This window comes from Sphingobacteriales bacterium (assembly GCA_016700115.1).
Classification (GTDB): Bacteria; Bacteroidota; Bacteroidia; order Chitinophagales; family UBA2359; genus UBA2359.
This window is the reverse complement of sequence record CP064999.1, coordinates 4,613,711-4,705,000: the sequence shown is the minus strand read 5'-3', so window position 1 is coordinate 4,705,000 and position 91,290 is coordinate 4,613,711. Positions and strand designations below refer to the sequence as shown.

Sequence of the window (91,290 nt, the reverse complement as noted above, 5' to 3'; positions counted from 1 at the left end):
TAGAGAAAAAATAAATACTCAAAGGAGGTCAGGCGGATAGATTGAGGAGACGAGGAGAAGCAGGAGGAAGACTACCTATTACCCATGTTATAATAATGCAGATATTTGAGGAGGAGGAGAGAGAGGAGATGATAGAGTCTCGTAGCTCAGCTGGTTAGAGCACTACACTGATAATGTAGGGGTCGGCAGTTCAAGTCTGCCCGAGACTACCTACAAGATAAAGAAGTGGGAGTAACGGGAGAGAGAGAAGAAGAGGGGGATTAGCTCAGCTGGCTAGAGCATTAGCTTTGCAAGCTAAGGGTCATCGGTTCGACTCCGATATCCTCCACAGCAATAAGCGAGAAGCAGGAAGTTATTTTGACATTGTTGGCAGAAGTAAGAAAACAGTAAAGGTGAAGATAGGATACAGACGTTTTTGAGTAATCATAAGCGGCGTATTAGGAATAAAGAGACGAAAGCGAATAAGGGCGCATGGGGATGCCTTGGCTCTCAGAGGCGAAGAAGGGCGTGGTAAGCTGCGAAAAGCTTTGGATAGCGCGAACGGCCGTTAGACCCAAAGATACCCGAATGGGGCAACCCGTTCCGATGAAGTCGGAACATCCGTAAAGGAGGCAAACCCAGGGAACTGAAACATCTAAGTACCTGGAGGAAGAGAAAACAACAGTGATTTCCTAAGTAGTGGCGAGCGAACGGGAAAGAGCCTAAACCGCTTTGCTTAGCGAAGCGGGGTTATAGGGCTTAACATGATGCAGGTTATCTGGAATTGGAATTACCTGGAAAGGTAAGACGAAGAGGGTGAAATCCCCGTACAAGTAAAGCGATAATTTGTAGTTAAGTACCTGAGTAGCGCGAAGCCGGTGGAACTTTGCGTGAATTAGCCGGCACCATCCGGTAAGGCTAAATACTCCTGAGAGACCGATAGAGAATAGTACCGTGAGGGAAAGGTGAAAAGGACCCCGCACAGGGGAGTGAAAAGAACCTGAAACCATGCGCCTACAAGCGGTCGGAGCCAGTAAAATGGTGACGGCGTGCCTTTTGCATAATGAGCCTACGAGTTACTGTTCACCGGCGAGGTTAAGTTACAGGGAGTAACGGAGCCGTAGCGAAAGCGAGTCTGAATAGGGCGGTCATAGTCGGTGGACGTAGACGCGAAACCTGCGTGATCTACACATGGTCAGGATGAAGTTTCGGTAAAGCGAAATGGAGGTCCGAACTGATTAGCGTTGAAAAGCTACCGGATGAACTGTGTGTAGGGGTGAAAGGCCAATCAAACTGGGAGATAGCTCGTACTCCCCGGAAATGCCTTTAGGGGCAGCCTTGAAGTAGAGTGTTGCAGAGGTAGAGCTACCAATTGGGCTAGGGGGTTTCATCGCCTACCAACCCCTGATGAACTCCGAATGCTGTTACATATACTCAGGAGTGAGGCACAGGGTGCTAAGGTCATGTGCCGAGAGGGAAAGAACCCAGACCATCAGCTAAGGTCTCTAAATGTGTACTAAGTTGAAATAACGATGTGAGACTGCATAGACAGCTAGGATGTTGGCTTGGAAGCAGCCATTCATTTAAAGAGTGCGTAACAGCTCACTAGTCGAGTGGTTTTGCGCGGAAAATAATCGGGCATCAAGTACACTACCGAAGCTATGGTATTAACGGAAGTTAATAGGTAGGGGAGCATTCTGACTGCGTTGAATGGCAAGTGTGAGCTTGTTTGGAGCGGTTAGAAAAGCAAATGTAGGCATAAGTAGCGATAAAGCGGGTGAGAAACCCGCTCACCGTAAGACTAAGGTTTCCTGATCAACGTTAATCGGGTCAGGGTTAGTCGGATCCTAAGGCAAACCCGGAGAGGGGTAGTTGATGGGAAACGGGTTAATATTCCCGTACCGGCTTATACTGCGAAGTGAGACGGAGAGGCGTAGCGGCTGCGTACTGACGGAATAGTACGTTGAAGACAGTAGGCGATGAGACTTGCAGGCAAATCCGCAAGTTGAGCTGAGCGTTGATAGTACCGAGAGTCTTTGGACGATTGGATAATGCCGTGAAGCGAACTTCCAAGAAAACCCTCTAAGCTAAAGGTATAAGGCGCTCGTACCGTAAACCGACACAGGTAGTCGAGGAGAATATCCTAAGGTGCTCGAGTGATTCACGGCTAAGGAACTCGGCAAAATGGTCTCGTAACTTCGGGAGAAGAGACGCCTACCCTCTCAAGAGGGAGGCCGCAGAGAATAGGTCCAGGCGACTGTTTAGCAAAAACACAGGACACTGCAAAGCCGCGAGGCGCAGTATAGTGTCTGACACCTGCCCGGTGCCGGAAGGTTAAGGAAGGGGGTTAGTCGCAAGGCGAAGCTCTTGACTGAAGCCCTGGAAACGGCGGCCGTAACTATAACGGTCCTAAGGTAGCGAAATTCCTTGTCGGGTAAGTTCCGACCCGCACGAATGGTGTAACGATCTGGACGCTGTCTCGGCCCGTGAGCTCGGCGAAATTGTAGTAGCGGTGAAGATGCCGCTTACCCGCAACGGGACGGAAAGACCCCGTGAACCTTCACTATAACTTTGCATTGGAACTGGTTAAATGATGTGTAGGATAGGTGGGAGACTGTGAGATAGTGTCGTCAGGCATTATGGAGTCGTCCTTGAAATACCACCCTTTGTTTAGTTAGTTCCTAACTTTTTGGATAAGAAGGACATTGCATGGTGGGTAGTTTGACTGGGGTGGTCGCCTCCAAAAGCGTAACGGAGGCTTCCAAAGGTACCCTCAGCACGGTTGGTAATCGTGCGAAGCGTGTATTAGCAGAAGGGTGCTTGACTGCGAGACAGACAGGTCGAGCAGGTACGAAAGTAGGGTAAAGTGATCCGGTGGTTCCGTATGGAAGGGCCATCGCTCAAAGGATAAAAGGTACTCCGGGGATAACAGGCTGATCTCCCCCAAGAGCTCATATCGACGGGGAGGTTTGGCACCTCGATGTCGGCTCGTCTATCCTGGGGCTGGAGAAGGTCCCAAGGGTTGGGCTGTTCGCCCATTAAAGTGGCACGCGAGCTGGGTTCAGAACGTCGCAAGACAGTTCGGTCCCTATCTGTTGCGGGCGATAGAAGTTTGCGGAGATCTGACTCTAGTACGAGAGGACCGGGTCGGACGAACCTCTGGTATGCCGGTTGTGTCGCCAGGCGCACCGCCGGGTAGCTATGTTCGGAAAGGATAAGCGCTGAAAGCATCTAAGCACGAAACCAACTCCAAGATGAGACTTCTTTTAAGGGTCGTGGAAGATGACCACGTTGATAGGTTGCAGGTGTAAAGCTGGAGATAGCAAAGCCGAGCAATACTAATAACCCGTAAGCTTTCATAAATAAAAAAGAGCCTTTTAGGCTGCTAAAGAAAAGGAGAAGATGTCTGTAGATAGAGCGAAAAACTTACTTCTGCCACAAAGTCAAAACTAAATAAAGAGCATAAGGTGGCTATAGCAGGGAGGTCCCACCTCTTCCCATTCCGAACAGAGAAGTTAAGCTCCCTAGCGCCGATGGTACTATTCGAAAGGATGGAAGAGTAGGTCGCCGCCAACCTTACTAAAAACCAAAGCCGTTGTCAGCCCACGCTGCAACGGCTTTTGGCTTTTTATCCCATCCAAAACCAAAACCCTCTAAACTAATCTAAACTCACGCAGCCAATTAATTTCTATCGCGTCTTGTTGAATGCTCAAAAAAAATGTGGACGCAATTTTAAATATAAAATTAACTGAGTTCATGATGATACAGGAACTATTCAACTCTCTGCCAAAAAGATTTAGGGCTGATTATTCAAAAGACTTTAAAGGAGTATTTCATTTTGATTTGTCAGGTAAAGAAGCTGCTCAATTTACAGTGTCAATAGAGAATTGTAGTTGTAAAGTTGAATCTGGTTTAATTGGGCAACCTGACTGTTATGTAAAAACAGATTCAATGTTGCATATTGCTATTGAATCAGGGAAAACTAACGCACAATGGGCATACATGACAGGTAAAGTAAAAGTAAGTAACATTGCGAATATGATGAAGTATTTAAAATTGTTCAAGAAATACGACCAAAGCCAAACTGCATCCATCGAAGAAAGTGAAAAACCACCTTTGAAAGAGACTCAAACAGAAACTAATAAAGAAAATAAAGGGCCTCTACTGGGAATTCGAATTTTAGATTTAAGTCGCTTATTACCGGGTCCATTAGCAAGTATGTTATTAGCAGATTGGGGAGCAGAAGTAATTAAAATAGAAGACCCTGATTTCCCGGATGAAACAAGAAACTATCCACCTTTTGTTGGAAATCAGTCGGTCTATTATTTAGCAGTAAACCGTTCAAAAAAAAGCCTCTCACTAAATCTGAAAAGTGCTGAAGGAAAAGAAATTTTTTTCAAACTAATAAAATCTGCAGATATTGTTATTGAATCTTTTCGACCGGATGTATTAAAAAAAATAGGAGTGGATTATGAAGTTGCCTCAGCTTTAAATCCTCAAATTATATATGTATCTGTTACTGGATACGGTCAGGATGGTGAAATGCGATCCAAAGCAGGACATGATATAAACTACATTGGTCTTTCTGGCATCCTCGATGAAAACAAATCTGAAAATGGTCAACCTGTAATACCTGGATTTCAAATTGCTGATATTGCGGGTGGGTCATACATGACAGTTATATCATGCCTTTTAGCTTTACAAAACAGAAAATTAACAGGAACTGGAGATCAAATAGATGTTTCGATGTTAGATGCTTGTTTGCCTTTAATGAGCTTAGCATTCGCAAATTACTTTGCAGACACTAAAAATAGTACAAAAGATAGTTTCGGCTTTTTAAGTGGACAAATTCCAAACTATAATTTATATCAATGCAAAGATGGAAAATGGTTGGCTTTAGGTGCATTAGAACCTAAGTTCTGGGCAGAGTTTTGCAGGTTTATAAATCGTCCTGATTGGGTAAATGCAATTTTACCAAATTCTGAAATTTCAAAAGAGGTTAAAACTGCTTTGAAAAAATTATTTGAATTGAAAACAAGAAAAGATTGGATTGCAGAAGCCTCAGAATTTGAAATTTGCTTAACTCCTGTACAGTCAATACCGGAAGTTGTAAATAATGTTCAATTTAAGCATAGAAATATGTTTAGGCAACATTTTCATAGTGAGTATGGCAGTGTTACCACTATCAATCAGCCACTAAAATTTCAAACCGCTAAATTGTCTGACGGGTGGGCTCCGCCTTTATTGGGTGAAGATACAAATTCAATTTTAACTTCGATAGGACTTTCAATTGAACAAATTGAGCTTTTAAGGAATCAGGGAGTTATTTAGGCTTAAATATAGATGCAAACTTTTAGTTGATTAAGAAGTTAAGGTTCATCCATTATTTATATATTCTGCACATTTATACATTTCTTCAATAATTTTGATTACTGCTTTTCCTTCTTCACCGCTTGTAGCAATAGTTGCTTTTCCGCTTAAGGTGTCAATTACATTTTGAATAACTTTATCATGATTTGACATAGAACCCTTATAGGTGCCATAATCGTTTTCTGAATTCCCTTTTGGAAGGTTAGAAATTTCATATCCTTCGATGCATTGATAATCAATGGTATTAAGATATTGACCTCCAATTTTAACGGTTCCATTTTCACATAATAAGGTTATACTCCCTTCCATGTTGTGTCTATAAGCAGATGTGCTGAATTGAAAGCTGATAATTGTCCCAGTTTCAGATTGCAATAAGAAAGCACCGGAGTCTTCAAACTCAGTTAGCGATTGATGAGTTGCATTTTGGATAATTCCTTTAATACAATTTATATTTCCAGCAAGATATAATAAAATATCAATAAAATGGCTGCATTGTGTAAACAGGCAACCCCCATCTTTTAATTTTTTACCCCTCCAGTCTGATTGTAAATAGTAATCATCATTTCTATTCCAAAAACAGCAGACAGAAATTTGTAAAACTTTTCCCAATTTGCCAGAATCAATGAGATTTTTTACAGCTACTACTGGCGGATTATATCTGTTTTGCTTAACAACAAATAATTTCTTATTAACCTCTTTTGATGTTAATATCATTTTATCGCATTCTATACTCGATATTGCCATTGGCTTTTCACATAATACATTCATGTTTGCTTGTAAAGCATCAATAGTCATTTGTGAATGTAAATAATTAGGTGTACAAATATTTACTACATCTATATTTTGAAGTTGAAGCAACTCTTTGTAGTTATTAAAGAAGTTAATATTTGGATAATAACTTCGAATAATTTCCTCATTTTTTCTGCTGATATCACAAACGGCAATTAAGTTTGATTTTGGGTTTTGATAAATATGCTTAGCATGTCTTGTTCCAATATTCCCAATTCCAATGATAGCAAAATTAACCATGTTTTCTCGTAGTTGTAAATAGTTTAAAATTAAACTTTAAGAGTGAGGTCTAAGTAAATAGGTTGTATTTAGATGATTACATTAATCAATCTTTAGCTAAAAGATAGGCTCAATAGTCCGTTTTTATAATTGATTTGCCCATTATCCATCATCCAACGTATTGTGGTTAGAACTTCTTTCTCTTCATATTTATCAAGTTGAGAGACTAATTCAAATAGGCTCAATGTTTTTGTTGATAGTGTTGTTTTTATGTCTTTTGTAATATCCAAGATTCTGCTTTCCAATGAGTTTCTATTTTTTTTATGTAGGCAAACATCACAAATTAGGCATGGCTTACTTGTAAATTCTCCAAAATAAGAAACCAATTGTTGGCTTCTGCACACTAAATCATTTTGAGCATATTTTATGGCAGCTTGGATATTTGATAACCTAACTTTTTTTCTGAATTCAATGAGTTTGGTGTCAAAAAGAAGGTTTTCAGAAGCAACCCGTGATCGAGTAAATACTAGTTGAGGTTTATCGGTTTGTGGAATATAATTAATTATCTTGTTATTATGTAAAGCTTTGAGTACATCTATAACCTGATTAGTGTCAACATTAAGTTGTAGTGCAATTTGACTTTCAAAAATATCTTTGTAGTGGCTAAAAATTCCTCCATAAGTACGAAGAAGTGTTTTAATATATGGTTCTATGTTTGGATTGCGATTTTGTACATCATAAATTTCCTCTTCATTAACTGTTATAATTACTCTCGATGGACTGAATACAGCATCTGATGTCTGTATATATCCGTTTTCTTCTAAGATTTTTAGTGAATAATAACATTGTGATGCTTTCAAATTATTTGTCTCTAAAAATTTAATCAAATCAAAATCCACCCTAATTCCTTCTCCAGCTCCAATTGCTAAATTAAAATAGGATGACAGCAAATAGTAAAACTTACGTACAATTTCTAAAGGGGGAAAACTATCATCAAGGCTTTTTTTTAAAGTAACAGAATCTGTATTGTTATAAATAAGAACAGCATAGGAATTGATATCATCTCTGCCGGCTCTACCTGCTTCTTGAAAATACGCTTCCAAGCTTTCAGGCAAATCCAGATGAATTACTAACCTGACATTGGATTTATCAATACCCATTCCAAATGCATTCGTGCATACAATTATGCGAATTTTATCTTTTAACCAGCCATCTTGTTTGGTTGACCGTGTTTTGGGATCAAGCCCTGCATGATAAAAGTCCGCACTAATTTTGTGTCTGTTTAGGATATTGGCAACATCTTCAGCTCGATTTCGACTACGTACATAAACTATTCCGCAACCCGGAATTTTTTGAAGAATTTTTATTAACTTTCTGAATTTATCTTCTTCATGAAGCACTGAATACGCAAGGTTTGCACGGGTATAGCTTTTTTGAAAAACTTTTGAATTTTTACCAAATTTTAGCTTTTCTTTAATGTCTGCCCTTACAATTTCAGTTGCAGTAGCTGTTAATGCTAAAAACGGCACATTCGGCAAATGTTGTCTGATTTCTGCAATTTTTAAGTACGTTGGCCTAAAATCATAACCCCATTGAGAGATACAATGTGCTTCATCAACTGCAACAAGGCTAATCTTCATTTGATCAAGGCGAACTTTAAATAGTTCAGTTTGTAGTCTTTCCGGTGCTATATATAAGAATTTTGTTTGACCATAAATACAATTGTTAAAGGCTCGTTCAATTTCATTACGGCTCATCCCTGTATAAATGGCTTCAGCCTTAATTTGACGACTTCTCAGGTTTTGCACCTGATCTTTTATTAATGCGATTAGTGGAGTAATGACCAAACATAGCCCTTCTTTGGACATTGTTGGGACTTGAAAACAAATTGATTTACCCCCACCGGTAGGTAGTAATGCTAAAGTGTCGAACCCATTTAAAATTGAATCAATAATTTCTTCCTGAAGTGGTCGAAACTCATTAAAACCCCAATATTTCTTTAAAACTTCTTTGCTTGTCATTTCTACACAGATACCCAAAGGTAACTATATAAAGTTAAACAATCCTATACTTAATAATCACTCAGGTAATATTCCTCAAAAAATACTGATAACTCTTCTATTTTTTAGTAGAATTAACTTTGGTTTAGAATTTTTTTTGCAATTTTGCCCTTTAATATAAAAAATTGTAAAACTTAAATAGAATAACTATGAGCAAATCAATACATGCTCTTTTAGTAGGGTTATTAGTAATCATTTATGCTATAAGCGCAACACCGGCTTATGCACAATTACAAGTTGATGGAGCTGTAACTGCCGAAGAACTTGCCCAGTTATTAGTTGGAAATGGTGTAACTATCAGTAATGTTGATTTAAATTGTCCGACAGGTGCATTTGGTACTTTTAATGGAGAAAACACTAATCTTGGCTTAGGCTCCGGAATTCTGTTAACATCGGGAAGTATTAATAATGCAGTTGGGCCAAACAATGTAGGTGGAGCCTCTACTTCATTAAGTACACCCGGCGATGCAGATTTGGATGCTATAACTTTAGGCGGCACACAGGATGCCTGTGTTTTGGAATTTGATTTTATACCTTTTGCAGATGAGGTAACGTTTAATTATGTTTTTGGATCTGAGGAGTATTTAGAATATGTCGGAAGTTTTAATGATGGCTTTGCTCTGTTTATCAGTGGGCCTGGTATCACAGGACAACAAAACATCGCCTTAATTCCAGGCACTCCGACTCCGGTTACCATTAACAACGTGAACAATGTTTCAAATAGCGCTTATTATGTTGATAATGGCAGTGGAACACCTGTAGATCCCGAATCTACAGTTCAGTACGATGGATTTACGGTTGTTCTAACAGCATCTGCTACTGTTATTCCTTGTCAGACATACCATTTAAAAATTGCAGTTGCTGATGCTTTGGATACTGCTTTAGATTCAGGAGTTTTTATTGAAGAAGGTAGCTTAAGCACTAACTTTATTGTGGTTGAAGCATCCGCTATTGCACTTACAAGTGCCGGTTTTGATACAGCAGTGGAAGGTTGTGTGAATGGATTGATAACATTTACCTCAACTGAGCCGCTGGTAGAAGATACAGAATTAAGTTTTACGTTAGGTGGAACCGCAGTTCCCGGAATTGACTATGATCCTGTGGTATCTACATTTATAATGCCATCCGGCACTACCGAATTTTCGGTCCCTATTAATGTACTTGAAGATGGGGTACCTGACAGTGATGTTTTGGAGATCATATTTGCGCTTAATTTTGCTTGTGATACAATAGTCCAAACTGCTTCTTTGAACATAGCAGATGTTTTACCTTTAACGGTTTCTCCAGATGTTACGCTCGAACCAGGACAAAGTACTGTACTTTCTGTGAGTGGTGGAGTTCCCGACGCACCTGGAGTAGAGCCTTCCTCAGGAAATTATACCTGGTCTCCTTCTACAGGTTTAAGCAATTCAACTTCAGCTAATCCTACCGCTACACCGGTACAAACTACTGTTTATACAGTTACTGCAAATTTAGGCAGTTGTTTAATCACTGAACAGGTAACTGTAACTATACAATCATGTGACCCATTGACAGATGGACAGGCAGGATTAATTACGACTGACACAGATTTTATTTGTGCAGGAGGCAGTGTTACAGCAACTGCTAATGGTGTAGTTTTAAATGTAGTTAATGAAGTTCCTGATGTTTTGGCTTATGCACTTCATAATAGTCCGGAAGGAGATATCTCTATGCCCGGTTTTGTAATATACGATGCAAATGCTACAGGAGTTTTCAACAATGGAAGCTACCCTGTCAACCAAACTCTATACATTTCTTCAATAGTTGCTGATGATGATGGAAGTGGATTTCCGGATTTAGCAGATGAGTGTATTTCAGTTAGTCCCGGCTATCCGGTTGTTTTCCTTACTCCTGTTGAAATAGTTGTTGATGAGTTTTGTGACTGGTTAACCGGGGACTACCATATTATTGTAAGCGCTTTTGGCGGATTACCTGCGTTCAATCCGGCTACAAATTATAGTTTTGCGGGAGATTATTTTGGACCGCTTGCTTTAGGAGAAATTATTGAAATTGTGATACTTGAAGGGGTTTCGACCAGCTATAGTTTCAGCGCTTCAGATGCAAATGGTTGTGTTGCTGATAATGTAAACGAAGAATTTATTTGCTATAAAACTCCAATTGAACTTTTATCATACAATGGCAAAGTTACCGAATTGGGTAACCATCTAAATTGGGTTACAGCCTCAGAGACAGATAATGACTATTTTACACTTTCGCGTTCAACCGATGGTGCTCAATTTGTGGATATTGCCACAATTGAAGGAGCTGGAACATCTTTAATGCCGATTAGTTATGACTATTTAGATAAAGCTGCTCCAACCGGAATTAGTTATTATCGTCTTAGTCAGACAGATTTTAATGGACAGACTAAAGTTGCAGGTATTGTGTCTCTTAATAGAATTTCTGATATTAAAAACCCCTTGTCATTTAACTTTGTTGCTCCTGTTCCGGTGATTGATGCTGCTCAGGTATCTTTTAACAGTTTAAGTGAAGGAGAAATCAACATTCAACTTCATGATGTTACCGGCAGGTTGGTAAATAGTCAGGTTATTATGGCAATAAGCGGCAGCAACAATTTTGTTTTAGATTTAACTGCTGTCAGTTCAGGAATATATTTCCTCACATTGACCAACGACTCTGATATTATCAGTACTAAACTGGTTAAAAGATAAGCATTAGATAACGAAAATAGGTTTGTTAAAAAGCCCTTAAGTATGATTTATCTGAAACCACATTTTGTTTCTTGTTAATTCAGCGCTTTTTAATGTAAGAGGTATATAGGATTTTTAACCAATAAATAATTAATCCCCGAATAGTAAAAAATACTGTTCGGGGGTTTTTTCATTCATTTTAACATGAACTATTATGACTTATCAATGTAAGGTGATTGAATTTGGAACTGTTCAATACGATGAAACTGTAAGCTTAAGAATTGAAATTTTACGGAAACCCTTAAACCTGGTCTTTACTGATGAACAATTAGCTATGGAAATAGATCAAATTCATTTTGCATGTTATGAGTTGAATGAAAATGGGGTTGAAGATTTAATAGCTTGTCTAATATTGGTTCCAGAAAAGGGAGCAAATGATATTCAAATGCGTCAGGTTGCTGTTGATTTAAATAAACAACATCAGGGAATTGGCAAGAAAATAGTCAAATTTGCTGAAAATTGGGCTTTAAAGGCTGGATATAGCAAAGTGTTTTGTCATGCAAGAGATACTGCTATTCCATTTTACCTTAAATTAGGTTATCAGATAATTGGGGATGGATTTGTGGAAGTAGGTATCCCACACGTTCATATGGAAAAGTTACTCTGATTTTAAAAGATTGGAATTATAGAGAAGTCAGATATTCTGATCAATTAGAATAAATTTTGACTTTAGTATTAATCTTTCAATATCAGTTGTTCTATCCTTTCTATTCTTTCTTGCAAATTTTGATTTTGCTGCTTAAGATGGTCAATTTGTTCTTGTTGTTCTTTAATGGCCTGAATTGCTAACACACTAAAGTTTTGATAGGCAATAGCATAGTTATTTCCATTGTTTTTGCTATATACAGCATCAGGAAATTGATTCAAAACTTCCTGAGCAATAAAACCAATACTTTTTCTAGTGTTATTATTATTGTCTAAATAATTATAAGATACAGGGGTTAACTGTAAAATACTGCTCAAAACATTATTTAGAGGGGCTATATTTTTCTTAAATCGTCTGTCAGAAAGTGTTACCCAATTCCCTGTAACATGATCTAAATATGATTTAATGGTGTCGTTATAAGTAAAATTGAAATCATTATTATCGTCAATTCCGATTTGCCAATGATTTTCATTTAACATTCTTGAAAAACGCATTCCTCCACCATGATTTAGAGGAAAAGTATCGTTACTTTGTTTGATATGCAAATCTGTACTTGGGATTTGAAGCCCAATACCGACTTTAACGGAATTAGTATCTAAGCCTCCAAGAACAATTGAGTTACTTGCCCCTGCTATAGCATGTTTTCCAATTGCAATGGCATTAAATAGATTATTTTCTGCAACATCTGCCTCAAATCCTATTGCGATATTATAAGTGCCATTTGTGTTAAAATCTAAAGCATTTTTACCAATTGCAACATTAGAAAACCCTGTTGTATTGGTTATAAGAGCATTTTCACCTATTCCAACATTGTGGTAACCCGTAGTGTTACTATTAAGAGCATCTTCACCTAAACCTGTATTTCCGTATCCGGTTGTATTATTGAGAAGTGCTCTGCTTCCTGCAGCAGTATTGTTAAATCCTGATATGTTATTTAATAATGCATTAAATCCGGTAGCTGTGTTGCTGTCACCAGTTGCATTTGTCATAAGAGATTGTGCTCCTATCGCTGTATTTTGATTCCCGGTTGTATTGTCTTTTAAGGCCGTTACTCCGATAGCAGTATTGAAAAAACCGGTACTGTTTTTATACATAGCATCTGAACCTGTTGCTGTGTTTCCTTCTCCTGAGATATTATTATACATTGAGTTTGCCCCAATTGCTGTATTGTAACTTCCTGTACTATTGGTAAAAAGAGCATTTTCTCCGGTAGCCGTATTAAAATTACCGAAAGTATTGGTATAAAGTGCATCGGTTCCAAATGCAGAATTATGACTACCGCCGGAATTGAAGTACAAAGATCCGCTCCCATTGGCTGTATTGTTGAATCCTATTGTGTTGGTATAAAGTGAATTAGCCCCTGTTGCTGTATTGTTAATTCCAAAAGTAGTTTGAAACAGAGCTTGGTGACCTATTCCTGTATTATTATTGCCGTTTCCCGTAAAATAAGAGGAGGCAATGGCAGAATTGCTGCCCAATTTGTTTAGCCATCTGGAATTTTCAGAATAAAAGGAATAAGGAACTGAAACTAACTGCGTAGTTCCCAGATCTACGTATATACCGTTATTAGTGGCTGAAAGCTCAGTTTTTAGAAACTTGGATAAACCGTCTGACCAAAGAACAGAGGCTAAAGTATTATAAACAATAGTTCCCTGACCAATAGATAATTTGAAAAGCCCAAACTGATTGGTTGTAACTTCGTGTGTTTCGGAATATAAAACATCACCATTTGGGTTATCTTGAATAATACTGAGTTTAACTCCTACTGTTTGGTTTGATAAAACCGCCTCTCCGGTAGTTCTTGCAATGGCTTGAAATGCTACGCTTTGTGGTGTTTGTGCGAATAAAAAATTTTCAAAACACATTAAAACAAAAAGGAAGTATATTCGGACCATGATATTAAAGGTTATTTGTAAGGGGTGAAGTAAATCATGCACAAATATAACGACTATCTGAATCCCTTTTGTTAAGAGAGGTAATCTTGACTAATTCATAACAACCTTATAAAAGATTAAAAAATAATTGTAGAGTTTACAATTTTGAGCTCTATTAAAAGAATATGCCAATTTCCACCAATGAAATATGCGAAAAATGAACTAATCAGACTTCAGGTTTCAATTTGTTGAAGTTGAATGAATCCAGACGATTCAAACTTTCATATCAGTGTTTTATTGATGGCAGTTTTAAATAAAAAAATGTGCCATTTATACAATAATTTTAAGTTAATGAGGTGGGTAATGAAGAATAGATTGATTATACTATCATACATTGCCACTTCAACAACATTTAAAACCAAGACACCGGAATGTTTGTTAGATTGATTGATAGTAAAATATCAACTTACTGAAATATAAAAAGGATTATCCAAAAATGGACAAAGTTGTAGGAAAAAGAACCCGCACAAACTAATATGTAAATTGAGATTACTAAAAACCTCAATAGACACGCTTGAGGCCGCTGATAAACTTCGGTAATCTTCTTGTTAATTGAGCGAATCAAAAAAACTCAGAGTAATTTAGAGTTGAAGCCCGCCCTACGTTATCCAAGCTAACCTCAATATTTATAATGTTAGATTTTGAACCTTCAATTTTATTAGTATGTACGAGTTCTACAAGCAATTATCGGGTTTTTAGAATTAAAAACCAAATTTTTCAAACATTTTTTTTTAAAAAACAACTTTTAAACAGAGGGTTTCAATCAACATATATTTGATGATCATGCTTTTCCAAGGAGTATAAAGAAGATATTACAACTTCTTTGTTTAAAATATTGCCAGTTTAATAATATCGCTTTACTGAAATAACAACTTTTACCAAGAAGTTAATCCCTTTTAGGTTTTATCTACCTTTGCAAATAACACCAATATAAAAACAATGATGTCTATTATTGACCTTCAGCACCTTTTTACTGCCTATTTAAACAAAAATAAGTTACCGGCTTCACCTGAAAATCTCTATGATCCTATACGATATTTCATGGAAATTGGCGGAAAACGAATACGCCCAATACTATGTCTCCTGGGCTGCCAAATGTTTTCTGATGATGTTTCGCCTGCATTAGCACCAGCTTTAGCTGTTGAGTATTTTCATAACTTCTCATTGTTGCATGATGACATCATGGATAAAGCACCTTTGAGACGAGGTTTTGATACTATACATATAAAGTATGGAATTAACAATGCAATACTTTCAGGTGATGCCATGTTGGTTAAATCTTATGAATTCTTGTCAGATGCAGCTCAGGCTTTGCCTCAATTGATCAAAGTATTTACAAGAACCGCTTTGCAAGTTTGTGAAGGGCAGCAATATGATATGGATTTTGAAAACCGACAGGAGGTTAGTATCCCAGAATATTTGTTAATGATTGAACTAAAAACGGCTGTTTTATTAGCAGCATCGCTGTCAATGGGTGCAATTTGTGCCGGTGCTAAATCTCAGGATGTGGATAATTTGTATCAGTTTGGGAAAAATATAGGGATTGCATTTCAACTTCAAGATGATTTGTTAGACACCTTTGGAAATCCGGATGTGTTTGGCAAAAAAATAGGAGGAGATATAGCTCAAAATAAAAAGACCTATTTGATGTTGAAAACAATTGAAATTGCTGATCAGCACTCTCGAGAAAAACTAAACCATTGGCTTAACGTGAAGGAGAATGATACCGAATTAAAAATAGCAAACATTAAAAGCATTATGGAACAGTTAAGGATTCCAGAAGTAACAAAAGCAATAATTCAGGTGTATTATCAAAAGGCTTTCTCGCATCTTAATCAAATAGACATTGAGGATTCAAGAAAAAATATATTAATTGAATTAACAGAACAACTTATGTTCAGGCAGCAATGATCATTAAATTTTCATTCACTCATGCCTTATTTTTTTGTTCAGCATATTGCAGGATTTGGTCAATAAAAGCAAAAGGTGTATAGCCGTTTAGAGCAGCTTGATGAAAGATGCAGGTTGCAGGTGTCATTCCGGGAAGGGAATTTACCTCAATAATGTATGTTTCATGTTGCCCGGTTTTATACATTTTTACAAAAGCGTCCGTTCGAGAATATCCTTCAATTTTTAATATTTGTGCTACTTTTTTTAAGTCCTCTTTCACTTTTTCAGCAAAATGATTGCGTTTTTCAAAATCAATATCAAACCTTGCGGGAGTTATATTTTGACCTTCGCCAGCAAGAAATTTCTCTTCTAAGGTAAGTACTTCATCTCCGGCAAGGGTTTCGCTCGGCTCAAACATCTCATAAACCACCTGTTTGTTATTATCTAAATGTGTTATCAACCCACCTGTAATTTCCATAAAACCATCAGCATTACCTTTTTCTATCAGCGTTTCAATCAGACAGGTTTTTTTTGCAGGAAACTCTTCTTTTAGTTTCAACCCAAGAATTGCCTGATTTTCAGCGGTAATCTGGTCTTCTGTATTTCTGAATATGGTTTGCAGATAAGCATTCATTTGTTTTCTGCCGTTAATTTTTTTAACAGCAGAACTGCATCCGTCATCGTTAGGTTTAGCAATTAATGGGTATTTAAACTGCGATTCTACATCTGACAGAACCTTTTCAGGATTTTCATCCCATTCTGATTTATTCAACAAGAGTTGATTTGCTACAAGACATCCATATTGATGTAACAGCCGGTTAGTTGTATATTTGTCAATTGTGATTTCTGATGTTGAAATACTGGACCCATTATAAGGAATATGAAATTTTTCCAGATGCTTTTGAAGACTTCCATCTTCTCCCGGCCTTCCGTGTAATGCAATGAATATAGCATCAACTTGTTCAGACAATTCCTGAAAAGTTAATTTCCGGGGCGCTTCTTGTTTGTAAAAGCAAAATTTATCAATTATAGCGGCTGCTTTTTGGATGACTTCCAAAGTTATGGGATGTTGCTGGTAATGTTTGATTTTTTCGGCAATATCATCTGCATTGTCTTTTAACAAAATATTTATTGGTATCTGATATAGATCGTAATGTTCGTCAGATCCTGTCAGGAAAACAGGTATCGGTTTATATTTTTCGGATGAAGCGAGTTTTTCATAAACATTGCGTCCGCTTTCGATTGAAATATGGCGTTCAGAAGAATAACCACCTAAAATTACTCCTATTCTTTTTTTGTTATCGGTTTTGGTTTTTAAATCATGTAGTCGTTGATCAAGCCAATTAGCTAATATCTGATATTTTTCAACGAACAAACCTTTATTTAATCTTTCAGAAAAAGATATTCTAATGATATAAGTCAAAAACTGAGAAGGATTTAAACCTATTTCGGCAGCCTGATGAAAGAAAAATGAAGATGGAAGCATCCCTGAAGTAGTATTCGGATCATTCAGAAATACTTTACCATCGTCTGAAAAAAAGCCATCAATTCGAGCATAAGTATTGAACTTAAAAAAAGTAAACAGGCGTTCACATTCGCTTTGAATTTTTCTGATTTGATCGTCCTGAAGATCAATCGGAGTAACTTTGCTCGACAGACCTGCTAAATATTTGGATCTATAATCGAAAAGTTCTTTTCCTTTTCTGATTTCAGTGGGTGGCAGTGCAATAGGTTCATTTTCCATGCCTTTGATGACAATGCAAGAAAACTCTTTACCTGTTAAAAACCCTTCAATAACAACTTCATGTTCTTTATCAAATGATTCCAATCTGATTTTTTCAGGTAAATTTTCAGATATTGCCCAATTGTCTAAATAATCAATCAGTTGGTCCGGATGATAAGAGGTATGTTCCAAATTAGAAATCATCAAAGGAAACCCGATACCTGAACGGATGTCTGAAATATCTCTGACGTATATTTTTCGTTCTTCTATACCAAGTTGCAACCATTCAGTCCTTGTTATTTCTTTAATAAACAAGCTGTTTAATATAGCCTGATTGAATTCTTCAAATCCTGGTTTTTGTAAAATAGTCGCACCTATAGAAGAGCCCTGATTGGATGGTTTTACTACAACTTGAGATCCTATGGTGTTATAAATTTTTCGATAAATATCTTCTTGTTGCTCTTTTGTTGCCGAAAGCCATCGGTTACGCTCAATAACTTCAAAGGGAGGAACTGAGAATCCACCTATTTTCATTATCTGTCGTTGGAAAGCCTTATCCATTCCAATTGCAGAGGGTAATATTCCGGAAGCAGTATAGGGAATTTGTAAAAACTGTAATAGACCTTGTATGCTTCCGTCTTCTCCATTTTCACCATGTAAGGCGAGAAAAGCAAAATCAATTAACTCAGACAATTCGGATGGAAGTATTCTGCGACCTATTTTTGAAATTAGGTTATCCATTTCAGTTGATGTCAGTTGCCCTAAAGATTCTGCATAAATTTGAAACTCATATTTGGAATATGAAAAGTCAGTGGAGGCAGGAGGGTAAAAATCCCGGATGCTCCCTTTATAGATATATTGCCAGTCAACAAGTATAAAATTTCCCCAACTATCAACAAACAGTGGAATAGCTTCAAAAAGCGATTTATCCAAATTATCGTAAACAGTTCGTCCTCCGGCAAATGATATTTCTCTTTCTCTTGACCTTCCTCCAAAAAAAATTCCTATTTTAATTGACATTGATGAATTATTGCGAATGTTTGTTTTATGGGGTGCAAAAATACAGATTTTAATCAACTCTTAAAATCCTGTATTTTCAATTGAGGGCTACGCATTTACAAAAAAGGAAACGAATATTCGATATAAAATTACAATACCCTAAAGTGAAACTGAAATCAGGATTAGAATGAAAGACGGAAGTTAATTTTTTAATAGTATTACTACATTTTTTTTATCCTTTCTAAAACCATCTGAAGTTTTGGTTGTTATTTTTGCTTAAAAAAAAATAATTCTGAGTATGACAAAAGAAGATTTAAGGTGGACCAATAATTTAAAGCATGATTTTCCAGCAGCGTTAGTGGTATTTTTGGTTGCACTACCGCTTTGCTTAGGAATAGCCCTTGCATCAGGGGCTCCTTTGTTTTCTGGAATAATTGCCGGTGTAGTAGGGGGTATAGTTGTTGGAGCTCTAAGTAAATCTCCTTTAAGTGTTAGCGGTCCCGCTGCAGGGTTAGCCGTTATTGTGTTAGGTGCTATCCAAAGTTTGCCTTCGTTTGAAGTTTTTTTGTTAGCAGTTGTGTTAGCAGGAATTTTACAAATAATCATGGGCTTACTTCGAGCAGGAATGATTGGTGATTTTATACCTTCTGCTGTTATCAAAGGGATGTTAGCAGCAATCGGCCTTATTCTAATATTAAAGCAATTCCCACATGCCATAGGTTACGATGCTGATTTTGAAGGGGATGAAGCTTTTTTTCAGGCAGATGGAAATAATACCTTTTCAACAATCTGGTTCTCCATCCTATATAAACTGTCATGGGGAGCTGTTTTAATTTCCTCCATTTCTTTAGCCTTCCTTTTTTTATGGGATAGCACAAAATGGCGCAAACCTAATTGGTTAAAATTGGTACCTGGACCTTTGTTGGTTGTGATTTTTGGAATAGTTTCTGGTTATCTGTTCGAAAACTTTGCTCCTTCTTTGGCAATATCAGACGAGCACATGGTCAGGGTTCCGGTAGCAGAATCAATGATGGGATTTTTTAACCAATTTGCGCTTCCTGATTTTTCTTATATTTTTAACAAAGAAGTTTGGGTTGTTGCAGTTACTTTGGCGTTGGTGGCAAGCATAGAAACTTTGCTATGTATTGAAGCAATAGACAAATTAGACCCCTATAAACGAACTTCTCCAACTAACCGTGAATTGATTGCACAGGGTGTTGGAAATATGACTTCCGGTTTAATTGGTGGGATTCCGATAACATCGGTCATAGTTAGGAGTTCAGCCAATGTTTCTTCAGGTGGCCGTACCCGAATGTCAACGATTTTACATGGGGTTTTTCTATTGTTGAGTGTCATTGCGATTCCCAGTTTTCTCAACATGATCCCGCTTTCTGCTTTAGCTGCCATCCTTATTTCTGTCGGATACAAACTCACAAAACCGGCTGTATTTAAATCAGAATATGAAAAAGGTTGGTCACATTTGATTCCGTTTGTTGTAACTGTAGTGGCTATTTTATTGACGGATTTACTGATTGGTGTTTTAATAGGATTACTGGTTGGAGCTTTCTTTATTATCAGAGGCAACTACAAGTCTTCTATCACCTTGGTTGTAAATGGAAATGAATTTTTAATTCGTATTTACAAAGACCTTTCTTTTATTCATAAATACGAATTAAAAAGAGTCTTTGATAACATCCCTGATGGAGCAAATTTGCACCTCGACCTCTCCAGAATTGGCTTTATAGATTTGGATAATGCAGAAATCATCAATGATTTTTTATCTACTGCAAAATACAAAGACATCACTGTCAGCATTAAATTATCAGATAATAAAAAAGTTACTAAAACCTTAAATGAAGCTGCTTATGAATCAGTATGAAATATTGCTATTAGAGAATAAGGCCTGGGCAAGAGAAAGAAAGATTGAAGATCCGGAATTTTTTGAAAGATTAGTCAACGTTCAATCGCCAAAGTTTTTGTGGATAGGTTGTTCTGACAGTCGGGTGCCTCCTAATGAAATCACTCAAACCAAGCCCGGAGAGATTTTTATCCATCGTAACATTGCTAATTTAGTAGTTCATACCGACCTCAATATGCTGAGTGTGCTTCAATATGCAGTTGAAGTACTTGAAGTTGAGCATGTTATTGTTTGTGGTCATTATGGTTGCGGCGGAGTAAAAGCTGCACTTTCCCGCAAATCATTTGGTTTGATTGACCAATGGCTTCGTCACATCAAAGATGTTTACATAGCCAATAAAATTGAAGTAGATACTAAAAAAACGGAGGAACAAAAACTTAACCGATTGATTGAACTGAATATTATTGATCAGGTTCATAACCTTGCAGAAACTTCAATTATTCAGGAGGCATGGTTTAGGCATCAACGACCACACTTGCATGGTTGGGTGTATGATCTAAGGGATGGCATCATCAACCCTTTAACTGACTTACCTCCAAACACACATCTCGATAGCGAAATTTACGAATACGATAACTTGTCTTAATGCGGGTGTTGTAGATAGATTCAAGGTGTTTCATGTCCCGAATATTCCATAATTTTAAAAATGTGGAGAACATAAGGGAACAAAGCATCCATACTTTCTTGCGCTCCCCGGGTAGAACCGGGGAGTGCAAGAATCAAAGTATTTCCTTTCATTCCGGCAAGGCTTCTTGACAGCATAGCATAAGGCATTTGTGATTGTCCGTAGTTTCTGGCTGTTTCACCTATACCGGGTATTTCACGGTCAAGCAAAGGACGTATGGCTTCCGGTGTTATATCTCTGGAAGTCAATCCTGTCCCACCGGTAAAAATAATTAAGTCAAAATTGCTTTCGCATAAGGATAGCACCTTTTTTTGAATGACCTCTGCTTCATCGGGGATCGTTGTGTATTCTTTGACCTTTAAATTCAGTCCTTCCAACTTTGATATTATAGCCCTCCCGGATTGGTCTGTTTTTTTTCCTGAAGATACAGAGTCAGAACAAACGATAACTGCTATAGTTAAAGCTCGTTTTAACTTGTCGGTATATTGAGATTTACCTCCTTTCTTGCTAAGCAATTTAATATGGTTGATTTCAATTTCTTTATCAATGGGCTTTAACATATCATAGATGGTCAATGCTACGACCGAAGCTCCATGCATGGCTTCAACTTCTACTCCTGTTCTATAAATTGTGTGTACTTCAGTTTCAATCATAATTTCCAGCCCTTCAATGCGATGTCTGATCATTGCTGCTTCAATCGGAAGAGGGTGGCAATCGGGAATCATATCTGAGGTCCTTTTAACGGCAAAAAGCCCGGCAATCCGGCTCGCTTCAAATACATCTCCTTTTGGAACAGTCTTGTTAAGGATAGCTTCAATAGTTTCCTGTTTACTAACGGTAACTATTGCCTGAGCTATTGCCGACCGGTGGGTTTTGATTTTGTTAGTAATATCAATCATGGTGTGATTTTATAAAACGAGAAATGGCAAAGTTATAATCAGGAGTTTTTTTTCCAGATATAACTATGGTCGTGAAAAAGTTCTTTTCCCCAAATAGGCACTTCCTGTTTAATGCGATCAACTATGTAAGAACAAGCTTCAATTGCAGATTTGCGATGCGTGGAAGAGGTGAAAACAAACAGGCTGATTTCTCCCGCGGCTACTATTCCGAGACTGTGATAAATATGTAAGCAGGTTAACTGAAAGCTTTTAAAGGCATCTTCTCTGATTTCATGAAACTTTTCCTCTGCCATTTCAGGATAAGCGGTATATTCAATACCTGCAACTGATTTTCCTTCTATGATATCATTTCTGACTTGCCCTAAAAAAATACTATGTGCGCCAATCTCTTTTTTCGAACTGTGTTTTTCAATTGAATCACCAATAAAAGACGGGGAAATAGGACCTTCTATAAAAGCCTTTTTAATTTTTTTTTCGCTCATGAAGCAAAAAGTTAAGTTAACTAATGGTAAAAATCTATAAGTCCGGAATTTGCAAACCTCTTAAGTTTTTAAAAAAACAGATTAACCCGGGATTTTTTCTTGTTCCCTCAGAAAAATTGGACTTTTTAATAAGAATGAAAAAATTAGGGGCAACCATCTGGATTGCCCCTAATTTTTACCTGATTAAAGTTACATTGCCTTTCATGATTTTTTCTTCACCATCCATAAATCTGACCAGGGCCTTGTATGCATAGGTTCCAATCTCTTGTTGTTTACCTCTGAATGTTCCGTCCCATCCTTCAGACAAGTTTGTTGAAGTTATGAAAAATACTTCTTCACCAAACCGGTTATAAACCCTGAGTTCAAATTCTTCAACATTAATACCGGCTAAACGAAATATGTCGTTAACTGCATCTTCATTCGGAGAAAAAGCATTTGGAATTAAAACTGCATTTTCAATTTCAGGTGGAAGTAACAGTACGGTATTGACAGAGGCGATACCGAAACAGCCAAATTCGTTTGTGATGGTTACCGTATATGTTGTATTGCTTTCCATGTTTGTTGTTGGATTAGGACAATCTGTACAACTTAAGGTTCCGGAATTAGAAGACCATGAGTACGTCAAATCTTCACCACCGGAGTTTGTTCCGGTCGCAGTCAGGTTAATTGTTGTTCCGGCTAAGGCTGTTAATGGGTCGGCAGTTGCGGTTGCAGTTACACCAGAAACATAAACACTTGTACTAACCTGATGTGTGCAACCATTTTCTGTAACTACCAGAGAAATTGATTCATTTCCGGGAACATTCCAAACGACTGACAACGGACCAGAACCTGTTTGGGTTCCTGCGCTTCCAAAATCCCATTCATAAATTGCGCTTGGACCTGCAGTTCCGTTAAATGTAATGCTATTGTCAAGACCCAAACAAGCATTTGCCGGAGCTAAATAAGCCGCAACAGGCACGGGATTTTCGATCAGTAAAAACTCTATCCTTACACTCTGACATCCATCATCCGGATTGTTTACTGCTTCTGCAAAGTATTGGCCTGCAGTCGTGGGAGTAAATGTCAAGCCCGTTCCCAACAAGTTACCGCCTACTGCAGCATCATACCAGTTTACGATGGTATTAGGTGCTGTGGTTACTTCAAAAGCGGTACTGTTTATATCGCCGGCACAAATATTGATATCACCGGCAACAATACTTGGGGTGGGAGGGGTAATACAATTGCAATCTTCTACAGTGATTGTAACCGTTGCAATACTGTTTACACATGGAGCCGTACCATTTACGGTATATGAAAACTCATAAATTCCGGGTGTCTGAGAATCCGGGTTAAAAGTACCTGCAACGGCATTAAACGAACCTCCTTGCGGGCTACCTGACTGTACCGCCCAAGTTCCTGCTAAATCAGCACCTGTCAGCAAATCTGCTAAGTTAACATCATTGCCTGTGCTGTTGCAAACGGTCTGAGCTCCGCCGGAACCTGCCTCAGGTGCATCTTGAACAGTCAACGTTTCAACGGATGTTGATGGACAACCTACCGGTGGGGCGGTATTGAGTGTAAATGTCAATTCATAATCTCCTGCATCAAAGCCGGTAGCATTAAAAATTGTTCCCGTCAAAGTTGCAGGATTAGAACCTACGGGTAATCCGGTCAAACTCCAGGTTCCTGCTTCGGTTGTAACTTGCAGGGTTGACAAGTCAAGGGTTGCGTTATCATTACAAAGGTCAGCAGGTGCTAAGGTTGCGACACTTGGGCAACTGCAATCTTCAACAGTTATGGTTACAGTACCTGTAAAATCAGAACAAGGGGCTGTTGCATTTAAGGTATAGGTAAAGACATAGTCTCCTGATGCAATACCGTTAAAATCAACAGCTGCGAGGTTGGTTAAATTTACTCCTGAACCTCCGGTATCTGACCAGGTTCCGGTTGTAATCCCTGAAGTTATCAATGAAGTGAAATCTAAAATTGACCCGTCTGCACTGAGATTACAAATATTAGCCGTAGAGGTGATAACTGCCTGTTGAGCTGCTGATATGTTTACGGTTATAGTAGCTGCATCGGTGGCACAGAAACCCGTGCCTGTACCGGTGATGGTATATTGAAACTGGAAAGTCCCTGCCGGATGTCCATTTGTATTAAATGTTCCGGCGGCTAAGTTAACAGTTCCAACATTCGGGCTGCCCGACAGTACAGACCAAACTCCTCCGGGATTTGCACCGGCTAAAAGACTGTTCAAATCAACAGGGGCGGCCGTATCATTACAAACATCAAGGCTATTGTCAGAGCCAACAATTACCGCAGCATTAACTACAATATTTTGTGAAGATGAGGTGGGACAGCCTGCCGGAGGAGGAGTATCAAGTGTAAAATTAACTGTATAAGTACCGGGAGTTGATCCTGTAGCATCAAAGTTAGTTCCTGTCAATGTTGCCGGATTGGTTGCTCCGGCAGGAATAGTCGTTATGCTCCAGGTTCCCGGTTGTGTAGTAATTTGCAGTGTTGATAAATTTAGAATTGCCGCAGAGTTGCATAAGGCTGTTGGTGGGGTAGTAGCCACACTTGGGCAGGCGCAGTCTTCGACGACTATTTCAACGGTATATGAAACAGGGAGACAACCGCCACTACCTCCTATGGTATATGTAAAAGTATAGGTAGAAGGGGCAACTCCGTTAAAATCAACAGAGGTTGGGTCGGTTAAATTCACTCCTGATCCGTCTGTATCTGTCCATGTTCCGGTAGTGTTTCCTGACAAAATAAAATTCGAAAAGTTAAGTACAGAACCATCAGCCGAGGCATTGCAGATATCATCACCGGCAACAAGTGTTGAAGAAACAGAAGTACTGACATTTACAGTAACATCGGCAGAAACAGCGTTGCAGTCGCCAACGGCAGGTTGGGTATAAGTAAAAATATATGCTCCTGCCGTCTGACCTGCCGGATTAAATGTTCCGGCAATTGCATTAAAAGATGTTCCACCAGGAGTGTTTGGGCTTCCTACTGCGAGCGACCAGGTTCCACCCAGATCAGCACCTGTTAACTGTGTGAATAAATTAACTGCAGAACCAGCATCGTTACAGACATCTATACTTATATCGGTTCCGGCATTTAATGCAGTGTTAATTGTAATGACGATATCTTCACTGTCATCAACACAAGGTGCTGCTCCACTTACGGTATAGGTAAAAGTAAATATCCCTGCGGAATGACCGTTAGGGTCAAAAGTTCCTGCAATCGGGTCAAATGCCCCTGCATCTGCAACACCCGATGTGTTTGCCCAGGTGCCTCCGGTAGATGCTCCGCCTAATAATCCGAATAAGTCAAGTATGGTGGGAGTATTGTTGCACAACCCTAAACTTCCGCCAACTCCGGCACTGACTGCATCTGAAATGCTGACAGTTACAGTTTCTACATCGTCAGCACATGGTGCTGCTGCTGTAACAGTATATGCAAAAGTAAGGTCACCCGCTGTATGACCATCCGGATTAAAGGTGGCAGCAGCCGCATTAAATGAGCCTGCATCCGGTAAACCTGAAACAACCGACCAAACGCCTCCCGTTGATTCTCCGGTTAAAAGACTGTTCAAATCAATAATAGTTGTTGAATTGTTACAAACTTGTAAATCCGTTGCTGTTCCGGCACTTACTGCATTTACTACCAATAAATTTGCACTTGCTGAAGGCAGACATCCGGCAGGAGGTGCTGTGGTCAGTGTATAAGTGATAGTATATGCTCCGGCATCCGCTCCAAATCCTGCGAAGGTACTGCCTACCAAAAATGCGGGGTTGGTGCTTCCGGCAGGAACAGAAGTAATACTCCAGGTACCTGGTTGTGTTGTTATCAGGAGGGTACTGAGGTCTATTGTACCCAGGTCATTACAAATATCAGGTGGTTGGTTGAATGCCACACTCGGACAACTGCAATCCTGAACCAAAACACTAACAAGGTAAGCAGGATTGGTACATGGTGCGGTTGCCGGCAGGTTATAAGTAAAGGTATAAGTACCTGCTCCAATGCCATTAAAATCAACCGCCGAAGTATTGGCTAAACTAACCCCGCTTCCTGAAGTTTCTACCCAATTACCGGTAGTATTGCCGGCAGTTACTAAGGCATCAAGATTGAGAATAGATCCGTCTGCACTTAAATTGCAAACATTGGCATTAGGAGTAACTGTTGCAGAAGGTTGTGCGAATACCTCAACCTGAACTTCGGAACTTGATGCCGGGCAAAGCCCTGAAGCAGCAATAGAATAAGTGAAACTATACAATCCCGGAGTATGGTTATTAGGCGCAAAAGAACCTGAGGCAGGGTCAAACGCACCGGCATCGGGAGTGCCTCCGGTAATAGTCCAGTTGCCTCCCGTGTCTTCTCCGGTCAATTGAGCGAACAAGTTGATCAAAGCCGGTTGATTGTTGCAAACCTGAAGGTTGGCGGCGGTTCCTGTTGATGGCGCATCAAAAACATTTACGGTTGCTGTGGAAGTAGCTGCAGCACAGGCACCTGCTGCCGGAACCGTATAAGTAAACACTAAAGTTGTTAATGGATGAGAATCGGGATTAAACGTACCGGCAGCGGCATTAAAGGAACCGGGTGCAGCTACTCCGGAACTCAATGTCCAGGTTCCTCCAGTATCCTCACCAGTAAGAATATCTGTTAAAATTATCGGGGTAGTTTGAGTATTACATACATCCAGCGTTCCCGAGGTGCCTGCATTTGGCGCATTACCGACTGTTACAGTAACAGAAGTAGTTGCATTTGCACAGGGCGGATTGCCTGTTAGGGTATAGGTAAATGTAAGCGTTACGGGAGTATGTCCATTTGGATTAAACTGTCCGGTAGCGGCATTGAAAGAACCGGGTTGGGCTGTTCCTGAAGTTAAAGACCATGCACCCCCTCCGCTTGCACCTGTAAGCAAATCGCTTAAAACAACCGGTGTTAACTGTGTATTACAGACCGTTGTAGTACCTCCTGTACCGGAATTGGGGGCTGCCGCTACAAATATGTTTTGAGTGGACGAAGGTGGGCATCCGGCAGCAGGGACAGTGGATAGGGTAAAGGTGATTTGGTAGGTACCGGGTGTTGCTCCTGCCGCATTAAATACTGTTCCTGTGATACTTGCCGGATTGGTCGCACCGGGAGGAATTGAAGTAATCGTCCATGAACCAGGTTGGGTTGTTACCTGAATGGTTGTTAAATCCAAACTGCCGGTGCTGTTACATAAAGCAGGAGGGGGATTGAGGGCAACACTTGGACATGCACAATCTTCTACCGTAACGGTAATATTGGATGAAATATTCGTACAAGGAGCAACAGCCGTAGTCGTTGTATAAGTATAAGCATAACCTCCCGGAGCAAATCCGTCAAAATTAAGATTGGGATTAGACACCGTTACTCCCAGATTATCTGTCCAAACACCTGCTGAAGTTCCAACCGGTAAAAGCGTGTTCAGGTTCAGCGTAGAGCCTCCGGACGCAGTATTACAAACCAAGGGTGGGGTCATTACATTGGCAACAGGCTGATTGCTCACTACCACTGCAATACTTGCTATACTATTGGTACATGGGGCTGAAGTGGTCAGGGTATAATTGAAGGTATAAGTGCCTGCTGTTTGCCCGGTTAAAAACAAAACACCGGTTGCAGCATTAAAAGAACCGGGGTTTGGAACAGGACTAAATCCTGCCAGTTGCCAGGTTCCACCTGAATCCGCACCTATCAGGAGGGTGTTTAAATCCAAAGGAGCAGGGTCATTATTACAAACATTAATCAGGTTGTTTGAGCCGGCAAAAACCGCATCACTCACGATTAAATTTTGCGTCGAAAATGCCGGACATCCTGCCGGTGGAGGCGTGTTTAAGGTAAATGTAATTTGATAAGTACCGGGATCGGCATTTACCGCATCAAGTATGTTTCCTGTTATTGCTGCCGGACTTACTCCGGGAGGAGTGCCTGTAACTGCCCAGGTACCGGGTTCAGCCGTAATTTGCAGGGTCAATAAATCTAAAATTCCCGAATCATTACATAAGGGAGATGGAACTGCAATGGCAACGCTTGGGCAGGTGCAATCCTCTACTACAACCGTAGTAAAATAAGTCGTTTCTGTACAGGGCGGAATAGCACTGTTGGTGGTATAGCTGAAAGTATAGTTTCCGGGTACTGCTCCATTGAAATTTAAAAAGGGCAAGGTGCCCGATGCACCGGAACCGGAAACATCTGTCCAGATACCTCCGAAATCACCTCCGGTAATCAGACTATTGAAGTCTAACGATGAACCCGCTGCAATAGTATTACATATAGTAGCTGTAAGAGCAACCGTTGCTACGGGCCCATTATTGACGATAACAGTAGTTGTAACGGCTAAAGACGGACAACCATCTACCGTAATAATCAGGGTATAGACTCCAGCATTTGCGGCAGTTACCGGATTGATCACCGGATTTTGAACCGCCGAAGTAAATCCGTTAGGTCCTGTCCATGAGTACCCGATACTTGTTCCCGGCGTGGTGGTAGCCCCGTTTAATGTCAGCATCCCCCCTGAGCAGGCTCCTGAATTGGTTGCTGTTGCATTGGGTTGAGGGGTAACCACTACATTCGTGGTAGCTGGAAGCGAAGAGCAACCATTAATGGTAACTGTTACGGAATATGCTCCGGCAGTGGTTGCTGTTACACCTGCCAGCATCGGATTTTGTTGAGTTGAAGTAAACCCGTTTGGCCCGGACCAATTGTAGGTTGCAGTTCCGGGTGTAGTTGTTGTAGCTGATAAAGTAATGGGTTGCCCGATACAGGCCGGCCCATTGTTGCCGGCTGTCAGGTTGGGTGATGGAGTTATAACCACATCAGTTGTAACAGGATTAGAAGCGCAACCGTCCACCGTTACAATTAAAGTATAAGTGCCGGCATTTGCGGCTGAAGCCGGATTGATGACCGGATTTTGCTGTGTTGAACTAAAACTGTTGGGTCCGCTCCAGGCATAAGTAATCGTGGTGCCAGAGGTAGAGGTCGAACCGGTTAAATTTAAAGCTGCTCCTGCACATACCGGGCCATTATTGCCGGCTGTTGCAGTTGGAAGGGTATTAACAACAACATTGGTCGTAGCGGGCAAAGAAGCACAACCTCCGATGGTTACTGTAACAGAATAAACTCCTGCAACAGCCGCAGTTGCCGGATTGATGACCGGATTTTGTTGGGTAGAACTGAAACCGTTTGGTCCCGACCAGTTATAGGTAGCTGCTCCGGGTGTTGTTGTGCTTCCGTTTAGTGTAATACTTCCACCTAAACAGGCAGGACCGTTATTGGATGCTGTGGCTAAAGGAGGGCTTTGTTGAACAATATCTGTCGTGGCAGGCAAAGAGGCGCAGCCATTTACCGTGATAATGACAGTATATGTGCCTAACTGCGCAGCGCTGATTCCATTTATAGTGGGGTTGGCGGTTGTAGAAGTAAATCCATTTGGCCCGGTCCATTGGTAGGTGGCAATACCCGGTGTAGTGGTGGAAGCAGTTAAGTTGACATTCCCACCCGGACAAACCGGCCCATTATTGCTTGCAGTTGCATTTGGTGCAGGATTTATAACAACAGTCGTCGTTGCCGGAGCAGAACTACATCCCCCTATTGTAATGGTAACGGTATAGTCACCGGCCATAGCCGCAGTTATTCCGCTGAGAACCGGATTTTGAGCAGTGGAGGTAAATCCGTTTGGCCCGCTCCATTGATAAGTTGCTACGCCCGGTGTGGTTGTACTTGCCGACAAGGTTATATCATTCCCGGCACAATCGGGACCGTCATTTGTTGCTGTTGCATTTGGTGGTGAACCTATCGCAACGGTGGTTGTTGCCGGGGCAGAACTACATCCATTTACAGTAACTGTAACAGAATAGGTTCCTGCTGAAGCAGCAGTGATTGGAGTGACTACCGGATTTTGTTGTGTAGAAGTAAATCCGTTTGGACCACTCCATGAATAGGTGGCAGTTCCGGGAGTCGTTGTACTTGCCGATAAATCAACAGACCCTCCTAAACAGGCAGGGCGTTATTGGATGCCGTTATATTGGGGGCAGGGTTAATGGTAACAGTAGTGCTGGCGGTATTGTTACAACCGGCTATACTGATGGTAACGGTATAAACACCTGCTTCTGCTATGGTTATTCCATTGATTGCAGGATTCTGAACATTGGAAGTAAAACTATTCGGCCCGCTCCAGGTATAAGTAGCGACTCCCGGGGAAGTTGTGGAAGCAGTCAGGGAGATATTGCTGCCCGAACATACCGGGCCGGTATTGCCTGCTGTCAGATTGGGCACCGGCAACAAAGTAATATCAGTGGTAGCGGCTGCAGAACTGCATCCGTTGGCATCAGTAGCTATAACAGTATAAGTGCCGGCTTGCGCTGCTCCTACACTATTTAATACCGGATTTTGCTGATTTGAACTGAATCCGTTTGGCCCGGTCCATTGATAGCCGGTAATATTAACCGCAGTACTGCTTGCTGATAAAGTAATATTTCCTCCCGGGCAGACTGCTCCGCTGTTTCCGGCAGTCATATCGGCTTGTAGATGCAGTTGAACCAATGTAAACAAAGGAATTGAAATACATCCATCCACGGTAACAATCACGCTGTAATAGCCGGCGTTATTGAGCTGTATATTCGGCAGGGTAGGGGCTGCAGTAGTGGCAGTAAAACCGTCCGGGCCGCTCCATTCGTAAGTTATCGTGGTGCCGGGAGTGGTTACATTTACCCCTAATTGCAGAGTTTGTCCAATACAAAGCGGTCCGTTATTGGTTACAGTTCCATTGACATCACAACAATTGAGAGTAGCAAAAAAGTCAATATCGGGGTCGTTCACACACCCGGGCAAGGTCCAACTTCCCGTTTCAGAATCGGAATAGGTTTCTACATAAACATTTAAACTTGCTTCGTCAACACAGGCAGCTCCGGCAGGCATAGTGGCTATTCTCCAGCAGAATGTTAAAACACATCCAAATATACCTAAATTGTCTCCCCAGTTATCGCCCGGATTAGCAGGATTACAAGCTCCAGGACATCCAAAATTAGACTCATGAAAAAAGCCCGGACCGATGGAGGTCGTTTGTGCTGAACTACCGTTTTGTCCGGTAATCGGGAAATTATACCACGACCACACTCCAAATCCCTGACCTGTTCCGCAATCTGTAGGAGGGGCTTGTGGCAATAAGGTGCTCATATCCCAACCGGGGCCAAAAACAGGAACAATGCCATGCAGCCAGTTAATTGCTGCAGCATCGTTATAGTCATTCACTGTATAACAAAAAGTAACCAAAGTTCCCGGAGCATATACGCCGTCAACCGGCAGCGGATCTACCGTAAGACTTTGACCTACCAGACAATCGGCACAGGAATTGTTGTTTTGTAAAGTTAACAGAAAATCGCATTGGTCGCCCAAATCTCCCCCGCTGATTTGCAGATAATAAACACCGGGCAATAATGGGCCAAAAGTTTCGGTAGCATAACCTGCCGAACCTGTCGTACATCCTGCCGGCTGTAAACCGCCACATCCCAATCCCACATCGCGCCATAAACCCAAAGAGGGTACATCCATACCCGCTTCAAGCGTAACGATTAATTGTGAAGCAGTCAAAGTTACCTGATACCAAACATCCAACGCCGGTGCAGCCATGTCAGTACCATCGGCGCAATTCGACATAAAATTATAAGGCGTAGCCGGAGAAGCACATACATTGGTCAAATTAAAGGTTACCGGTGTGCCCAATCCTCCGCTTGTTCCAACGCAAACTGCCGGAAATGGCATCTGTCCAAGGTTTATTGCTGTAAAACAATCGTCTTCAACCGGAGGAGTGCCTCCGGGAGGGCAAAGCCCGTTACAGGGAGGGAAATCGGTACAGGCGGTGTTTTGGGTTACCCGCAAGGTCATACAGGCAGTTGAAATACTTTCACAAAAATATTGGTCTAATAATATCCAAACCGTTCCGGTAAATGTAGAAGTCCAGATAATTTGACTTTGAAGCCCACAACCTCCGTCGTCGTTAAATGCCAAAGCCGTTACTCCACCGGGGGTATAGAGTGTAAGCTGTGTATCAAAGTCATTATCACCACAGGTGCTAAAGGTATAGCTTGTCCCCGAACAAACCTGAACCGTAAAATATTCTCCGGCATGAGCACAGTTGGCTTGCTGGGTATTCCCGGTGGTCAACGGGGTCAAGTCGCCCGCTAAGATATTGTTATTGGGGCATTGTGCTGAAATTTGCAGACTGTAAAAAGCAAATATACAGACGAAAATGGGTAAAACTAAACGCATTTTATTAGATAATTTTAAATTTAACTACTCAAAAACAGCGTTTTTCTGAAAAATATTGTTCATTTTGAACGGATTTAAGGCTTCCCCCCACTCAATTTTTAACAGAACAGGAGGTAAACTTGCTTGCTGATTCAAAACTGCACACCGATTCACCGGATTTCAGAAATGGCCTTTAAATTCAGCGCAAGATAAGCAATTTAAAGAAGATTGAACCAAAAAGGTTATCGCAGCAGAGTAGGGGTGGGGTTGAGAAACTACTTATTCAGCCAAAATCAAATTTACCGGAAAGACTACAAACTTTTTTGAGTTGTATTTTTCCGTCTGTGTTTTTATCAAATATATCAGGATGTACAAACTTGCCACTGGTGGTATTTTAGGGGGGCTATATAGGGGGTTATATAAATACATTAGATTTAACCGCTACACTGGCTTTAAGTTCTTTTAATTTATTTAAACCACATAGGCACATAGGTTTTTTCTTTGTTTCTATATGGTTTGATATTAGAAGCTGGGAAGTTTAGCAAAATACTCGTTCACAAATGTTTTTTGCCCATCTTTGAATATATTGGAACAATTGAAATTAATTAATATGCCTTTGGGGCATTTCAATAGTTTCATATAGGTCAGCAGTTGTGCTTCGTGTATAGGAATTATTTCTGTAACCGCTTTTAATTCCACTACGATACAGTTTTCCACAAATAAATCACACCTAAAATCAATATCCAGGTTTTTTTGCTTGTAAATTACAGGGATTTTCATCTCTGTTTGAAAATTTATTTTTCTATACATTAATTCTTCTTTCATACATAGATGATATACACTTTCTAATAAACCAGTTCCCATTGCCTTATGGACTTCGATAGCACTTCCGATTATCTCATAAGTTAGTTCGTCAAGGTATTTTTTTGTTATCATACTTTTTGTTTTACTGACCTCATTGAAACATAGGCTTTTTGCAATACACATTCAGATGAAATGCAAACATATTTTCTATTTGCCAATGTAGTTAAAAATCTTGAAAAACCACATAGGAACATAGGCTTTTTGCTATACACTTTCAGATAAAGAGAAACTTCTTTTCTATGTTCCTATGTAGTAAAAATCTTTACAAACCACATAGGAACATAGGTTTTTTGCTATACACATTCAGATGAAGAGAAACTTCTTTTCTATGTGCCTATGTGGTAAAAATCTTTACAAACCACATAGGAACATAGGTTTTTTGCTATACACATTCAGATGAAATGCAAACATATTTTCTATTTACCAATATAGTAAAAATCTTGAAAAACCACATAGGAACATAGGTTTTTTGCTATACACATTCAGATGAAATGCAAACATATTTTCTATTTACCAATGTAGTTAAAAATCTTTACAAACCACATAGGAACATAGGTTTTTTGCTATACACATTCAGATGAAATGCAAACATATTTTCTATTTACCAATATAGTAAAAATCTTGAAAAACCACATAGGAACATAGGTTTTTTGCTATACACATTCAGATGAAATGCAAACATATTTTCTATTTGCCAATGTATTTAAAAATCTTGAAAAACCACATAGGAACATAGGTTTTTTGCTATACACATTCAGATGAAATGCAAACATATTTTCTATTTGCCAATGTATTTAAAAATCTTTACAAACCACATAGGAACACAGGTTTTTTGCTATACACATTCAGATGAAATACAAACATTTTATCTATGTGCCTATGTAGTTAAAATCTTGAAAAACCACATAAAAACATAGGTTTTTTGCTATACACATTCAGATGAAATGCAAACATATTTTCTATTTACCAATATAGTAAAAATCTTTAAAAACCATATAGGAACATAGGTTTTTTGCTATACACAATCAGATAAAGAGAAACTTCTTTTCTATGTTCCTATGTAGTAAAAATCTTGAAAAACCACATAGGAACATAGGTTTTTTTGCTATACACATTCAGATAAAGAGAAACTTCTTTTCTATGTTCCTATGTAGTAAAAATCTTGAAAAACCACATAGGAACATAGGTTTTTTTGCTATACACATTCAGATAAAGAGAAACTTCTTTTCTATGTTCCTATGTAGTAAAAATCTTGAAAAACCACATAGGAACATAGGTTTTTTTGCTATACACATTCAGATGAAGAGAAACTTCTTTTCTATGTGCCTATGTGGTAAAAATCTTTACAAACCACATAGGAACATAGGTTTTTTGCTATACACATTCAGATAAATTGCAAACATATTTTCTATTTGCCTATGTGGTTGAATTTAATACCGCCAGTTCTAATATTCCCTTTTCTTTTTCAAAATGAATTTTGAATATTTCTTTAATCATTGCAAACAATGACTTTTCCGACAAAAATTAATCCACTTTTTCAAAGGTGTTTTTATTTATGTTTTTACCGTTTTAATCAGCAAATCTCAACTTAAAGAATAATAAAAATTACATCTGAAATTATAAAAACCATCTGTTATTACCAATATGTCTGCTTTGATTACATTTGGGCTTCTAAAAATGTCATTTTCGTTTTAGAATTAATCTTGTATATAAATAAGGCTTTTTCATACATGGACAAAGGTATATTTTTTGAGGTTAAATAACCAAACTAATATTAATATAGAAAAGAATCCCAAAAAAAATCCCCTACCGTTTTGGGGCAAGGGATTAAAAAAGTTCAGTTAAACCTATTGTCAGTTATCGGGGCATGAAGATAAACGGGTCAGACCATTCACTGGGGCCTTTGGTGCTGATGGTTCGAGCCTGAAACCAGTAGTTATTACCGGGGGTAAGTCCGGATACTACAAATTTGCTTTTAGTTTGAACGACTAAATAGTTCCAACGGGCAGTAGGTCCGTATTCATCTTCGGTGTATCTCAATTCGTAAACGATGGCATGTTTAACAGAATTGGTTCGCAAAATCAAACTTCCGCTGAGGGCAGCGTCAGTTACTTTATCAATAGTCGGTGAAACCGATGCAGGAGCAGTCGTTTTTACGCTGCTGTAAACTTCAAAACCGGAACTTAACAGGATAGTTTCAGAATTTAATCCGTAGTACTCAACATATTGAGCTTCTCTTTGCAAACCGGCAATCAAAACTGTTCTTTTTTCGTTTTTTACAGTGTTCAAAGTTGTTCCCCCGTTTGCAGCAGCTAACATGGCATTGCTGAAATCGTCGCGTAAACCGGTTAAAACTACAACTGTGGGGTCGGGTGTCGGGAAGTCGGGGTTGGCAGTCAGGCCGGAAATTACCTCATTAGTTCGGAAAAGTACTTCCAAATCTGTGAGATTGTTGAAATCAATACTGATTCTGTATTTAGTCATAATAGAAAAAAATTTTTTTTAGAGGTTAGTAAATTAAGTTAACTAAACTTTTTGAGCAGATATAAAATTCTATTGCCGGAAACTCAAGTTAAAGGGGACGTTCCATGCTTTTGGAACAGGTCTTCCGAAAAACGGATAATTTTAAAGTACCGGGTCATCATCCTGTATCTGAGTGTAAAGTTAATACAAGGGTTTCAAAAAGCCAAATAATTTAGCAGATTTTTTAAAAAAATTAACAAAGATTAACACTCTGCTCAACTTTTCCTTAATTTTATGGGACTAATCAATTAAATTGTGTGCGCATATTTCAAATAGAATGATAAATATATTGGCATTTTGCCCGAAAAAAGCAAAGATGGGCATGGAAAGGTCAAAGATGGGCATGGAAAGGTCAGATATGGGCATGGAAAGGTCAAAGATGGGCATGGAAAGGTCAGATATGGGCATGGAAAGGTCAAAGATGGGCATGGAAAGGTCAGAAATGGGCAAGGAAAGGTCAGAGATGAGCAAGGAAAGGTCAGAGATGGGCATGGAAAGGTGAAAGATGGGCATGGAAAGATGAAAGATGAGCATGGAAAGGTCAAAGATGGTCATGGAAAGGTGAAAGATGGGCATTGCGACTTTTTTAGTGGGGAAGCCGGCAATTTTCTAAGTTTTAAAGCAGGAATCGAACCAATAAATCCCGAAGGGATGACGAAACAATGATATAATCCGGTCAAATAAATGTTTTTCGTTGTATTCAATGTTAAATTCTATTCAGAATTTGATATATTCATTTCAGATGGTAATTTTACGGTGGCATTTTTCTTGATTAGCAATGTATTGATATGCGTTCTCAATTTGAGAATGAGTATCAGAAAACACACCGTAACCCTCTTGCCATGAAAATTTTCCGTCTAAGAATTTTTGGTTTTTACCCGTAATTATGCCGGTCATATATTTAGATACAGCATCGCTCCTTGGTTTTTGCAATAGATTTTCTCTTCTTTTTACGGCAAAAACTTAATTGGATATAGATTTGGGAAAAAGTGCCGGCCATGATATTCTGGTTTTTGTTCTGTGACAGATGGTTGGCAAATATCATGTCAAACCTAACAGTCATGCCATCCCTTCGGGATTGTCTGGGATTGTTCTCTGTTAGTTGGATTCAACTATCTTGTAGTTTGGAATATTAAGCCAAGAGCAGCAAAATAGTAAAGGGTTAACTTTTTGGAGCAGCGGGCTATTTCATAAAAGCCTTAACCTGAAATACAAATGGCGGATTACAAAACATAAAACTCATCCTGTTTCATTCATCACACATAACACAAAAAATGGTATCTTTGCGCACTTTTTTTCACCCATTACAATAGCCGACAGGGATTTACAGATGACTGCAAAAGAGATCAGACAGGCTTTTTTAGATTTTTTTCTTTCCAAAGGGCATCAAATTGTCCCTTCTGCGCCGATAGTTGTGAAGAACGACCCGACTTTGATGTTTAACAATGCGGGGATGAATCAATTTAAAGATTTCTTTTTAGGCAACAGAAAACCTGAAAATCCGCGCATCGCCAATTCTCAAAAATGTATGCGGGTATCGGGTAAACACAACGACCTTGAAGATGTGGGGGTAGATACCTATCATCATACGATGTTTGAAATGTTGGGCAACTGGTCTTTTGGCGATTATTTTAAAAAAGATGCCATCAACTGGTCCTGGGAATTACTGACACAGGTACTGAAACTACATCCTGACCGGCTTTATGCAACTGTTTTTGAAGGCGATGTGAAAGAAAATGTTCCGCAGGACAAAGAATCTTTTGATTTGTGGAAAACCCATCTGCCCGAAAATCATATTTTGATGGGCAACAAAAAGGACAATTTTTGGGAAATGGGAGATACCGGCCCTTGCGGCCCCTGCACCGAAATTCATTACGATATGCGCTCTGAAGCAGAAAGGGCGCAAACAGAAGGGGCTGCTTTGGTCAATCAGGACCATCCGCAGGTGATTGAAATTTGGAACAACGTGTTTATTCAGTTCAACCGCCTTTCAAACGGCAGTCTTGAACCCTTGCCCGAAAAACATGTAGATACGGGAATGGGATTAGAAAGATTGGTTCGGGCAATTCAAGGGAAAACTTCCAACTACGATACCGATTTGTTCACCCCCCTGATTGCAGAAGTCTGCCGTATTACCGGTATTGAGTATGGAAAAGACGAGAAAACCGATATTGCCTGCCGTGTACTTGCCGATCATATTCGTTCCATCGTGTTTACCATTTCTGATGGACAGTTGCCTTCCAATACCGGTGCGGGCTATGTTATCCGGCGCATTTTAAGACGGGCAGTCCGATATGCCTATAGTTATCTGAATTACAAAGAACCCATCTTGTTTGAATTGGTTCCGGTGTTAATTATGCAATTTGATGAGCTATATCCCGAACTTAACGAGCAGCGCGATTTTATAACTAAAGTTATTTTGCAGGAGGAAACCTCATTTTTGCGAACCCTTGAGCTGGGGCTGAGAAAATTTGCACAAATAGAAGAACAGTTATTGCTAACCGGCACTAAAGAAATTGACGGTCAATCGGCTTTTGAATTGTATGATACCTTTGGATTTCCGATAGATTTATCCCGTTTAATTGCTGCGGAAAAAGGATTTTACATCAACGAATCCGGTTTTGCACAGGCCATGCACGAGCAAAAAGAGCGCGCAAGGCAAGCCGCAAAAATTGATACCGGCGATTGGGTGGTGCTTATTCCGGCCGGCAAGCAGGGCAGTGAATTTTTGGGCTATGACCAACTCAGCACCATTACTCAGATCAGTAAATATCGTCAGATTACCCAAAAAGGCAAAACCCGGTTTCAGGTGGTGTTGGATAAAACCCCGTTTTATGCCGAAAGCGGCGGGCAGGTTGGTGATACCGGATGTTTACAGTTTGGAGATGTAAAAATTGAAGTTACCGACACGAAAAAAGAAAACGACCTGATTGTTCATTTAACCGATTCTCTTCCCCCCGATACGAGTATTCCCTGTATGGCAGTTGTCAATCAGGTACTTCGAAGCAATACTGCCAATAACCATACCGCTACTCACTTGCTTCATGCCGCACTCCGTCAAAAATTAGGAACCCATGTTGCTCAAAAAGGGTCGTTAGTACATCCCGATTATCTGCGGTTCGATTTTTCGCATTTTGCAAAGGTTTCTGACGAAGAACTCAGAGAGATAGAAGAAACGGTAAACGCGAAAATCAGAGAAAATATTCAGCTTGAAGAATTGAACAATGTTCCGATAAAAGAAGCGATGGAAATGGGGGCAATGGCATTGTTTGGAGAGAAATACGGTGAATTTGTGCGGGTTATCATTTTTGACCCCAATTATTCAGTAGAGCTTTGTGGCGGTACTCATGTGGCTGCTACCGGACAAATCGGGCTTTGTAAAATTACCGCCGAAACATCAATAGCTGCCGGAGTCCGGCGGATAGAAGCGCGAACCGGAGAGGCGGCTTATCGCATGATTTTAAACGAATGGACAGAAACTCAGCTAATTCGGCAGATGCTGAACAATCCGAAAGACCTTAAATCGGGAGTTTCCAACCTGATTCAGGAAAATGACCGCCTGCGTAAAGAATTGGAGCGTTTACAAATGGAACAGGCAGACCAGTTAAAAAACATATTGAAAACACAAGCCCAAACCATTCACCAAATTCAGTTTATCGGTGAAAAATTAAACGCCGGACTGACTACAGAAATGGTCAAAAAAATTGCTTTTGATCTTAAAAAGGAAATAGATGGTTTGTTCCTTGTTCTCGGCACAGAAATAGACGATAAAGCACATCTGACGCTGATGATAGATGAAAAACTGGTCGAATCTCATCAGTTAAATGCAGCCGTTCTAATTCGCACTTTGGCAAAACATATTCAGGGAGGCGGAGGCGGTCAGCCTTTTTATGCTACTGCCGGAGGGAAAAACCCTCAGGGATTGACGAATGCCATTGACGCAGCCAGGAAAATCGTGAAGGAGTTGAATTAATGTTACAAAGCGTTAATTAGACCGCATACTACAACACAGAAAAGGTAAAAATTTAAGCAATGGAATCGCGCCAGGTTATGGACTTTGATATTGTCATCGGTTTGGAAGTACACGCTCAGTTAAACACCCAAAGTAAAGTTTTTGCCCCCGATTCTACCGCTTTTGGCGCAAATCCGAACACACAGGTAAGCTATATAACCCTTGCACATCCCGGAACCCTGCCTTTTCTGAACCAAAAAGTTGCAGAATTTGCAGTGATGCTGGGTTTGGCGACCAATTGCCAGATCAGGGAATACAACGAGTTTTCGAGGAAAAATTATTTTTATGCCGATTTGCCCAAAGGCTATCAAATTTCTCAATACGATACCCCCATTTGCTACGATGGGTTTTTGGACATAACTTTCCCGACAGATTCCACCAAAAAAAGAATCAGAATTAACCGCATTCATATTGAGGAAGATGCCGGTAAGAGCATTCACGATTTAGACCCGGAAAAGTCGTTTATTGATTTAAACCGTGCCGGAGTGCCATTATTGGAGATTGTGAGCGAACCTGATTTAAGCAGCGCAGATGAAGCCTATCAATATGTTTCAAAAATTAAGCAATTAGTAGAGTATTTAGGAATCTGCGATGGGAATATGGAAGAAGGCAGTTTGCGATGTGATGTAAATATTTCGGTCAGGCCAAAAGGTCAGAAGGAGTTGGGGCAAAGGGTAGAAGTTAAAAACCTGAATTCGCTCCGAAACATTAAGCGCGCTATTTTGTTTGAAACACAACGACAAACAAAACTCATTAGCCGCGGAACAATGATAGCCAGAGAAACAAGGAGTTTTGATGCAAACAACGGAACCACTTTTCCGCTAAGGGGGAAAGAACTGGAACATGATTACCGTTATTTTCCCGAACCCGATTTGCCGCCTTTAATACTGACTTTGGACTATATTCAGGAGGTTCGGCAAAAAATGCCGGTGCTGCCTGAAGCACTTTACCAACACTTTACCCAAACATTCGGATTGTCGGACTATGATGCCGCAATATTGACGGAAGACCGTGAAACAGCGATGTTTTTTATGCAAATTGCAAAACATTCGACACATTACAAAGCTGCGGCAAACTGGATGATGGGGCCGGTAAAATCGTTTTTAAATACCTCCAACCTCACCATTTCCGATTTTACATTACCGCCCGAAAAAATGGCAGAGTTGATCAGTTTAACTCAAAGCGGTAAAGTCAGTTTTTCGGTAGCGGCTCAGGAATTGTTTCCCGAGTTTTTGAAGAACAACCAAATTACTGCCGAATCACTCGCTAAACAAATGGGGTTGATGGTTCAGGTAAGCAATGATGAAGAAATCGAAGCATTGGTCAGTCAGGTGCTGCAACAATTTCCCGACAAGGTGAAAGAATATCAAAAAGGAAAGAAAGGGTTATCGGGCTTTTTTATAGGTCAGGTTTCGAGACTGAGCAAAACAAAGCTTGACCCGCAGCAGGTCGGGCGAGTTTTGACCCGTAAGCTCGATTTGGGCACTTAGATTACTAAAGAAGGTTAATTTTATCTTAAGGAACGTTAACCTATACCTGTCAACAAGATTTTTTAGTTAATTTTACGCTGTAAAAACACATATCATTCAAAATAAACATAAAAACAAAAAAAACAACAATAATGAAAGGATTGATAAGTACCGCTGTCGCAGTTACCTTACTTGCGTTTTTTGCAGGTTGCGGCACACAGAACCACAACTTAAACGGCTATGTCATCAAAGGTAAGGTTGACAATGCTACCTCCAACACTCAGATTTTTCTCGATGCCCTGAATTCAAGAAATGTAGATATTTTGGATACTGCCGTTGTTAAGAAAGATGGTACTTTTGAAATGAAGGGCACGGTAAACCAGAAACAACTTGGTCGCCTGCGCATCGGCACAGGAGCTATCAGTACATTTGTCATACTTGACAATGTAAAAATGGAGGTCAACATGAACACGCAGGATCCGAACCAAATTAGTGTAACCGGACATTCAGAAACGGTTCAGTTGAATAACCTCATCCGCGAAATCAGAACCATGCAGCCCGAAATGCGGGAGAAATATCTGAAAGCGTATTGCGATACGGTAAAAAATCCTTTTATCGGCTATATGGCGGTTAGTAATCTTGATATTTCTGTAAATTATGACACCTATAAAAAAGTAGCCGCTATGATGAACCAGGCTATTCCAAGTGTCAGACTTAATACCGAGTTTCAGGAATATGTGCAGTCTATGCAAAACCTACAAAACACAGCTATCGGCAAAGAAGCACCCGAAATCAAACTTCAAACCCCCGATGGTAAAGAAAAAGCCCTGTCTGAGTTAAGGGGTAAAGTAGTATTAGTGGACTTTTGGGCTTCCTGGTGTGGTCCCTGTCGAAAAGAAAACCCGACGGTGGTGGCAGCCTACAACAAATACAAACCCAAAGGATTTGATATTTACAGCGTATCGCTCGATCAGAAAAAAGAAAAATGGGTTGAAGCCATCGAAAAAGACAAACTGACCTGGAACAGCCACGTCAGTGATTTGGCAGGATGGCAATCTTCTGCAGCCGGTCTTTATGGAGTGAAATCAATTCCTGCCGCTTTCCTGATTGACAAAGACGGTAAAATAGTAGCCAAAAACCTGAGAGGCCCCGCCCTCGAAGCAAAATTGGCCGAGTTGTTGGGTTCCTAATCCCTCCATAAACAAATCTTCGAAATAACCACTAACGGGCATTCTGGCAATCAGGATGCCCGTTTTGTTTAATTTTCATGTTATTTATATGGTTGGGTTAAACGACAAATTGTAGAAAAGTAGTTAAAAGCAACCGTAAATCAATCTATTTTTTTTTACTGCTTGAAAAATGATAAAACTTTCAGACTTTTAGTTTCTTCGGAAAATAATTAAGCATCGTAAAACTTTTTTGAATTTGTTACTACAAGGAGTTAACTAATTCACTACATTACAGCAACATTTAAAAAATTTGGGGAGTACTATCTAACTAACGAAACATTTTTAAAACCGCATTTAAATTCCAATTTATGCGCAATGAAAAAAGTTCTTTCCCTGTTTCCTGCTTTAAGTCAAGCAATCTTGCAGCCGGATTGCCCGAAACGGAAGAAGAATCTTTCTGGTTTAAACAACTTGTTCAGATAGAAAAAGATTTGGGTCAGAGCAACCGCACCTATATGGAACTATCTTCTGAAGAAGAAACTTTAGTGCGCCAAATAGCTGCTACAAATACCCTTGCTTCGATGGATGCGAGAGTAATGCTATATACAGCATTCGGTGAAGAAATAATACTTGCCTTGCCTCAACTTCCTTCCATAATAGCCGAAAATATAGGAAACTGGAATGTACATTTTAAAAATAAAAATATTGTAAAAGACCCGAAGGTTATTGTATATCCCAATCCTACAACTGATATACTTTCTATTCAGTATTTTCCTGAAAAAAATATAGACTATAAGTTACAGATTTTTAACTCTCAGGGTAATCTACAAATGGAAAGTTCATTAGACAACAAAAAGTCCGTATTTACCTTAGATATTGGTAACTGGTCAAGCGGGCTATATTATTACCACATCAAAGGCAATAGCAATATGCCTAATGTTGGTAAATTTACAATTATCAGTAAATAGCGATTTTTTTAAAGACCTTGCTTATAAATAAAGCAAGGTCTTTTTTTAATTCACTAAAGTTTAAATTTCATATCATGTGGAGACTAATAATTGTATTGGTATGCATTTTTTTAGTAAAACTAATTTTTGCGCAGCATAAGTATTTTGAAAAAAACATAAAAACAGAGTTTGCTCAAAGCATACATGAAATTGTGTATTACAATGGGAATAATGTTATATTAGGTTTAGGTCACAGTAATGATCCTACCAGTTTTGAAAAAGTAAAATTGATTTTTACCAATGATCAAATAGAAGACACAATATCGTTCAATTTTGGAGAAGATTACGGCGATTTTGTTCTTAGAGACTTAATCCAAACTCCAACAGGTTTCGCTATTAGTGGTCGGATGAATAATGGTGTAGTTAATCCGATAACTTACGAAACTCATGACACTCAATACTTGATGGAGGTGGATTTCGACGGAAATTTGCTCAATTTTTACAATCTTCAACAGTTCCCATATCAAGGTGATGCAGCATGTATGCATTATTATCCTGAAACCAATACTTATTATGTTGGCGGAGAGACATTTTTAAGCACTGTTCCTACTCAAATGTGGTTGCTGAAAATGACCGATGGCGAGGTGGTTTGGCGGAATAATTATGGCACTTATAACCATCGTAATATAATTTATAAGTTATTACCTTCTTCTGAAGGGGGGGTTTATGCAATTGGTAGAGTTGATGTGAATCCGGGTCTTTTTTTTGGGAATTTTTTTCTGTCGAAAATAAATGAATCCGGTATTATGGAATGGAGCGAAACTTATAGTATTGGTTATGAAGATCAACTTGTAGATGGCATACAGACAAATGATAATGGTTTTGCTTTGGCAGGAGGGAGTAATCTGCCTGGTACAGTTAGTAACAATAAACTGTATCCTTCTATGCTCCGTTTAGATTCCTTAAATGAAGTACTTTGGAGTCGGGTGTATTTTTCAGAGGGTGTTAGTGGAGGTTATATAGGAAGGGTTTATCAAGTAGGGAGTAATTTTGTATGTATAGGCGGAACGCGTAAAACAGGTATTTATACAGAAGCATTTATTATGAAAGTGCGTGGTAGCGATGGTGAGCCATTATGGACACGGATATTCGATTATGGGATATCGTACGATTACTTTTATAATTTCACTCCTGTTCCGCAACCTTTAGGAGGCTATATTTGTGTGGGTCGCGCAGATACTATTGAAACAATTAATTCTGAACTGTGGTCTCTTGGTGGGGCTTACATCGTCAAAACCAACTGCATGGGTTTGCTCACCCTGCCGCAGGCAGCATTTACCATATCGCAAGACCCCAACCTGCCCGCCCGCTTCCTGTTTACCAACCAAAGCCAATACGCCTACCCCGACAGCATAGACGGCGGCTATTATGTTTTGAACTGGGGCGACGGTAGCCCGCCCTTTATCTGCGGGCAAGGCTACGCCGCTTGTAGTGCTAACACTATTCCACACACCTACCAAACCGAGGGTATTTATGGCGTTACCTTGCAAGCAATAGTTTGCAACGATACTTCCACCCTTACCCAATCTGTTTGCCTCGGCTTCGCTCCCAATCCGCAGGCAGCGTTCAGTTACCAAGATTTTGGCGGCATCCTCCAATTTACCAACCTAAGCCAAAATGCCTACATCGCCCTAGGCGGCTGCTACACATGGGATTTTGGAGACGGAAGCCCCGCCATCTCCGCAGAACACCCCACCCACGAATACACAGAAAACGGCAGCTACCCCGTTACTCTCACCCTGATAGTCTGTCAGGACACCTCGGTTTATTCACAAGAGGTGGTCGTGCAGACGGTGGGCGTTTCTGAAATCCCCTCCTCGGAGGGGTTTGGGGTGGGTTCTTTAATAGTTTACCCCAACCCCGCCCAAAACACCCTGACCTTTGCCTTTACCGAAGGCTTAACTCCCCCTTCAGGGGGCTGGGGGGTAGAGGGGGAATTGGGGGTAAAACTCCTCTCCCTCACCGGTCAGACCGTCCTCGAAACAACCTTTACCGTAGGGCAAACGAGTAAAACCGTATCAGTGGCACATTTGCCGGAGGGGGTGTATGTTTATACCGTAGCACAATCGGGCTCAGTGTTGGTGCGGGGTAAGGTGGCGGTGGTGCGGTAAGTTTTCTTCCCAACGAGAGGAAATGAATATAAAATCTTTCGAACTAGTTGTATGTGTTTGGTCATTATTCTTTTCACATCTCTCAATAAATGGGCATATCAATTTCCGGTTAATTTCCTAACCAACCTTTTCGCCATCAAATTAGCATCCGGGCTGATGTTCAACCACAGAGTCATCGCTATAAATAATCCGGAAATGATCAAAACACGAAAGAACAAATCGGCCCAAACATTGAAAACAAAAGGCAAAAAGTATTGGGCAGCAAATGCGATGGCGGCAACCAAAAAAGCAATTCCCGTTTGAATTGAAAATGGTTGCATGTTCATTTTTAACCAAATAAACAGGTATTTCAACAGATTAAAAACAAACAAAGCCACTAATGAAGCAAAGGCAGCACCGGTTATGCCGAAACGTGGAATAAGCAGGAGATTGGTCAATATGGTAAGCGTAACTAAAAAAAGCATCATTGCTAAATGAACCCTGTAGTATTTGGACAAGGTGATGATTTCGTTGTTAATACTCGTACACATATCAATCAGTTTAGCCAATCCGATAAACAAGACCACATATTTGCCGGAAGAATAAACAGCACCATTCGGCATCAACAAAAACAAATTGTCAATATTTGCCCAGATACATATTATTAACAACAAACCGGCTAAGGTTTGATTGATAGAAATGCGTTTGTACAATGCTGCGATGTCCTGCATTTTGTTTTGAGCAATTTGATTTGCAACCAAAGGGGCAGAAATCTGACTCAGCACCCTCCTCGGAATTTCGATAACCGTTCCGATAAACAAGGCAATACTATATACCCCTCCATCTGATAACCCGGCAAGTTTAATGACCATTAAACTGTCTATTTTCCCAACCAACATGGCTCCAACACTACCCAACAAAACGAAAAAAGCATAATTGCCCATTTCAGGTATCCTTTGTAATACCGTTTTGTCAATCTTAAAAGGGGTTAGCCAATGTCCATTTCTAATTAAATATCCTGCAAGCAACAGCAACGCAATGCCGTAATTTAATGTGTAAAAACTAATCCACCTGTTTTGTGTCAACCATCCGGCAGCATACATACAAACAAGGATTGTAATGCCCAATCGAATCAAACTATCATTGATAAATACCGGAATAGCTATTCTGTGCAAACTTCTGCTGTAGCTTTCAAGCACGGAATAATACATCATAAAAAAACAAAGCAAAGGCAACAAATACAGGTATTCTGAAAAGAGAGGTGATTTTTCGGAGAAAAATTCAAACAACCGGTCAGAACTCAGGAAGAAAATGCCGGTAAATACCAAAAAACCAACCAAGGGTACTATTAACATGAAAGTAAAAAGCCCGTAGTGTTTTGCTGATTCGTTCTTAAACAAAGGGAAATACCGGATACAAAGGGGGGGTATTCCCAGCACAATGAAAGGAACTGCGATAGATGCAGCATCGGTCAGACCACGTAATAAGCCAATTTCTTCAGGTTTTAGAAATTTTGGGTATAACCAAAGCACATTAAACATGCCGATCAGCACACCTAAATAAGAAGCAAAGGTTCCCAATATGCCTTGCCTTTGAATAATTCCCATAAATTGATTTAATCACATTTTTTTCAAGTACAATGGCGGGCTGTTAACTCCTTAAATTTAGAGATAACTTATCCATTTTGCCCTAAAGATTTTAAATTTGTTTGAAAGAATATAATATAGGAGCTATCTTTGCATTCAAAAATAGATAATTTCACTAACAAATCTAAATCAATGAAAAAAAACAAAATTATTAGAACATGTCTAAACGAGATGTCCTCGAATTACCCTTAAACTTGATACCCTTGGAGTATCAAGGTAAAAACAAAATTTTGATATACATTGATGTAACAAATTTTAATGGAATATTAGCAGTATTAGAAAACAATAAGAAAAAATTTAGACGAATTTTAGAGGAAATATTTAACAACAGGTATAACAATGAACTTTATTTAAAAGAAAAAGTTACTAAAAATGCAGGACATATAACTGCAATGAAATTTGCAAATCAGCCCAATAGAATTTACTGTGCAGAGTTTATCATGAAAGACGGATACAAGAATATAGTACTTATTAAAGAGCATAACAAGAAAAGCCAAAAGATTGACAAGAAGATCAAGACACTTATAGAAACTATATCTACTTATGAGTTTGATTTTAAAGGACATTGAATCTAATTCAACCAATGAGAACACAGATGTCGAAAAAGCTTCACTGATTAAGGCTCAGCAAGCCTTGCATGATTATATGCAAGGCTTGTATGCCTTTTCATCTGAGGAGGAGCAGGTTCAGTTTATGGCTGAACGCGTACAATTGCGTTTTATGGGTGTTATTAATACATTGATGGAAAACAGGAACATCACATCAAAGCAGTTGGCCAAAGAATTAAAAACCTCTCAAGGACACTTAACCCAACTATTTAAAGCTGAACGTTTAATAAATATCAGACTGCTTGCCCGACTTGAAAATATATTTAATGTGAAGTTTGAGCTACATTATGTAGAGCAAGAATAAATGAATTAGTTTTTGAAGCAACAATCATTTATTAATTTTTGAAATACAAAAGCCCAATGTAGTTATTTGTTACAACATTGGGCTTTTGTATTTCAAGTTTTGAACAACTCTTACTGGCATTAATTAATTAAGATATAGCTCAATGTTTCCAAATTCATAAGTTGTACATTTGCAAATCAAACAAACTGTTATGAAGAAAACAGGTATTTTAGGAGGCGGGCAACTGGGGAGAATGTTGATACAATCTGGGATTGATTTTGATATTGAGTTGCATGTTTTAGATCCCGACCCCTCTGCGCCTTGCCGAAATCTCGCCTCCCGGTTTGTGGTCGGTTCCTTACAGGACTATGAAACGGTTTACAATTTCGGAAAAGAGCTTGATTTGATTACTATTGAAATTGAAAAAGTCAATGTTGAAGCACTGGAAGCTTTGTCGGCATTGGGGGTTGAAGTATATCCACAGCCCGAAGTAGTCAGAATTATTCAGGACAAACGGACACAAAAAGAATTTTTTGCCAAACATAACCTGCCGACTTCCCCGTTTGTCAGGATTGATTCCAAAGAAGACCTCTACCGGTATGCCGGTTTTTTACCCGCCTTTCTCAAACTGGCGCGGGATGGTTACGATGGTCGGGGAGTGATGCCGGTAAATTTAGAATCAGATTTTTTTCAGGCGTTTGAAGAGCCATGTGTACTTGAAAAAAAGGTATCAGTTTACAAAGAGTTGTCGGTTATTGTGGCACAAAACAGCAAACGCGAATTGTCTGTTTTTCCGGCTGTTGAACTGGTATTTGATCCCCGTTACAATTTGGTAGATTTTTTATTGCAACCGGCGCAGATTGACCCGCAAACTGAGAAGGAAGCTCAGGAGATTGCCTTGCAGGTAATACAAAAACTCGATATGGTTGGTGTGCTTGCTGTCGAGTTGTTTCTGACAGCCGATAAACAAATTTTAATCAATGAAATAGCGCCACGACCACATAACAGTGGACATCAAACAATAGAAGCAAACTATACCTCACAGTATCAGCAACATTGGCGGGCAATTTTAGGGCTGCCATTGGGAGATACAGGTTTGAAAAGTCCGGCAGCCATGCTCAATCTGGTTGGAGCAGAATTTTATAATGGGGATGCAGTTTACAAAGGCTTGGAAGAAGCCTTGCAGATTCCCCGCACCTATATTCATATATACGGAAAGAAAACAACCAAACCCGGTCGGAAAATGGGGCATATTACTCTGTTGGACAGCAATATATTACATCTTTTAGAGCAAACTAAGCTTTTAAAAGACAAAGTCAGGGTAGTTGCCAAAACTCCGGAATTATGAACAATTATTCAAAAATCAGGACAATCATCATAGACGATGAAGAGGGGGGGCGGAACACCCTGAAAAACCTGCTCACTGAGTTTTGTCCTGAAGTAGATGTAGTTGGATTGGCAGACTCCGCAGAATCCGGATTTAAAATTATTCAGCAATTACAACCCGAACTTGTTTTTTTAGATGTGCGTATGCCCCGTTCAGACGAGGGCTTTCAACTGCTCGAAAGTTTAACCGAAATTAATTTTGCATTGATATTTACCACAGCTTATGACGAATATGCTATCCGGGCCATTAAATTTTCGGCACTGGATTACCTTTTAAAACCCATAGATATACTCGAGCTGCAAAAGGCAGTCAACCGGTATATCCAAAGGCGTGGAACTTCCGATCGTCAGGCAGTAAAAATGCTTTCAAATTCCGGTAAAACAAAACCTTTTACTAAGCTGGGCTTGCCCAGTGCCGAAGAGGTTACTTTTGTCAATATTGACGACATTATCCGTTGCGAAGCAGATGGCAATTGCACGGTTTTTTTCCTTAATAATCACCAAAAAATATTGGTAACCAAAACCCTGAAATACTACGAAACCCTCCTGGAAGAACTCGGATTTTACCGGATCCACGACAGCCATTTGGTCAACCTGCGCCATATCCGAAAATACTACAAAGAAGGTGTAGTAGAAATGAGCGACGGATCTAAGGCTTTTGTTTCGGCAAGAAAGAAAAAAGGCTTTTTAGACAAATTGCAGAATTGAACTCCAAAAAAGTACTATTTTTCTCAAAAATTTAGTTGATTCAAAGCAAATAAATTGCAATCGGGAACAACAGACACAAGATTGCAGAGAATTTTAAAAGCTAAATTATATACAGTCAGTTCCCAATCAATTCTAATCCGGCAATCGTTTATGTCAAAACCGGTTATTTTACTTGCTTTTGCAGATTACAAAGACCGTCCCGAGCTTCAGCTCCGAGGATTGCCAAGAGAACAGAAATCAATAGTGAATGCGCTGTTAAAAGCGCAAAATGAAGGCATTTGTGAAGTGATACCCAAACCGGCCGCTACTTTGACCGAAATTATGGAAGTTTTTGCAAAGCATCCTGTTGCAGTATTCCATTATGCCGGACATGCTGACGATTTTGAACTGATGTTGTCAGAAAGCGAAAGTCTCCACAGCCAGGGATTTGCAGAATATCTCGGAAAGCAACCGGCCCTGCAATTGGTTGTATTAAATGCCTGCTCCACCAAAGGGCATGTGGATAGTCTGATTAAAAACGGGGTAAAGGCCGTTATTGCCACTTCAAACCTCATCAAAGACGATATTGCCGTAGAATTTGCAAAAGACTTTTACTTTTATATAGGGTTAGGCAAAAGTATTTTCTTCGCGTTTAACCAGTTTGAAGCCAAGCAAAACATAGGAGGAAAACGACCGGAGGAATTTTATATTCCACCCGCACATCGTGCTTTGATTTGGAACAATAAAGCAGAAGCACCGGACACCTCCGTTTTCCCATGGTTTTATAAGGTTGAAGACGATTTCCATTTAAAATGGAATTTGGCGGATGCAGCAGGAAACCCGTTGTTCGGATTGCCCGATTTAGAGCATATACGCTTTGATTTACCTCCTGACCCATTTTTGTATTTGCGCCCTTATGAGCGCAGTCATGCTGAAATTTTTTACGGGAGAGCTTATCAGATCAGGGAGCTTTACGACAAGGCAGGAGATATGTTATGTCCTCCGGTCATGCTGGTTTATGGTCAGTCGGGTGTCGGGAAAACTTCACTAATTCAGGCCGGCTTATTACCTTATCTTGAAATGTTTTCGACCCCGTTCGTAGTTTCGCGTCATCCTTCAAAAGGTTTGACAGAAACACTAAGGGATGTTTTAGAAATAAACGGAAAAAACCTTACGCTGAAACAAGCATGGCAGAATAAGGAGAAAGAAATAGGCGGAAGACCTGTTGTAATCGTGATTGACGACGTAGAGGAAGCACTGGTTCAGCCTTATATCAAAGCACAATCTAAGTTTGCTAAATTGGTTTTGGGTAAAATTCCGGCCGATACTCAGAAAATGAGAATCGAAGTAAGTTCCAAGTCATTGATTACAAACAATGAAAAAACAGCACCCGAATTAACAGACAATTTTGATGAATTGACAGAAAAGGTAAAGTTACTGCATCCTTCCATTGATCTGCTGCTTTTGGAATCAAACGACTCAACTCAGCTTGAGCAAATTATAATTAGCCATTTAGTAGTTTCAGTACTTCCGGTCCAGGGCGAGAGCCTTTACCAAACCATTTCTACACATTTAAATTCATGGAAAAGTATTTTTGAAACAAGTACGAAGCCGGTGGCGATTGTCATTGGCAAAAAAGAGCTGGTAAAACCCGTTTCAAAGTTCCAGAGTATTCCGGTTTTGCCTTCCGTTCTGGTAGAGGAAAACCAGAAAAAGACAGTAGTAGATTCAACTGCGGGAGATAAAAACGACGAACTTCAGCTTTTTATCAATGAATTAAAATCTATTTTTGGAGATCCTAATGACCGCCCTTCCGGGAAAGTAATTTTAGTCTATCGCAAAGAATATCATTCAGAAATTGACCTGCGCATCAAGCAGGCCACTATCCCCAGAACAAGGTCATTTATAGAGCCTTTGACCAAACAAGGCATTGGACAAGTGGTTAACAGCCTGACATTGAGCAAAAGAGCACAGGCATTTTACAATCTGAATGTAGAAACCGGTTTATCAGATTTAATTGCAAACGACCTTTTATCTGACAGAGAATCGGCAATAGCACCATATTTGCAAATATTGCTCACCAAAATGTGGGTAGATGCCAATCTGCTCAATCCTCATGCTCCACAGTTTACCCGGGCACTCTATTTAAACCTGAAAGACGACGGAATTTTGTTGACCGACTTTTTTGACCAAAAATTGGAAGAGTTGAGCAAGATGATACCCGGAGTTGTTGAATCAGGCTTTGTACTTGAACTTCTTCGAGGATTTATAAACCGGCATGGTACAGTTTCAAAAAGAAAAATGAACGATATATTTGAGCAGTATCAAAACGCCCGCCCTTTGTTGCCTGATTTGATTGAAAGACTAAAACGACTTTATCTAATTGTCGAAACTCCGGCATCTGACGGCAACGCAGCAGCCAATGAGCTTAGCTTTTCGCATGATATTTTAGCGCCTGTTGTTCGGGAAATGCACGACTTATCTGATAGACCGGTTCAAAGGGCAAACAGAATTCTGAAAAACAAATTACTCGATTGGTCGCCTGCTAATAAGAAAAATCTCCTCGATCCTTCTGATTTGGCGGTGGTCGAATCGGCTTTGCAATGGTTGCCAAAATTCAATGCCAACGAGGAGGAATTGATTAACCTAAGTAATAAAAACCGAATCAGGCTGAATAAAACCCGGCTCAATAAAAGTATTTTATGGAGTAGCTTTATCGCTACTTTATTGCTCGCTATAGTGAGTATTTCTTATCTATGGCGGCAGGCTGTTGACAAAACCTTGTTATCGCTTTCTTATGATTTGTCCTACAAATCAGGCACATTGCTCGACTCTTCCCCTACTAAAAGTTTCCGTTTGGCAGAGTTTGCATTCCGAACTCATGACAATAACCGATCTTTTCAGGCCCTTTGGAACGCTTACCATCAAAGCGCTATGTATTCAGAACTAAACGGGCATACAAAAGCAGTGAATAATGCTGTTTTTTCACCTGATGGAAGCAAAATACTCACCGCTTCGGCCGACAACAGTGCCATTGTCTGGTTTTTGTCATCCGGAGATACCAGTGTTTACAGATGCCCGGCCCGTGTTAATTATGCCACCTTTTCCCCTGATGGAGCACAAATATTGGTTGCTTTGAGCAATGACACCGCCATTTTGTACAATACCAATCATTCGATAGCTGCAATTTTTGCCGGACATCTAAACGAAGTTAGCGCTGCTGTTTTTTCTCCCGACCAACAGAAAATCCTGACGGCTTCATGGGATAATACCGCTAAAATATGGGATACTCATGGAAACTTGCTCCAAACCATACCTGCACATGAGGATTATCTGACATGGGCAACTTTCTCTCCATCAGGCGATTATATCCTGACCACTTCGGTTGACAAAACTGCCAAACTATGGAAAGGTAATCAGCTTCTCCACACATTTACCGGCCATACATCGTCAGTGAACTATGCTGCTTTTTCTCCTGACGAACAATTACTCGTTACAACTTCAGACGATCAGACTGCACGTTTATGGAACATTAAGGGTGAGATTCTACAAATCATGAGCGGGCACAACGGTTTTGTTGAAGGGGCTGATTTTTCGGCAAACGGCCAGACCATTGCGACGGTTGCCCGTGATTATACTATCAAACTATGGGATAACACGGGTGTTGAATTGCAAACCATCCAATGTCCGGGCAGTTATTTGTATTCTGTAGCCTTTGCACCTCATTGCCCCAATTGTTTATTTGCCGGAGGCAATATACTGACTGCATCTGAGGACAATACCGCAAGAATCTGGTCTATACACAGCAATACTCTTGGAAACAAAGGGAATGAAATTTTAGGAGCAGCCTATTCTCAGAATGGTAAATTTTTAGTCAGTACCTCAAGGAACAGGAAGGCAGTTTTATGGGACATTGACGGCAAAAAAATTACCGATTTCACAGGACATAAAGGAGTAGTTGTCAGTGCTGCTTTTTCGGCAAACAGCAATCACGTAATTACTGCATCTGCCGATAGCACAGCCAAAATCTGGAACACGGATGGTCGGGAAATCATGACACTGACCGGACATAATGATGGACTGACAGGGGCAGTTTTCAATAATTTAGCCAAACAAGATTGGGCGCTTACTTCTTCAAAAGACAAGACAGCCCGTCTATGGGATTTGAATGGAAAATTGATAAGGACTTTTAGCGGGCACACTCAAATTGTAGAATCAGCTATTTTTTCGCCCGACGATAAATATATTTTAACAACTAGCCGGGACAGTCTTGCTAAAATCTGGCGCACTAATAACGGTAATTTGCTTTATACCCTTATCGGACATGAAGCAGCCGTGGTAGATGCAGCTTTTTCGCCGGATGGTCGCTATATAGTAACAGCCTCCCGTGATAAAACCGCCCGTCTTTGGACTTTTGAAGGGAGGTTGCTCCAAATTTTGAGCAGTCATACAGATGTACTAACCTCAGTAGCATTTTTCCCTGAAGGCAATCGAATCATTACCACCTCGGCTGACAAAACCGCCAAAGTCTGGAATCTGAAAGGAGAAGAACTTTTTACGCTTTCAGGGCATCAGGCTCCGGTCGAAAATGTAACCTTTACGCCGGATAACAGCCGATTACTCACCGCATCAAAAGACGGTATTGCGAAGCTTTGGTTAATACATCCTGATTCAATGATTGCCGATGCCAATCTCAGAAAATTAGCATTTTTGACACCCGAAGACATGCGTAAATTTGATGTGGAAGATACAGACAGAATGGTTGGAATAGACCGCATAAACTGGCTCATTAAAGAAAGAAACGCCGTACAGTTAAACACTTATGCTCAATACTATACGTTATTGGCAAAACAAAAACGCTCACTAAAACACTACAACAGAGCTTCTCAAATTTATCTTCAGTTGTTCAGACAAACCAATGACAGTACTTATCTGCATAAGATTAAGGAAATAGAATCGGCCAAAAAGCATTGCCGGTAAACCAAAACAAGTTAAATCGAACCTATTTTTCTAACTCCAGATACCCGTCATTGTCGGGGTTATTCGATTGAAGTTTTGACTGGTCTGCTTCTTGTTTTCCAATTGCTGCAGTTTGGAACGGGCTTCTTTTTTCAGTTCATCTTCCGGCTTGTAGTTGTCTATTATACTTTTTAAAGTCGCTTTAGCCTGAAACAATTCGCCTTTAGCTGCATAAATATCTGCAAGCAAAATATACCCTTTCACTACCCAATGTGTTTGGGACGCTGTTTCGTTGATCACTTTAAAACAATGTGTATTGGCAGAATCCAGATCATTTTGTTTAAAATAAATATCGGCGATCAGGTATCTTGCCTGTGCCCCTTTCTCGTTGGTAGTACGCGCACTGACCTGTTGAAAATGTTGCCGGGCTTTGGCATAGTTTTTAGAATCATAGTTGAGCAAACCCATAAAGAAATAGGCTTCGATAATATCGTCCGGTGTATTGTCGTCAGCAGCTATCAGTAATCCACCATATTGTTCTAATTCCGCTGTTTTTTTGAGATAAAAACTCGATTTCACCAATCCTCTTAAAGATTCAATGCGAAGTTCTTTTCTTGAGCCTGTTTCGTAAAGTTTCCGGTAGTAGGTAAATGCTTTATTGTAATCTTTGTTTATATACAACGCTACCCGTCCTCCTTTATCCAAAGCCTGATCAGTAAAAGGATTGCGGTTTTGTTCGACAATATAGTCATAATCTTTACCGGCATTGGCATATTCTTGTTTGCTGTAATAGCATTGTGCCCGGTAAAAATGCGCATACAATACATAAGCCCCTTTAGAATAGCCGGCAAGATATTTAGTAAACTCTTTGACGGCATTGGTACAATCACCTTTGGTGTAATAGGTTTCGGCAATTTCATAAGCTATCGAGTCCTGAGTAGCATCACTAACTTCCATGCCCGGGAATTTTTTGGTAAAATTGACATAACCATCTGCATCACCCTGTGCCACAAAGACATCCCTCACACCGGTAATCGCTTCTTTTGCCTCAATATTTTTTGGAAATCGCTTTAAAACCAATTCATAAAATTGCAGGGAACGATCATAATCGCCAATATTGTAATAAACCAATCCAAGATTGACCAATGATTTAGGAACATATTCGCTTTCCGGGAAATCGCCAATCAGTTGTTGATGGGTTTCAACGGCTGCCTGATAGTTGTTCAGTGATACATAGGTGAGTGCAATCTGATAGGTAGCATCATCTGCATAAAAAGATTTGGGGTATAATTTTGTCAACTGTTTAAGGTTGTCAATTTTTTTGTCATACTCTCCAATCAATCCTGCCAACATACCCTTTTGGTAATAAGCATAATCAATCCCATTCATTTTGTACTTTATGATGTTATCATACCGCTCGGAGGCCTGATTATACCTTTTCAGCATAAAATTACAATCACCGCTTCTCAATATAGCGTCCGGGTAAAGTTGCGCACCAAGTGCTTTATTACTCGTAGGAGCATTTGCTCCAACAAATGCATTGACCGATTTGTCAAAGTAATACAAGGCATCCTCATACGCCTTTTGTTTAAAAAAGGAATATCCCATTGTATAATTGGCGGTGGCATCGTTAACCTTTTCCGACATCACAGGATTTGAAGTGGCATTCATATAGGCTTCTATGCTGGTAAATGCCTCGTCATATTTTTTTTGTTTGTAGTAAATATTGCCTTTCCAGAAATAAGCTAAAGCGCTGATGTCAGGGATATATGATTTATCAAGGGCTTTGTCAAATAAATCCAAAGCCTCGTCATATTTTCGGTCATTATACTTTTCTACACCCCGGTAATATAAAATCCTCTGATAAGCACGCCATAAATCCGGAGTTTTATCGGGAATACTTTCCAGAATTTCAAGCGCATCGGCGTAATTTTGGGTGTTTTCAAGGATACTGCTCAACAACCTTTTAGCCTCGTTCAATTGTTTGGAAGCAGGATATTGCTTAATAAACTCACGAAACACATTAATAGCGATATTGTGAAAATTCAGTTCATAAGAGAGTTTTCCATAGTTGAAATAGGACATTTCGCGGATAACAGTATCTGCCTTAAGTCGGGAAGCAGCTTCAAATGCATTACGGGCTTTGGCTTTTTCATCTGTTTTAAGATAGCAATCGGCCAAATGATACATGGCGTTTTGTCCTATAGAATCTGTAAGATTGTTGAGCTGTGTGAAATTTTTAATGGCATCCTCATACCTTTTCAACTGATATTGGGTAAATCCGAGTTGAAATAAATCTTCTTTGCGGACTTTGCTGCTTTTTTCGATATAAAATTCGAGGTAAGGGAGTGCTTCAGCAAATTTTTGTTGATTAAACAAAGTTTGTCCAAGTAACTGATTGAGTTCGTTCTGATATTTAATACCACTTGTTTTAGCTTTTGGGGATGCATAAGCCACCAAATTGTCGTATTGTTTCTGGTGGTAATAAATCAGGGCAATATAATAAGGAAGGGCTTTGTCGTATTTTGAGTTTTGTTCAATTCGCTGAAAAGCTGTTAATGCCGAAGGATAATCATTGTCAAAATAAGAGATAACACCATAATAATAATTAGCATCGTAGTAATATTGATTCTTGGTGTTTATTATCTGTGAAAACAAGCGATGTGCGTCTTTAAACTGTTTGCTGGTAAACAGACTATAGGCAAGTTGAAAGTTCATCTCAGCCTGTTGTTCGGTAGTTAATACATTTGCGCCAACTTTGTTATAGCAGGCAATGGCATCCCGGTAGAGTTCCTGGTCAAAATAAAGCTGTCCCAGTTCAAAATAGGCCAAAGAAGTAAGAGGGCTGCTGTTGTTTTCGTCCACAAACTTAACTAAGAGCAATTCAGCGTTGGCATTATTAAGTTTGCGGGCAGCCAAGGCATGATAAAACTGCGCTTCACTTCGCATCAATACCACTTCATTCTGATTGCTGAACTGAAAAGAACGGATGAAAGCGTCAAACCTTTTTTGAGCAAGCGAATAATTGCCTTCTATGAAATTTGTTTTTGCACCCGCAAATTCAGTATAAGCATTTCGATAGATAGCTGTTTCCTGTGCCTGCATTTTTGTTAATCCAAACAGCATGATGATCAGGATAAATCTGAACAAAAGAAATGGTAAACGCATAATTGACAGGTTTTAAGGAGAAAAAGAATAGCCTGTTCAGGATGAAAGGCTAAAATTGTTTTTTAATGCAACTTTGAAAACGCAAATTACCGATTTTTAATCTGTAAATTAAAAAAGAAGCGCTCCTTTTTTTGGTTTTTCTAAATAAACGATGTTTTCTGAGGTTTCTGAAGACAAAACTTAAATGGGTGATACATCATTCAAGATACCAAAATTCATCAATTGGCCTTACATTTGCGCCGCTTACAAAAAAATGAAACAAAAGCCTTAACAGGCAACCATAATACAATGAGTTTGCAATGCGGAATAGTAGGTTTGCCAAACGTTGGAAAATCTACCCTTTTTAATTGTTTGTCTAATGCACATGCCCTTGCTGCAAATTACCCTTTTGCGACCATAGAACCCAATGTCGGAGTTGTCAACATACCTGACGATCGCCTATTTGAACTCGAAAGATTAGTAAAACCACAAAGAGTTGTTCCAACTACAGTTGAAATAGTTGACATTGCCGGTTTAGTAGCAGGTGCAAGTAAAGGAGAGGGCTTAGGGAATCAGTTTTTGTCAAATATCCGAAGCACTGATGCAATTGTTCATGTAATCAGATGCTTCGAAGATGATAATGTGGTACATGTCAATGGAAGTATTAATCCGGTTCGCGACAAAGAAATCATTGATATAGAATTACAACTAAAAGACATAGAATCGGTTGAGAAAAAGATAGCTAAACTTGAAAAGCTGCTAAAATCCAACGACAAAGAAGCCAAACTTGGAATAGAAGTTTTACAGGTTTACTTAAATCATCTTGGAAAGGGTAATTCTGCAAGAACTGCCCCGGTTGAAGAGGAAGATAAAAGATTTATCAAAGACATAGACCTGTTGACTGCCAAACCTGTACTATATGTTTGCAATGTTGATGAATCGGCTGCTGCAAATGGCAACGCTTATACCCGTGCTTTGCAGGAAGCCGTTGCCAATGAAAATGCCGAAGTTTTAATAATTTGCGCAGCTATGGAAGCCGATATTGCTGAGTTAGAAACCTACGATGAGAGAATGATGTTTTTGAATGACCTCGGATTGTCTGAACCAGGAATCAGTAAACTGATTAAATCGAGTTACAGGTTATTGGATTTAATTACCTATTTTACCGCCGGAGAAAAAGAGGTAAGAGCATGGACAATAACGAAAGGAACTAAAGCACCTCAGGCAGCAGGAGTCATTCATTCAGACTTTGAACGTGGGTTTATTCGGGCAGAGGTGATTGCTTTTAACGACTTTGTTCATTATGGGTCCGAAGCCGCTGCGCGTGCTGCCGGAAAACTCAACGTAGAAGGGAAAGAATATATCGTTCAGGACGGCGACATCATGCATTTTCGATTTAACGTGTAACTAAAAGAAAAAAAATTTCCATTTTTTTGAGTTTTGAATACAACTTTTTATTGCGTGTCATTACATTTGCAAACAAGATAAACAAAACAAACTGAGTCATGGAAGTAAACTTCAATTTTATTACGGTTTTAAACCCCGAAGCAGAACTGATAACTGCACCTTTAGAAGATGCTCCCCTAACTTGGGAAGCACTTAAAACGGGTATCACAGGCATTGTTTTCAACGAATTTGACGATGAAGATGAAAATGATGACGACGATTACGACGATTATGATGACGACGATGACGACGACGATGATGAGGGTGATGATGAAGACGATTTTGTGGATTTAGAAGAAATTGATCTCGACGATGACGAATTTGACGACGAAGATTTCGAAGATTTCGACGACGACGATGACGACGAAGACGACGACGATTTCGATGATTACGAAGACGACGACGAAGACGACGGCAGCGACGATTAATTTTTATCTTTTCTATCCCAATCCCCCTCTTTTATCGGCAGAGTTATTCCTCAAAACGGATAGCTTTTGTTTTTAACACAAAAGCTATCCGTTATTGTTATTTGGATTCTACTTCTTACGGCATAAACAAATCACTTTCATCGCCTCTAAGCTAAAGGTTTTGCCATATTTCAGTTAGACATCTTTCTGTTTAATACAGATTTAATCTGTTACTAATTCTATTCTGTGATTTTGAATCATGAGGAGATTATTCTGGTATGGATTCTCTGTTTAAATACTTAACAGGTTTGTCAACTTAAATAGAAAGACCGGAATAGTTTCTATTATTCTTTATACTAAGCATTGCATCCTTCAAATAATATGTATAAAAAAAACCTGCCGGAGTTTTAACCCGGACAGGTTTTTAAAAGTTCGTTCATTTGATTGGATTAAACAGGCAGCAGTTTATTTTTCAACCACTACATTTTTGGTAACAGTGCCTTGTTGTGTGATTACTTCAACAAAATACAAGCCCGAGGCTTGATTGGAAAGGTCGAGTGTCAGAGTTCCCAAATCTGCTAGGGCAAATTGTACCAATTGACCGGTTGTATTGAAAACTTTTACCTCCGCCATGCCCGGAATATCGGCAATGTTTACCTGAATTATTCCTTTTGTGGGGTTGGGGAAGATGGTAATGTTTTGATCCCATTCATTGTTGTTATCAATGCCAACATAGCAAGACGGTTCTTCATTGCATCCGTAATTGCAACCCGGTAAAACTATTATTATTCGTGTCCTTTCAATTGCATCATTGCCTGCCGCATCACTAACATTATAGGTAATTGTGTAAGTACCCGGACAACCCGGGCAATATTCGGTTATATTTATCAGGACATTATATGAAATATTACCGTCCACATTGTCGAACGCGGTAAAACCAACATTTTGACCCATAAACATGGCATTTGGTTGTGTAAAATCAATCAGTGAACCACATGGAACAGAAACGGTTTCAGGGCCAAGTAAATTGATAATCGGTGCCTGAGTATCAGTTACAACTACAACACGGGTAACAACAGTTACATTTCCGGCAGCATCAGTAATGGTATAGGTTAAGGTATAAGTACCTATTGTTTCCAAATCTATTGAACCTGTAACAACTACATTTTCAGTAATTAACCCATCTACATTGTCATAAGCCAGATAACCGGGATCTACAAATATGCCACCCGCTTCAACTTCTGCGTTGAGGGTGCTACCACTTGGTACTTCATTGCCTGATTCATCATAAAGGATAATAACTGGTGCTGATAAGTCGGCTCCGATTACATTGACATATCGGATAACAGGTTCAGCAACATTTCCAGAAACATCGGAAACAGTGTATTGAACGAGGTAAGTACCTAAAATTGAAGTATTGACCGGATTGTCAGTTTCCACTATCACCGGACAGCCGTAAATATTATCTGACTCATCCCAGGTTGCCACGCCAAGGTCAACGTATTCCGTATTAATAATCACATCTACTGTCTGAAACAGGTCAAACTGAGAGTCAAGTGCGAATTCTCCTTCCGAATTGAAGTAAAATACGGCAGGATTACCTTCCACAAGCGGAGCTGTAATATCTTCAAAAACACTGACCAAAACCGGATTTCCATCAGATTGCAAGAAGTTTTGAGTTTGAATATTTCCGTCCGAATCGGTTGCAAAAAGTTGATGGGAATATGTATTCATTGCCGGTATAGACACATCTATATCGCCTCCCTGAGTAATACTTTCAGTTATATCGCCGTCAGGATAATCTAAAGCATGTGCATCGAAATGGTCTAAACTAACTCCACAGTTTTGTATTGCATTGGGAATATTTAAGTAAAAAATTTCGGGAGAAGTATTCACTTCAATTGCTGGAGTTACTATATCATTCACCTTTGTACCTGAATAAAGAATCAGGTTAAGATTGGGCATGGGTTCAAACATTTCTGAGTTTAAACCTCCCAATAGGTCGTTTTGCCAGACAAGATGTACTTTGTCGTTGACCAATCTGCCGATGGAAGGGAAAACGTCTTCTTCGTTTGGTGAGTTTGTAACATTCAGCGGGCCTTCCCAGTTTATTCCACCGTCTGTAGATTTAATCAGAAAGATATCTCTGAGTTGACGGCGCGGAAACGGGGAGGGGGTTTCGTAAGCGCCATCCACCATAGCCGAATAAGCCAGATACAAATTGCCTGATGCATCTATGCCGGCACTCGGTTGACCAACCATTGTATAACCATAACTCCGGGTAAAGACCTGATCCGGGCCGGTAAGCGGCACTACGGTCGTTCCATCCTGATCGTAATCCATTCGTACAGTTTCTCCGATTACAACAGGTTTTTCTAAGTCTTCATTCCAGTACATGATGCAGGTACTGTTTGATATATAGGAGGTTCCACCCGGATTGGGTTCAGTTTGGTAGGTAAACAAACGGTCAAACCATACATGAACTTTTCCGGAATTGTCAATGAGTGTACTTACACCTCCGCCTGATAAAGCGGATTCCTCAAAAATTGTATCGCCATTTGTGTTAACCGAATAAGTTAAACCCTGAACATAAGATTTTGTCCAGTTATTCCCATTGTCAGTTGATTTTAATACTACCACAGGGCTGGCGAACTGACCAATTACAATTGCAACACTATTCCCTTTGACATCTATAAAATAACTGTCTTCATCAATTCTATCGAAATCTTCCGTAAGAAAGGGTAAATCTAAGGGTCCTTCCCAGTTATCACCACCGTCAAAAGACCTGAAATAATATAATCCTCTAAATATTCCGCTTGCTATTCCTGTCGAACGGGATATGATTGCATGAATATTGTTGCCGTCATTTGCTGCCCTTGTCCATGTGCCATTGAGGTCTCCCAATTCTGTTCCAATGATCCGGTTCGTCCAGTCTGTTGATCCTGAATCTTTGTAACAAAAATTCATTCCTTGTCCTGCTATATGAGAAATTGAAAATACACGTCCGGTTGCAGTTACACCTACATTTGGCCAACCTGTACGAACTGTTCCTTCTAAACGGGCAGTGGGTTGAGGTCCCCAGTTTGCACCGTTATCTTCGGAAACATTATAACCGGTTCCTCGATCAGGGGCAGCAACATCACCGCTGCTGCTACGAGTCCACGTAGCGTGAACAATACCGCTTTCTTCCACAAAAACACGACGACACATTCCGTAATTTGTTTGGAGGTCGTAGGTAGTTGTACCAATTTGTGTGCCTGCTGTGGATTGGCATTGCAGTTTATTTGAAAAACTGTTGAAAATAAAAACGATAAATACAGTAAAATGTAAAGCTCTTTTCATCATACGCAAGTTTTATGGTGATCAATTGTTTCATTGAATTGATATGATTTAAGACTTTAGCAAAACGGTTAATACTATTCAAACGAGGCTTATGGAATATTGGTTGCCTTTAAACAGATGATTATTTAAAAAACATTACTTGTCAATCAGGTTTTCGATGTTGTGAAAAAGAAAAACCTGCCTGAGTTTTACCCCGGGCAGGTTTTTCAAAGTCCGTTCATTTGATTGGACTAAACAGGCAGCAGTTTATTTTTCAACCACTACATTTTTGGTAACGGTTCCTTTTGAAGTAGTTACTTCAATAAAATACATCCCTGCAGCATGATTGCTTAGGTTAAGTGTCAATGTTCCCAGATCTGTTTGTGCAAATTGCACCAACTGACCGGCGGTGTTAAATACTTTTACATCGGCCATTCCCGGAACATTTTCGATGGTTACATTCACACTTCCTTGAGTCGGGTTGGGGAACACGGAGATGTTTGATTCTAAAGTAGGTTCGTCAATTCCAACTATACAATCACCACTACAATCAATATTACAACCGGCTAATACAATTACGGTTCTTGTTCTTTGTATGGCTGCATTTCCTGCCGCATCGCTTACATTATAGGTGATTGTATAAGTTCCGGAGCAGAGTGAGCAGAAGCCTCCTAAATTAACGATAACGTTGTTGGTGATGTTTCCATCCACATTGTCAAATGAAGTATAACCAACAGAAGCACCGCTAAGTGTTGCATTGGGTAAAGTGAAGTCAACAGTTGATTGACAGGGTACGGTAACAGTAGGAGGACCAAGCAGGTTAATCACGGGTGCCTGAGTATCAGCTACAACAACAACTCGTGTAACTACAGTAACGTTTCCTGCAGCATCGGTAATGGTATAGGTTAAGGTATAAGTACCTATTGTTTCCAAATCTACGGAACCTGTTACAACTACATTTTCAGTAATTAACCCATCCACATTGTCATAAGCCAGATAACCGGGATCTACAAATACACCACCTGCTTCAACTTCTGCGTTGAGGGTGCTTCCGCTTGGTACTTCATTGCCTGATTCATCATAAAGGATGATAACTGGTGCAGACAAGTCAGCTCCAATTACATTGACACTGCGGGTAACAGGTTCTGCAACGTTACCTGCAACATCAGAAACAGTATATTGAACCGTATAAGCACCGGCAACAGCAGTGTTTACCGGATTATCAGTTACGACTGTTACCGGGCAATCGAAAATATCAGAAGACTCATCCCAGGTAGCTACTCCCAAATCGTTATAGGTAGTACCCTGAACGACATCAACAGTCTGGAACAGGTCGAATAAAGAGTTGAGATATAAATCACCTGCGGCATCCAAATAAAACTCGGCAGGGTTACCTTCGACTAAAGGAGCATCAACATCATCAAATACAGTAACTAAAAACGGAGAACCGGCTGTATCTAAGAAATCTTCAGTTTGTACGTTGCCGTCAGAGTCGGGAGATATCAACTGAAGGGTGTAAGCATCGGTAGCAGGAATGTTGACATTGATTGTTCCACCAATAGTCATGTCGTTGGTTACTTCACCGTCAGGATAATCTATGGAGTGAGCTCGGAAACGGTTGAGGTTTAACTCACAGTTTTTAATGGCATTGGGAATGCTGAGATAGTGAATTTCGGGTGAGGTATTGACCTCAGGAGATGGATTGACGATGTCTCCAACAGGAACGCCGATATAAAATATACCGTTGTTGGTTACAGTTGGATGACCCTGATTATTTGCATTTTGTACGAAAGTACCGGTAAGCAGGTCGTTTTGCCAAACAATATGAACTTTATCATTTACCATACGTGCAATTGAAGGATAAACATCCTCTTCTGAGGGTGAATTGGTAACATTGTAGGGGCCTTGCCAGGTCATTCCGCCATCTGTGGATTTAATTAAGAAGATGTCCCGGTATTGGCGACGGGTATTGGGGGCAGGAACTTCATAAGCACCATCAACCATAGCAGAATATGCTAAGTATAAATTACCGGACGCATCAACACCGGCACTCGCATGGCTTACCAAACTTACACCATAGCTCTGAATTTCAACACCGGGTGCGGTATCACTCAGGTCAAGAGCAGTCGTGCCGTCCTGATCGTAATCCTGACGAACAGTTTCTCCGATTACTACCGGGGTTGTCATGTCTTCATTCCAATACATCAGACAAGAACTATTGGGCAAATAGAAGGGGCCGCCATCCTGATCTGCATCTTTATAATTAAACACGCGGTCAAACCATACATGCACTTTACCGCTTTCGTCAATAATGGTAGTAACTCCACCACCTGCTACTGCTACGGGGTCTAATACATCACCTACCACCGGGGTTGCCGGAATAAGGGGATTAGACGTGTTTTGAGCAATGATTTTTGTCCAGTTGTCGCCATTATCGGTTGATTTGTAAACTACCAAAGGGCTTGCATACTGACCTATAACGATGGCTACATTGCTTCCATTTACGTCAACAAAATAGCTGTCGGCACTGATATTGGTATAGCTTTCGTCTATTCCTGCGAGATCATTGGGACCTTCCCAGGTATCGCCTCCATCTAAAGAACGGAAGTAGAAGATTCCACCGGGAACTCCACTCGCCACACCTTCCTGACGGGAAATGACAGCATGAATGTTGTTGCCGTCAATTCCAACTCTTGGCCATACACCGGTTAAGTCGCCAAGTTCTGCGCCGAGAATACGGTTGGTCCAGGTAGATGACCCCGCATTTTTATAACAGAAATTCATACCCTGGTCAACGGTGTGAGTTATTGAAAAAATTCTGCCGGATGAGGTAACCCCAACATTGGGCCAACCGGTTCGAAGTGATCCTTCAATACGGGTGGTCGGAGCTGGATCCCAGGTAGTGCCATTGTCTGCTGAAACGTTATAGCCCGTACCACGGTCGGGTGCGGCTACGTCTCCACTTGTGCTTCGCGTCCATGTAGCATGTACTGTACCGCCTGCTTCAACGTAAACCCGGCGGCAAACGCCATAATTTGTTTGTAAGTCGTAGGTTGTGTTACCAATTTGCGTACCGACCGTGCTTCTTACACCGCTATAGTCAACAATTGAGGTTACAGGGCGTTGGTCGGTTTCGTTGCCTGTTATGATATTGGGTGTGTGCGTAGCATGTTTGATTGTTGCAGGGTTGCTGCTTGCTACGTTTCCGATGTTTGTTACAGGGGTTTGTGCCTGCACTGACAGAAACACCCCTCCCAGAACTGTTAAGAGTAAAGATCTGAACATAATGCTTTTACTTTTTTATGATGAATAAATGGAAATCTGAACACAATGTTTTTGAACGGCTTATTTTTTAATACCCTGTAAGTTTCTTTGAAAAAAACAAGGAATTTTAAATGGTTGCCGTTTTATCGGATAAAAATAGGAACAATTCTTCTAAAAAGGTCAATATAACGGAGTTTTTTACATAATTTTTGTTGTTTGATTGTTGATTTAAGGGCTTATAACAAAAAAAACCTGCCGGAATTTTAGCTCCTGCAGGTTTTTTCATAAATTTAGAAAATCCGTAGTGGAAAATCTTTACTTCTCTACAACCACGCTTTTGGTAATTGTGCCTTGTTGAGTGGTAATTTCAACAAAATACATGCCTGCTGCGTGTTTGCTGAGGTTGAGGCTCAGGGTGCCTGACTCTGTTTGTGCCACCTGAATCAACTGTCCGGCAGTATTGAATACTTTTACATCTGCCATTCCCGGTACGTTTGAAATGTTGATATTGATAGTACCTTGAGTTGGGTTAGGGAACACGGTGATGTTAGATTCAAGCGAAGGTTCATCTATACCCACTAAACAGTCACCACTACAATCAATATTACATCCTGCTAAAACAATAACAGTACGTGTTCTTTGAATGGCTGCATTTCCTGCAGCATCACTGACATTGTAAGTAATAGTATAAGTGCCTGAACACAGAGAACAGAAACCCCCAAGGTCAACTACAACTTCGGATGTAATGTTACCGTCAACATTGTCAAACGAGGTAAACCCTACAGAAGCACCGCTTAATGTTGCTGTGGGAGAGGTAAAATTCACATTTGACTGGCAAGGAACAGTTACTGTCGGAGGACCGAGCAGGTTAATCACCGGTGCCTGTGTGTCTGCTACAACTACAACACGGGTAACTACAGTTACATTTCCGGCAGCGTCTGTAATAGTATAGGTCAAAGTATAAGTGCCAATTGTTTCCAAATCAACGGAACCTGTAACTACCACGTTTTCGGTAATCAATCCGTCCACATTGTCATAAGCCAGATAACCGGGATCTACAAATATGCCACCGGCTTCAACTTCTGCGTTGAGAGTACTGCCGCTTGGTACTTCATTGCCTGATTCGTCGTAAAGAATGATGATGGGCGCAGAAAGGTCGGCTCCAATCACATTGACTAAACGAACAACAGGTTCAGCAGCATTGCCGGCAACGTCAGAAACGGTATATTGAACAGTATAAGCACCGGCAACAGCAGTGTTTACCGGATTATCGGTAACAACGGTTACTTCACATCCAAAAATATCGTCTGATTCATCAAAGGTTGCTACTCCCAAATCGTTGTAAGTTGTTCCCTGAACAACATCTAAGGTATCGAACAATTCGAACAGCGAATTTAAGTACAAATCACCTGCGGCATCCAAATAAAACTCGGCAGGGTTTCCTTCGACTAAAGGAGCATCAACATCATCAAAAACAGTTACCAAAACAGGTAAACCGGCAGTGTCAAGAAATTCTTCTACTTTGACGTTGCTGTCAGAGTCGGGTGATTGAAGTTCAAGCGTATAGAAATCGGTATTGGGAACTGTTACGTCAATGGTTCCACCGATTGTCATATCATTTGTAACATCACCATCGGGATAATCCAATGAATGAGTACGGAAACGGCCGAGGTTTAACTCACAGTTTTTAATGGCATTGGGAATGCTGAGATAGTGAATTTCCGGGAAAGTATTTACTTCAGGAGAGGGGTTTTGGATATCACCAACAGGTACTCCGATATAATAAATTCCGTTGTTTGATACAGTGGCATGCCCCTGATTTTGGTCATTTTGTACGAAAGTTCCGGTAAGCAGGTCGTTTTGCCAGATCAAATGCACTTTGTCGTTTACTCTTCTTCCTATTGAGGGATAAACATCTTCTTCGGCCGGAGAATTGGTAACGTTTAACGGGCCTTGCCAGGTCATTCCGCCATCAGTAGATTTGAGCAGGAAAATATCGCGGTACTGACGACGGGTGTTCGGAGCAGGGAGTTCATAAGCGCCGTCAATCATTGCTGAATAGGCTACATATAAGTTGCCGTCAGAGTCAATTCCTCCGCTGGGTTGTCCAACCAAACTGACACCATAGCTTTGTACTTCTACTTCGTCTGCTTCTGAAAGGGCAACGGAAGTAGTTTGATCCTGATCGTAGTCCTGACGAACGGTTTGACCCAAAACAACAGGAGCGGCCATGTCTTCATTCCAGTACATAATACAGGTACTGTTTGGCAGGTAGAATGGTCCGGTTACGTTACCGGCATCTAAATAGTTAAATACACGGTCAAACCAAACATGTACTTTACCGCTGCCATCAATAATGGAAGAAACTCCACCACCTGCTACTGCAACGGGTTCTAAAACATCGTCTATATCAGGAGTTGCAGGAATGAAAGGGTCGGAGACATTTTGAGCGATGATTTTTGTCCAGTTGTCGCCGTTATCGGTAGATTTATATACAACTAACGGGCTGGCATACTGACCGATAACGATGGCTACATTGCTTCCGTTTACGTCAACAAAATAGCTGTCGGCGCTGATATTGGTATAGCTTTCGTCAATACCGGCAATATCGTTGGGGCCTTCCCAGGTATCGCCTCCGTCCAAAGAACGGAAATAGAAAAGACCTCCGGGAATGCCGCTTGCTACTCCATCCTGACGTGAAATGACTGCATGAATACTGTTGCCGTCGTTTCCGACTCTCGGCCAAACTCCGGTCAGATCGCCAAGTTCTGCTCCAAGAATACGGTTGGTCCAGGTAGATGAACCTGCTTCTCTGTAACAGAAGTTCATGCCCTGATCAACAGTATGGGTAACAGAAAATACCCTGCCGCTTGCGGTAACCCCTACATTCGGCCACCCTGTACGGAGTGAACCTTCAATACGGGCAGTGGGAGAGGGACCCCAGGTAGCGCCATTGTCTGCTGAAACGTTATAGCCGGTACCCCGGTCAGGGGCAGCAACGTCTCCGCTGGTGCTTCTTGTCCAGGTGGCGTGAACGTTTCCACCTGCTTCGACAAATACACGGCGGCACATGCCATAGTTGGTCTGCAGGTCGTAGGTGGTGTTGCCAATTTGTGTGCCAACGGTACTACGAGCGCCGGTAAAGTCTAAAACTTCAGATGTGGCAGGGCGGCTGTCAGTTTCGTTGCCGGTAGTGGCATTTGAAGTATGAGTAGCATGTTTTACCACATAAGACCGGTTGTTTGCGGATTTAACTGTTTTGCCAACTTGTACCTGTGCCTGAAGGCTGAGGCATAAACCGGCCAGAACAGCAATAAGTAAAGTTCTGAACATAGTCTTTGTCATTTTCTTTTTGTTTATTTAAAATGTTTCGATGAATAAGTTAATATCTTTTACGCTTGTTCAAATGGGTTAGTATTAAAACAGTAACGAAAGAACGAGTAAAACCGTTGGCTAAAGGTTGAATTTTTTTATACAAATTCTTCGTTCAGTATCGCAACCGTCATTTACAAGTGGCCAACCTCCTATTTTTTCGTTTTGTTGGATTTGCCGTTGTTGCGTTGTTTTTGGATTTCCTGCTGAGCTTTCATCATTTCTTCCAAACGTTGCTGGAATTTTGATTGTTTGGCAGGTTTTTTCTTGTTCTCCTGAATTTGGGCATGAAGGGCAGCTTCGTCAATGAAAAACTTCTTGATGATAAATTGCTGGCCGTAGGTGATGATATTGGATAAGAAGAAATAATAGGTCAGACCGGCTGAAAAATTATTGAACAAAAACAACAACATCACCGGCATCACATACATCATGATTTTCATTTGCAACTCCATCTCTTTGCTGGTAGAGGGGGTCATTGAATTGTTCATGCGCATATATATAAAGGTACTTGCTGCCGAAAGGATGCAAAACAAACTGACATGGTCGCCGTAAAACGGAATTTTGAAAGGCAGATTTAGGATGGAGTCATAAGTGGATAAATCGGTTGCCCATAAAAAGCTTTCCTGCCTTAGCTCGATGGATGCCGGAAAGAAACGGTACATGGCTATAAGAATGGGCAACTGGAGCAACTGCGGCAAACAACCTCCCAACGGATTTACCCCTGCTCTTGAATAGAGTTTCATTTGCTCGGCCTGTAGTTTTTGCGGCTCTTTTCCGTATTTTTCCCTTAGTTCTTCAATTTCCGGTTTCAGCACATTCATTTTGGCAGCACTCATCGAAGAACGATATGTAAGCGGAAACAGGGCTAATTTGATGACAAAAGTGAGGATTAAAATGATCAGTCCGTAGTTGCCTAAAAACCGGTTAAAAAAGTGGAACATCGGAATGATAATCCATTTGTTTACCCAACCGAAAATGCCCCAACCTAAGGGCACCATAGTTTCTAATCCGGCATTTAACGATTTAAGCGTGCGGTAATGATTGGGTCCTAAAAACATTTGCATCGGAAACTCAAATTCCGGCGCTTGTTCGTATCCTATCCTTAAATGTGCGGTTGCTGTTTCGACGATAGTATCAGAGGCGGGTGCAGGCAGTTCAATGGAAAGTTCACCGGCTTTAAAACCCTTGGCTGCAATTAAGGTGGTGTTGAAAAACTGCTGTTTAAAGGCTATCCAGTCTAACGAAAAGGAAATGGCTTTCTTGTCGTTTGATGTTTCGGACAGATAGGTCGGCGAATCGGCGGTTTCTTTGTAATAGATACCGGTGGTATATTGTTCGTTTTCCAACGACTGTTCCTGCTTAATCAGCATAGTTTTCCAATCGAGTTCGAGGGCGGAATTGTTGGATAAATATTTATCAAATCCCGAAAGTTTAACGTTATAGTCTATCAGATAACTGTCTGGTTTTAGGGTATAGGACTGTTCGATATATGCCACCGAATCGGTGTGATATAACCGGAAAACAAGCTGCTCTGAATCTGATTTGACTAATTCGAACAAGTAATTTTGCGTGTTTTCTACGTTTCGGCTGAGGGGTATTTTAAAACTGAAATCGTTGGCTGCACCACTCAGCAGGGTGAGGGGTTTTTTTTCGTAGGTCTTATATTCTTTTAGCTCTGCCTCATAGATGCGCGCGCCTTTGTTGGTCAGCGTTAGTTTCAGCAACTCATTTTCGAGGGTATAAAACTGCTCTTTTGCTGTATTATTTCCCCTGAAATTTCCGGTTTCTAACTTTGCCGTATCTGTTTTTGCCGGGTTCGCCGGGTTTAAGGTGGCGGTATTAGTCTGCCCTGTTCCGGCTGTTGTGGTGGTGTCTTGTGTGGGGGTTTCAATGCCTGTTTCGGGTGCAGGGGCTGTCTTTTTAGCCGGCGGCGGGGGCATTAAAAGGCTGTACACAAAAAAAAGCAGGGCTATCAGCAACAAGCCCGTTACGGTATTTCTATCCATTTATATTGATGTTGAATAAGTCGTTATCTATGTTGAAAAATGTTTGAATGATTACTGTCCGGCAAAAGGAAGACTTGTTGGAATTTTCAGTTTACCGGTGAAATTTGGCAATGTTTTAGTTTGAGATTCTAAGGTTTTTGAGGGTTCAATGATTCGGGGCTGTATTTTAGAAGGGCGCAAATTTAGTCAATTATTGATTGTATTTATCTCGTGCCTGCGGAATACCTCGCTTTTTAACAAAAGTCTATGGACTGACTTTTTGTAAAATCCACGAAAAAAAACGGAGTTAAGATTTGTTTTTTAAAGCTTTATATTCGATGGCATTTTTAACAAAATCAACAAACAAAGGGTGAGGATTGAGGACGGTGCTTTGCAGTTCGGGGTGGAATTGTGTTCCGATAAACCAACGATGTCCGGGGATTTCCATAATTTCGACTAAGTTATTTTGGGGGTTAATGCCCGTAGCTTTCATTCCGGCAGCTTCAAACATGGATAAATATTCGTTGTTGAATTCATACCGGTGACGGTGTCGCTCGCTGATTTGTGTAACTCCGTAAATTGCCTGCGCTTTGCTGCCGGGTTGTAGGGTACACAGATAGGCACCTAAGCGCATCGTGCCGCCTTTTTGGGTAATGCCTTTCTGGGTTTCCATCAACGAAATAACCGGACAGGGGGTGGTTTCATTCATCTCGGTTGAATCGGCATCTTTCAGTTTAAGCACATTTTGTGCAAACTCGATGACCGCACACTGCATTCCGAGGCAAATGCCGAAGAAAGGCAAATCATTTTCCCTTGCATATTGAATGGCTTTGATTTTTCCGGCAATCCCCCGCTTGCCAAATCCGGGTGCCACCAAAATTCCGTCCAAATGCGACAACTTTTTGATAATTTCCCCCTCTTCGAGGTTTTCAGACGAAATGCTTTCGATGGTTACCTTACATTCATTGGCTGCTCCGGCATGAACAAACGACTCCTGAATGGACTTATAGGCATCCTGCAACTCTACGTATTTACCGATTAACCCAATGTTGACTTTTCTGATGGGGTTTTTCAGTTTGTTTAAAAAGTCTTTCCACCGTTCCATTTCAATTTTGCCATATTGGGGCAGCCTCAGTTTGTCGAGCGCAATCACGTCGAGATTTTCTTTCATCAGGTTGAGCGGCACATCGTAAATCGTTTCGGCATCAATGGCTCGATGACCGAGTTACTTTCAACATTGCAAAACAGGGCAATTTTGTTCCTGACTTCTTTGGAGATGTGCATTTCAGTGCGGCATATAATCACATCGGGCTGAATGCCGTAACTGAGCAGCTCTTTGACCGAATGTTGGGTGGGTTTGGTTTTGATTTCTTTGGCCACGCTGATATAAGGCAACAGCGTCAGGTGCATCACGATGCAATTGGTGCTGCCCAATTCCCATCGCAACTGCCGGACTGCCTCTACATAGGGCAGCGACTCGATGTCGCCCACCGTGCCGCCAAGTTCGGTAATGACCACATCATAATTTCCCGTATTGCCCAGCAGCAACATCCGCCGCTTGATTTCATCGGTAATATGCGGCACAACCTGCACCGTTTTTCCTAAATAATCGCCCCGTCTTTCGTTCTCAATCACCGTCAGGTAGATCCGGCCGGTTGTTACGTTGTTTGCCTGTGAGGTCGGAATGTTTAAAAAACGCTCGTAATGCCCAAGGTCGAGGTCAGTTTCAGCCCCGTCGTTGGTAACATAACATTCCCCATGCTCGTAGGGATTGAGCGTGCCGGGATCAACGTTCAGATAGGGGTCAAATTTTTGGATGGTTACCCGCAGCCCGCGCGCCTGTAACAACTGACCAAGTGAGGAAGCAATAATCCCCTTGCCAAGTGAGGAAACAACGCCGCCCGTTACAAATATATGTTTTGCCATCTGGTTTTGTCTGTTGTAATGGTACGGGGTGTAAAGGTAAAAAAATATTTTGAAGGTTAAGAAATTGTTGAGGATTTGGGAATTGGAAGAGGAGGTGAGGTAGGTTTTAAACCTGATGTTTAATGTAAAAACCCTGCCGGCGTTTGTAAAAACCGGCAGGGTAGGGGTAATGCAATTAATAGTACAAACAAAAGCGGTTATTCCTTGTTTTTTTCTTTGTATTATTCCAAAAGCGTCACTTTATAACTACCTGCCGCTTCGCTCGACAGGTTGAGCACATTAATAAAGATATGGGTTTCGTCGAACTCGCCAAGCATAGCGACAGTTATGTTTTGTTCGGTGCCGGCTGCTAAGGTAATGCCTGTTTCGGCGGGCACTTCAGTATCGGTTTGGCATAGCCCGAAACGCAAAGAGGTGCCGCCTGTATTTTCTAATTTATAAGCCGTTGTAGCGGTAAAACCTCCCGATAAGATCTTGATAACACTCGATGCAGGAACATTTCCGGTAAGCGGATTGCCCGAGGATGGAGCGCTTTCGCCCAAATAGCGTTGATATTTGCCGAAATTATCGGCTTCGCCCCAAATGATTTTTCCAGCCCGGCGAATGCGGCGCACGGTTGCCCAAATACTGTTGAGCGCTAAGATACGTGTTTCGGTGCCAACCGGACGGTCATCAATAAATAATTCCTGATCTAAATTAAACACCTGAATATTATCGGCCAAAGTCTTAATGCCGGCAATGCGGACATTGGTACAGCCGACAGCGTTGAGCGCAGCCTGATTTTCAACAGCCCTTTGATGCACCATATATAAAAACTGAATAAACTTGGCCTGTGAACGGCTTTGTTCTTCATAATCGTTATATCCAAACTGATTCCATTTTGCCTGATTGTTCGGAAATGCAAGCTCGATAAAATATTTCAAGGCCTGAAAACCGTTTCTGCCTTTTTTCATGGCATCTTCAACGGTTTGGGTTTTTTCTGCTTGTTGGTCAATCACCACATTGTCAACAGTCAGAAGTTGGGCTGCATCTATTGCAGCAAGAAAATTATCGGCAAAGGGGTCTTCCAAGGTTTCATCAAACGCAATCATCTCGTCATAGTCTTCTACAAAATGTCCGTGGGTTACTCGTGCCGCTTCAAGCATGTCGGCATCAGCGCCACCGAAATCCCGGGTTTTATCATTTGGTGTTGCCATAGTCGTAAATTTTTATGTTTAGTTATTGAAAATTGGTCTAAAATAGCTGTGGCCGTTTATAAGGGTGTTGTGGCCGTTTATAAGGGTGTCGTGGCCGTTTATAAGGGTGTCGTGGCCGTTTATAAGGGTGTCGTGGCCGTTTATAAGGGTGTTGTGGCCGTTTATAAGGGTGTGGTGGCGTTTATAAGGGTGTTGTGGCGTTTATAAGGGTGTTGTGGCCGTTTATAAGGGTGTTGTGGCCGTTTATAAGGGTATCGTGGCCGTTTATAAGGGTGTCGTGGCCGTTTCTAAGGGTATGGTGGCCGCCGAAACAGGGCTTAGAAGCGGCCACAGGGGGCTTAGAAGCGCCTGAAAGGGGTTTGGACATGAAAAAACGAGGATTAGAGGCGGAAAAAGAGGTCATATAATGGAATTAATGCTGCTTATATGTATCGGATAGGGGTATGTAACAGGCAAAGAGAGGGATAGTAATGCCATATTACTTTTTATTCACTTCGTTTTGAAGCTTAAAAATACAAATTATTTACCAATTCAAACTATTTTGAGTAAAATATTTGAGGAGGGGTGGATTTTTTTTTTGGAAAGAGGTAAACAAAAACCCGATAACCCGAATCGTCAGTAGGGATATCGGCATAGGCGGAAGTAGAGATGGGATGTAGAATAAGAAAGAAGATAATTTTACAAACAATAAACACTTCTAATTAGTTTGAAAAAGTTTATATTTGCATCGCAACTATTCACTCACAAAACTATTTACCCGATGAAACAGATTTTTGCATTGATGTTGTTTTTGGTTTGTACCCATCTATTGGCTCAAGACCAAATTGTTATGAAAAACGGCGACGAAATTAACGGCAAAGTAACGGAAGTGCTGGACGAAGATGTGAAGTATAAAAAAGCGGAAAATCCCGATGGGCCAACTTACAGCCTCAAAAAAGCCGATGTTTTGTTTATCAAGTATCAAAACGGCACAAAAGAAAACTTTGTAGCGCAACAGGAAAAGGAACAACAACAGGACAACACCCTTAGCCCAAGCAAAAACAAGGTGAGCAGGGTGGAAGCTCCTGCTAAAACAAAGGAGCGAAGAGAGATTGATAAATCTAAAGCATCATTGCCGCGCTTTATTATAGGGATGGGGAGTAACCTAGTGATGGGTTACCATATTATAGACGACAGTTTTGGCGGCGAGAACTTTACGATTACCGAATCTTTCGACCGAATGACGCTCTACTTTGAAGGGTACAACCGGCGGCGTACCTTTTCGTTTGAAGCGGGCACGTCTTTTAATTTCCAACCTGTCCACCTGTTGGGCTTCCATATTATGCCTATCGGATGGGTAGCCGGAAACAACTACGTTCAAGCCGGTTTGGGTCCCAAAATAGATTTCATTACCTATTTCGGTTTCTACAATGAATTTGTCAATACCTATACCCTCAATGCAATAGTGAATGTAAACCCTATTCCTAACCTCAATATCCGACTGACAAGCGGAGTCGGCGGCGGATTGTACCTATTTGATTACGACGACCCTTTAGGACTTGCACACTGGTCGTTTAATTTCTCTGTCGGAGGGCGATTTTAGTGTTTACAAAGGTGGGGAGTAAAAACGATATAACATTATTACAAAAATCTCAACAGATAGTAAAAAAAACGTTAGAAAACAGCACAAGAAATTAAAAAAAGATAACTTTGCAATAGTTTTTAGATATGTTTCTAACCAAATGACAACATTTGTATATTAATGCTTTTATTCACTAAGATAAAAAGTAGATAAACATTCCAAAATCAAGCAATACATTGAACATCTTTATTAAATTAAAATCAACAAAAAATGACTATGAAAAAAACAATTTACCTATTAACAATCGGTGTACTATTCGTATTAGTCTTAGACTCTTGTAAAAAAGAAGACCCTTGTGAAAATGTACCATGTTTAAATGGCGGGACATGTATTGATGGAGAATGCCTTTGCACCAATGGATATACCGGAGTAAACTGTCAAATAGCTCCGGATCCTTGCGCTGATATAACTTGTTTAAATGGAGGAACTTGTGCTAATGGTTTATGTGTCTGTACACAAGGATACACAGGCGCAAATTGCTCACAACAGGCTACTCCTTCTCAAATTCGTATTACCAATATTGAAGTAACAAGATTTCCTGCTACTGATGGGGGGGCAGGATGGGATTTAACGAGCGGACCTGATATTTTTATTACACTATACTTAGGTTCAACAATAGTATGGGACAGTCCTAATTATATTGAAAATGCAAATCCCAGTCTTAATTACCAATTCACACCAAATCCGGCAATCGTGTTAAGTAATCCTAACAGCCAATATACTATCTGGCTTTTTGACTATGATTTTCCTGACCCTGATGATCAAATGGGAGGGATAAACTTTACCCCTTACTGTAGTACTTGTGGGTTTCCTCCAAATTTAACTATTGATGGTGGAGGTAGCGTTGCATTTAGGTTATCACTAACATATATTTGGTAGCTAAGAGCATAACCTTTGAAACAGAAATAGAAAACAGGATATCTCTGTTTAGTTTATCCAATCGTGTTTTCAAACTAAAAAAAGATTGTTTCTTTGCTGTTGCCGGTGCTCCTATAGATAAAAGATTGTAGAACAATGACAAAAGGCTATATGTATATTTTAAAGTGTGGAAATGGGGCTTACTATACAGGGAGCACTAAAAATTTAGAATTGCGTCTTGCTCAACATAAAGCCGGAGAAGGAGCAAATTTTACAAGAAAACATTTGCCGGTAGAACTTGTATATTTCGAGGAATTTCAAAGAATTGATGAGGCATTTTTCAGGGAAAAACAATTGCAGGGAAAGGGAATCAGCTATAATAGTTGGTCAAGGTTGGGTCGTCTTCATAGGCGGCATTGATATGGCAAAGATGGTCGAGCATTTCGGCAAACAAGTCGAACAACTGTTGCAAGTGTTCGAGGTTTTTAATTACTCCTACCACTTTAAACTCCACCTCGTCCACATTTTTAGGGAATTTGCCGAAATATTCGGTAGAGGCGCGATGAACGGAAATTTTTAACTGAGGCTGCTGCTTCATCAGATAACGGATGCGCTCATTGGAAAAAAACTTCCAGATTTTGTAATGATCATTACCCTTGATAATAAAATCATAGTCAAAACTTTCGTCAGCTTCAATAACGATATCTTCCATGCCGAAAAACTTACCGACATCACTCAGAAAACTGCGGCGGTAAATGGTAAATTTGAAGCCGTCTTTGTTGATATAAGGTGCGCGAATTCTTGTATAAGTAACCGAAGAATTGCCGGTAGAAACTATATAAGTATCCAGAATAATAGTCCACTGCTTGTGTTTAACCACCACCGCATCGCGGGTAAACAACCCCCCTTTAATGAACTCCCCTCCAATTTCTTCGCTTAATTGCATCCATATTTCCCGCTTGCTGGGGCCGAAAAGTTTTCTTAAAAAAATCATATCGTAGAAGTTAAAAAGGGAAATTAATTTGTAAGTTCTGAACCCGGATTTCGGTAATTCAGACAAAAGTAAGGGAATAAATGACTTGTAAAAGTATAAATCTAAAATTAGTATTTATATTTGGCGCAAAAAAAGCAAACGATGGAAATCAGACAAAACCTGAGATATACGCACGACCACGAATGGGTAAGATCGGATGAAACAGGAGTGTATGCCGGCATCACCGATTTTGCACAGGGAGAACTTGGCGATATAGTATATATAGATATAGAAACAGTGGGTCAGCATTTGGTACAAGGAGAGCCTTTCGGCTCGGTCGAGGCGGTTAAAACCGTATCTGAACTGTTTATGCCGGTGAGCGGAGTGATATTGGAGGTCAACGAAGCCCTTGTCTCCCAACCCGAGTTGGTCAACGCCGAGCCTTATGAGAAAGGTTGGATGGTTAAAATTTTACCCGACAATACAGACGATATCAACGGGCTATTGTCGGCTGAAGAATATGCACAAGTAATCGGATAAATACTTTGAGCACAAATTCTGTTAACTATCAGCAGCAAAATTGTGGACTTTAAAAAAATATTAGCAGGATTATGGGCTGTCCTGATTTTAGCCCTCTCTGCGCTAACCCCTCCTTCCGTAGCCGACTTCAGGATACCTTATATAGACAAGGTGGCACATTTTACGATGTACTTCATCCTTACCCTTTTGTTATACTTAGCCTTTAAACCGGGTAAGGACATTCATGTTGGCAGGATAATTTCCATTCCTTTGATTTCGTTTTTATACGGATTGCTGATGGAGTTCGCCCAAAAAAAATTTTTTTCAGGCAGAAGTTTTGAAATAAATGATATTGTTGCTAATCTTACGGGCATTTTGTTTGCCGTTGCCGTGTTCGGCTTATTCCGGTTAAAAAACTATAAAATATAGCGTATGAGTCCTTATTGGTTTCTTCTAATCCTTTTTGGCTTACCTGCATTATCATGGCTTGCATTTACCCTGTTTTTTAACAGGAAAAGCACCGATGATGTCATGAAAGCCAACGAATCAAACAAAGATCAGGTCTTTATGACCAAATATCCCGATGTAGATGTCTTCAATTTCAGCAATACTTATACCCTCATCGGATTGCTCGTTTCCCTGAGTTTTGTGCTTTTTGCATTTACCTGGTACGACAGAGGTGAAAGAAACTTGAAAGACCTCGGTGATGTTTTGATTATGGACGAAATAGAGCAGCTTCCTCCACAAACCACACAGGCACCGCCTCCACCTCCACCGCCGCCGCCGCCGCCGCAAATTGAAATTGTTTCGGACGAGGAAATTGTGGAAGACGAGCCACCAATCTTTCAAAAAGAAGTGGAAGAAGAGACCGTAGTTGAAAAAGCAGAGATAGTTGTCGAAGAAATAAAAGCACCCGAAATCAAAGCTCCCCCTCCGCCAAAAGAGCCCGAAGAGCCTGAGATTTTTACCATAGTGGAAGAAATGCCGGAATTTCCGGGAGGGCAAGCCGCCCTGTTTAAGTTTTTGGCCGAAAAAACAAAATATCCGCCAATGGCTCGCGAAAATGGAATCGAAGGAACCGTTTATGTCGGATTTGTAGTACTCGAAGACGGTTCAATTTCTAATGTTCAGGTCAAAAGAGGATTGCCGGGTGGTGGTGCAGGATGCGACGAGGAAGCCATCAGAGTTGTTCAGACTATGCCAAAATGGAAACCCGGAAAACAAAGGGGGAAAGCGGTAAAAGTAGCCTATACTTTGCCCTTTAAATTTAAGTTGGAGTGATTTGGATGACGGTTCATCAACCATCATACATATATGTTTGTTAGTAAAAAAGGCTGTACCCAATCCGTACAGCCTTTTTCTTTGAATATGCTTTCAATTTCCTGCAACTTCCTTCGTTTAATGTCTGTTTCATAACTCAAAGTTAAGCCATGTTCCGATTTATCTTTCTAAGTCTGATTTTGTTAGTTTCCTTCAGTTTGATTGCTCAACAGCAAGACCCTCTTTTAGATGTGCGTCTGGGGCAGCAATATATAAGACAGGGTGAATACGAAAAAGCGGCTACAATTTTTGAAAAACTATATGAAAAACAACCTCAAAGTTCCGCATACTACCGGCAGTATTATCAGGCATTGCTGGCAATTAAAGACTTTGTACGTGCAGAGGAATTGGTAAAAAAACAACTCAAACAAGACAAAAACGACCCGTCATTATACGTGGACTTAGGGCTATTGTTAAAAAATCAAAACAAAATTGAAGAGGGGGAAGCCGAATTTGAAAAAGCCCTTAAAATTGCCAAAGAAAACTATATCAATACTTTAGCCGCTACATTTATTTCTTCGGGAGAATACAATTATGCCATCAAAGCATATACAAAAGCCAGGGAACTGACCAAAAACGACAAACTTCACGCAAGAGAGATTGCTCAGCAGTATATGCAGCTCGGAGAATCTAAAAATGCCATTTCTGCTTATTTAGACTACGCCTCTCTTCAACCCGGGCATATACAGATAATTTTTAACGAACTTATCCGGTTTACCAACAAAGAAGAAGATATCGAAGAGCTTCAACGCCAGCTTTATGGAAGAATACAAGCCAACAACGAAGAATTGGTATTTACCGAAATTTTGATTTGGGCATTTTATCAGCAAAAAGATTTCGAACAAGCATTTATTCAGGTAAAAGCTTTGGACAAAAGGTTGAACGAAGACGGACGCAGAGTACTGGAACTCGCGCGAAAAGCACGTACTGAAAAACAATATGACATAGCACTCAGCGCTTATGAATATGTGATTGCAAAAGGAGAAACCAATCCGCACTACCTGCGAACGCGCGAAGAAATCTTAAACTGCCGCAACGAAAAAATTGTACAAACCGATTACTCTACGGAAGATTTAAAAGGTTTGGAAACCGATTATCTCGAATTTTTGCGTGTGTTTGGTAAAAACTCAAATACCATATCTGCAATCCGCGATTTAGCAGCCCTTTATGCATATTATCTGAATGAAACAAATCCTGCCATCACCCTTTTAGAGGAAGCACTTAAAATTCCGGCAATCAGCACCTACAATCGTGCCCTGACCAAACTCGATTTGGGAGATTATTACCTGATGGCCGGTGAAATCTGGGAAGCAACCCTTTTCTATTCTCAGGTGGACAAAGATTTTAAAGAAGACATTCTTGGAGAAGAAGCGCGTTACAAAAACGCAAAACTATCTTATTTTAATGGAGATTTTGAATGGGCACAGGCGCAGTTAAATGTACTGAAAGCCTCAACATCCGAGTTAATCGCCAATGATGCCTTAAAATTATCCGTCTTTATCACCGACAATCTCGGTCTCGACACTTCGGCCGTTCCGATGCAAATGTATGCCCGTGCTGAGTTATTGATTTTACAAAACAAAAGAACGGCAGCTATTGCCACCTTAGATTCAGTTAACAAAGAATATCCGGCACATGCCCTGAACGACGACATTTTGTTTGCCCGCGCACAATTGTCAAAACAGCAAAGAAAATATACCGAAGCAGCTCAGTACCTGAATGAAGTATTAGACAGCTACGGAACCGATATTTTGGCCGATGATGCCCTGTTTCAGTTGGCAGAACTAAACGAAAACCAATTTGGCAATAAAGAAAAGGCCATGGAGCACTATCAAAACCTGCTGATAAACTACCCGGGAAGCCTCTATGTAGTGGAAGCACGTAAAAGATACCGCAAATTGAGAGGGGATTTGGTCAATTAACCGCACTTCTTTTAAGCTTTTAATCGCGCTTTTATTTTCCTGCTTATCTTTGCTAAAGACAATTCCGGTAAAAGGTTTTTGCACTTTATCAAAGATTACAGCACTATGCCCAGACTTTTACACCAATATCTGACTTTCCTTTTCCTGTTGTTTTCTTATTCTGCCGTAATACAGGCGCAATACGACTTGTTGAGTAATAATGGTGAAACGGTCATTGACTGCGAAGGAGATGTGGAAGATGGAGGTATTGGCGGGAACAATCCGGGAGATTATGGTCTGAATGAAAATCAGACTTTTACAGTCTGTATTCCCAATGCCGTGCAAATCACCATCTCTGTAAACTCATTCAGCACAGAAGCCACCCATGATTCACTGACAATCTATGCGGGGAATGATCTGAGCGGAACTATGCTGATGACATTAAATGGAGATCAGTCTCCCACTTCCATCACTATTCCCGGTCAGGCAGCAGGCGGAATTTCCTGTTTCACCTTCCATTTTTACTCCGATTTGGCGGTTACCCGACCGGGATTCAATATCAGTTGGGATGCAACGCTTCAACAACCTCCTCCTATTCCGCCTTTTACCATTAACGATGTGCCCTGTCTGGAAGAATCCTTCCTCATAAACTTACCTGCACCAATCCTTTGCAGTGCTGTAACAGCAGGAAGTTTTACCATCAGCGGCAGTAATGCTCCCGCTGTTTCAAATGCAATTCCTCAGAACTGTATAAACGGGCAAACCACTTCCATCTTAATTGAACTCGCAAACCCAATTACTTCAGGCGGGGTCTATGGTCTGTTTTTTTTCTATTCTTATACAGATATTTGCGATGATGTATGGAATTTTAACGCAGTAGCTAATTTTACCGTTACAAATTGTCCGTTAGAAGTCTTGTTACCCGAAGAATATATCAACTGCGGCAGTTGTTCTTTTCTCAGCCCGATTGTTACGGGGGGAAACGGAGTGTATAACTACACATGGTCTCCTCCTTTACTGGAAGGTGCAAATGTAGCACAGGGAAATGCTTGCCCGCCGGTTTCTACGACCTATTTTCTAACCGTAACGGACGGGTTAGGGCAAAGTGTAACAGTAAGTACTTATATTGAAGTTTGTCCTTTTACGGCTTTTTTGCCGGATGCAAGTTTTTGTGAAGGTAATTGTTTAAATCTAAGCACAATTACAACCGGAGGTTATCCGCCATATACATACCAATGGCAGGCTTCAGACCCCACAGCAGTTACCAATATTTTCAGCAACGCAGCAACAAACTCGGTCTGTGCCGTTTCTAATACAACATTGAATGTAACGGTTACCGATGCTACCGGAAACACTGCAACAGCTTCGGCAAACCTAACCGTATGCCCCTTTACAGCTACGGTCAGTACATCTGGTTTGTACTGTGGTGCGCCTTTGCCCATTAATGCCAACCCCTCCGGAGGAAGCGGACAATACAATTATCTTTGGAATCCCGCACTCATAGAAGGTGCAAACGTACAAGGGGGGACTGTTCAGATAACAGCCCCAACTCTTTACAGTGTAACGGTAACTGATGCTGTTACCGGACAATCAATTGAAATCACCGATATTTTGATTGACCTATGCCCCTTGACAGCTTCAATAGCCGGACCGGACTTAGTTTGTAATGAAACAGCAGACATCAGCGCAATTGTTACCGGACCATCCAATGATTATAGCTATCAGTGGTCTCCGGCCTTAAACGAAGGGGCTAATGTAGCTTCAGGAACAATTACGATAACACAACCCACTAACTATTCGTTAACAGTAACCGATAATTTTACCGGAGTACAGGTTTTCGCCTCTTGGTTTGTTGATGTTTGCCCTTTACAGGCCTTCGTAGCCGTAGCCGTTTATGCTTGTGATTCCCTGACAGATGTCAACTTTTGTATTCCGGTAACTGCAATTGCTCAGGGTGGAGATGGTAATTATACCGTTCAGTGGCAAGCACCGTTTGACACTTTGCAAGGCTTTGGCCCTCATTTTATTTGTATAACAGATACTATTATGCCGATAGCTGCCATCATTTCCGATGGCACAGGGACAAGTATCACGGCTACAGGGTGGTTGCAAAACTGCCCGTTTGTTGTAGTTTTAGATACGCCTAACAGTGTTTGTGAAGACACCGGCTATTGTGCCGAAATAGAAGCAACTGCTTATGGGGGTACTTTTGAGTATGAATACAATTGGGCTCCTCCCTATGACTACCTCGTTGGAGAAGGCCCGCACACCATTTGTTTCAGTGCAAATACTCCTTCTCCTGTCGTCATTTCGCTGCAAATTCAAAGCGGCAATCAGATTTATTTAGTAGAACGGGAAATTGCAATTTGTCCATTCTATGTCAGCCTGAGTATAGATAGTTTGTTATGTCCCGGGCAGTCAGACACGCTTAATTTGGATATAGGCGGAGGCGTATCGCCTTATACGTTAAATTGGTCAGTCAACGGGGGAGGTAATCCTTTTGGCATAGATACCCAATTGCCTTACGATCCTTATATTGTAACAGCCCCGGCTACAGCCACTTCTTATACGATTGAGTATGTGGCAATTTTGACCGATGCTACAGGTGCAACACGCTATGATACAGCAGTTGTGGTGTTTAATCCGGCTCCTCTTTTGCCGGATACAATTGTGGAAGTATGTCAGTCAGAAGGCTTAACCATGCCCCTTTTACCGGATTCCGGCTTTTGGGAAGGAGATAATCTTTCCGGAAATCTTTTCTCTGTCTCCGATGCCGGCACTTTTGAATTGACATATTTTGAAAACGAATGTTCAACCACAACAACTGCCATTGTTCACCCGACTCCTGTATTTACAGATATTTATGCAACCTGTGAAGGCGGAGCGCCATTTATGGTAGATCCCCCACCAATGTCAGGTCAATGGTCTGATACCGGAGGGTTTATTACTCCCGCAGGCTTATTTACTCCCGGAGCCGGAGGAGTTTATTCTTTAACTTTCACCACAGATAATGGATGCGCAGGACAAACCTCTGTAAACGTACAGGCAATTAACCTAAATGTTAGTGCCACAGTAGTTTGCGCTACTGATATAGAATTGTTTGCATCGCCTTCCGGTGGATGGTGGACCGGTAGCTCAGCTATTTTTACAAATGCCGGAAATACTTTTTTCTCTCCGACCGATGCCGGTGCTGGAAACTATACCCTACAATACAATTTACCCGGAAACTGTGCAGAGCAAATTAATGTATCTGTCGTAGATGTTGATGTACAGGACTATCTGCAAGTCTGTCCTTTTGCTGCCCCAATCATCAGTTTACCAGGCATAGGACTGCCTCCCGGCGGAATTTGGTCCTCAAACAGTTTGCCTTCCGGACTTACTAACCCTGTTACCGGTACTTTTAACCCGACTATTCAGGGTGGAAATGATTTTTCCGAAGTCCTGACCTATACTTTTGACGGATGTTCCGATCAGTTAACTTTAGATGTAAACAATACGGTAATCAGCAACAATTCTTTAGGTATTTGTCACAATGCCGATTCAATCAATATCAGCAATTTAGCATCACCACCCGGAGGCTTTTGGTCAGGTAGTGGTATTGTCGGCTCCGGAACTCCTGCTTATTTCAATCCTTCTTCGGTTTTGCCCGGAACCTATCAGCTTTCCTATTCGGTCAACGGTTGCAGCAGTTTGATGATTATGACCGTTCATCCGATTGATGCCGGTGGTGATCTAATCCGCTGTGTTACAGATGCTTTCTTTGTAATTCCAAACTTCTCACCACCAAATCCACCCGGAGGATTATGGACAGGAACCGGAATTTTGCCCGGTGCTGAAACCATCGGCATTTTTGACCCATTGCTTGCCAATCCCGTAAACAACATCATTTATCAATCACCATCAGGTTGTACAGATACCCTTATCGTTTTTGTCAATTCTGTTGAACCGGTTACTATACAGACCTTTGGAACGTTTGTCTGTTATAATAATATTGATTTGCCTCTGAATGCAACCCCTTTCGGAGGCACATTTACTGGAATAGGAATAACCGGAAATGCTACAGACGGATATACTTTTAATCCTGTTGATGCTGGTCCCGGACCTGTTTTGTTGACTTATCAATATGACAATGGTTGTAGTAATCTGGCCTTTTATGCTTTTAATGTTGGCGATTCCATCACGATCAGCACCCCCCCTGATACATTGATTTGTAAAGGATATTCCCTTCCTGTTTCTGCATTTGCATCGGGAGGTGCCCATCAGAGTTATACCTATAACTGGGACAATAGCTTAGGTTTTGGGCAGATACATGCCGTCAGCCCAAATCAGACTACCTTATACACCGTAACTGTTACAGACGGATGTACCATACCGGCTACTGCAGATATTATGGTAAGTGTCGCTGATTCAATCAGCTATACTTACACAACCAATCAGCCCGTTTGTTACGGACAGGAGGGATTTATTGATTTAAATCTTCCGGATGATGCAGAATACATCGTTAACTGGCAACATACTTCTCAAAATTCTACCTATATAAGCGGTACAGCGGGAACTTATTATGCTGTAATTACCAATTCAGAAACAGGTTGTCATACTGATGTGGTAATTGATATGCCTAATTATCCATTGGTCTATGCAGGCTTTGAAACTAACGAAAATCAGGCAGGATGTGTAAAATCTTTACAATTGTATTTCACAGATTTTAGTTTAGGCGGGACATCAGGTTATTGGGATTTTGGAGATGGCTCAACCGCAGAATATTTCTATGGAGAAATAGTACAACATTATTATGAATTGCCGGGAACCTATACGGTAACGCTTTACCTGGAAAACGAAGGTAATTGTAATGCAGTTATAAGCAGGAACATCTGCATTGAATTGAGCAATGATTTTGTGTTGCCCAATGCTTTTTCACCAAATCAGGATGGCAGAAACGATGTTTTCAGACCGGTAACTATCGGAATGGAAACCTTCGAAATGCAGATATTTAACAGATGGGGAGAACAGGTTTTTAGTACTCAGTCACAGTCCGAAGGATGGAACGGAACTTTTAACAACAAAGACTGTGAATTAGGTGTGTATGTTTGGCATCTTAAATACAAAATGCTCAACAGCCCCCAAGAGTATTATCTTAAAGGTAATGTAACCTTAATCAGATAGATTTAGAAGAATTTTGCCAACGAAAACTGATAGTCGGAATTAACCTTTTTGAACTTTAAAACCGGTTGCTTGTAGCCATTTGGTGATAAAGGTTTCATTTTCGGTCAGCTTTCCAACATAGTAATTTTTAGAAGACGTGAATGCTGTAGAATATTGGGGGTCTTCTGAAACAACAGTTTGGCTTCCTGCCCAATTAGAATGGATAAAGTGAACTCCCCATTCGTCATATTTTACAAAGCCAACATGATTATCTAAGCCTAAAACATAAAGGCCATACCCCATATTTCTAATCCCTTCAATCGCTTGGCTTTTAACTGCATAGTGGTAATAGTCATTCATGCAAAGGCTTCTGACGATATCAATCGGCCATTGTTGAGCTAAACTATATCGGTTCACGTTAACTCCTAAATGGTTCAATGTGGTCGAAACTAAATATCCACATGCAATTTGTCCTCTTCCCGGAATATCAGTATGTCCGTCAAAATCCCAAGGGGTGCCATACCAAAATGGCATGATATGGTTCAGAAAAGCATCCGAAAAAAGGTTAGATGCGTCCTGAATAATAGCGTGCTTTTCAGACGGTGATTTGCTTCTGTCCAAAGCGTCCGACAAAAATTGTTTGTGTTTTTTAATGTCGCTCAAAACAGTTTTGTAGCTGCCTTTTTTAATATCAGGCTTATAACCGTTGTAGCTTTCGTAAGAATCTGCAACAGGAACCAAATTTATGGCATATCTGATGGCATCATCAGCAACAACAACTCCTGCAGAATTTACTGTTTTTCTGCTGGAACCGGCGCGGTAACTGATTTCTTCTTCTGATTGACTGTTGGCAGAATTGGCCTGAACCCACTCAGCGCTTTCGTCAGCAACAGTAGTAGGAAAAGCCTTGTTTCTTTTAGATTTACCTTTGACAGAAAGTTTTCGGTCTTCTTTAAATTCTGGTGTATTGATTTGTCCGTTTTGTGCCTCCGAATTATTATCAGAAATCAACTCATCTTCCGGTTGAGGTGCAGGGTCAGATAAACATCCGCCACTGTCTTTAGCATAACAAATTCGGTAGCTGGATATATCTACGTATTCTGTGAAACTGTTTAACCCCTTAAGGGGTATCAACATCAACAATACACCCAATAGTTTGGGGAATTTAGTCATAAACTGGTATTTAACCGTTTAGTTACTTAATTGTTGGTTGGCTAAATAAGGCGCAAAATATTTGTAGCCGCGCAAAGTTAATAAATAGATTCTCTAATTCGCACTAATTGAGTCAATAATTTCTTTAACTCGCTTAGCCGGAGCATATTAGCACCATCAGATTTCGCTGTTTCAGGCTTTGGATGGGTCTCAATAAAAATACCATCCACACCAGATGCTATACCGGCACGAGCTATGGTATTGATTAAATCAGGTAAACCTCCTGTTATCCCTTCAGATTGGTTAGGCTGTTGCAATGAATGTGTGCAATCTAATACTACAGGTACGTTGAACGATTGCATAATTGGGATACTTCTGTAATCTACAACCAAATCTGTGTAGCCAAATGTCGTTCCCCGCTCTGTAACAATGACATTAGGATTACCTGATTGCCGGACTTTATCAATAGCGAATTTCATGGATTGAGGGGACAGGAACTGACCTTTTTTAATATTGACCGTTTTCCCTGTGTTAGCAGCAGCTACCAAAAGTTCTGTTTGTCTGCAAAGGAAAGCCGGAATTTGTAAAACATCGGCAAACTCTGCTGCATGAACTGCCTCGTCCGGCAAATGAATATCGGTTGTAACCGGTACATGATAGGTGTTACGTAATTTTTGCAGCACTTCAAAGGCTTTTTCATCTCCAATTCCGGTAAAGGAATCTAACCGAGACCGGTTAGCCTTGCGATAGGATGCCTTAAAGATAAAAGGGATTTTTAACTCATCGGTCAAAGGAATAACCTGATCAGCAATTTCAAAAACGATGTCTTCACTTTCTACAGCACATGGGCCGGCAATGAGAAAAAAATTGCCTTTATCAAGGTGTTTGAGATTAGGAATGTTAAGCAACATAACTCTTTTTGGGAAATAAAAATATTAGCTGAACTCAATTAAAAGAATTATTAACTAATCAAACCTAAATTGGTAAAATTGAATTCAGATTGGTTCAAAGTTCAGAAAGCAGCAATTCGGCTTTTTGAAAATCTTTAAATTCAGGGTGAGTTGTCAGTTCGATAAGTGTTTTGCGGGCATCTTGAGGTTGTCCGTTTTGGATATAGGCCAATGCCTGATACCATTGAATTGAAGGGGTTAATTCAGAATACTTGCTTAAGAACAAAGAAGTTTGCAAATGATTTAGTGCAATTTTTGGCTCATTTATAGCAATATAACAAACCCCTAAGTAAAAATGGTCAATATACACATCCGGGAGTGGGTTGTCAAACATTTTTTCAAAAGACACGATAGCAGATGAAAAATTTCCGGAACGATACTTAAGTACGATACTATTCCACTCATTCTCTAAATTTGCATTTTCAAAAGATCTGCTTGTAGATAAAATATCAGGAGGGGTGAAATGCCTGAAAACCAAAGTCTGTTCTTTTCCAAGGGACATGAACATGAACAAAAACGGAACAACTAAAATGATGGTAAAAAAGATGGCGATTAACGGGGCGTACTTTCCGTTGAGGAGTTTAAATTTTTGATAGTTTGTTTCTTCCAGATCAAATTCTTTTCCCGAAGATGAATAAAACAACTGATCGGACATTTTTTCTTCACTTGTTTTAGGGAAACGAATGTCGTTCGGTAAAAAAATTTCAGCCGTATCTTCCTGCTCATCAAATGAATCCAAATTTCCCTGCTTCAATTTATTATGTAACAAGCGAACTTCTTCCGTATTCAGTTTGCCTTCTAAATACTGGTCTAAGATTTTGTCCAATTCATCTTGAAATACATGGGACATATCGTTCAATAATTATTGAGGGTATTTGCTTACGTTAAAAACTGTTTTATGACTTCAAAGTTCTGTTTTTTTTGAAAAAAACAGAATTAAATTTCAGAATAAATTTCGAATAAATTATTGCAAAAACAAAACAGGAGGGATTTAAAGCAAAATGCCCGTAAAAAAAGACAACCTTAAGTAAAACTAATCAAGATTTTCTAATTTTAGAAAATATCCAAAAAAGTAGTTGGTTGACATGACTATTTATTGAGTTAATTATCAAAGCATTTTTAAAACATCAAACAAGTATTTTTGTAAAAGAATAAAAAATTGTTGACACATGGCATACAATACCGATTTGTTTGATTTAATAAAAAGTTTGACTCCGTCTGAAAAAGCCTATTTCAAAAGATACGGTTACAAAAAAACGGTCGCCAATAAAAGTGAAGTTCAAAGTTCTTATTTACAATTGTTTGATGCTATAGACAAACAAGACGTGTATAATGAGAGTAAGCTGTTAAAGCAGTTTGCAAAAGAGAAATTCACCAAAAACTTCTCAGCTACAAAAGGATACCTGTACAGTATGGTGTTGAACAGTACTGTTACTTATAATGAAGGAAAGTCGAATACGGATCAGATTTTGGTGCTTTTACGCGAAATAGAATTGTTAACCCGCAAAGGACTTACTAATCAAGGGTTGAAAAAAATTGAGATTGGTTTGAAAAAA

General features: G+C 40.3%; 49 protein-coding genes, 2 tRNA genes, 2 rRNA genes and 1 pseudogene (1 of these 54 running past the window's edge). 32 read left to right on the top strand and 22 right to left on the bottom strand.

All coding sequences use genetic code 11. The annotated features are described in order from the left end of the window. The first annotated feature begins 135 nt into the window (after positions 1-135). The 5 genes from IPM47_16790 to IPM47_16770 all read left to right on the top strand — a co-directional run bounded on the left by IPM47_16790 (position 136) and on the right by IPM47_16770 (position 5,310). Positions 136-209 (top strand) — tRNA-Ile (locus IPM47_16790). Between the two features lie 45 nt (positions 210-254). Further along, positions 255-328, top strand: a tRNA-Ala gene (locus IPM47_16785). Between the two features lie 123 nt (positions 329-451). Further along, positions 452-3,341, top strand: a 23S ribosomal RNA gene (locus IPM47_16780). Positions 3,342-3,442: 101 nt separating this feature from the next. Beyond that, positions 3,443-3,555: ribosomal RNA gene (gene rrf / locus IPM47_16775) — 5S ribosomal RNA — on the top strand. A gap of 144 nt (positions 3,556-3,699) precedes the next feature. Next, complete coding sequence (locus IPM47_16770; protein ID QQS28490.1) at positions 3,700-5,310, top strand: CoA transferase; 1,611 nt, start codon at positions 3,700-3,702, stop codon at positions 5,308-5,310. Positions 5,311-5,355: 45 nt separating this feature from the next. Here the strand turns inward: IPM47_16770 and IPM47_16765 are convergent, their stop codons facing one another. Both IPM47_16765 and IPM47_16760 read right to left on the bottom strand, forming a co-directional pair. Continuing rightward, positions 5,356-6,378 carry a Gfo/Idh/MocA family oxidoreductase gene (locus tag IPM47_16765; protein ID QQS28489.1) on the bottom strand — a complete coding sequence of 341 codons (1,023 nt, stop codon included), beginning with the start codon at positions 6,376-6,378 and terminating at the stop codon, positions 5,356-5,358. A gap of 92 nt (positions 6,379-6,470) precedes the next feature. Beyond that, a complete protein-coding gene (locus tag IPM47_16760) occupies positions 6,471-8,378 on the bottom strand; it encodes a RecQ family ATP-dependent DNA helicase (protein QQS28488.1) in 1,908 nt (635 codons plus the stop codon). Between the two features lie 188 nt (positions 8,379-8,566). Here IPM47_16760 and IPM47_16755 point away from each other — a divergent pair, with 188 nt between their 5' ends. Beyond that, positions 8,567-11,110 (top strand): T9SS type A sorting domain-containing protein, encoded by a 2,544-nt coding sequence (locus tag IPM47_16755; protein QQS28487.1) that lies wholly within the window; start codon positions 8,567-8,569, stop codon positions 11,108-11,110. Positions 11,111-11,303: 193 nt separating this feature from the next. After that, positions 11,304-11,756, top strand: coding sequence for a GNAT family N-acetyltransferase (locus IPM47_16750; GenBank protein ID QQS28486.1), 453 nt, complete (start codon positions 11,304-11,306; stop codon positions 11,754-11,756). Between the two features lie 68 nt (positions 11,757-11,824). On the opposite strand, the gene IPM47_16745 is transcribed toward IPM47_16750, so the two are convergent. Beyond that, positions 11,825-13,690 carry a tail fiber domain-containing protein gene (locus IPM47_16745; protein QQS28485.1) on the bottom strand — a complete coding sequence of 622 codons (1,866 nt, stop codon included), beginning with the start codon at positions 13,688-13,690 and terminating at the stop codon, positions 11,825-11,827. Between the two features lie 978 nt (positions 13,691-14,668). On the opposite strand from IPM47_16745, the gene IPM47_16740 reads away from it, so the two are divergent. Beyond that, a complete protein-coding gene (locus IPM47_16740) occupies positions 14,669-15,640 on the top strand; it encodes a polyprenyl synthetase family protein (GenBank protein ID QQS28484.1) in 972 nt (323 codons plus the stop codon). A gap of 19 nt (positions 15,641-15,659) precedes the next feature. Here the strand turns inward: IPM47_16740 and IPM47_16735 are convergent, their stop codons facing one another. Then, entirely contained in the window at positions 15,660-18,356 is a 2,697-nt protein-coding gene (locus IPM47_16735) for a D-alanine--D-alanine ligase (protein ID QQS31512.1), read from the bottom strand. 283 nt (positions 18,357-18,639) lie between these two features. Here IPM47_16735 and IPM47_16730 point away from each other — a divergent pair, with 283 nt between their 5' ends. Next, positions 18,640-20,220, top strand: a complete 1,581-nt coding sequence (locus IPM47_16730) for a SulP family inorganic anion transporter (GenBank protein QQS28483.1) — start codon at positions 18,640-18,642, stop codon at positions 20,218-20,220. Continuing rightward, positions 20,207-20,845 carry a carbonate dehydratase gene (can, locus tag IPM47_16725; GenBank protein ID QQS28482.1) on the top strand — a complete coding sequence of 213 codons (639 nt, stop codon included), beginning with the start codon at positions 20,207-20,209 and terminating at the stop codon, positions 20,843-20,845. The genes IPM47_16730 and can overlap by 14 nt, the downstream gene beginning before the upstream one ends. A 20-nt stretch (positions 20,846-20,865) precedes the next feature. On the opposite strand, the gene IPM47_16720 is transcribed toward can, so the two are convergent. The 6 genes from IPM47_16720 to IPM47_16695 all read right to left on the bottom strand — a co-directional run bounded on the left by IPM47_16720 (position 20,866) and on the right by IPM47_16695 (position 35,876). Continuing rightward, complete coding sequence (locus IPM47_16720) at positions 20,866-21,783, bottom strand: bifunctional molybdenum cofactor biosynthesis protein MoaC/MoaB (GenBank protein QQS28481.1); 918 nt, start codon at positions 21,781-21,783, stop codon at positions 20,866-20,868. A gap of 38 nt (positions 21,784-21,821) precedes the next feature. Then, positions 21,822-22,265 (bottom strand): molybdenum cofactor biosynthesis protein MoaE, encoded by a 444-nt coding sequence (locus tag IPM47_16715; GenBank protein QQS28480.1) that lies wholly within the window; start codon positions 22,263-22,265, stop codon positions 21,822-21,824. A gap of 175 nt (positions 22,266-22,440) precedes the next feature. Beyond that, complete coding sequence (locus IPM47_16710; protein ID QQS28479.1) at positions 22,441-30,012, bottom strand: gliding motility-associated C-terminal domain-containing protein; 7,572 nt, start codon at positions 30,010-30,012, stop codon at positions 22,441-22,443. Between the two features lie 260 nt (positions 30,013-30,272). After that, the gene (locus IPM47_16705; protein ID QQS28478.1) at positions 30,273-32,549 is read right to left on the bottom strand and encodes a hypothetical protein; all 2,277 of its coding nucleotides are present in this window, start codon (positions 32,547-32,549) and stop codon (positions 30,273-30,275) included. A 501-nt stretch (positions 32,550-33,050) separates the two neighbouring features. Continuing rightward, positions 33,051-33,464: a GxxExxY protein gene (locus IPM47_16700; GenBank protein QQS28477.1), complete on the bottom strand. Its 414-nt coding sequence runs from the start codon at positions 33,462-33,464 to the stop codon at positions 33,051-33,053. Between the two features lie 1,785 nt (positions 33,465-35,249). Then, on the bottom strand, positions 35,250-35,876 hold the full coding sequence (locus IPM47_16695) for a fibronectin type III domain-containing protein (protein QQS28476.1): 627 nt from the start codon (positions 35,874-35,876) through the stop codon (positions 35,250-35,252). A 336-nt stretch (positions 35,877-36,212) separates the two neighbouring features. Here IPM47_16695 and IPM47_16690 point away from each other — a divergent pair, with 336 nt between their 5' ends. The 6 genes from IPM47_16690 to IPM47_16665 all read left to right on the top strand — a co-directional run bounded on the left by IPM47_16690 (position 36,213) and on the right by IPM47_16665 (position 45,683). Next, positions 36,213-36,581: a hypothetical protein gene (locus IPM47_16690; GenBank protein QQS28475.1), complete on the top strand. Its 369-nt coding sequence runs from the start codon at positions 36,213-36,215 to the stop codon at positions 36,579-36,581. Between the two features lie 664 nt (positions 36,582-37,245). Further along, entirely contained in the window at positions 37,246-39,888 is a 2,643-nt protein-coding gene (alaS, locus tag IPM47_16685; protein QQS28474.1) for an alanine--tRNA ligase, read from the top strand. A 77-nt stretch (positions 39,889-39,965) separates the two neighbouring features. Then, positions 39,966-41,417, top strand: coding sequence for an Asp-tRNA(Asn)/Glu-tRNA(Gln) amidotransferase subunit GatB (gene gatB / locus IPM47_16680; protein ID QQS31511.1), 1,452 nt, complete (start codon positions 39,966-39,968; stop codon positions 41,415-41,417). Between the two features lie 431 nt (positions 41,418-41,848). Continuing rightward, on the top strand, positions 41,849-42,586 hold the full coding sequence (locus IPM47_16675) for a TlpA family protein disulfide reductase (protein ID QQS31510.1): 738 nt from the start codon (positions 41,849-41,851) through the stop codon (positions 42,584-42,586). 347 nt (positions 42,587-42,933) lie between these two features. Then, a complete protein-coding gene (locus tag IPM47_16670; protein QQS28473.1) occupies positions 42,934-43,533 on the top strand; it encodes a T9SS type A sorting domain-containing protein in 600 nt (199 codons plus the stop codon). 74 nt (positions 43,534-43,607) lie between these two features. Beyond that, positions 43,608-45,683 (top strand): PKD domain-containing protein, encoded by a 2,076-nt coding sequence (locus tag IPM47_16665; protein ID QQS28472.1) that lies wholly within the window; start codon positions 43,608-43,610, stop codon positions 45,681-45,683. A gap of 98 nt (positions 45,684-45,781) precedes the next feature. On the opposite strand, the gene IPM47_16660 is transcribed toward IPM47_16665, so the two are convergent. Beyond that, positions 45,782-47,269: an oligosaccharide flippase family protein gene (locus tag IPM47_16660; GenBank protein ID QQS28471.1), complete on the bottom strand. Its 1,488-nt coding sequence runs from the start codon at positions 47,267-47,269 to the stop codon at positions 45,782-45,784. A gap of 242 nt (positions 47,270-47,511) precedes the next feature. Here IPM47_16660 and IPM47_16655 point away from each other — a divergent pair, with 242 nt between their 5' ends. The 5 genes from IPM47_16655 (at position 47,512) to IPM47_16635 (ending at position 55,252) form a co-directional block, all read left to right on the top strand. Further along, positions 47,512-47,877, top strand: coding sequence for a hypothetical protein (locus IPM47_16655; GenBank protein ID QQS28470.1), 366 nt, complete (start codon positions 47,512-47,514; stop codon positions 47,875-47,877). Beyond that, positions 47,852-48,220, top strand: coding sequence for a helix-turn-helix transcriptional regulator (locus tag IPM47_16650; protein ID QQS28469.1), 369 nt, complete (start codon positions 47,852-47,854; stop codon positions 48,218-48,220). The genes IPM47_16655 and IPM47_16650 overlap by 26 nt, the downstream gene beginning before the upstream one ends. Positions 48,221-48,410: 190 nt before the next feature. Then, the gene (locus IPM47_16645; protein ID QQS28468.1) at positions 48,411-49,547 is read left to right on the top strand and encodes a 5-(carboxyamino)imidazole ribonucleotide synthase; all 1,137 of its coding nucleotides are present in this window, start codon (positions 48,411-48,413) and stop codon (positions 49,545-49,547) included. Next, entirely contained in the window at positions 49,544-50,293 is a 750-nt protein-coding gene (locus tag IPM47_16640) for a response regulator transcription factor (protein QQS28467.1), read from the top strand. Before IPM47_16645 ends, IPM47_16640 begins: the two co-directional genes overlap by 4 nt. A 150-nt stretch (positions 50,294-50,443) precedes the next feature. Continuing rightward, positions 50,444-55,252 (top strand): CHAT domain-containing protein, encoded by a 4,809-nt coding sequence (locus tag IPM47_16635; GenBank protein ID QQS28466.1) that lies wholly within the window; start codon positions 50,444-50,446, stop codon positions 55,250-55,252. A 30-nt stretch (positions 55,253-55,282) separates the two neighbouring features. Here the strand turns inward: IPM47_16635 and IPM47_16630 are convergent, their stop codons facing one another. Next, the gene (locus tag IPM47_16630) at positions 55,283-58,399 is read right to left on the bottom strand and encodes a tetratricopeptide repeat protein (protein ID QQS28465.1); all 3,117 of its coding nucleotides are present in this window, start codon (positions 58,397-58,399) and stop codon (positions 55,283-55,285) included. 288 nt (positions 58,400-58,687) lie between these two features. On the opposite strand from IPM47_16630, the gene ychF reads away from it, so the two are divergent. Both ychF and IPM47_16620 read left to right on the top strand, forming a co-directional pair. After that, the gene (ychF, locus tag IPM47_16625) at positions 58,688-59,785 is read left to right on the top strand and encodes a redox-regulated ATPase YchF (GenBank protein ID QQS28464.1); all 1,098 of its coding nucleotides are present in this window, start codon (positions 58,688-58,690) and stop codon (positions 59,783-59,785) included. A gap of 98 nt (positions 59,786-59,883) precedes the next feature. Next, on the top strand, positions 59,884-60,252 hold the full coding sequence (locus IPM47_16620; protein QQS28463.1) for a hypothetical protein: 369 nt from the start codon (positions 59,884-59,886) through the stop codon (positions 60,250-60,252). 444 nt (positions 60,253-60,696) lie between these two features. Here IPM47_16620 and IPM47_16615 read toward each other — a convergent pair whose 3' ends face one another. The 6 genes and pseudogenes from IPM47_16615 to IPM47_16590 form a co-directional block, all read right to left on the bottom strand. Continuing rightward, positions 60,697-63,573 carry a DUF5011 domain-containing protein gene (locus IPM47_16615; GenBank protein ID QQS28462.1) on the bottom strand — a complete coding sequence of 959 codons (2,877 nt, stop codon included), beginning with the start codon at positions 63,571-63,573 and terminating at the stop codon, positions 60,697-60,699. A 246-nt stretch (positions 63,574-63,819) separates the two neighbouring features. Next, positions 63,820-66,837 carry a DUF5011 domain-containing protein gene (locus IPM47_16610; protein QQS28461.1) on the bottom strand — a complete coding sequence of 1,006 codons (3,018 nt, stop codon included), beginning with the start codon at positions 66,835-66,837 and terminating at the stop codon, positions 63,820-63,822. Between the two features lie 294 nt (positions 66,838-67,131). Continuing rightward, a complete protein-coding gene (locus tag IPM47_16605; GenBank protein ID QQS28460.1) occupies positions 67,132-70,161 on the bottom strand; it encodes a DUF5011 domain-containing protein in 3,030 nt (1,009 codons plus the stop codon). 179 nt (positions 70,162-70,340) lie between these two features. Beyond that, on the bottom strand, positions 70,341-72,197 hold the full coding sequence (gene yidC / locus IPM47_16600; protein ID QQS28459.1) for a membrane protein insertase YidC: 1,857 nt from the start codon (positions 72,195-72,197) through the stop codon (positions 70,341-70,343). A 286-nt stretch (positions 72,198-72,483) separates the two neighbouring features. Next, positions 72,484-74,102: pseudogene (locus IPM47_16595) on the bottom strand (CTP synthase). Between the two features lie 221 nt (positions 74,103-74,323). After that, positions 74,324-75,298, bottom strand: coding sequence for a hypothetical protein (locus tag IPM47_16590; GenBank protein QQS28458.1), 975 nt, complete (start codon positions 75,296-75,298; stop codon positions 74,324-74,326). 760 nt (positions 75,299-76,058) lie between these two features. Here IPM47_16590 and IPM47_16585 point away from each other — a divergent pair. From IPM47_16585 to IPM47_16575, 3 genes are all read left to right on the top strand, one after another. Beyond that, the gene (locus IPM47_16585; GenBank protein QQS28457.1) at positions 76,059-76,880 is read left to right on the top strand and encodes a hypothetical protein; all 822 of its coding nucleotides are present in this window, start codon (positions 76,059-76,061) and stop codon (positions 76,878-76,880) included. A 255-nt stretch (positions 76,881-77,135) separates the two neighbouring features. Then, positions 77,136-77,798, top strand: a complete 663-nt coding sequence (locus IPM47_16580) for a calcium-binding EGF-like domain-containing protein (protein ID QQS28456.1) — start codon at positions 77,136-77,138, stop codon at positions 77,796-77,798. 135 nt (positions 77,799-77,933) lie between these two features. Further along, positions 77,934-78,197 carry a GIY-YIG nuclease family protein gene (locus IPM47_16575; GenBank protein ID QQS28455.1) on the top strand — a complete coding sequence of 88 codons (264 nt, stop codon included), beginning with the start codon at positions 77,934-77,936 and terminating at the stop codon, positions 78,195-78,197. Here the strand turns inward: IPM47_16575 and IPM47_16570 are convergent. Next, positions 78,148-78,771: a DUF3137 domain-containing protein gene (locus IPM47_16570; GenBank protein ID QQS28454.1), complete on the bottom strand. Its 624-nt coding sequence runs from the start codon at positions 78,769-78,771 to the stop codon at positions 78,148-78,150. The genes IPM47_16575 and IPM47_16570 overlap by 50 nt on opposite strands. A 141-nt stretch (positions 78,772-78,912) precedes the next feature. Here IPM47_16570 and gcvH point away from each other — a divergent pair, with 141 nt between their 5' ends. From gcvH to IPM47_16545, 5 genes are all read left to right on the top strand, one after another. Next, a complete protein-coding gene (gcvH, locus tag IPM47_16565; GenBank protein QQS28453.1) occupies positions 78,913-79,290 on the top strand; it encodes a glycine cleavage system protein GcvH in 378 nt (125 codons plus the stop codon). Between the two features lie 42 nt (positions 79,291-79,332). Then, complete coding sequence (gene vanZ, locus IPM47_16560; protein ID QQS28452.1) at positions 79,333-79,698, top strand: VanZ family protein; 366 nt, start codon at positions 79,333-79,335, stop codon at positions 79,696-79,698. Positions 79,699-79,836: 138 nt separating this feature from the next. Then, a complete protein-coding gene (locus IPM47_16555) occupies positions 79,837-80,550 on the top strand; it encodes an energy transducer TonB (GenBank protein QQS31509.1) in 714 nt (237 codons plus the stop codon). Between the two features lie 149 nt (positions 80,551-80,699). Continuing rightward, entirely contained in the window at positions 80,700-82,511 is a 1,812-nt protein-coding gene (locus IPM47_16550; GenBank protein QQS28451.1) for a tetratricopeptide repeat protein, read from the top strand. 105 nt (positions 82,512-82,616) lie between these two features. After that, entirely contained in the window at positions 82,617-87,653 is a 5,037-nt protein-coding gene (locus tag IPM47_16545) for a gliding motility-associated C-terminal domain-containing protein (GenBank protein QQS28450.1), read from the top strand. A 39-nt stretch (positions 87,654-87,692) separates the two neighbouring features. Here the strand turns inward: IPM47_16545 and IPM47_16540 are convergent, their stop codons facing one another. The 3 genes from IPM47_16540 to IPM47_16530 form a co-directional block, all read right to left on the bottom strand. Further along, the gene (locus tag IPM47_16540) at positions 87,693-88,805 is read right to left on the bottom strand and encodes a hypothetical protein (protein ID QQS28449.1); all 1,113 of its coding nucleotides are present in this window, start codon (positions 88,803-88,805) and stop codon (positions 87,693-87,695) included. Positions 88,806-88,882: 77 nt separating this feature from the next. Further along, a complete protein-coding gene (gene kdsA / locus IPM47_16535) occupies positions 88,883-89,683 on the bottom strand; it encodes a 3-deoxy-8-phosphooctulonate synthase (protein QQS31508.1) in 801 nt (266 codons plus the stop codon). A 106-nt stretch (positions 89,684-89,789) separates the two neighbouring features. After that, entirely contained in the window at positions 89,790-90,584 is a 795-nt protein-coding gene (locus IPM47_16530; protein QQS28448.1) for a hypothetical protein, read from the bottom strand. A gap of 319 nt (positions 90,585-90,903) precedes the next feature. Between IPM47_16530 and IPM47_16525 the strand changes: the two genes are divergently transcribed. Further along, positions 90,904-91,290: the 5' portion of a hypothetical protein gene (locus tag IPM47_16525; protein ID QQS28447.1), read on the top strand. 1,182 nt of this gene lie beyond the right edge of the window; the window shows 387 of its 1,569 coding nt (coding positions 1-387); the start codon lies at positions 90,904-90,906; its stop codon lies off the right edge, out of view.

Excerpts from the sequence above, each read along its gene's own strand:
- IPM47_16765 (QQS28489.1), bottom strand. The coding sequence starts at position 6,378 with ATGGTTAATTTTGCTATCATTGGAATTGGGAATATTGGAACAAGACAT.
- IPM47_16760 (QQS28488.1), bottom strand. The coding sequence starts at position 8,378 with ATGACAAGCAAAGAAGTTTTAAAGAAATATTGGGGTTTTAATGAGTTT.
- IPM47_16755 (QQS28487.1), top strand. The coding sequence starts at position 8,567 with ATGAGCAAATCAATACATGCTCTTTTAGTAGGGTTATTAGTAATCATT.
- IPM47_16750 (QQS28486.1), top strand. The coding sequence starts at position 11,304 with ATGACTTATCAATGTAAGGTGATTGAATTTGGAACTGTTCAATACGAT.
- IPM47_16745 (QQS28485.1), bottom strand. The coding sequence starts at position 13,690 with ATGGTCCGAATATACTTCCTTTTTGTTTTAATGTGTTTTGAAAATTTT.
- IPM47_16740 (QQS28484.1), top strand. The coding sequence starts at position 14,669 with ATGATGTCTATTATTGACCTTCAGCACCTTTTTACTGCCTATTTAAAC.
- IPM47_16730 (QQS28483.1), top strand. The coding sequence starts at position 18,640 with ATGACAAAAGAAGATTTAAGGTGGACCAATAATTTAAAGCATGATTTT.
- can (QQS28482.1), top strand. The coding sequence starts at position 20,207 with ATGAATCAGTATGAAATATTGCTATTAGAGAATAAGGCCTGGGCAAGA.
- IPM47_16720 (QQS28481.1), bottom strand. The coding sequence starts at position 21,783 with ATGATTGATATTACTAACAAAATCAAAACCCACCGGTCGGCAATAGCT.
- IPM47_16715 (QQS28480.1), bottom strand. The coding sequence starts at position 22,265 with ATGAGCGAAAAAAAAATTAAAAAGGCTTTTATAGAAGGTCCTATTTCC.
- IPM47_16705 (QQS28478.1), bottom strand. The coding sequence starts at position 32,549 with ATGCGTTTAGTTTTACCCATTTTCGTCTGTATATTTGCTTTTTACAGT.
- IPM47_16700 (QQS28477.1), bottom strand. The coding sequence starts at position 33,464 with ATGATAACAAAAAAATACCTTGACGAACTAACTTATGAGATAATCGGA.
- IPM47_16695 (QQS28476.1), bottom strand. The coding sequence starts at position 35,876 with ATGACTAAATACAGAATCAGTATTGATTTCAACAATCTCACAGATTTG.
- alaS (QQS28474.1), top strand. The coding sequence starts at position 37,246 with ATGACTGCAAAAGAGATCAGACAGGCTTTTTTAGATTTTTTTCTTTCC.
- gatB (QQS31511.1), top strand. The coding sequence starts at position 39,966 with ATGGACTTTGATATTGTCATCGGTTTGGAAGTACACGCTCAGTTAAAC.
- IPM47_16675 (QQS31510.1), top strand. The coding sequence starts at position 41,849 with ATGGAGGTCAACATGAACACGCAGGATCCGAACCAAATTAGTGTAACC.
- IPM47_16670 (QQS28473.1), top strand. The coding sequence starts at position 42,934 with ATGCGCAATGAAAAAAGTTCTTTCCCTGTTTCCTGCTTTAAGTCAAGC.
- IPM47_16665 (QQS28472.1), top strand. The coding sequence starts at position 43,608 with ATGTGGAGACTAATAATTGTATTGGTATGCATTTTTTTAGTAAAACTA.
- IPM47_16660 (QQS28471.1), bottom strand. The coding sequence starts at position 47,269 with ATGGGAATTATTCAAAGGCAAGGCATATTGGGAACCTTTGCTTCTTAT.
- IPM47_16650 (QQS28469.1), top strand. The coding sequence starts at position 47,852 with ATGAGTTTGATTTTAAAGGACATTGAATCTAATTCAACCAATGAGAAC.
- IPM47_16645 (QQS28468.1), top strand. The coding sequence starts at position 48,411 with ATGAAGAAAACAGGTATTTTAGGAGGCGGGCAACTGGGGAGAATGTTG.
- IPM47_16640 (QQS28467.1), top strand. The coding sequence starts at position 49,544 with ATGAACAATTATTCAAAAATCAGGACAATCATCATAGACGATGAAGAG.
- IPM47_16635 (QQS28466.1), top strand. The coding sequence starts at position 50,444 with ATGTCAAAACCGGTTATTTTACTTGCTTTTGCAGATTACAAAGACCGT.
- IPM47_16630 (QQS28465.1), bottom strand. The coding sequence starts at position 58,399 with ATGCGTTTACCATTTCTTTTGTTCAGATTTATCCTGATCATCATGCTG.
- ychF (QQS28464.1), top strand. The coding sequence starts at position 58,688 with ATGAGTTTGCAATGCGGAATAGTAGGTTTGCCAAACGTTGGAAAATCT.
- IPM47_16620 (QQS28463.1), top strand. The coding sequence starts at position 59,884 with ATGGAAGTAAACTTCAATTTTATTACGGTTTTAAACCCCGAAGCAGAA.
- IPM47_16615 (QQS28462.1), bottom strand. The coding sequence starts at position 63,573 with ATGAAAAGAGCTTTACATTTTACTGTATTTATCGTTTTTATTTTCAAC.
- IPM47_16610 (QQS28461.1), bottom strand. The coding sequence starts at position 66,837 with ATGTTCAGATCTTTACTCTTAACAGTTCTGGGAGGGGTGTTTCTGTCA.
- IPM47_16605 (QQS28460.1), bottom strand. The coding sequence starts at position 70,161 with ATGACAAAGACTATGTTCAGAACTTTACTTATTGCTGTTCTGGCCGGT.
- yidC (QQS28459.1), bottom strand. The coding sequence starts at position 72,197 with ATGGATAGAAATACCGTAACGGGCTTGTTGCTGATAGCCCTGCTTTTT.
- IPM47_16590 (QQS28458.1), bottom strand. The coding sequence starts at position 75,298 with ATGGCAACACCAAATGATAAAACCCGGGATTTCGGTGGCGCTGATGCC.
- IPM47_16585 (QQS28457.1), top strand. The coding sequence starts at position 76,059 with ATGAAACAGATTTTTGCATTGATGTTGTTTTTGGTTTGTACCCATCTA.
- IPM47_16580 (QQS28456.1), top strand. The coding sequence starts at position 77,136 with ATGAAAAAAACAATTTACCTATTAACAATCGGTGTACTATTCGTATTA.
- IPM47_16575 (QQS28455.1), top strand. The coding sequence starts at position 77,934 with ATGACAAAAGGCTATATGTATATTTTAAAGTGTGGAAATGGGGCTTAC.
- IPM47_16570 (QQS28454.1), bottom strand. The coding sequence starts at position 78,771 with ATGATTTTTTTAAGAAAACTTTTCGGCCCCAGCAAGCGGGAAATATGG.
- gcvH (QQS28453.1), top strand. The coding sequence starts at position 78,913 with ATGGAAATCAGACAAAACCTGAGATATACGCACGACCACGAATGGGTA.
- IPM47_16555 (QQS31509.1), top strand. The coding sequence starts at position 79,837 with ATGACCAAATATCCCGATGTAGATGTCTTCAATTTCAGCAATACTTAT.
- IPM47_16550 (QQS28451.1), top strand. The coding sequence starts at position 80,700 with ATGTTCCGATTTATCTTTCTAAGTCTGATTTTGTTAGTTTCCTTCAGT.
- IPM47_16545 (QQS28450.1), top strand. The coding sequence starts at position 82,617 with ATGCCCAGACTTTTACACCAATATCTGACTTTCCTTTTCCTGTTGTTT.
- IPM47_16540 (QQS28449.1), bottom strand. The coding sequence starts at position 88,805 with ATGACTAAATTCCCCAAACTATTGGGTGTATTGTTGATGTTGATACCC.
- IPM47_16530 (QQS28448.1), bottom strand. The coding sequence starts at position 90,584 with ATGTCCCATGTATTTCAAGATGAATTGGACAAAATCTTAGACCAGTAT.